This window comes from Streptomyces sp. NBC_01460 (assembly GCF_036227405.1).
Lineage (GTDB): Bacteria > Actinomycetota > Actinomycetes > Streptomycetales > Streptomycetaceae > Streptomyces.
The window spans coordinates 7,256,635-7,369,748 of sequence record NZ_CP109473.1 but is presented as its reverse complement, the minus strand read 5'-3'; the positions used below and the strand labels follow the sequence as shown (position 1 = coordinate 7,369,748).

Sequence of the window (113,114 nt, the reverse complement as noted above, 5' to 3'; positions counted from 1 at the left end):
GAGCGCGGCCCCAGCTCTTCGGCATCGCGTACCGCGTCCTCGGCAGTGCCGTGGAGGCCGAGGACATCGTCCAGGAACCAGCGGCGTTCCTGGCCACGGTGACAACCCGTCTGGCGATCAACACGGCCCGGTCCGCCAGGGTGCGCCGCGAGTCGTACACCGGGTCCTGGCTTCCCGAGCCGGTCGACACGAGTGCTGATCCGCAGCTGGGCGCGGAACGGGCGGAGGCGCTCGACCTGGCCGTGCTCTTCCTCCTGGAGAAGCTGAATCCGGTCGAACGGGCTGCCTACGTGCTGCGGGAAGCCTTCGACTACCCGTACAAGCGGATCGCCGACATCCTGGAGACGAGCGAAGCCAACACCCGCCAGTTGGTGAGCCGCGCCCGGAAGCACCTGTCCGCGGAACGCAGGGAGCCCGTCGGCTCGGACGACCACCGGCGGCTCCTGGAGGTCTTCCTGGCCGCGGCGCGGAGCGGACGCCTGTCAGCCCTGGAGGACGTGCTCACGGCGGACGTCGTCAGCCACTCCGACGGCGGAGGGGTGCGCGGGGCGTCCAGGATCCCGGTGGTCGGGCGGCCGCAGGTCTCCAGGTACCTCGTCGCCTTCGCGCCCCGCTTCTGGCCCGGGACCGAGATTCGCCGGGTCGAGGCCAACGGAAGGCCGGCCGTCCTCGTCTCGTCCGGGGGCCGGGCCGTGGCACTTCTGTCCGTCGACGTATCGGCACGCGGCATCGAACACATCATGTGGGTGATGAACCCCGCCAAGCTGGCCCCGTACGTGGATTCCCTGACCGGGTGAGACGAGCGTCCGCGACCGTGGTGGGGCATCACGAGCCCGTGCCCCGGTACGGACGCTTCGCTCGGCCGCGAGACGGGTGGCCGACGTGAGCGCGGCTCCGTGCACGCGCCCCACTGGGCGGGGCGGCCCCGAGCCGCCGACGAAGCCGTCCTTCACCGACGCATCGATGACACCCGCCCACTGATCGACGTCACGAAGTACTGCGCGGACAGGGACGCCCCGCTCGTCTTCCGCTGCCCCGTAGCCGAAGAGCAGTGGTCCGACGACGCCCACCACCTCATCCTCGACGCCCGCTCGCTCCGGCCGCTGGGCGAACTCCACCACCCCGGCACGACCTGCCTCGACCCGCTGGCCCTCGGCGACGGCACCTGGCTGACCATCCACGGCCATACCGTCCGCCGCCGGCGAACGTGGTGAGCACCCATCACCGAGGAGGCCGGGCCGGGAGGTGGACATGGACGGGTGCTCTGCTCGCGCAGCAGACCACTCACAGCCGGCAGGGCTACTCAAGATCACCCTTGCCTTCCGTCACCGTTCGCCCGCGAGGTCGACTTCCTCCCGGTGCACCGGTGTCGCGTCCGCCACTTCCGTGCGTCGCCACGGCTGCGCGATCGGTGCCGACACCGCACGCCACCAAGGTTCGGAAGGAAGCTGCCCCGCCGGTTCGAACGGCTCGCCGGGACGGGGCAACGCCAGCGGCTGTCCAACCTCCTCGGCGGCGTCCTTCATCCACTCCCCCGGCTCCGACCACGGGTGCGGGGCGAGGTTGAAGGTGCCCCAGTGGATGGGCAGCAGCGCCCCGTGCGGCCGCCCGCCCTGGAGGTCCAGGTGCGCCCGCAGGCCCTCGGCCGGTGTCATGTGGATGTCCGGCCAGAAGTCATTCTTGACTCTCTCAGTCCACAGCGGCTTATTTGCCTGCGACTTCCTCCTCGTTGCCGTGTTCTTGAGGGTCCTCATCTCGCGGATCGTGGCGTGATCACCGTCGTCCTCGCCGTGGTCTCCTTGGCCTTCTGCGCACTCACGTTCAGCGCTGCCATCAGGTCGACAAACCTTCCCGGCTACTGGCCACTCTCCTCGCCAGGTTCCGGTGGCTCCTTGCCGTGCACCTTCACGTCGATGAGTTCTCGGAGCGTCGCGCTACTGGGTCCGGTGCCGCTGGTGTCCTCGGCCGGCCATCGAGTCCATCCGCTTTACGGCCCGCTTTATCTCGCCCTCGTCGACATCAGCAGGGGGCGAGGCGAGCTCGACTGGCGAGCTCCCCTCGACCGGGCACCGCATGGCCGCAATGTTGGCGTGCCCACGCTCTCACCTCTCCCAGTCAGTCCTTCCTCCTCGGCCGGGACCGTTTCTGGACCACTAACGAGATTGATGGCACATCCGGCGGGAGGGACCATTCGGTGACGTGCAGGCCCGCCAGCTCGATCAGTTCCTCCGGGATTCCCAGCAGGTGCAGTGGAGTCCGGCCGTGGCTGGTCAGCCAGGCCTTGCGCCGTTGCTGTTCAGCCGAGTCGAGCGGCGCCCACACATCGACCATCACCCCGGGCGGCACGCTGGGCACGGGTCGGAGGCGCCGCCGCACGTAGGGCAGGTTGGCCACGTCGCTGGCAAGCGCGATAAGACACCAAGCAACTTCGTAAGACAGTGTGTGGCCATGGGCGGCCCGCAGCCGGCGGGTGCGCCCCTGCCAGCGCGGTGCCAGCAACCAACGGACCCTCGTCAGCGGTACGGCCCGGTCTCGTTCGGTTCCCTCTCTGCCGCTGCTCATTGCGCTGATCGCTCGTCGTGTGAGGTGCTCTGCTCCAGCTGCACTTCGCGTTTACGCTGTTCCTCTTTGATCCTTTCGACCGTTCCGGCATAGAGGACGAGCCGAGGATCCTCCTCCAGTCCTTGGTAGTCACCGAGCTGGAACCCGCTGGCGTTGTAATTCTTCTCGATGTCGTCTGCTGTCGACTGCGAGGTGGTGCCACGCTCTCGAAATTTGAAGTATCCGGTGACTCCGGCAGAGATTCCGACCAGTGCACTCAAGGATGAGGTGAATATGGATAGGACTGCGTTGGACCCTTCATTCATCGCCGTGAGAGTTGACACCACAATCGACCCAGCGATAATGATCAGCTGGAATAGGTTGTGTACCCGCCTGTTGCGGCTAGCCTGGGCGCGGTAAGAGGCGATGACATCAAGCGAGGCCTCCCGGTAGACGCGCAGGCCCGAGGTCGTGTCGAGGGGAAGTTGAGCGGCCGCTGTCTGGCGCTTCTGCAGAGCATCACGAAAGGAACTCGCTTTGGTAGCCAGGTTTTTGTGATTGTTGTAGAGCCAGTACGAGCATGCAATCCATAAGATGTTGACGATGGCCAGGGAGATCCACCGAGTGACCCCATCGTTCGTTTTCCAGAGGCCGACGACTACGGTGTATCCAAGTATTCCCGTCAGGGTCAACGAACCTAACAGGATTAGCCAGCCAATCCTTTGAAGCGCCTTGGCCGCCCTCAGGTCAGCTTCCTTCAGGCTGAACGCAGCGAACTTTTCTCTCTACTCCTCGTGCGGATCAGGCGTCAAGAGACTCTCCCCCGGATGAATGAACCTCCGAAGCTACGGGGCGTGGCGAAGGGGACGCAATGGTGCCTTGTAGCTGGTGAAGTCTTACGAGGCTTGAGTTGCGTGAAGAAACGCATGAGGTCGATGGAGTTTCGAAAACATGAGTGATACCGGCGGGGATGTACGGGCTGAAAGCCAGCCGTGGTGGTTCGGCGCTTCTGCACCGCACCCTCGGGCACGCCCTCCCTGAGCCGCCTGCCACCTGACCGGCGGCGACTTCGGCTGGCCCATGGTCAACCGCCTCGCCCGCACCACCACCATCACCCGCCGGATACCCGGCGGCAAAACCGTCACCGCCTCCCTCCCCCGCTGACACCACCACTCATAGCGACCCCCACACCTGCAGCACTGACATCACAACGCCCGAACCACCACCGCCAAAAAATCGCACATCATCAGCGTGGGGGCGGCCTCGACCTCTTCCGGTATGTCATGTGAGGCTCAACGATCCGCGGGATTTGATGTTGTCACCCGCCGCCGCGCTTCCACCGTCCGTTGATGAGCGCGGCCAGGCGCAACGCCTTGTCGCTGGTGGCGCTGTGGCAGACCGGGTTTAAGGGGCCGTGTTCCTGGAGGTTGGGGAGTGCGGAGGAGCGGGGTCAGCCCGCCCCGCCGTCGAGCAGCCTGCTGTAGCGCAGCCGCAGCGCCCGCTCCGTGCTGGCCGCGATGGTGGCGAGTCCGAGCACGGCGTTGCCCCAGCCCGGCAGATCGGCGGGCGAGGTGAAGGTGCCGACGTACTGGGCGAGGCCCTCCGGGTCCCGGGTGACCTGTTCGACGAGCTGAAGGATAAGGAGGACCAGGCCGATGACGAGCACCATCACCGAGAGGGAACCGATCAAGCGGCTCAGCGCGGGGTGCGCGCGGTCGAGGCGCGCGCGGCGTCCCTCGGCGGAGGCGGTGTCCGGGACGAGCTGGAACTCGGCACTCTCGGCGGTGACGTAGTGGCAGCGCTTGAGCCCGAAATTGCTCGCCCTCACTTCGACGGTGCCGCCCGGGACGGGAAAGACGGCGGGGACTCTGGACTCGGCGTGGTGCCTGCCATCGAGGTACAGGTGGGCCTTGACGTGGCCGTTCGACGACTGTTTTTGATGCCTTACGTCGACGGTGTAGACCGTCTGCCGACCGTCGTCACCTGCCAGCCGAAGATGGAACAGTGCGCGGGTAAGCATCTGCCACCAGCGGAAACGCTTCAACGGTCGCCCGTCCCCGGGCTTGACCCGCTGCACGGCCCGACGATGTCGCCACTCCTTGAACATGTCTCCGCTCCCGCTACTCACTCGGCTCCGCCGCGCAGGCGAGGTCCTGCGGCGGGCGCTGCCCGGTGGTCAGGAACGTCGTCACCGCGTCGTTCGCGCACGTGTTGGGGCCGAACGGATAGACGCCGTGCCCGCCTTGGTCGGCCGTCACCATCGTGGCCCGCTTGCCAAACGCCCGCCGCAGCTCCTGGGCGCCGGCCAGCGGGGTCCCCGGGTCGCGCTCGTTCTGCACCATGAGCACGTTCGACGGGCCCCGATCCCCGATGCGCACCGGCGGCTCGACCCGCTTGTCCGGCCAGAACGCGCACGGTCCGATGCCTGCCGCGGACCCGCCGAGCATCGGGTACCTCACCCGGTCGACCGCGACATTGCGCTGATACTCCCGGACCGTCCCCGGCCAGCGCGCATCCCCGCAGATCACATACCACCTGGCCGCCATGGAGTTCTCCATTCCGTCCATCGCCGGTGGGGTGTCGGGTGGCAGCGGATGGTCCTTGTCGAGCGCCTGCCACATCGCGGCCACCAGGGGCATGGATGCGTCGCTGTAGAGGCGGTCGAAGGTGAGCCCTCGGAACAGGGTCGCGTCCATGCCCTGAACCGGCTTCGCCTCCAGCTGCTTCGCGAGTTCGAAGAACTTCACGGTCACCTGCTCCGGTGTGGTGCCCAGGCCGTACTCGGGGTGCGCCGCGGCGAACGCCGCGAAGTCCGGGAACCGTTCCTCCATCCCCCGGGCGAGCAACCGCGTGGCCGTGAGGTCGTACCCGCCGGGGCCCAGGTTGCTGTCCAGCACGATCCGGTCGCTGCGCTTCGGGAACATCGTCGTGTACACCGCCCCGAGGTAACTGCCGTAGGACCCACCGAGGTACGAGAGCTTCGGCTCGCCCAGTGCCGCCCGGATCCGGTCCATGTCACGCGCGGTGTTCGCGGTGGTGGTGTGCGGCAGCATCCACGCCGTCCGCGAGGTGGCACACTGCCCGGCGACGGTCCGCGCGTTCCCCGCCTCCCGCGTGACATCGGCCGCGGTGTGCGCGTACGGCGGCAGGTTGCCGCGGTTGCGCTGTGCCTGCGTCAGGTCACAGGTCACCGGGGTGCTGCGGCCGGTGCCCCGCGGGTCGAAGCCGATCACGTCGTAGGAGTCCAGCACGTCCTGCGGCAGCCCTGAGGCGGCGAGAGCGACTGGGTAGCCGAGACCTGAGATGCCGGGACCGCCCGGATTGGTCAGCAGCACACCGCGGCGCTGCGACGGCTTCTCGCTCGCCAGCCGGGAGATCGCGACGTCGATCTGCCGGCCGTCGGGATTGCGGTAGTCCAACGGAACTTCGAGTGTCGAGCACTCGAGACGAGATGACGCGGCCTTACCGGGTGAAGGGGCCTTCTTCTCCGAGCACGGGCCCCACCGCACGGTGTCCGGCGTCGTCGCCGCGGTGCCCGGCGTCGCCACCGACACGTCCGGAAGCACGGTTGACGCCACGGCGACCGCCGTCACCGTGGTGACGGCGAGGGTGAGGTGCAAGGTTCTCCTGCGCATCTGATGTCCTCCTGAGGGGCGCACGGGGGCGCCGAAACGGGCATGCTCGGGACAACCCCGCCGCGGGCCGTTCAAGCGGACCAGCACGTCGATCCGGGCGGGGTCGCGGAGACCGTGGGCGGCCAGGCTGAGCGCATGGACGGCGAATGCTCTCCCCAGGGCGCGTGGGCACGCATGCCGTAAGTACGGGTCTGTCGTCGGATGGGCGTCAGGTTGCTCCTCGGTCGCGGATTCCCCCAAGATCTCCGGCCCGCTCGGTGGTCGGTTCCTTGCGGGTGTGTGCCCAGCCACCGGCCACCGTTGCGGCGAGCGCGACGAGTCCGAGGAGGATCATCTGGCCGGTGAGGCCGCCGGGGGCCCGGTTGAGGAGGCCCCACAGCGGCTCGGGGGAGCCCTGGTTGAGCAGAGCGCGGATCATCCCTTGGGCGGCCAGGGCTGTGATCACCATGCCGACCGCCTCAAGCGCCGTGTAGCCACCCTTGCGCATCGCGTTGCTCCGTCTGGTGTTCGGTTGTCTCGGCACATGGACGAGTCTGTCCGTACGGTGCGGCAGACACATCAGCCCTGCGGCTCGCCCCGCCTTCGACCGGAGGCGGGGCGGTGATTCGACTCTGGTCGGGGGCGCATCATCCCTCGGTCGGACTCACCGGCCGCACGGCTTCGCGACAATGGCCGGGTGAACACCGACGTAGCACCACGGCTCGGGTGGTGGCAGCAGACATGGCGGCTGTGTGCGGCCTCGGCAGTGGGGATACCGCTCTGGCTGTCCATCGGTGTGTTACTGCGGGGTCAGACGGACGAAACGGGCTCGTGGTTCGTCATCGGTGATCCGCTGGTGGCTTTCGGCTGCCTGACGGCGCTTCTGTGGCGGCGGCGGTTCCCGCTCGCCGTCGCCATGACGGTCGTGATCGCCTCGACCGCGTCGGCACTCGCTTCCGGCGCCGCGTTTCTCGCGCTGGTTTCGATCTCCACGCGTCGTCGGCCGGTGGAGATCGGGGTCGTCGCTCTGGCCTTGGTGACCGCGTCACAGTTCGCCGGTGGGTTCTACCCGGTCCAGAGCTCGCCCGGCCTGTTGTGGTACCAGCTCGCGCTCCCGGCACTGATCGCGGGCATCGCGGTGGCCATGGGCATGGCCATCGGGGGGCGGCGCGTCGAAGTGCGGTCCTTGCGAGACCGGGCGGAGAGCGCGGAACGTGAGCAGACCGCACGAGCGGCGCAGGCACGCGCCCTGGAGCGGAACCGGATCGCCCGCGAGATGCACGACGTACTCGCACACCGGATCTCCCTGGTCGCCATGCAGGCCGGAGTGCTGGACCACCGCAGCGACCTCACCGCGGAGGAAAGCCGCGTGCTGGTCCGCGGTATCGCCGACGGCTCCCACCAGGCACTGGAAGAACTACGGGATGTCCTCGGTGTGCTTCGGGCCGACCCGGGCCGCCCGGAACCTCCCCAGCCCTCCCTTGACCGCGTCCCCGAACTGATAGCCGAAGCCCGCACATCCGGACTGGACGTCACGCTCACCGGCACCGTGGCGGGAACACCGTCCAATGCCGTCGGACGCACCTGTTACCGGATCGTCCAGGAAGGACTGACCAACGCCGCAAAACACGCCCCAGGTGCGCACGTACACATCACCCTCGAAGGAACAGCCGGCGACAACCTCAGCGTCAGCGTCCACAACTCCCCCGCCACCACGGCAACCTCACGACCACCGACATCGGGATTCGGTCTGCTGGGCCTCACAGAACGGATCAGCCTCGCCGGCGGAGAACTCAGCCACCACCGCACACCCGACAACGGATACATCCTCACCGCGCAGCTACCCTGGCCGAACCCCACCCACGAAAAGAGAGAATGAGTGGATACCGAGCGGGAGCGGGTGCGCGTCGTCATTGTCGACGACGACCGGCTGGTGCGGATGGCGCTGCGGCTCGTCATCGACGCCGAACCGGACCTGACCGTCGTCGCGGAAGCGGCGGACGGGGACGACGCGATCACCGTGGTGGACGAGCAGCGGCCGGACGTCGTTCTGATGGACGTGCGGATGCCCGGCCGCGACGGTCTCAGCGCGACCCGGGAACTCCTCACCCGACCGGCTCCGCCGCGGGTGCTCATGTTGACCACATTCGACTCCGACGATCTGGTACTCGGCGCGCTGCACGCCGGAGCACTCGGGTTCGTCCTCAAGGACACCCCACCGGCGCGGATCCTCGACGCGGTGCGGACCGTCGCGGACGGCAACTCCGTGCTGTCCCCAGCGGTCACGGCACGGGTGATCACCGCAGCCACCAGCCCGCAGTCCTCCTACGCTCGCGACTCGTCCCGCGAAGCCGCGCGGAAACAGCTGTCCGCACTGACCGAACGAGAACTCGAAACCGCTCGGGCCGTCGCGGACGGACTGGGCAACCCGGAGATCGCCGAGCGGCTGTACATCAGCGTCGCGACCGTCAAGGCGCACGTAGGCAACCTGTTCGCCAAGCTGGGGGTCGACAACCGGGTGCAGATCGCACTCCTGGTACGTGACGCAGAGCAATGACCAGCCTCGCGGAGGCAAAAACGGGCGGCATACACCGGATCAGAGAAAACGTAAGCAGACCTCCAGCGACTCGTCGATGCCCGTCTGGGGATGAGCGTCTCGCCACGCAGCGCCCGGAAGATCATCGACAGGTTCCGTGCACATTGGGCGCTGCGCTCCACCTCACGCATGGTCGTTCCCCACAGCCGGTCGCTAACGGGCGGAACGGCAGAACCCACGTGCCCGATGGCAGGTGAGGTGAGTGGGCCCTGGGCTCTGGATCGAAGGTCTCCGATGGGGATGGGTCCACCGTCCAGCATTTCGCCCGCGGCGACACCAGCAGGGGTCGTTGGGCAACTAGTTCGGCGCTCCCAACCTGGTCGACGCCGTCCGCACCTCGTCGACGAAGGCTTTCGTGCTCCTGGAGGGGACCTTCCTTGCCGACAAGGGCTACCGGGGCGTCGGCGGGAACGATCCGCATCCCCTGCCGGGGCCGATGGGAGACCACTCCACCGGGGAACATGCGGTGAACCGATCACACGCGACGATCCATGCACTCGTCGAACAGGGCATGGCCACCCTCAAGTGCTGGCGACTCCTCCGCAAACTCCGGTGCTCGACCACGAAAATCACCGACCTTGTCCAAGCCGTCCTCACTCTGCATCTGGCCACTTCAGACCGATGATGGAAAAGTTTCACTCTCGCACCGGCTGGTGACTGTAGTGCGGAGACAACCGTGTCGGTCGTCCTCGCCCTCCGAGGGAACCGCCTGCGCTCCTCGCCGGTAGAGAGTGTCGGGGGGAAGTCTTCGGACAAGACCGGGCTGTACGCACAGCTTCGGCCTCAGCACGCGTCCAAGCGATCAACATCGCAAGAGAGCGGCGATACCCCACACGCTCGTATTGCCTCGAACCTGCCGTTCGGGGCCAATCTGCTGCGAACGAATGAGTCAGACCGTGCGAGTCTTGACCAAGATCCGCGATGAGCCCTGATTGGAGGGCAACGGTGTGGACTGTCGCGGCGCTGCCGACCCGCCCTCGCGCGAGGGCCCGTCGATAGCCGCCCACAGACAGTCCCGCTCCTCGCGCGGCAGATCACCCAGCAACCGAACGAGTTCCCCGAAATCGCCGTTGGCCCCCGTCACCGCTCGCGCGCAAGGTCGACTTCCTCCCGGTGTACCGGTGCCGCATCCACCACCGGGCGACGCCATGGGTGCGCAATCGGCGCCGACACCGCACGCCACCACGCATCCGAGGGAAGCTCCCCTGCCGGCTCGAACGGCTCACCCGGACGAGGGAACGCCATCGGCTGCCCCACGTCCTCAGCCACATCCTTGATCCACTCCGCCGGCTCCGCCCACGCATGCGGTGCCAGGTTGAACGTGCCCCAGTGAATCGGCATCAGCGCACCGTGCGGCCGACCGCCCTGCAGGTCAAGGTGCGCCTGAACGCCCTGAGCGGGCGACATGTGGATGTCTGGCCAGGCCCCCGGCAGCGGCGTACAGTCCGTGTGGTTCTTGGGCCAGTACTCCGAATAGGCGCCGACCTGGATCATCGTCACGTCGAAGGGGCCGTGCTCGGCCCCGATGTCCTGGAAACCGGAGAAGTAGCCGGTGTCGCCGCTGTGGTACACCCGGTGCTCCGGGCCCGCGACGACCCACGACGCCCAGAGCGTGTGCTGCTGGTTGCGCAGCCCTCGGCCGCAGAAATGCCGCGCGGGGGTGGCGGTGAAGCTGATGCCGGCGACCTGCGCGGTCTCGTTCCAGTCGAGCTCCTGGATCCGGTCCAGGGGCACCCCCCAGCGCTCCAGGTGGGCGCCGACGCCGAGCGGTACTGCGAAAACCGTGTCCGTGCCCGCGAGGGCCTTGATCGTGGGCAGGTCGAGGTGGTCGTAGTGGTCGTGGGAGATCACCACGGCGTCGACGGGCCCCATCGCCGCCAGCGGCAGCGGCGCGGGGTGCAGTCGCTTGGGTCCGGCGAAGGCGAACGGTGAGCAGCGCTCTCCCCAGACCGGGTCGAAGAGCACCCGGCGGCCGTCGATCTCGGTGAGGACGCTCGAGTGGCCGAGCCAGGTCACCCGCAGGCCCGACGCCGGCGGCGCGGCCAGGTCGGCCAGGGTCGTGGCGTGGACGGGCACGGTGCCGAGCGGGGATCTACGGGCCCGCTGCTCCTTGTGGAAGTAGACCTTGGCAAATTCGATCATGGAACCGGACGGCCTGGTCCGGGCGCCTTCCGGGTTCTGGAACACTCCGTCGGCGAAGTGGGGAGAGCGCCGGATCCGCTCCATCCGGGCACCGGCCGGGTCCGCCCCGAAGGCGTCCGGGCGCAGGGAGCGGAGTCGGGTACGGAGCGAGGGCTGGTGGTCGGCGCCGGTCACAGCATCTCCTGGGGGAGTCGGTGTCGTCTCATTATGGTCGGGAGGTACGACGGAGCGAGATCTCGACGGTGATCGGAGCACCGTCGAGATCTCGCTCCCCGCCCCCTTGCCTCAAGGGGTGCCGCGTCAGGCGCGGGGCTGGCCGTACACATGATCGATCCGCAGCGTCAGGACTGCCCTGCGGTCCTGGACCATCACCCGGCGGTACTCGTCCCAGTCGGGATGCTCTCCCCTGACGTCCCGGTAGAGGGTGATCAGCTGCTCCACGACCGCGTCGTGCGGATCAGCGGCGGGCGGGGTGAGCTCGGCCGTGACGTCGGCCACGGTCCAGGCCCAGCGGTCGTCGCTGGTCACGTGGTAGCTCGCCCGCGGGTCCCGGCGGAGGTTACGGGTCTTCGCCCGGCCCTCCGTGACGGACACCCGGAGCACGCCCTCGTCGGGGTAGTAGGCGTGGTTCACGTTGGACAGCTGGGGCCTGCCGTCACGCTTGAGGGTGACCAGCACCCCGCCGTCGTACTCACCGAGGAGTCGGAGCAGCGCCTCACGTCCCGGTTCGAAGTCAGTCATGCCGAGTCCAACGTCCGTGCCCCCCGCAGGATTCCGCATCCGGGGTCCGACCGCGTCACATCCGGTGGACCGCACGCGTTGACAGCGGTCGTGGCACCTCCGGATACTGACTCGCTGTTCAGTAGACAAGGCCATGCGATCCGGAGGAGCTGCCCTGTGACGTCCCCCTTTCCCGCCCCGCTGATCTCCCTGACCTGGACGGACCACGTCACCGGGACCGAGGGCTACCTCGTCGTGGACCGGCTGGTGCGTGGCGTGTCGAGCGGGGGCCTGCGGATGAGGAAGGGATGCACCCTGGCGGAGGTCGCGGGGCTGGCGAGGGGCATGACCATGAAGGAGGCCCTGCACTTCGACTCCGGCGACACGCGGGCTCGCTACATCCCGCTGGGCGGTGCCAAGGGGGGAATCGACTGCGACCCGCGCGATCCGGCCGCGTACGGGGTGCTCGTCCGCTTCCTGCGGGCGATGCGGCCGTACGTGGAGAGCGTCTGGACGACCGGCGAGGATCTCGGGCTCAGCCAGGACCTCGTCGACCGGGCGGCGGCCGAGGCCGGGCTCGTCTCGACGGTCCAGGCGGTCTACCCCCTGCTGGACGACGAGGCGGGGGCGCGGCGGCGGCTGGCGGACGCCTTCGCCGTGACGGTGGACGGGCTCGGGCTGGACGAGCTGGTCGGCGGCTGCGGGGTCGCGGAGTCCGTGCTCGCCGCACTGGACCGGGCGGGTGTGCCTCACACCGGCGCCCGGGTGTCCCTGCAGGGATTCGGCACGATGGGAGGAGCGACGGCCCGATTCCTCTCCCGGGCCGGGCTGACCGTCGTCGCGATCGCCGATGTGAAGGGCACGATCGCCGATCCGTCCGGCCTGGACGTCGAAACGCTGCTGGGCGCGCGCGACGCGCACGGGACGGTGGACCGCGGGGCGCTGCGGAAGGGGTACCGGGAGCTGCCGGCCGACGCCTGGCTGGCCGCCGACGCGGAGGTGCTGGTGCCGGCTGCCGTGTCGTACGCCGTGGACGCCGTGAACCAGGCTTCGGTCAGGGCCCGATGGGTGGTCGAGGCGGCGAACATGCCGGTGCTGCCGGAAGCGGAGCCGCTGCTTGCCGCTCGAGGGATCACGGTGCTCCCCGATGTGGTCGTCAACTCCGGTACCAATGCGTGGTGGTGGTGGACGCTGTTCGGGGACATCGGGCCCGATGCCGAGGAGGCGTTCGGGCACACCCGCCGGTCGATGCGCGCTCTCGTCGACCGTGTCCTGGACCGGGCGGCGGCGGACGGCTGCACACCCCGGGCGGCCGCACACGCGCTCGCCGCGGACCGGCTGCCGGTCATGGCGGAGCGTTTCGGCTGGTACCGGTAGGCCTCCGGGGCGCGGGCGGCGGACCTCCGTGCGTGTGGGTTGGTTAGGGTGACGTCGTGGCGAGAGTGCGACTGAGCGTGGCGGAGCGTCGTGAGGAGCTCCTGCGTGCTGCCGTCGAACAGATCGAGGTGCGAGGCGTCTCCGCCGTCCGGATCGCCGATGTGGCCGCTGTTCTCGGCGTCAGCAACGCCCTGGTGCTCTACCACTTCTCGTCCAAGGAGAAGCTGGTGGCCGCCGCCTTCGCGTACGCGGCCGAGGCCGATCTCGCCCACCTGCGCAAACTCCTGACCCGCCGCACCAGCGCGGTCCGGCGGCTCCGTGCCGCCGTCCGCTGGTATGCGCCGACCGGCCAGGCCAAGGGCTGGCGGCTGTGGATCGAGGGCTGGGCGTCCTCCCTGCGTGACCCGGTGCTGCGCGAAGTGGCCGGTGATCTCGACCAGCAGTGGAAGGCCGAGCTGGCCGAAGTCATCGAGGAGGGCGCCGCGGCGGGTGAGTTCCACTGCGACGACCCGATGTCCGTGGCCTGGCGGCTGACCGCTCTGCTGGACGGGCTGGCCGTCCAGATGACGTCGTACGCGGGTCCGCTCTCGCGGGCCACCATGCTGCTGTGGACCGAAGAGGCGCTCGCCCGCGAACTCGGCATCGAGCACCGGGTACTGACCGCCTGAGGGGCCCCGGCGCGGACCACGCGGGAGACGTCCACGGACCGGCGGCGATCGCGGGGCCGCACCTGCGGTCAGGTCTGACGCACAGGGGCGTAGACGTCTCCTTCGAGGCCGAAGGTCCAGGCGACGCCCTCCTTCGCGGTCCGGGTCCTGGGCGGCACCCGCAGCCAGTAGGTGCGGTGCGTCCCGTCGGGCTCAGGGGTGGAGTTGACCACTTCGACCATCACGACGTCCTCGTCGCCCTCCATCGCGATGCGCCAGAGTATTCCCGTCTCGTCCTTGTGCACCGGCTCCGCACCCGATTCGGCCAGGTAACGGTCGTAACCGTAGAACTCGAGCATCACGCGGCGCAGCTCCGCGTTCTCCTCGGTCCGGATGCGGCCCGGGGTCAGGCTCGCCAGGCTGTCCAGGAACTCGACCGGGACGGGCATTCCGCGCCAGGCGTACAGGGCGAATCCGTCCGGGTAGGCCAGGGCCGGCCCGTCGCCCCGGTCGAGCCGCCCCGCCTCGTCGCGGTGGAGCACTTCGGGCCGTTCGCTGATCACCACGGCGTGCTCGTAGGGCCACCACCAGCCGGCGTTCCTGGCGACCTCCGCCAGTCCGGTCAGCCGCTCGCCCCGGCCGTCGAAGGCCGACAGCCAGGCCGCGTCGTGCTGGCCGAGGACCGCGTCGAGCAGAACCAGCCGGACGTCGGACTCCTCCTCGGGGCGTGACGCGAGCTCCGCGACGACTCCCGTCCGTATCCGTTCGGCCAGGGCTGCCGTGGTCTCCCACAGCTGGGCCCCGGTGGCGGACCACAGGGCGGACCAGCCGGCCGGGCCCAACTCGTCGTACAAGCGCCGTCGTTCCTCCGCCCAGGGGCGGGTGCGGACCTCTTCGCGGACCGAGCGTCCGGCGCCGGTCAGCTTCTCCACGGCCTCGACGGCCGCCCTGGGCGAGTCGACCCAGATGACGCGCTCCGGCTCCGCGAGCCCCGCGGTGCGGTAGGCCCGTCGCACCCCGTCCTCGGCGGCGTCCCGGTCGGCCCTGCCCGTCGCGGCCGCCACGGCCCGCCACTCGTTCACGTACTGCATCGGTGTTCCCCGTCCCCTGTCCCTGTTCCTGTCCTGACCGCACATCTCCGGCCCCGGTGTCCTTCCTCCCGGCCGGCACGTCACCGGGCACCCGCGCACCCCGGCAGGCATCAGTCCGCGACGATCCGGACCCCGCCCGGGGCGTACTCGCGCTGACGCACGACGCGGAACCAGCCCTTCGGCAAGGCGATCACGGCGTGCTCCTCGTGGACCACGCGTCCGCCCTCGGGGAGATGGAGCAGCATCGGACCGAGCGGACCCGCTTCCCGCATCAGCCGGCCCGGCCCCTGCACCGCGTGGGCGTGGCCGGTGACCTCGCCCAGCGCCAGGACGAGCCGCCCCCTGCCGTCACGCGGTTCGCCCGGTGCGTCGAGGAAGCGCGCGGGCACCTCGGACTCCTCCAGTGCCACCATCAGTACGTCGCCCTGCCGGTACACAGGCCTCTCCCCTCCGTCCCGGCACCCGCTGTGCCGGTCACAGGAAAAACGCTACGAGAGGGGTCTGACAGTGAGGGCCGTCGGAGCCCGTTCCAGCAGCGCACGTCCCCTGTCCGCACGCTCCGTCCCCCTGTGCTCCGCCTGCGCACGCCCCCCGACGGACGCGTAGTTCTCGCTGATTCCGCCCGTCCGACCCGGGCCGGTCGCGGCGATGTCAGTGGCTCTTGATACACCTTGCGGACATCAGTCCTCCCGAGTCTCAGGAGCTCAGTGCCATGGCCGACGCGGACCGTCTGCACGAGTTGCTCGGCCTTCCGGCCGTCGATTTCCAGCGCGAGGCCGACGGGTCCTCCCGGCCCGCGGCACATGCCGCGGCGTGGCGCGTCAGCGTCGACCCCTACGACCCAGGCGAGGGGGACGCCGACTGGGAGGCGGAGTTCGGCGCCTTCCTCGAAGCCGTCGAACCGTCAGGTGTCCAGGCTCTGATCATCGGTCAGTGGGGTGAGTCGTACGAGGAGACCTCCGCCTACCCCATAGGGCTCGTCGTGGCCGCGGCCGGCCGGCTGACCTCGCTCAAGGCCGTCTTCGTCGGGGACCTGGTGGCGGAGGAGGCCGAGAATTCGTGGATCGAGCAGTCGGATGTCACCGCTCTGCTCACCGCCTTCCCGGGGCTGACCTGTCTCGGTGTGCGCGGCGGCACGGACCTGGTGTTCCCGCCCGTCAGGCACGAGGCCCTGCGTGAGCTGACCATCGAGAGCGGCGGGTTGCCCGCGGAGGCGCTGCGCGGAGTCCTGGACAGCGAGCTGCCGGCTCTGGAGCGCCTGGATCTGTGGCTGGGTGTCTCCGCGTACGGCGGTGACGTGGTCGTCCCGGACCTGGCGCCGCTGCTCGCCGGCACCCGGTTCCCCCGGCTGCGCCATCTGGGTCTGCGCAACAGCGAGTTGCAGAACGAGATCGCTGCCGCGATCGGCTCCGCACCCGTGGTCGCGCAGCTCCGCACACTCGACCTGTCCAACGGCACGCTGGGGGACGAAGGCGCGGCGGCCCTGCTCGCGGGCCAGCCTCTCACCCATCTCACCTCGCTCGACCTGCACCACCACTTCCTGACCGAGCCGATGGAGCACCGGATCTCACAGGCCCTGGAACCGCACGGTGTGTCGGTCGATCTGTCCGGCCGCTGCGAGCCGTGGGGCGACCGCGGCATCGAGGGCCGCTACACCGCGGTCGCGGAGTGATGGCACGATGACCGACATCACGCACCCCGAGGTCTTCCACGGCCTGCCGGTGCACACGCTGCCCCTGCCCGACCCGGCCGGGACACCGGTGCGGCCCCCGGCCGCCTCCGTGGCGTGGCGCCTGGACTCCCAGTACGCGCTGACGTTCGAGGAGACCTGGCAGGGCTTCCTCGCCGAGGTGGACACCGCCCAGGTCCGTGCTCTGCTGATCGGCCCCTGGTGGAAGGAGGAGTACGTCTCCTTCGAGCCGGTCGTCGAGGCGATCGTCTCCGACGCCCATCGCTTCCCCGCCCTGCGCGCGTTGTTCCTCGCCGATGTGGAGAGCGAGGAGTGCGAGGTGTCCTGGCTGGAGATGTGCGACATCACACCCGTGCTGGAAGCCCTGCCCCTCCTGGAGGAGCTGAGTGTGCGCGGAGGCGGTGACCCGGTGCCCGACGAGGAGCATCTGAGGCTGAGGCCAGTGCGGCACCGCGCCCTGAGGTCCCTGCGATTCGAGTCGGGCGGACTGCCGGGGCATGTCGTCCGCGCGGTCGGCGCTTCCGAACTGCCCGCCCTCGAACATCTGGAGTTCTGGTTCGGCACCGACTGGTACGGCGGCGACGCCACGGTGGCGGACCTGGCACCCGTGCTGTCGGGCGCCGCATTCCCGAGCCTGCGCCGACTGGGACTGCAGAACAGCGAGATCCAGGACGAGATCGCCGCAGCGGTCGCCTCGGCCCCGGTGGTCGCCCGGCTCGACACGCTGTCCCTCTCGATGGGCACCCTCAGCGACACCGGGGCGCAGGCCCTCCTCGACGGACAGCCGCTCACCCACCTGTCCTCCCTGGATCTGCACCACCACTACCTCTCGGAACCCTTCGTCTCCCGGATCAGGGGGCTGTGTGCCCGGGCGGACGTCCGCGTCGATCTCGACGGGGTGGACGACCTGGACCTCGAGGACGACGAGCCGCGCTATGTCGCCGTCAGCGAGTAGCGCGCCGCCGCGTCTCGCGGTGGTCGGTGTTCCCGCCGACCGCAGGGTCGGGCTCTTCCAGGAAGCGATGCGCGCCGCCGGGCTGCCCGCCGCGCGCACGGTGTCGTGGGCTGCGGTCCTGGCAGGAGATGCGGCCTTCCTTCCCGGGGAGATCGTGCGTGTCGACTCGCCCGGTGAGGACGCCGAGGTGGATCGTCTGCTGCGCGGCGCCGGTGATCCGACCCGCGTGGAGGGGTCGGCCCGCTGGTACGCCCGCTTCACCTCGGCCGTACGGGACGTGGCACGGGCGGCCTCGATGGCGGGCGCCGTCCTGCTGGACGATCCCGAGGACATCGCGGTGATGTTCGACAAGCGGCTCTGCCACGGCGTGATGGACGCCGCGGTGGTGCCGGTGCCGGACTCCCCCACCTCCGGGCCGGACGCGGCGCCCGTGCGGGGCTGGGCGGATGTGCGCGCGCTGATGGCGGATCACCGCATGCCGAGGGTCTTCCTCAAACCCGCGCACGGATCCTCCGCCTCCGGGGTGATCGCCCTGGAGACGGCCGGCCCCGCGAGGATCCGGGCGACCACCTCCGTGGAGCGGGACGAGGCGGGCCGGCTGTTCAACTCGCTCCGGGTGCGCCGCTGCACGACCGAGAGCGAGGTGGCCGGCCTCGTCGACGCGCTGGCGCCGGACGGCCTGCACATCGAGCGCTGGCTGCCCAAGGCGTCCCAGCGGGGGCGGGCCGCCGACCTCCGGGTCGTGGTCGTCGCGGGTCGCGCGACCCATGCCGTCGTACGGACCAGCCGGTCCCCCATGACCAATCTGCACCTGGGCGGAGCGCGCGGTGATCTGGACGAGGCTCGGGCCGCCGTCGAGGCGGCGGGCGGCAGTTGGAGCGCCGCGCTCGCCGTGTGCGAGCGGGCCGCGTCCTGCTTCCCGGACACGCTGTGCGTGGGCGTCGACCTGCTGCCTGCGACGGGCTGGCGGCGCTTCGCCGTCGGCGAGGTGAATGCCTTCGGAGACCTCCTGCCCCGTCTGACCGGGCTGCCGGGCAGCGGCGCGGAGGGCCTGGACACCTACGGAGCGCAGATCGCGGCCGTGCTGGCCCGCTCGCCGCACAAGGACGGGCCGCACAAGAACGGGCCGCACGACGACGCACCGCACGACGGAGGGCGGCGCGAGGACCGCCGCGAGGACGGCCGCGAGCCCCGCCGGACGAGTACCGACCACCCGAGGAACGACCGTGTCATCGATGCATCCTGATCCCGCGCCCTGCGACGCACAGCCGGGGACCCCCGACATGAACGCGATCGTGGGCAGCCACGATCTCCTGCTCGTCACCCTGGACACCCTGCGGTTCGACGTGGCCGAGGAACTGGCCGCGGCCGGGCGCATCCCGAATCTCGTCCGGCATCTGCCCGGCGGGGTCTGGGAGAAGAGGCACGCTCCGGGCAGCTTCACCTACGCCTCCCATCAGGCGATCTTCGCGGGTTTCCTGCCGACTCCCGCTCGCCCCGGTCCTCATCCGCGGCTGTTCGCCGCACGCTTCGAGGGCAGTGAGTCGACCGCGGACGGCACCTTCGTCCACGACACACCCGACATCCTGTCCGGCCTCGCCGCCGTGGGCTACCGCACGGTGTGCGTCGGCGGGGTGGGGTTCTTCAACCGCCGTCCCCCGCTCGGCTCGGTGCTGCCCGGTATGTTCCAGGAGCGCCACTGGGAGCCGGAGTTCGGTGTCGCCTCGCCGACGTCCTTCGAGGCGCAGGTCGCACGCGCCGAGCAGGTGATCGGGGAACTCCCGCAGGAACAGAAGCTGTTCCTCTTCGTCAACGTGTCGGCGCTTCACCAGCCCAACTGGTTCCACCTACCCGGCGCCACCGCGGACGCGGGTGACTCCAGGACCACCCACGCCGCCGCCCTGGAGTACGTCGACCGTCACATAGGTCGACTCCTCGCGGCAGCGAGCAGCCGTCGCAGGTGTTTCGCCATCGTCTGTTCCGATCACGGCACGGCCTACGGGGACGACGGCTACACCGGTCACCGGCTCGGCCATGAGGCCGTCTGGACCGTGCCCTACGCCCACTTCCTCCTCGAACCGGGGGCGACCCGATGACCGGCACCACAACCACCACCGGGACCGAGCCCGGCGCGGACACCGGCCCGTACCGCAGCTATGTCTACGCCTACCCGCACAAGACCGCCTACCGCCCCCTCGGCGAGCACCCCGCGGGGCCTCCCTCGCTGAGCGAGCTCTGGGCGTCCGAGCGGAAGGACGCGCTCTCCCTCTACCTGCACATACCGTTCTGCGAGGTCCGCTGCGGCTTCTGCAATCTGTTCACCCGCATCGGCGCGCCCGACGAGCTGACGACGCGTTACCTCGACGCGCTCGACCGGCAGGCCACCACCGTCCGTGACGCTCTCGGCGACGACGGGCCGGTGCGCTTCGCGGCAGCCGCCTTCGGGGGCGGCACCCCCACCTTCCTCACCGCCGGCGAGCTGGAGCGCCTCTGCGACATCGCAGAGAAGCGGATGGGCGCCGACCTGGGAGCGGTGCCCCTGTCGGTCGAGACCTCGCCGTCGACGGCGACGGCGGACCGGCTGACGGTCCTGGCCGGCCGGGGCACCACCCGGATCAGCATCGGTGTGCAGAGCTTCGTCGACGCCGAGGCCCGGGCCGCGGTCCGCCCGCAGCGCCGCTCCGAGGTCGAGGCCGCCCTCGGGCGGATCCGTGACGCCCGTATCCCGGTCCTCAACATCGACCTGATCTACGGCATCGAGGGCCAGACCGGAGCGAGTTGGCGCACCTCACTGGACGCCGCCCTGGCCTGGCGCCCCGAGGAGCTGTACCTCTACCCGCTCTACGTCCGCCCGTTGACCGGTCTCGGCCGGACGACCGGTGGCGCGGCAGCACCGCAGGCCCCGGACACCGCCTGGGACGAACAGCGGCTGCGGCTGTACCGCGCGGGCCGCGACCACCTGCTCGCCAGCGGCTACGAGCAGGTGTCGATGCGGATGTTCCGCCGCGCGGACGCCCCGCACGCGGGCGCCGACGACTACGCCTGCCAGACCGACGGCATGATCGGGCTCGGCTGCGGTGCCCGCTCGTACACCTCGTCCCTGCACTACTCCTTCGACTACGCCGTGGAGATGCGGGAGATCCGGGGCATCATCGACGGCTTCACCACCACCGTGGACTTCTCCCGGGCGGAGGTCGGCCGGTACGTGGACGAAGGCGAGGCGCGCCGGCGCCATCTTCTCCAGTCGCTCCTCCAGGCCGAGGGCATGCGGCCCTCCGAGTACCGCGAGCGCTTCGGCACCGACCCCTACGAGGACTTCCCCGCCGAGCTGGAGCTCTTCTCGGCGCGGGGCTGGCTGGACGATTCGGCGTGCCCGGCCCTGCTGCGCCTCTCCCCGGAGGGGCTGGCCCACTCCGATGCCCTGGGCCCGGACCTGTTCTCCCCGGCCGTGCGGGCCGCCATGGCCGCGTACGAGGCGAAGTGAGAGACGCGAAGTGGGAGAAGCGATAGGCATGGACCTGACGATCCTCTACCGGGGCCCGCTCTCCTCGTGCGACTACGACTGCCCCTACTGTCCCTTCGCCAAGCGGCGGGACAGCGGTGATCAGCTCCGCTCCGACCGTGCGGCCCTGGAGCGGTTCACCGCATGGGCCTCGGCGCAGACCGGTGACCGGCTGTCGGTTCTGTTCACCCCCTGGGGCGAGGGCCTGGTGCGGTCCTGGTACCGGAAGGCGCTCGTCGAGCTGTCGCGGCTCCCGCACATCCGCCGGGTCGCCATCCAGACCAACCTCAGCGGCCGCACCGCCTGGCTGGGTGAGGCGCAGCGCGACAAGGTCGCCCTCTGGTGCACGTACCACCCGGGTCAGACGCCGTACGAGCGGTTCCTCGGCCGGTGCCGGGAGCTGGCGGCTCTGGGTGTGCGCCACAGCGTCGGGGTCGTCGGTCTGGAGGAACACCTGGAGGAGGCCCGCCGGCTCCGCTCGGCGCTGCCGTCCGATGTGTATCTCTGGGTCAACGCCGCCGAGGGCCACACGTACACCGACGAGCAGGCCGACCGCTGGACGGCCCTCGACCCCCTGTTCCCCTACAGCAGGCACCCCCACCGCTCGGCCGGACTCCCGTGCAGGACGGGCGGATCGGTCGTCTCGGTGGACGGTGACGGGACGGTGCGCCGCTGTCACTTCGTCCGCGACGAGCTGGGCAACCTCTACGACGGGAGTTATCGGAGCTCACTCGGCCCGCGCGGCTGTCCGCTCGACGTGTGCGACTGCCACATCGGCTATGTGCACCTGGAGACACTGCCGCTGTACGACGTCTTCGCGGGCGGGGTGCTGGAGCGGATACCCGCCCGTCCGATGCGGATACCCGCCCCGGACGGGCTCGTGCCCGCGGACCCGGCCCGGCGTCTGCTCCCCCTCGTCGGCCGCTGACCGCCCGTCAGCGGCAGGGGTCAGAGCGGCAGCAGGTCGGGGCGCTTGGCCTCGACGTGGTCCCCGGAGGACTCCCCGCGCAGTCGCCGCCCGATCCACGGGACGAGGTACTCGCGCGCCCACTGGATGTCGTCACGGCGCACCTCGAACGTCCCGCGGTGCACCTGCGGAGGCCACACCTGGTCCGGGTCGGCCGGCGCGTCGAGGCCGAGGACCTGGGCGGCGCGCAGCGCGACCCGGGTGTGCCCCTCGGCCGAGAGGTGCAGCCTGTCGCTGTCCCACGCCCGCCGGTCCTGCACGGACCGCAGGGACCACAGGTCCAGCACCGGGCAGTCGTAGCGGTCGGCGATGGACCGGACGTGCGCGGTGAACATGGCGATCTTGCCCCGCAGGTGCTTGAGCACGGGGATGCCGCGGGTGTCGAACCCGGTGGTGACCATGACGGTTCCGACCGCCTGGGTCAGCTCGGCGACCGCACGCTCGAAGCGTTCCGCCACGTCGTCCGGGTCGGAACCGGGGCGGAGGATGTCGTTGCCGCCCGCGCAGAAGCTGACCAGGTCGGGTGCCAGCTCCTTCGCCCGGGGGACCTGTTCCTCGACTATCTGGTCGAGGAGGCGTCCGCGTACGGCGAGATTGGCGTACCGGAAATTCCCGTGCGGGTCGTCCGCGGGGCCGACCGTCGCACCGAGGACGGGGAGCTGGTCCGCGAGGAGGACCGCGAGCCGGTCCGCCCAGCCGACGAGCGTCCCGCCGGGGCCGGGGTCTCCGACACCCTCGGTGAAGCTGTCGCCAATCGCTGCGTACGACCCGATGATGCCTCGTTGTCTGTTTCTCGAATCGTCTGCCACAAGCGCTTATCCTGCACCTTCGAATGTGACCTACGCGACCGTAATAAGGGGTTGACGGGTGGTGAGAAAGACCACCCGGTCAGTTTTTGGTAAAGCAGGAATAAGGAGAGGGGCGGTGCGCCGTGGCGCACCGCCCCTCTCCTCGAAGCGATCGAACCGGGTGATGTGTCCCGGACGGAGTCTCAGATGGAGACGCCGTGCGAACGCAGGTAGGCGATCGGGTCGACGTCCGAGCCGTAGCTCGGGCCGGTCCGGACCTCGAAGTGGAGGTGCGGGCCGGTGGAGTTGCCGGTGGAGCCGGAGAGGCCGATCTGCTGGCCGCCGGTCACGGTCTGGCCGGCCGAGACCTCGAGCGAGGACAGGTGGGCGTACTGGGAGTACATGCCGTCGCTGTGCTGGATGACGACCTCGTTGCCGTACGAGCCGCTCCATCCGGCGGAGACCACGGTCCCCTGGCCGATGGATCGGACGCTGGTGCCGGAGGCGGCCTGGAAGTCCGAACCGGTGTGGTAGCCGCTGGACCAGCTGGCGCCTGAGGCGCGGTACTGGGTGGTGACCACGGCGTTCTCGACCGGGGTGGCCCAGCCCGATCCGGTGCTCTCCGACGCGGCGGAGTCGGCGGTCTTCGCGGCCGTCTCCTCGACCGGAGCGGCGGCCTTCTCCGCGGGAGCGGCGGCCTTCGGCGCGGCCTTGGAGGGCGCGGCCTGGGCTGCCTTCTCCGCGGAGCCGGACGCCTTGGCGCCGAGGGTGAGCTTCATGCCCGGGCGGATCAGGCTCGGGTTCTCGCCGACGACGTCACGGTTGTCCTGGTACAGCTTCTGCCAGCCGCCCTTGACCTTCTTGTCGGCCGCGATCTTCGCCAGGTAGTCGCCGGAGACCACGGAGTAGGTCTTCGCCGAGCTCTTGGCCGACGCGGGCGCGCTGTGGGCGGCGGCGGACTTGGCGGCCGGGGCGGCCTGCTCGGCGGCATGGGCGCCGGTGGCGCCGATCAGCGGGAGGGCGAGGACGGCGCCACCGGTCCCGGCGGCAAGGACGCCTCGGGAGATCGGGCCGGTCTTCGTACGACGGTGCTTGCCTTTTGCGGGCATGGGGGAATTCCTCTCCGGCGCCTGCGAGGTGAGCTGTCGGGTTCGGGCTGGAGATGCCCGGCCACGTGGTGCGCGACTTGACCCCAAGCCGTACCGGATCCCTCCGGCCGGCGGCCTACCTGGTTCCCCCGCTCCTGCCACACGTGAGTCGGTGCGGATTCCGGGCGGCGGCAGGATTAGGCGTTCCGTCCGGATTGACCGTGACCGTAAGCGAGCCGGGACGCCGCGAACAAGCCCCGCATTGCGGACCGGAATCGGCGCTTCAATTCCGGTGCGGAATTCCCGTCACACTCCGTGGATCCGGGATCTTGGCTTTCCGCACGGCGTCCGGAATACCTGTCGCGATCTCCGCCACGCACCGTCACGGATATGATCCCGCTCACCCACCTCACCCCATCTCCCGCACAAGCGGGGCATGTTCCGCTAAATACGCCAATACGGACATGTCATGGCCACCACCTACAGGGCGGACCGACACCTCTGCGACCGAGACGGTTGGCCGATGCAGCCATGTCGTATCGTCGCGAGCGTGCCCCCGTCGGCGAGCGGCGCCGACGCCCGACACCCCAGGAGCCCTTGTGACGCAGCTGCCAGAGGTCCCCCCGGCCGGCCCCGAGCCGACGGACGTCGACCTGACCGGTGTCCGCAACTTCCGCGACGTCGGCGGGCTTCCGACCATGGACGGCCGCACCGTGCGCTACGGGCGCCTCTACCGCAGCGGCCATCTCGCCCACGCCACGGAGGCCGACGCCACCTTCCTCTCCGGGCTCGGCCTGCACACGGTCTTCGACTTCCGCAACGCGGCCGACCACAAGCTCGACGGCCTCGACGTGGAGCTGCCGGGTGTCCGGAATGTCAGCATTCCTCTCTCCGACCCGGCCGACGGCGCGGAGTTCTGGCGGCTGGTGCGCGACGGGAACATCCAGCAGCTGCGCTCGATCCTGGCCGACGGCAAGGGGACGGACCGCATGGTCGCCTCGTACCGCTCGATCATCAAGGACCGCACCGCCGAACACAGCCGCGTGCTGCACGCCCTGGCGGAGGACAGCATGCCCGCGCTGATGCACTGTGCGGCCGGGAAGGACCGGGCCGGCCTCTCGGTCGCGGTCTCCCTGCTCGCGGTCGGCGTCGAGAAGGAGGCCATCGAGGCCGACTACCTCAAGTCGAACGACGCGCACCGCCGCTACAAGGTGAAGCGCAGCGACTCCTCGTCGGCGGGGATGTCCGACGAGGTGATGGAGCTGCTCAACCCCCTCTTCGGCGCCCACCCCGACTACCTCGGCGCCGCGTTCGCCGCCATCGAGGAGATCTGGGGCAGCACGGACCGCTACTTCCTCGAAGGCCTGAAGATCACCCCCGAGACCCGCGAGCGACTGCGTGAGCGGCTCGTCGAGGACGCGTGAGCACCGGGGTCAGCCCTTGCCGGCCACGGTGAAGAGAAGGAAGAGGAAGGCCGCGACCACGTGCCCGGCCACCAGGTAGGCGAGGAGCCGGATCACGACGCCGCGGGGCATCCGCCGCTCCTGGGTGTCCGCGCTCCTCGCCCTCCGGGGAGTCAGGGGGTCGTAGTGCTCCGAATCGGACATGACAGTCCTCTCTTCCGGCATCTGGGACCGGCGTGACGAACGGGACGGGACGTGCGGTGCGGGGTGCGTGAGCGGGATCAGAGCCGGTGGACCGTGCTGCCCAGGCACAGCTCGGCGGTGGGGCTCTGCAGCAGCGTGTGGACGAAGAGCAGGCGCGCCCCGCCGGCGTCGAGCGCTGCGATCCGGTGCGGGGTGAGCGAGTCGAAGTGCGCGCTGTCCCCCGGACCGAGGTCGTGGACGGTCTCGCCGAGCACGACCCGGAGCCGGCCGTCGAGGACGTACAGCCACTCCTCACCGGGGTGGACACGCACGAGGTCCCCCTCGGTGCCGTACGGGACGTGGACCCTCAGGGCCTGCATGGCGCGGCCCGGTCCACCGGCCTGCCGGTAGACCCAGCCGCCCGCTCCGGTGCCGCGCGGCGTGGCCTCGAGGCGACCGCCGCGGACGATCGCGTCACGTTCGGGCGGCATCTCCCCCAGGAGCTCGGAGACGGTCGTACCGTAGACACGGGCGAGGCCGAGCAGCATCGGCAGCGAAGGCTGTCTGCGGCCCGTTTCGAGCCGGGAGAGGTGGGCCGGCGAGAGGCCGGCCCGCCCGGCCGCCGCCTCCAGCGTGAGGCCGCGGTCGCGCCGCAGGTCGCGCAGGCGCGGTGCGACCCCGGGGAGCTCGTCGGCCACCCCTCCGTCAGGAGGATTCATACCTCCATTGGGCCAGGACCTTTCCTCTGAGGCAAATTTTTTGCCTCAGAGGCAAAGAAGCCCGGAGACGCTCAGCGGTTGGCGACGGCCTGTTTCACCAGGGTCCGGCCGAAGTCCCACATCAGACCACCCCCGCTGTGCGCGTCGTCCATGACGGCGGTGAACGCGGTCACGAAGCGGTCGACGTCCGGTTCCCCGATGACCAGCGGTGGAATCAGCTTGATCACCTCCAGGTGGTCTCCCGACACCTGGGTGAGGATCCGGTGCTTCTGCAGCAGCGGCACCACCACCATCTGCGCGAAGAGGCCCTTGCGGGCCGCCTGCAGCATCGTCCAGCGGCTGCGGAGCTTGAGGGAGGACGGCCGGCCGAACTCGATGCCGATCATCAGCCCGCGTCCGCGCACCTCGTGCAGCAGCTCGTAGCGGCCGACGAGCGCGGCGAGCCGCTCCCGCAGCAGGTCTCCGGTGCGACGGGCGTGCGCGACGGTCTCCTCCTGCTCCATCACCGTGAGGACGGCGAGCCCGGCCGCCATGGCCTGGGCGTTGGATCCGAAGCTCGCGGAGTGGACGAGGACCCGGTCCATGGAGGAGTAGACGCGCTTGAAGATCCAGTCCTTGCCGAGCGTGGCACCGACCGGCACGTACCCGCCGGAGAGCGCCTTGGCGACACAGAGCAGATCCGGTTCGACGCCTTCCTCGTGCTGGTACGCGTAGAAGTCACCGGTCCTGCCGAGCCCGGTCTGCACCTCGTCGGCGATGAGCACCGCCTTGTGCCGGTGGAGCAGTTCCTGCGCCTCCCGGAGGAAGCCGGGCGGTGAGGCGTGGACACCCTTGCCCTGGATCGGCTCCACGACGAGCCCGGCCACGTCACCGCGCCTCAGCTCACGCCGGAGGGCGTCGAGGTCGCCGAGCGCGATGGCGGTGTCGGGCAGGAGGGGCGCGAACCCGTCCCGGAAACCCGTCTCCCCGTTGACGGAGAGCGAGCCGGCGGTCAGCCCGTGGAAGGCGTGGTCGCAGTAGAGGATCCGCGGCTTGCCGGTGGCGTACCGGGCGAACTTCAGCGCTGTCTCGACCGCCTCCGTACCGCTGTTGCCGAAGAAGACCCGGTCCAGGTGCGGGCTGTGCGCCAGCAGCTTCTCCGCCAGCAGTCCGGGCAGCGGCTGGCAGTCGAAGCGGGTGAGGTCGGCGAGCGAGGCGTCCAGGACGTCGTGGAGCGCCCTGCGCACGACGGGGTGGTGCCTGCCCAGCCCCATCACGCCGAACCCGGCGAGCATGTCGAGGTAGTCGTTGCCCTCCGCGTCCCAGAAGTGCGCGCCCTCGGCTCTCTCGTAGACCTTGTCGAAACCGAGGGTGCGCAGCATCCGCGGCAGCTGGTGGTTGAGGTGCCGGGTGTGCAGCTCGTAGCGTTCGCCACCTCGTTCCGCGAGGAGCCGTGCCAGATCGAAACCCTGCTCGTCGTCCTTCATGACCCGTTCTCCTCAGGCACGTGCCGCTCTCCCCCTGCCGTGCGGCGCTCCAGCGCCGCACGGATCCGCCCGGCGACCTCCACCGGGGTGAGCCCGATCTCGGCCAGTACCTCACCGCGCCCGGCGTGCGCGAGGAACTCCTCGGGGATGCCGAACGTCCGAAGTGGTACGTCGACGTCCGCGTCCCGCAGGGCCTGTCCGACGGCCCAGCCGACTCCGCCGGTCCTGCTGTTGTCCTCGACGACCGCCACCAGCCGGTGTCGCGCGGCGAGCGGGGGCAGCTGCTCGTCGACCGGCTTGACCCAGCGGGGGTCGACGACCGTGCAGCGGATCCCGGATGCGGCGAGCAGATCGGCCGCCCGCAGGCAGAGCGGGGCGAACACTCCGACGGCCACCAGCAGGACGTCCGGATCCGGTGCCCTGTGCAGGACGTCCATCCCGCCGATCCGTCCGACCGCCGCGACGGACTCCCCCACCGACTCCTTGGGGAAGCGGATCACCGTCGGCGCGTCCTCGACCTCGACGGCCTCCCGTAGTTCCTCCCGCAGCCGGTCGGCGTCGCGCGGGGCCGCGATCCGGAGCCCCGGGACGACCTGGAGGACGGACAGGTCCCACATGCCGTTGTGCGAGGGACCGTCGACGCCGGTGACCCCGGCCCGGTCCAGGACGAAGGTCACCCCGCACCTGTGCAGGGCGACGTCCATCAGCAGTTGGTCGAACGCCCGGTTGAGGAAGGTCGCGTAGACGGCGACGACCGGGTGCAGGCCGCCGGTGGCCAGCCCGGCGGCGGAGACCGCGGCATGCTGCTCGGCGATCCCGACGTCCCAGATCCGGTCGGGGAACTCCGCCGCGAAGCGGGTCAGCCCGACCGGGTGCAGCATGGCCGCGGTGATCGCGACCACGTCCGGGCGCTCGGCACCGATCTCCGCGATCTCGTCGCCGAACACCGATGTCCAGGACGGCGCGGCGGGCACGACGAGTGGCTCGCAGGTCAGCGGGTCCATCCTGCCGACCGTGTGGAAGCGGTCGGCGTCGTCGGCCAGGGCGGGCGCGTAGCCACGGCCCTTCTCGGTGATGCAGTGCACCAGCACGGGGCCGTGGAACCGCTTGGCCCGCTGCAGCGCGGATTCGACGGCCGCGGTGTCGTGGCCGTCGACCGGTCCGACGTACTTCAGGCCCAGGTCCTCGAACAGGCCCTGGGGGGCGAACGTGTCCTTGAAGCCCTTCTTCGCCCCGTGCAGCGATCCGTAGAGCGGTGGTCCGATGACCGGGGTCTGCTGGAGCACGCCCTTGCCCCAGGACAGGAAGCGCTCGTAGCCGTCGGTGGTGCGGAGGGTGGCGAGATGGTTCGCGAGGCCGCCGATGGTCGGGGCGTACGAGCGCTCGTTGTCGTTGACGACGATGATCAGCGGGCGGTCGCCGGCCGCCGCGATGTTGTTGAGCGCCTCCCAGGCCATCCCGCCGGTGAGGGCCCCGTCGCCGATGACCGCCACCACGTGGTGCGGGCGGCCCAGCACCTCGTCGGCCTTGGCGAGGCCGTCCGCCCAGCCGAGGACGGCCGAGGCGTGGGAGCTCTCGATGACGTCGTGCTCGGACTCCTCGCGCGAGGGGTAACCGGAGAGGCCGCCCTTGCCGCGCAGCCTGGAGAAGTCCTGACGCCCCGTCAGCAGTTTGTGCACGTAGCTCTGGTGGCCGGTGTCCCACAGGATGCGGTCCACCGGTGAGTCGAAGACCCGGTGCAGGGCGATGGTGAGCTCGACCACTCCGAGGTTGGGGCCGAGGTGACCGCCCGTCCTCGTCACGGCCCGGATGAGGAACTCCCTGATCTCCTGCGCGAGTTCAGCGATCTCCGGCCTGCTCAGCGCCTTGAGGTCCTGCGGCCCCTTGATGGATTCCAGCGTCGTCACGCCCGGGCCCCTCTCCCTGGTCTGTTGTCGGCTCACGCTCGCGTCGTCGTCATCGACCGCGCCGGCGCCGGGATCTCCCCGCCGACGGCCACCGACCCGGCCCGGACGCGCCGCGAGGGGCGGCGTACCGTGAGCGGCCGGGCCGGGAGCGCGGGGAGACCCGGCGTGACCGGCTCTCCCGCGGTCATCACGTCACCGGTTCCCGCCGATCGTCTCCCGTGCCGCTCTCAGGGATTCCTTCAGCGATCCCATGGTGGCCAGCACCGCGGTGGGCTCGTATCCGCAGTGCGCCATGCAGTTGGCGCAGCGCGGGTCCTTGCCCCGGCCGTACTTGTCCCAGTCGGTGTCCTCGATGAGTTCCCGGTAGGTCGGGACGTACCCGTCGCTCATCAGGTAGCAGGGCCGCTGCCAGCCGAAGAGCGAGTAGTTGGGGATCGCCCAGGCCGTGCAGGGGAAGTCCGCCTTCCCCTCCAGGAAGTCCAGGAAGAGCGGGGAGTGGTTGAGCCTCCAACGGCTGCGGTTGCCGCCCGCGAAGGACTTCTTGAAGAGCTCGCGGGTCTGCTCCACACCCAGGAAGTGCTCCTGGTCGGGTGCCTTCTCGTAGGCGTAGGCGGGCGAGATCATCATCTCGTCGACCTTCATCTCGTCATTGAGGAAGTTCAGCACCTCGATGACGGTCTGGGGGGTGTCCGTGTTGAAGAAGGTGGAGTTGGTCGTGACCCGGAAGCCGCGTTTCTTGGCCTCCTTCATCGCCTCGACCGCTTCGTCGAAGACCCCTTCCTTGGCGACCGACTCGTCGTGCCGCTCACGGAGCCCGTCGATGTGCACCGCGAAGGCGAAGTAGGGGGAGGGCGTGAACTTTTCGAGCTTCTTGCGCATCAGCATCGCGTTGGTGCAGAGGAAGACGTACTTCTTCCTCGCCACCAGCTGACGTACGATCTCGTCGATCTGAGGGTGCATCAGGGGTTCGCCACCGGCGATGGAGACCATCGGGGCACCTGATTCCAGCACCGCCCCCACCGCTTGGGCTACCGGCATGCGCTGCTTCAGCACTCCGGCCGGGTGCTGGATCTTGCCACAGCCCTCGCACGCCAGATTGCAGGCGAACAAGGGCTCCAGCTCGACGATCAGCGGGAACTTCTCCCGCTTGCGGAGCTTCTGTTCGAAGAGATACGTCGCAACCTTGATGGACTGACGGAGCGGCATGGCCATCTGGGCTCACCTCCTGGGGAGCAGCAAAGATCGGTGCCATTCATGAAAAGCCGGAAGGACAGCACGGAGAACACGGAATGCCGATATTCCACCGCGGACCGTGCCGATGCGGACGAGCTCATGCTCTGGAGCGTCCACGACCACCCGTACGGCCGCAACCGGGCGTGGCCCGGTCCGTACGGCGGTGCGGAGGGTGGCGGCGGACTCCATGTCCACCGCGACCGCGCCGGTGGCCCTCAGGCCGGCCCGCTCCGGACCCCGCACGACGTGTCCCGAGCCGGCGAGCGGGCCGGTGTGGACCGTACGCCCTGGCACCGCCCTGACCAGCGCGTCGACCAGGAGGCCTGTGCCGGTGCAGGGCGTGGTGCCCGCTGCGTCCCTGGTCTCCTCGGCCACCACCAGGTCGCCCGGATGCATGCCGGGCTCCAGCCCGGCGCAGAAGCCGGAGGCGATGACCGCCGTACCCCCGGCCCCGTGCAGCCCCAGGGCCTCCCGGACGGCGTTCTCGGCGGCCCGGGGGCCCATCCCGGAGCTGATGATGCTGACGGGGCCGGGCCCGGGGAGTCCGCCCTTCCTCCCGGTGCGCAGGGCGAGACGCTCGATGCCCAGTGCGCAGGCGATCAGCAGCGGCGTGGTGGGTCCGGGCGGCTCCTGTGCACCACCCATGGGCTCAGACCCCCTTGCCGGCACCGGCGCCGATTCCGGAGGCGGTGGCGAAGGGGTCTCCGTACACGTACCGGCCGAGGGCCGTGAGGGGGAAGACCTGCCGGTAGAGGTGGTAGTTGATGGAGAAGTCCCAGGGGAAGCCGGTTCCGGTGAAGTGCGGCTCGTCCCAGGAGCCGTCGGCCTGCTGGGTCTCCGCCAGCCAGCCGACCCCCCGCTCCACGGACCTGCTCTCCCGCTCCCCCGCCGACAGGAGCGCGAGCAGGGCCCAGGCGGTCTGGGAGGCGGTGGAGCTGCCGTGGCCGATCCACTTCTCCTCGCGGTAGGAACGCAGGTCCTCGCCCCAGCCGCCGTCGTCGTTCTGGACGGACCTCAGCCAGTCGACGGCCCGCCTGACCGCGGGGTGCGCGGCCGGCAGCCCGGCGGCGATCAGCGCCGGTACCACGGACCCCGTTCCGTAGATGTAGTTGACGCCCCACCGGCCGAACCACGCCCCGCTCGCCTCCTGTTCGGCGAGCAGCCAGTCGATGCCGCGGCGGGTGCGGGGGTCGTTCGCCCTGCCCTCGACAGCGAGCATCTCGACCACGTGTCCGGTGACGTCGGCCGACGGCGGGTCGATGACCTCGCCGAAGTCGCAGAACGGCAGGCGGTTGGGGAAGGGGCTGGTGTTGTCCGCGTCGAAGGCTCCCCAGGCGCCGTTGCGCGACTGCATGCCGAGGTTCCAGCGCACGCCGCGCTCGATGGCTCCCTCGATCCTCGCGGGGTCGGGGTGCTGGACGCGGCGCAGCGCCAGGACGACTTCGGCGGTGTCGTCGATGTCGGGGTAGTTGTTGTTGTGGAACTCGAACGCCCAGCCTCCCGGGGCGAGTCCGGGCTTGCGTACGGACCAGTCCCCGGGCCGTACGATCTCCTCGCCGAGCATCCAGTCCGCCGCCCTGACGAGCGCCGGATGGTCGGGGCTCACCCCCGCGTCGGCGAGGGCGATGGTGGCGAGGCAGGTGTCCCAGACCGGGGACTGGCAGGCCTCGATCATGCGGGCGCCGTCCTCGCGCCAGACGGTGAACCGGTCGAGCGAGTCGAGTCCGGCCCGCATGACCGGGTGGTCGAGGTCGTAGCCCAGCAGGTGCAGGGCGATGACGGAGTACACGGCGGGCGGCTGGATTCCGCCCCAGCAGCCGTCGTTCTCCTGGCGTTCGATGATCCAGCGGGCGGCGGCGTTCATGGCGATGCGGCGCAGCCTGCGCGGAGCCACCTTGTGGTAGAAGTGCAGCGCCTTGTCGAGCCGTTGGAAGACACCGTCCCAACTGGCGGCGGGCGCCGTGGGTCCGGGCGGGTTGGGGCACGCCGGGTCGGTGTGCAGTTCGTCCAGGGTGAAGGGCGCCGGGCGTACGGGCCGTTTCGCGGACACGATGGTGAGCGGCACGATGGTCTGGCGGGCCCAGCAGCCGAAGTCGTAGATGTTGAGCGGGACCCACTTCGGGAAGAACATCAGCTCGGGCGGGAGCTCCGGCAGGTCGTCCCACTTCCACCAGCCGAAGAGCGCGAGCCAGATCCGGGTGAAGACCCGGGATTCCGCGATGCCGCCCTGTTCCCTGACCCAGCCCGCGGCACGGATCATGTGGGGATCGTCCGGTCTGTCCCCGGCCAGCCGCAGGGCGACGTAGGCCTCGATGGTGGCGGAGAGGTCGGGCGGCCCCTCGTAGAAGGTGTTCCAGGTGCCGTCGCCGAGCTGTTCGCCCCGGATGAAGCGGGCGGCGGCCTTGACGGTGTCCGGGTCCTGGATGCCCAGGAACTGACGGAGCAGCAGGTCCTCCGCGTCCATGGTGACGTTGGTGGCGAGGTCGCCCTTCCACCAGCCCTGCTCGTCCTGTCTGCCGAGGAGGTGCTCCACCGAGCGTTCCGCGGCCAGCCGCGCGACGGCGAACAGGTCGTCCGCGGCAGTGGTTGATTCGGTCGGATCGCTTGCCGAGGCTGCGCGGAGGTTCGCGGCCCCGGTGCTTCCGTCGGTCGTCGCTGTCATGGCTTCCCCTTCGTGCAGTCTGGTCCTCTGCTGTGCTGGGGTCTCCGTCGGCGGGCGCCCCGTGGGGCGCCCGCCGGCGACTGCGAGTCATATCTGGATGGTGATCATCTCTTTCGTACGACCACGAAGTCGGCGAGCTCGGTGAGCTGCGCCCGCACTCGTTCCGGCATGTCGACGCCGTGCAGCGCCTCGATGGCTACCGCGTGCTGACGGCGGGCTTCCTGGGCGGTCCACTCGCGGCCGCCCGCCTCCTCGATGAGTGCCGCACGGGCGGCGAACTCCTCTTCGGAGAAGCTGTCGAAGTCGGTGCTCCTGGCGTCGGCGGCGAGCAGCTCGCCCAGCCGCTCCGAGGCCGGTCCGCCCGCCGCGAGGGCGGCCACGACGGGCAGTGACTTCTTACGCTGGCGCAGGTCGCTCCAGGTCTGCTTGCCCGTCGACTCGGGGTCGCCCCAGATCCCGAGGAGGTCGTCGACCGCCTGGAAGGCGAGGCCGAGGTGGTAGCCGTACGCCTCCAGGACGTCGGCTGTGCGGTCGTCGGCTCCGCCGAGCACGGCTCCGATGGAGACCGCGCAGGCGAGCAGCGCACCCGTCTTGTTGCCCTCCATCTCCAGGCACTCCTCGACGGTGACCCGCTCGCGGTGCTCGTAGGAGATGTCCTGGGCCTGACCGTCGATCAGCTTGCGGCTGGCCGTGGTCAGCCTGCGGGCCGCCCGGCCGGCCTCGACGGTGCCGAGCTCCAGCAGGATCTCGTTGGCCAGCGCGAAGAGCGCGTCGCCGACGAGGATCGCCTGGGCGGGGCCGTGCACCTTCCACACGGTGTCGCGGTGGCGGCGCTGCTCGTCGCCGTCCATCAGGTCGTCGTGCAGCAGCGAGAAGTTGTGCACGAGTTCGACGGCTACGGCGCCGGGGATCCCTGCCTCTGCCGGGGCTCCCGCCGCTTCCGCGGACAGCAGGGCCAGCGCGGGGCGGACGGCCTTGCCGCCGTCGCCGTCGGCGGGCCGGCCCTGGGCGTCGATCCAGCCGAAGTGATAGGCCGCGACGGTGTCCATGGGCGGCGCCAGCCGGTCCACGGCAGCTCGCAGCACCGGCGCTGACAGGGCCCTTCCACGCTCCAGAAGCGCGGTGACGTCCGCGGTGTCCACCACGGTGTCGTAAGCCGGATTCGCCGGGGTCACAGACTCTCCTCTTGTTCCGGTGGTACTGCTCATGCCGCCTCCTGCAGCGGATGTTCGTGGGGCCGGCCGAGGGCCGCGAGCGCGGCGTCCGCGGCGGTGAAGCCGCTGCGGACGGCGCCCTCCATCGTGGCGGGCCAGCCGGTGGCGGTCCATGCTCCCGCCAGGTGCAGCCCGGGGGCGCGGGTGTGCGTGCCCGGCCGGAGGCGTCCCACCCCCGGTGTGGGCGCGAAGGTCGCGGTGCGTTCCCGGGTGACGAAGAAGTCGCGGATCCCGGCCCCTCGCGCCGCCGGGAGGAGCCGTTCCAGCTCGGGCACGTACCGCGTGCGCAGCTCGGCGACGGGCAGGTCGATCTCGTCCTGCGCGGCGGACTGGGAGACCGCGAGGTACTGGCCGCCTCCCTGGAGTCCGGAGGACGCCGTGCGGTCGAAGACCCACTGCACGGGCGATCCGAGCGCCGCGAAGAAGGGCCTGCGCAGCACCGTGCGGTCATAGACGACGTGCACGTTGAGGATCGGCGCGTCGGTGAGGTCGAGCAGCCGGCCCGGTTCGTCGAGCGCTCCCTCCGGCAGCAGCCGGTGGGTCTCGCCCTGGGGCACGGCGAGGACGACGGCGTCCGCGTCGATCGTCTCCCCGTCGGTCCCCACGGCCCAGCGGCCGTCCTCGGCGCGGGCGAGGGAGGTGACCCGGGTGCGCAGGTGGATCGCCACCCCCGCCGATTCCAGCGCCTTCCGGGCGAGGGTGTCGTGGAGGTCCCCGAGGGGTACGGCGGCCCAGCCGATGTCGGCGGCGCCCGGTTCGGAGAGGAGCCCCGTCTTGAAGACCTTCGCGGCCAGCGCCATGGAGGCGTGCGGCGCGGTGGCGTTGAGCGTGGCGACGCCGACGAGGTCCCACAGGGCCTCGATGGTGCGGTCCGACTGACCCTGGCGGCGCAGCCAGGTGGCGAAGTCGATGCCGTCGAGCGCGGGGTCGGCGGGGTCGAGACGGCCGAGGGCCAGGGCGGCGCGGGCGACGCCGGCCTTCTCCGCGAGCGAGAGGTGAGGGTAGGCGGCGAGCCCGCCGGCGAGGTGCAGCGGTACGGGCAGCGCGGTGCGGCGCAGCCGTCCGAGCCGGGGCCCGGCGGGCCGGCCCACGTCGAGCACGGGCACGTCGAGACGGTCCTGGAGCGGCGCGAGGTGGGTGCCCTCGATCCGGTCGAGGAACCAGCGGTAAGCCGTGCAACAGCGCAGGTAGACGTGCTGGCCGTTGTCGACGGAGAGGTCGCCGCGACGGAAGGAGAAGGCGAGGCCGCCGAGCCGGGGGCGCCCTTCCAGGAGGGTCACGTCGAGCCCCGCGTCGGCGAGCCGCAGCGCCGTGGTGACGCCGGCGAGGCCGCCGCCGACGACCACGGCACGGGAGGACCGAGGGCTCCGGCCGGTCATGCCCGCTCCCTTCGCCGGGTCGCCGCGGTCATCGGCTCACGCCGCGCCGTCGCAGAGAGGGACGCACGGGGGCGCGCGGAGGTTGCCCGCCCCGCACGCCGGATCGGAGCCGTCATCAGACCCTCCCCCTGGCAGTCCGGCGTGAGATGTGGCGCGCGTCGAGGCCCGACAGGCCGCGCACCGCAACGTACGCCTTCTCGTGGCCGGGCAGCGAGACCCTGCCCCGCAGGACGGCCTCGGGATCACGTTCGATCCGGTCGAGGAGCCGGCGGTAGATGCCGGCCATGGCCGCCACGCAGGCACCGCTGCGCCGGTCCAGCATGGGCAGCAGCCGGTAGCCCTCGGCGAAGAGCGCCCGGGCGCGCCGGACCTCGAAGTGCACCAGGCCGGCGAAGTCGGACCCGGGAGGCGGGGTGGCCCGGTGGAAGCCCGCGGAGCAGCCGAACTTCGCGAGGTCGTCGGCGGGCAGGTAGGTACGCCCGTTGCCGGCGTCCTCGCGGACGTCACGCAGGATGTTGGTGAGCTGGAGGGCGAGGCCGAGGGTGTCGGCGTACTCCGGGGCCCGTTCGGCGCCGGGCGCGCCCGCTTCCGTCCCGAAGACGCCCAGGCTGAGGCGCCCGATGGCACCGGCGACACAGCGGCAGTACGTCTTCAGGTCGTCCCAGGTCTCGTAGGTCGCGCCGCGTACGTCCATGAGCACGCCGTCGATGAGCTCGTCGAGGCCGCCGAGCGGCAGCGGGAAGCGGTGGGCGGCGTCGGCCAGGGCGACCGCGACCGGGTCGGTGTCGTCCTCGTCGACCTTGCCGTCCCGGATCCGGCCGAGCAGCAGCCGGGTGTCCTCCAGCCGGGCGTGCTTGGTCTCCGGTTCCAGCTCGCCGTCGCCGATGTCGTCGACCCGACGGGAGAAGGCGTACAGCGCCGACATGGCCTGCCGCTTCTCGTACGGCAGCAGTCGGATGCCGTACGCGAAATTACGGGCCTGCTGTCCGGTGACGGCCTCGCAGTAGCTGTACGCGGCCTGTACCGGTGCCGACATGTACGTCGTCTGTCCCTCCACGGTCCGGCTCACCCCTCTCTGTGCGCTCTTCGCAGGACGTCTCCCACCTCGCGCAGCAGTCTGGGCGCGGTGGGCCTGGGCGGTCCGGGCAGTACGTCGAAACCTGCGGCGGAGACGGCGCCGAGGGCGGCTCGCCCTCCGCCGACGAATCCGGCGAGCAGCAGCTTGAGCCGGCCGCGGACGCTGCCGACCAGGGGGACGCCCTCGTCCAGCAGTTCGCGGGCGCGCTCCGCCTCGAAGGCGATCAGGGCGCGCACGGCGGCGCCCGCGGACGGCGCGGCCAGGTCGGATTCACCGACGTGGAAACGGGCCATGTCCTCGGCGGGGAGGTAGATCCGGTCGCGGCCGAGGTCCTCGGCGACGTCCTGGAGGTGCTCGGCGATCTGCAGCGCGGTGCAGACGGCATCGGAGCGGCGGATGCGTTCGGGGCTCGCGGTGCCGGTGATCTGGAGGACGAGGCGGCCGACGGGGTTCGCGGAGAGCTCGCAGTAGGCCAGCAGCTCCGCGTAGGTCCCGTAGCGGCGGACCTTCTGGTCCTGCCGGTTCGCCTCGACCAGGCCGAGGAAGGGTTCGGGGGTGAGCGCGCAGCGCCGCACGGTGGGGCGCAGGGCGCGCATCAGGGGGTGGCGGGGGCCGTCGCCGGTGGCCGAGAAGACGCGGTGCAGGTCGGCCTCCAGGGCGTCCAGCACGGCGAGGCGGTCGTCGCCCTGTCCGGGTTCGAGGCCGAGGTGGCGGGCGTCGGCACCGCCGGGGGCCAGGTCACCGTCGCCGATGTCGTCGACGAGGCGGGCGAAGCCGTAGACGGCCATCAGGTCGTCGCGCCAGGCGCGGGGCAGGAAGAACGGCGCCACGGGGAAGTTCTCGTCCGCGGCCTTGCCGAGCGTGGCGGCCGCGGCGGCGTCGGCGGGTGCCTGCTGGGTACGGGTCACTGCGTACCACCCGACGCGGGGACGGCGAAACCACGTCGGAGCTGGAGATTTTCCATCATTGCCGTCATATCTCCCGTTCTACACTGCCGACCCAAAACATCCCTTTTCGGACACGCCGCTCGTCCGGCCGAGTGCGACATGCACACAACGGGCGATGTGCCGGGGCGTATCACCCCACAGTGCCGCGAATCAGTACCGTGACAGCTTACGTTGTACAGCTCACAGAGCCGCGCCGGGGTGCGGCACGGCCTCCCGGACCACTCCGGCCGTCGTCAACCCTCCCCGGACCCGGGGTGATTGACGTCATCCGCCGGGAGGAGATCCCCCGGGCGTCCCGCACCGCGGGCCTCCCCCGGCCGTGACACCGCGCGGCCCCCGCCTCTGCACTCCGGCGGGGGCCACACGCGGACGACGGCTACTTGCCGGTCTCCCGCTCGTAGGCCTTCAGCACCTCTTCGGTGGGACCGTCCATCAGGAGCTCGCCCTTTTCCAGCCACAGCACCCGGTCGCAGGTGTCCCGGATCGTCTTGTTGTTGTGGCTGACCAGGAAGACGGTGCCCGCCTCCTTGCGCAGCTCGCGGATCCGCTCCTCGGAGCGCACCCGGAACTTGCGGTCACCGGTGGCCAGGGCCTCGTCGATCATGAGGACGTCGTGGTTCTTGGCCGCCGCGATCGAGAAGCGCAGGCGGGCCGCCATGCCGGACGAGTACGTCCGCATCGGCAGCGTGATGAAGTCGCCCTTCTCGTTGATCCCGGAGAAGTCCACGATGTCCTTGTACCGCGCGCGGATCTCCTCGCGGCTCATGCCCATCGCGAGTCCGCCGAGCACCACGTTGCGCTCACCCGTCAGGTCGCTCATCAGCGCCGCGTTGACGCCGAGCAGCGACGGCTGGCCGTCGGTGTACACCTTCCCGTGCTCGGTCGGCAGCAGGCCGGCGATGGCCCGCAGCAGGGTCGACTTGCCGGACCCGTTGGTGCCGATGAGGCCGATGGCCTGGCCGCGGTAGGCGGTGAAGGAGACACCCCGTACGGCGTGCACCTTGCGCACACCGCGCGGTTCGCCCTTGCCGCGGCGCATGATCCGGCTCAGTGCCGCGGTGGCGCTGCCCTTGCCCCCGCCCGTGCCGTTGACGCGGTACACGATGTGCACGTCGTCCGCGATCACGGTGGGGATGTGTCCCTGGGACGTTTCCTCAGCCACGGCCGTACCGTTCCTCTGCCTTCCAGAAGTACACGAAGCCCACGACGCCCACGACGAGCGCCCAGGCGAGCCCCACGGCCCAGACGTGCTGCGGCAGGTTCTCGGAACCGTAGCCGTCGATCAGGGCGAAGCGGACCAGGTCCATGTAGATGGCCGCCGGGTTGTACTGCAGCACGTCGGCGATCCACTGCGGCTTGTCCTCCAGCATCACCGGGATGGAGAACATGACGCCCGAGCCGTACATCCACGTACGCATGACGAACGGCATCAGCTGGGCGAGGTCGGGGGTCTTGCTGCCCAGCCGGGCCATGACGAGCGCGAGGCCGGTGTTGAAGAGGAACTGCATGGCCAGCGCCGGGATCACGAGCAGCCAGGAGAGGGCCGGGTAGCTGCCGAAGCCCACCGCCACGGCCACCAGCACGATCATCGAGTACATCAGCTGCTGGAGCTGCTGGAGCGAGAACGAGACCGGCAGCGACGCGCGGGGGAAGTGCAGCGCCCGGACCAGGCCGAGGTTGCCCGCGATGGAGCGGACCCCCGCCATGACCGAACTCTGGGTGAAGGTGAAGACGAAGACCCCGGTCACCAGGAACGGGATGAAGACCTCCTGGCTCATCCCCCTGTTGGTGCCCAGGATCAGGCCGAAGATCAGGAAGTAGACCAGGGCGTTCAGCAGCGGTGTGGCCACCTGCCACAGCTGGCCGAGCTTGGCCTGGCTGTACTGGGCGGTCAGCTTCGCCCTCGAGAACGCCAGGATGAAATGCCTGCGTCCCCAGAGCTGCCGGACGTACGCGAACAGCCCGGGCCGGGCGCCGCTCACCGTCAAGCCGTACTTGTCGGCCAGCTGGGACGCGCTCAGTCCCTCGTCGGCGGACGGCGGGCTGCTCAGCGCAATCCCGCCGTCGTGGGTCGTGTCACTCACAGTTAAGAACTCTCGTCTTCACAATGCGCAGCCGGTCGCGGGCGCGGCCGAGGCGGACAGGTTCCCCGTACGGAATGAATACGGCTCATGGTCTCAGAGGTGAGCCTCTCAGATCACGGGCGGGCGGCCCAGTCTGGTCAGCCGCCACACCGTACGCCACCTCATGGGGCGCCGGGGTCCGCAGGGCGTGGTCCAGCCTTCCCGGAAACCGCCGAACCACGCCTTGAGGGCGGGCAGCGAGGGCCTGCGGACCAGGGTGAGGAGCAGCCAGACGCCCACGTAGAGGGGCACCAGCGGCGCGGGCAGGTTCCGGCGGGCGAGCCAGACGCGGTTGCGGGCCACCATGCGGTGGTAGACCGCGTGCCGCGAGGGGGCGGTGGTGGGGTGGTTGAGCACCATGTCCGCGCGGTAGTCGATCATCCAGCCGGCGTCCAGGGCACGCCACGCGAGGTCGGTCTCCTCGTGCGCGTAGAAGAACTCGCCGGGGAGCGGGCCGGCCTCGGCGATCACCTGGCTGCGCACGGCGTTCGCGCCGCCGAGGAACGTCGTGACGCGGGACGAGCGCATCGGGTCGGACGCGCGCAGCCGCGGCACGTGCCGACGCTGGGTCGCCCCGGTGTCCGGGTCCGCGATGCGGAACGTGATGATGCCGAGCTGCGGGTCGGCCTCGAACGCCTGCCGGCAGAGCTCGGCGGTGTCGCTGTTCGGCAGGTGCCCGTCGTCGTCGAGGAAGAGCAGGGCGTCCACGTCGGCTCCGGACGGGCCGAACGCCTCGATGCCGACGTTGCGGCCGCCCGGAATGCCCAGGTTCTCGGGCAGCTCGACGGTCCGCACGCCCGGGGGGACGTCGGGGACCGGGGCGCCGTTGCCGACGACGACCACCTCGATCCGGTCGCCGTCCTGCTCGGCGACCGAATCGAGGAGGGCGCGCAGTTCGTCGGGGCGGTTGCCCATGGTGATGATGACCGCGCCGAGTTTCATGGGAGAGCTCACTTCAGCCTGCTGGACGCCAGGATCGACACCAGGTGCAGGACGGTCTGGAGTAGGGCGATGCCGGCCATGACCGCGACCGCGAGACGGCTGAAGAAGAAGTCGTCCCTGACCACGTCGAGCACGGCCACCACGAGGATCACGAAGGACGCCTCGATGCCGAGGATCAGCCGGTGGAACTTGAGTGCGCCGGCGGCCCGGCGGGCCAGCGCCATGCCGGAGGAGCGGGGCTCGGACGCGGCCTCCTTGACGGGCGGCAGCCCGCCCTGGTGACGGGCGACGCCGACGAGGTCGGTCTCGGCCTTGATCAGGATGGCGCCGAGAGCGGCGAGCGTGCCCAGGAAGGCCCACAGCCAGTCGACGCGTCCCGGGCCCCACAGGTCGGCGGCGCGCAGGCCGAAGCCGACCAGCACCGCCGCGTCGCACAGGTAGGCGGCCACCCGGTCCAGGTAGACCCCGCCCAGCGAGTACTGCTTCTTCCAGCGGGCCACCTCGCCGTCGACACAGTCGAACAGCAGGTAGAGCTGGACCGCGAGCACGCCGAGCAGGGCGCCCGGGATGCCCGGGACCAGCAGGGCGGGCGCCGCGAGCACGCCGGCGACGGTCATCACGTAGGTCAGCTGGTTGGGCGTGACCTTGGTGGTCACCAGGCGCCGGGTGATGCGCAGCGAGATCTCGCGCATGTAGAGCCGACCCGCCCAGTGCTCGCCACTGCGCCGGTCCTTCACACCCGGGGGGTGCACGACCGGGCGGAGTTCAGCTATGGATGGCTTTTGCATAGTCGGCGTACGCGTCCCTGATCTGGTCGGTGGACAGGTTGAGGTGTTCCAGGATGGTGAAGCGTCCCGGGCGCGTCTGCGGGGCGTACTCGACGGCCCGCACGAACTCTTCGGTGGTGAATCCGATCTCGTCGGGCAGCACCGGCAGCCCGTGGCGCCTCAGTACGGTGGCCATCTCGAGGGCCTCGTCGCGCGCGCCGCGCAGGTGCATGGCGAAGCAGGCGCCGAGGCCGACCTGCTCCCCGTGGCTGGCCGCGCGCTTCGGGTACAGCAGGTCGAAGGCGTGGTTGATCTCGTGGCAGGCACCCGAGGCGGGCCTGGAGTCGCCGGCGACGGACATCGCGATGCCCGTCAGCACGAGCCCCTCGGCCAGCACCTTGAGGAACGCGTCGTCGCCGACCCCGCCGGGGTGGCGCAGCACGGCCTCGCCGGCCTGCCTGGCCATGGCGGCCGCGAGTCCGTCGATCTCCTCGCCCTGGACCTCGTGGGCGAGCTCCCAGTCGGCGACGCAGGAGATGTTGGAGATCGCGTCGCCGGCGCCCGAGCGCACGTAGCGTGCGGGCGCCTCGCGGATCACGTCGAGGTCGATGACCACGGCGATCGGGGTGGGGACCCCGTAGGAGCCCCGCCCGTTGTCGTTGTCCAGGGTCGCCACCGGGGAGCAGAGCCCGTCGTGGGACAGGTTCGTCGCCACGGCGACCATGGGCATGCCGACGCGCGCCGCGGCGTACTTCGCCACGTCGATGATCTTGCCACCGCCGAGGCCGACCACGGCGTCGTAGCGGTTGCCCTTGATGCCGTCGGCGAGCCGTACCGCGGAGTCGATCGTGCCGTCGGTGACCGGGTACCAGTCGGCTCCCGGCAGCACCGGGGCGAGCCTCTCGCGCAGGGCACGCCCGGAACCCCCGCTGATCGCGATGGCGAGCTTGCCCGACGCGGAGATCCGCTGGTCGGCGAGGAGACCGGCCAGATCGTCCATCGCGCCGCGCCGGATGTCGACGACGACCGGGGACGGGATGAGGCGGGTCAGTACAGGCACGCGATCTCCCTGCCCCTGGCGAGGTCGTCGTGGTTGTCGATCTCGACCCACGTCACCTCGCCGATGGGCGCGACGTCGACGGTGAAGCCGCGGTTCACGAGCTCCTGGTAGCCGTCCTCGTAGTAGAGGTCGGGGTCGCGCTCGAAGGTGGTCCTCAGGGCGTCGGCGAGTTCCTCGGCGGCCTCGGACTCGATCAGCGTGACGCCGATGTACTCGCCGGTCGCGGTGGCCGGGTCCATCAGCTTGGTGATCCGGCTGACGCCCTTCGCACCGTCGGTGATGACCTTCATCTCCTCGTCGGCGAGGTTCTTCACCGTGTCGAGGGCGAGGATGATCTTCTGGCCCTTGCCGCGCGCGTCCAGGAGGGTCTTCTCGACGGAGACCGGGTGCACGGTGTCGCCGTTGGCGAGGATGACGCCCTTCTTCAGGACCTCACGCGCGCACCAGAGGGAGTAGGCGTTGTTCCACTCCTCGGCCTTGTCGTTGTCGATCAGCGTCAGCGTCACGCCGTACGTGGCCTCGAACTCGGCCTTGCGGGCGTAGACCGCCTCCTTGCGGTAGCCGACGACGACCGCGACCTCGGTGAGCCCGACCTCGGCGAAGTTGGCCAGCGTCAGGTCCAGCACCGTCTTCTCGCCGTCCACCGGCACCAGGGCCTTGGGAAGCGTGTCCGTGTAGGGACGCAGACGGCGTCCGGCACCGGCAGCCAGTACGAGGCCGATCATGCGAGTTCTCCTTCGTCGTGTACGGCGGGGGCCGAGGAGGACACCCAGAAGCGGATGGACTCCACGAGCACCACCAGAGCCACGGCGGCCGCGAGCGCGGTGAGAGCCGTGGTGAAACCTGAACCATGGATCAGTACGGCGGCGAGAACGGCCACGACCAGGGTCCGGCCCTCGTGTCCGCCGATGGTGCGCACCAGCCAGCGGGGCGGTGCCCCGGTGCCGCCCCGGATGCGGTAGACCGTGTCGTAGTGATGGTAGGCGACGGCCGAAACCAGGCCGAATGCCGCGGGAACGGCATGCGGTACGTCACTGCGGGCCGCCAGGGCGAGGATCGTGCAGTACTCGGCGGCCCGGAAGACCGGCGGGACCAGCCAGTCCAGCGCACCCTTGAGCGGCCGCGACACGGCCAGGCCGGAGAGGACCGCGTACACCGCGGCGGCTCCCACGGTCAGCCAGTCGCCGTAGGGGGCGAACAGCGCCGCGCCGACCATGACCAGCGCTCCGGCGAAGGCCAGGAGCGGCGCCGTGAAGCCTCCGCCCGGACGCCGGAGCACGGCCCCGACGGCCTGGGCGAGCGGACCGGAGTCGGCCAGCTCGGCCAGGGCCCGGGCGGCACGGTCGGTGCGCTTCGCCTTGCGGGTCAGTGAGCGCAGCAGCCGGCCGGCCGTGGTGTAGCAGGCCGCCAGGGCGCAGCCGACGAGCAGGGCGTAGAAGACGATCCGGGGTGTGGTCACGGCGGTGAGCACGGCGATCATGGCCCAGCGCTCACCGATGGGCAGCACTATCATCCGGCGGAGCCAGACCGTCCAGCCGACGCTGTCGAGCCTGTCGGAGAGCGCGGCGGTGGGGCTCGTGTTGGACTCCGCGTCGTGGTTGGCCTCGTTGAACGAGAAGTCGACGACATGGCGGCAGGCCTGGAGCACCATCGCACCGAGCGCGAGGACCCACACGTCGTCACCGCCGCGGGCGGCGCCGAGGGCCAGGCCCGCGTAGTAGGCGTACTCCTTGGCCCGGTCGAAGGTGGCGTCAAGCCAGGCGCCCATCGTCGAGTACTGGAGCGAGTACCGGGCGAGCTGCCCGTCGGTGCAGTCCAGGACGAAGGAGAGGAGCAGGAGGATCCCGGCCGCGACGTAGCCGCCGCGGGTGCCGGTCGCCGCGCAGCCGGCCGCGATCAGCGCGGTGATCAGCGAGGCGGTGGTGACCTGGTTCGGGGTGAGCCCCCGTCGCGCGCACCAGCGGGCGATGTAGCGGGAGTAGGGGCTGATGAAGTAGGTGGTGAAGAAGCCGTCGTGCGCCTTCACCGCGCTGCGCAGCCGCACGGCCTCGTCGTCGACGGCGTCCACGGCTGCCTGTGCGGCGGCCCGCTCGTCGGGTCCCGTGGGCACGGCGGCCGTGAGCGAACCGAGCTCGGGGCGCCGCACGGCGGTGCCTTCCGCGTCCAGGGCCACGGCCAGTCGGCCGGGCACCGTGCGTTCCTCGGTGACGGGTGTGGCACCGGGAGGCGCCACAGGGCTTCCCGCGCCGACGGCGGTCACGGCCCGCCGCAGGGCGCGGAGCAGCGCCGGGCGGGCCTCGGGCTGCGCGGTGAGCGCCCCGGGGATCGACGCGGCGGCGAAACGGGGGTCGGTGAGTCCGAGCCTGAGGGCATGGAGGTGGCCGACGAAGCGGGGGTCCACGAGCGCGACACGTCTGCTCGCGGGGACTGCGGCGAGCAGCTCGGCGGCCTCGGAGGCGTCAGCTGCGGCAGTCACCTCGAAGCCGAGTGACCGCAGATCGTCCGTGAGCGACGATCCGGGTACCGGCGCACCGGTGAGGATGGCGGTCGACAGACGAACTCACTCCTTGGTGCTGACGGGAACGGCGCGCGACATGAGGCCCGGAGGTGGACCGGCGGCACGTCGGCTGAGGCTATCGGATGAACGGAAGACCGAGTTCACCGCCCGTTTGTGCTCCGTTCGGGCGAATCGGCCATCATGCGGCGCCGTTCGCGATCATCATCGTCGATCAACGCCTCGGCTCACAAACCGCGTCCGGAACAGCGCATAGGCTGAGGCGCATGACGTGGTTGATCACAGGCGGGGCCGGTTACATCGGAGCACATGTGGCGAAGGCCATGGCGGCGGCCGGGGAGCGGGTCGTCGTCCTCGACGACCTCTCCTCGGGCATCGCGGAGCGGCTGCCCGCCGACGTCACGCTGGTGCGGGGCTCGGCCTTTGACCGCGGGGTGGTGGACCGGGTCCTGGCGGAGCACGCCGTCTCCGGTGTGGTGCACCTCGCGGCGAAGAAGCAGGTCGGTGAGTCCGTCGAGAAGCCGCTGCTCTACTACCGGGAGAACGTGACCGGGCTCGGCGTGCTGCTGGAGGCGGTGGTCGCGGCCGGTGTGCGGCGCTTCCTCCTCTCCTCGTCGGCGGCGGTGTACGGCGTCCCGGACGTCGAGCTCATCACGGAGGACACGCCGTGCGCGCCGATCAACCCGTACGGCGAGACCAAACTCGCCGGGGAGTGGCTGGTGCGCGCGACGGGCAGGGCGCACGGCATCTCGACGGCCTGTCTGCGGTACTTCAACGTGGCGGGGTCCGCCGAGCCCGCACTGGCCGACACGGGTGTCTTCAACGTCGTGCCGATGTTCTTCGACCGGCTGACGCGGGGCGAGGCGCCGCGGATCTTCGGTGACGACTACCCCACACCTGACGGCACCTGTGTGCGTGACTACATCCATGTCGCCGACCTGGCCGAGGCGCATCTCGCCGTCGCCAGGAAACTGGACCGGGACGCGGGGGAGACCGCCGGCGGCGACCTCACCGTGAACATCGGCCGGGGCGAGGGCGTGTCGGTCCGCCGGCTCGCCGAGCTGGTGGCCGAGGTCACCGGCATCACCGTGGAGCCCGTGGTCGAGCCGCGCAGGTCGGGGGACGCGGCCCGGGCCGTCGCGTCGTCCGCCCGGATGACCGGGGAGCTGGGCTGGACGGCTCGCCGGGGCATGCGGGAGATGGTGGAGTCGGCCTGGGAGGGCTGGTGCCTGCGTCACCCGGAGGCCCGCTCCGCGCGATGAGGAAGCGCACCCTCACAGCGCTCTGACCTGCGATCGTTTCCGCAGGTCAGAGCACATGACAACGGTGTTCAGTGCCGTGTTGCCCGCTACCCCGCCCCCGTAGTTCACTGGCCGCATCGGGCGAGGTGCGTCCGAACCCTTCGAGGGGTACGACGCGTTTCCGGAGGCGTTCTCATGGGGGCTGGCCACGATCACGGGCACACGCACGGAGGGCCGCCCCCGACGGGGACGACGGCCGCCGCCGCGTACCGGGGCCGGCTCAGGGTCGCCCTGGGCATCACGCTCGGCGTCATGGTCATGGAGATGGTCGGCGGACTGCTCGCCGATTCGCTGGCCCTGATCGCGGACGCCGCCCACATGGCGACCGACGCCCTGGGCCTGGGCATGGCCCTGCTGGCCATCCACTTCGCCAACAAACCGGCCGGCCCCAACCGCACCTTCGGTTTCGCCCGGGCCGAGATCCTCGCCGCGCTGGCCAACTGCCTGCTGCTCCTCGGCGTCGGCGGCTACCTGGTCGTCGAAGCCGTCGACCGCTTCATCACCCCGGCCGAGACCCGGGGCGGCCTCACCATCGCGTTCGCCGCGGTCGGGCTGGTGGCCAACGTGGTCTCCCTCTCGCTGCTGATGCGCGGGCAGCGGGACAGCCTCAACGTGCGGGGCGCCTATCTCGAGGTCGTCGCGGACACGCTCGGCTCGGTGACCGTGCTCGTCGCCGCGGGCGTCATCATGGCCACCGGCTGGCAGGCCGCGGACCCGATCGCCTCGCTGCTCATCGGCCTCATGATCGTCCCCCGTACGGTGAGACTCCTGCGGGAGACGCTCGACGTCCTGCTGGAGTCGGCCCCCAAGGGCGTCGACATGGAAGAGGTACGCGCCCACATCACGGCCCTGCCGGGTGTGCTGGACGTCCACGACCTGCACGCCTGGACGATCACCTCCGGCATGCCGGTCCTCTCCGCCCATGTGGTCGTGCACCAGGAGATGCTCGACTCGATCGGCCACGAGAAGCTCCTGCACGATCTGCAGGGCTGCCTGGGCGATCACTTCGACGTCGAGCACTGCACCTTCCAGCTGGAGCCCAGCGGGCACGCGGAGCACGAGGCGCGGCTCTGCCACTGAACCGTCCGCGGGCCCGGTGCCAAGGTCTCCGTCGCGTCTCCGCGGTGCGCGGCGTCGTCGGGGCCGCGTTCCCGACCCGGGACGAGGCCGATCCGGTCGACGCGCTGCGCACCGACCCGGGCCTCTGGCTCCCGGGTCTGTCGTACGTGGCCGAGGCCCCGGACGGCTCCGTCGCGGCGCACGCCCTGCTGACCCGGTGCCGGATCGGGGACGCCCCGGCGCTCGCCCCGGCGCCCGTGGCGCCCGCGCCCGGTCATCAGCGCGCGGGCGCCGGGCGCGCGGTGGTGCGGCGGTGCCGGACGCCGCGCGGCTGCGAGGCGAGTCACTCGTCCTGGTGCCCGGGCATCCGGGGTACTCCCCGGCCATCGGATTCGCGCCGGCGTCGCGGTTCGGGATCCGGCCGGGCTTCGAGGTGCCCGACGAGGCGATGACGGCGCTGGTCCTCGACGATTCCGTGCCGGTGCCGGAGGGCACGATCCGTTGTCCGGGGGCCTTCGGAGTCTGACGCCGTGTACGTCCCGCCGCCCCTTCCGGGGTGCGGCGGGGCGGACATGCCCGGACCCGAAGTGCGGACAAGCGGCTTTTGTACGGCAGACTTGACCGCACTCGAGGGGTCCGGCGCACGAGGCCGGGAACCAAAGCGAAGGATGGGTATGCCGACCACACCAGCCACCGCGGCCAACAACTCGTCGAACGGAACAGCAGACGCGATCATGCTCGAACTGGTCGACGAGAGCGGCACCACCATCGGCACCGCGGAGAAGCTCGCCGCGCACCAGGCCCCCGGCCAGTTGCACCGGGCGTTCTCCGTCTTCCTCTTCGACGAGCAGGGGCGGCTGCTGCTGCAGCGCCGCGCACTCGGCAAGTACCACTCCCCCGGCGTGTGGTCGAACACCTGCTGCGGTCACCCGTACCCGGGCGAGGCGCCGTTCGCGGCGGCGGCACGGCGTACGTACGAGGAGCTGGGGGTCTCGCCCTCGCTGCTCGCCGCGGCGGGCACGGTCCGCTACAACCACCCCGACCCGGTGTCGGGCCTGGTCGAGCAGGAGTTCAACCACCTGTTCGTCGGAATGGTGCAGGAACAGCTGCGGCCGGACGAGGAGGAGGTCGGCGAGGCGGCCTTCGTGACCGCGGGTGAGCTGGCGGAGCGTCATGCGGCGGCGCCGTTCTCGGCCTGGTTCATGACCGTGCTGGACGCCGCACGGCCCGCGATCCGGGAGCTGACGGGACCCTCCGCCGGCTGGTGACACCTTTCGCCCGCAGGGCGGTCAGAGCTGCGTCTTCAGGGGCAGCGCCGCCCAGATGATCTTGCCACCGCCCGCGGTGTGCTCCACGTCGCAGGTTCCGCCCGCCTCGGCGGTGATCTCCCTGACCAGGAGCAGCCCGCGTCCGCCGGTCTGCGCGTAGTCGGTGACCAGCGCCGTCGGGCGGTAGGGGTGGTTGTCCTCGACGGAGATCCTGATCCATTCCGCGCCGATGGCCACCTCGACCGCCAGCTCGGGCGAGAGCAGTGCCGCGTGCCGGACCGCGTTGGTGACCAGTTCCGACAGGATCAGCAGCAGGCCCTGCAGGATGTCGTCCTCGACGGGCACGCCCTGCCGGTCGAGCAGGTCCCGTACCGCGTGCCGGGCCTGCGGCACCGAGACGTCCACGGCGGGGGCGGTGAAGCGCCACACGCCCTCGTACGGCACGGGATGGGCAGGAACACTCCCACGGCTCTCCATAGACCGGCACCCGCTCTCGGCTCGCATGTCACTGACCATCGAGTAATGAGTGTCGGGAAGGGTGTGGTCCGGACCGCAGCTCTGACCATAAGTGGTCGGTTCTAGAGGCAATATGACCGAGTGGGTATGACAGCGTCAGGTGAGGGGACTACTTCTCACCTTCTTCAGGCGTCATCTGGTCCGTCACCAGACTGACGACGCGTCGCCCTCCCACGCCGATCGCGATCAGGCCGAGCCCGTCGAACAGCAGGGCCAGGGAGAAGAAGCACCCGAGCACGTAGAGACTGCTGTGCGGCCAGTCGACGAGCACGAGCACACCCAGCAGCAGCCCGAAGGCTCCCTGCAGCAGCGTCCAGCCGAACTGGGGACCGCGTACGACGACGCTGCCGACCAGCCGGAACACTCCGCCGGTGAGGAAGAGGAGTGCCGCGAACATCGTCAGCGCCTCGGCCGTGCCCACCGGATTCCTGATGACGACGACACCGGCCGCCAGGTTCAGCGCGGCGACCACCACCCCCAGCCAGAAGTACGGGGTGCCGCGGGCCTGCACCGCGTGGAGGAGGCCGACGAGGCCGCCGACCAGCAGCAGCCAGCCGAAGAGGATCATCGAGGTCAGCGTGGCCACGCCGGTGTAGACGAGGCCGACGAGCCCCGCGACGGCGAGCAGGGCTCCCAGCAGGGCGAGCACACCGAAACTGCGGCTGAGCTTCCTGCCCTCTGCCACCGGCCCGGACTTCCCGCCCTTGCCCACGGGTCCGGGCCTCCTGCCCCCGGTCGCGGGTCCGGGCTTCCCGCCCTCACCCGTGGGACCGGGCTTCCCGCCCTCACCCGTGGGACCGGGCTTCCCGCTCTCGCTCGTGGGTCCGGCCATCGACAGCTCCTCACGGTGCGTGCCTGCTTCGCGACCCCTTCTTGATCATAGGTTCGGGCCGTGCGGATAGCATCCGGCGCATGGACCTCAGGGAGCGGACGGCACCGACGGAGCCACGGCTGGAGCACACGGTCGTGGACGGCGTCGCCACCGTCGTCATCAGCAACCCCGCCAAGCGCAACGCCATGACCACCGGAATGTGGCAGGCGCTGCCCGCGCTGCTGGAGGCCCTGGCCTCGGAGCCGGGCGTGCGCGTCCTCGTGCTCACCGGCGCCGGTGACACCTTCTGCGCAGGTGCGGACATCGGCTCCCTCCGGGACCCGGGCGGGCGCCCCCAGGCCCTCGCGGTGGAGGCGGAGGAGGCCCTGGCGGCGTTCCCCCGGCCGACCCTGGCCGCCGTGCGCGGGTACTGCGTGGGCGGCGGCAGCCAGCTCGCGGCGGCGTGCGACCTGCGGTTCGCCGAGGAGGGCGCGTCCTTCGGTGTGACCCCGGCCAAGCTCGGGATCGTCTACACCGCGTCCTCGACCCGCCGGCTCGTCTCCCTGGTCGGCCCGGCATCGGCGAAGTACCTGCTGTTCTCCGGTGAGCTGATCGGTACGGAACGCGCCCTGCGCACGGGGCTCGTGGACGAGGTCCTGCCGGCCGGCGGTCTGGAGGACCGGGTGCGTTCCTTCGCGCGGGTCCTGGCGTCGCGCTCGCAGCTGACGCAGGCGGCGGCGAAGGAGTTCGCCGCCGGCCGCGAGGACCGCGACGCGTACTGGTCGGAGCAGGCGCGCGGCAGCGGCGACACCGCGGAGGGGGTCGCCGCCTTCCTGGAGCGCCGTGCTCCCCGTTTCACCTGGACGACGGGGAGCGCGGAGTCCGCGCCTACGTCAGGATGAACCGGCTCCTCGCCCGCCATTCCGCGACCATGGCCGCAGGCGCCTTCTCCGGGGATCCCGTGTCGTAGGGCGGCTGCGGGTCGTACTCGGTCAGGAGCTGGACGGTCCGGGCGTACGTGTCCCCCGCGATCCTGCCGAGCAGGGTGAGGCCCATGTCGATGCCCGCGGAGACCCCGGCGGCGGTGACGTACTTGCCGTCGACGACGACCCGCTCGCCCGTGGGCTCGGCCCCGTGGTCCTTCAGGGCGTCGAGGGCGAGCCAGTGCGAGGTGGCGCGCCGTCCGGTGAGCAGTCCGGCGGCGCCGAGCAGGAGCGAACCGGAGCAGACGGAGGTCGTCCACGTGCTGGTGGCGTCGGCCGTGCGCAGCCAGTCGAGCAGCGTCCCGTTCTCCATCTGGTCGCTCTGTCCGGGGCCGCCCGGCACGATGACCAGGTCGGGCGCGGGCACCTCGGCGAGCGTGCGGTCGGCGACGAGCGAGAGGCTCCCGCTGTCGTTGCGCACGGGCCCCGTCCGTTCCGCGACGAGGACGGTCTCGGCACCGGGGGCCCGGCTGAGCATCTCGTACGGGCCGACGGCGTCGAGCGCGGTGAAGCGGTCGAAGAGCACGATGGCGATCTGCATGGAAGGTCCTCTCACCGATGGTGTCGTGGGGCCGGGCGGTCACACGGACTGGGTGCGGAAGCGCCGGCGGTACTCGGCGGGCGCCGTGCCGAGGGCCTTCACGAAGGCCCGGCGCATCGCCTCCGGAGTGCCGTAGCCGCTGGCACGGGCGATCCCGGCGACACCCTCGGTGGTGTCCTCCAGCAGCCGGCGGGCCTGTTCCAGGCGTACGCGCTCGACGTACCTGCCGGGGGTCAGGCCGGTCTCCGCCTGGAAGGCACGCGCGAAGTGGCGGGGCGAGAGCCTGGCCCGGGCTGCCAGCGCCTCCACAGAGAGGTCCGCGTCCGGATGCTCGGTGACCCAGTGCTGTACGTCGCGGAGCGGTTCGCGGACGGCGGTCTGCGCGGTGAGCTGGGCGCTGAACTGTGCCTGGTTCCCGGGACGGCGCAGGAAGACGACCAGATGGCGGGCGATGCCGAGCGCCACCTCCCTCCCGTGCTCCTCCTCGACCAGGGCGAGCGCGAGGTCGATGCCCGCGGTGACGCCGGCGGAGGTGGCCAGTCGTCCGTCGCGTACGAAGATGGGGTCCGGGTCCACCTCCACGTCCGGATGGCTGCGGGCGAGATGGGCGCAGACCGACCAGTGGGTGGTCACCCGGTGGCCGTCGAGCTGGCCCGCGGCGGCCAGGAGCAGCGCGCCGGTGCAGACCGAGACCAGCTGCCCGGCCGACGGGGCGTGCGCGCGGATCCAGGCGACGAGCGCCGGTTCCGGCGCGCGGGTGCCCGCACCGCCCGGCACCAGGAGGAGATCGGGCGTCGCGGCGTCGTCGAGGGTGCCGTCGGGGACGAGGGTGAGACCGCTGGAGCAGCGGACCGGCGCGCCGTCGAGCGAGGCGGTGCGCAGCTCGTAGGAGATCCCGGGGAACCGGGAGGCGCCCGCGAAGACCTCCATGGGGCCGCTGACGTCGAGGCTCTGGACGCCTTCGAAGAGGACGACGAGCACGGATCGCTGCTTCATGTCCGCCATCCTGGGCGGCGGGCGCGATGGCGGCAATGACGAGTTCCCCACCTTTCCTGCCACGCCCGCCGCTCGGTGCTCCCGCCGACACCCCGGGGCTACCCCACGTACCAACCAGTCGGTAACGTGCGGGCATGAGCACTCTTCCGCCGCGCGCCGGGCGCCGCTGCCACAACGCCGTCAACCCGCTGCACTCCTGCGTCTACTTCTCCCCCGACCTCGGCAAGGAGTTCGCGGAGCTCGGCGTCGAGAACGAGAGCCGCGTCTACTTCGCCGCCCGCGGTGCTGCCCTGGGGGCTGTCGGAGCGGGTGCGGTCACCGCGACCTTCTACAACTTCAACCATGAGCTCGTGGCCCGCCACCTGCCCGCCGTCTGGTCGGACATCACCCCCGAGGCGGCGCTCGACGCCCGCCTCCGGGCGGCCGACTCGACGCTGCGCCGGGTCCTCGGCGAGGAGACCCTCGCCTCCCCCGAGATGGCGGAGGCGGCGGCGCTGGCCCTGCGCGCCACCGAGGCGTGCACCCGTCACGCCCGTCCGCTGTACGCGGCGCACGCGGACCTGCCGGTGCCGGAGCAGCCGCATCTGGCGTACTGGCACGCGGCGACGCTGCTGCGCGAACACCGCGGCGACGCGCACCTGGCCGCGCTGCTCACGGCCGGCCTGGACCCGCTGGAAGCCCTGGTCAGCCACACCGCCACCGGCAAGGGCATGGCGCCCCGCTGGGTCCTGGCCACCCGCGGCTGGCGGCGCACGGACTGGGACGCGGCGGTGGAGCGGCTGCGCGGCCGGGGCCTGCTGGACGCCGAGGGCGAACTGACCGACGCGGGCACCGCCCTCCGTGCCGGGCTGGAGGAGTCGACGGACCTGATGGACGCCGCGCCGTACGAGCACCTGGGCGCCGAGGGCGTGGACCGGCTCACCGAACTGGCCCGGGGATTCCTGTTCACCGCGGCCTCCGCGGGCGCGTTCCCGGAGGACCTGGTCGGCAAGGGCTGACCCCGCCTTCCGGCTCCTGGCGGGCCGCTTCGGCGGCACGTCGCGCGACGGCCGGACCCGGCCCGCCCGACCGCCGCCAGGGGCGCATCGGGACCGTGATCGAGCAGGTCACGCGACACGGCCCCCGGCCACCCGGCACAATGCAGGCGAAGGGGCCCACCCGGGTGTGGACCACCCCAGCCAGCACAGCCAGCACAGCCAGTACGAGAAGGCGAGTCGGGAAAACCGTGACGACGTCCATCGAAGGCAGGATCGCCGAGGAGCTCGGCGTACGCGAGCGTCAGGTGAAGGCGGCTGTCGACCTGCTCGACAGCGGGTCGACCGTGCCGTTCATCGCGCGCTACCGCAAGGAAGCGACCGAGATGCTCGACGACGCGCAGCTGCGCACGCTCGAGGAACGGCTGCGGTATCTGCGGGAACTCGAGGACCGCCGTGCGGCCGTCCTCGATTCCGTACGTGAACAGGGCAAGCTCGACGCGGCCCTGGAGGCGCAGATCCGGGCGGCCGACACCAAGGCGCGGCTGGAGGACATCTACCTGCCCTTCAAGCCGAAGCGCCGGACGAAGGCGCAGATCGCGCGTGAGGCGGGCCTGGAACCCCTGGCCGAGGGGCTGCTCACCGACCCGTCCGTGGACCCGGCCGTCGCGGCCGCGGCCTTCGTCGACGCCGAGAAGGGTGTCGCGGACGCGGCTGCCGCCCTGGAGGGCGCCCGGTCGATCCTGGCGGAGCGCTTCTCGGAGGACGCCGACCTGACGGGCGAGCTGCGTGAACGCATGTGGTCGCGCGGCAGGGTCCTCGCCAAGGTGAGGGACGGCAAGGAGGAGGCGGGCGCGAAGTTCGCCGACTACTTCGACTTCGCCGAGCCGTTCACCGCGCTGCCCTCGCACCGGGTCCTCGCGATGCTGCGGGGCGAGAAGGAGGACGTCCTCGACCTGGTTCTGGAGCCGGAGGAGCCGTCGGAGCACCCCGGTCCCTCGTCGTACGAGAACATGATCGCCCGCCGTTTCGGCGTCGCCGACCGCGGGCGTCCTGGCGACAAGTGGCTGGGCGACACGGTGCGGTGGGCCTGGCGGACCAGGATCCTCGTGCATCTCGGCATCGATCTCCGGCTCCGGCTGCGCACCGCGGCGGAGGACGAGGCCGTGCGCGTGTTCGCGTCGAACCTGCGTGACCTGCTGCTCGCCGCACCGGCCGGCACCCGGGCGACCCTGGGGCTCGACCCCGGTTTCCGTACCGGGGTGAAGGTCGCCGTCGTCGACGCGACCGGCAAGGTCGTCGCCACGGACGTCATCCACCCGCACGTACCGGCGAACAAGTGGGACAAGTCGCTCGCCACGCTGGAGCGCCTGGCGAGGGAGCATCAGGTCGACCTGATCGCGATCGGGAACGGCACGGCGTCCCGCGAGACCGACAAGCTCGCTGGTGAACTGTGCGACAAGCACCCCGAGCTGAAGCTCACCAAGGTGATGGTGTCGGAGGCGGGCGCCTCGGTGTACTCGGCGTCGGCCTTCGCCTCGCAGGAACTCCCGGACATGGACGTGTCGTTGCGCGGCGCGGTCTCGATCGCACGGCGACTGCAGGACCCGCTGGCCGAACTGGTGAAGATCGACCCGAAGTCGATCGGCGTCGGCCAGTACCAGCACGACCTCTCCGAGGTGAAGCTGTCGCGTTCCCTGGACGCGGTGGTCGAGGACTGCGTGAACGGCGTCGGGGTCGACGTCAACACCGCCTCGGCCCCGCTGCTCTCGCGGGTGTCGGGCATCGGGTCCGGGCTGGCCGAGAACATCGTGACCCACCGGGACGCCAACGGACCGTTCCGCTCACGCCGGGCCCTCAAGGACGTGGCGCGGCTGGGCCCGAAGGCGTACGAGCAGTGCGCCGGCTTCCTCCGGATCCGGGGCGGCGACGACCCCCTGGACGGGTCGAGCGTGCACCCGGAGGCGTATCCCGTCGTGCGGACGATGGCGAAGCGGACCGGCGGCGACGTCGCTTCGCTGATCGGCGCCTCGGACACGCTCCGGTCGCTGCGGCCGGACGATTTCGTGGACGAGAAGTTCGGCCTTCCGACGGTCACGGACATCATCAAGGAGCTGGAGAAACCGGGCCGCGACCCCCGGCCCGCCTTCCGGACGGCCACCTTCAAGGAGGGCGTCGAGAAGCTCGGCGACCTGGCCCCCGGGATGGTGCTGGAGGGTGTCGTCACGAACGTGGCGGCGTTCGGCGCGTTCGTCGACGTCGGCGTCCACCAGGACGGCCTCGTGCACGTGTCGGCGATGTCGCGGACCTTCGTCAAGGACCCGAGGGACGTCGTGAAGCCGGGCGACATCGTGAAGGTGAAGGTCATGGACGTCGACATCCCGCGCAAGCGGGTTTCACTGACCCTGCGGCTCGACGACGACGCCCCGGCCGGGCAGGGCGGCGGACAGGGCCAGAAGCGCGAACGGAACGCGCAGGGCGGTGCCGAGCGCCCGCCCCGCCAGCGGCAGGGTCAGGGCCAGAATCAGGGTCAGGGCCAGGACAACCGTCAGGGCGGCCAGCGCCGGGACCGGCGCGGAGGCGGTGGCAGCGGTGGTGGAGCACCCCGGCCCGCGGCGGCCCCGGCCAACAGCGCGATGGCTGACGCGCTGCGGCGCGCGGGACTGACGGGCGGTTCCGACCGGGGCGGCGCCAAGCGCTGAGTCCCGTACGCGGGCGGGCGGACAGGCTTCTTCCGTCCGTCCGCCCGCGCGTTCGCGCCCACCGCACCTGGGGCGAACGGCTGTCACCTGCCGGACGTCGCGCATGGGCGGCGCCCGGCGGCACCGCCGCGCGGAACGAGTGCTGCGCGAAGCATTGACATGCTCAGGACTCGCCTCCACGCTGAGTGCCAGCCCGGGATGCAACCGGTTGCAGCGCACCGGTCGCATCCCGGCAGCACGGGCCGTACGCCGGAGGTGTGAGGCTCCCCCGTCTCGCGCACTCCCTTCTGACTCCCTGGCGGAGAGGACTGCCGATGTCCGGTACACGAAGACCCGCACGCACCGCCCCCGCCCCGCCGACGGGCCGACTCGTCCGCGCCGACGTCCGGCCCCCGCCGGCTCCCTGACGTACGCACCTTGGTGCAACCGGTTGCAGAACGTCGGACCGGGGCCGGCCATGATCGGGCGGACCCATGTGCACCGAGGGCCGGCAGGGGTACGTTTCGGAACGGGCGGCCGATGCCGCAGGGCGGGCAAGGGGAAGCAACCGTGGCGATGACCATCCGTGATGTCGCACAGGCCGCGGGGGTTCACGTCTCCACCGTCTCGCGCGCCTTCTCGGCCTCGCACCTGGTGAAGCGGGAGACCCGGGACCACGTCCTGGCGGTCGCCGCGGAGCTGGGCTACCAGCCCAATGAGACCGCACGGGCGCTGACCACGGGCCGCACCCGGAATCTCGGGCTGATCGTCTCGGACATCGCCAACCCGTTCTATCCGCCGCTCATCAAGGCGGCGCAGGCGTACGCCCGTGTCCGCGGCTACCAGGTCTTCGTGGCGGACACCGACGAGGACGTCCGGGCGGAGGAGGAGCTGATCCGGACCCTGTCGCGCCAGGTCGACGGCGTGGTCCTGGTCAGCCCCCGGCTGGCCAACGACGTCATCGCCCGGCTGGGCGGGGACCTGCCCTTCGTCCTGGTCAACCGTCAGGTGGCAGGGCTCTCCGCCGTCCTGATGGACGCGGCGCACGGCGCCACCCTCGCGGTGGACCACCTCGCAGGGCTCGGCCACGGCCACCTGGCCCTGGTCGGCGGCCCCCGAGGGTCGTGGACCAGCGCCGAGATGCGCCGGGCCGCGGGGGCCGCCGCCGCGGGCCGGGGGATCCGGCTCGACGTGCTCGGCCCCAACGCCCCGACGGAACAGGGCGGGATCGCCGCGACGGCCGCCGTACTGAGGACGGGCGCCACCGGCGTGATCGCCTACAACGACCTGGTCGCCATCGGCCTCATCGAGGGCCTGGACGACCGGGACGTGCGGGTGCCGCGTGACGTCAGCGTGGTCGGCGTGGACGACACCGTGGCCGGACGCCTGAACCGGCCACGGCTGACCACGGTCGTCATGCCGACCGCCCCGGCCGGTCGGACCGCGGTCGACCTGCTGATCCAGACCGTCGAGACAGGGGGCGCCGATCCGGCCACGGCGCAGACCACGCTGGCCACCTCACTGGTCGTCAGGGATTCCACCGCGGCACCTGCCCGGCCTGCCGACTGATCGTCCGCACCATTGTGTTGACCGCTCGACGTGGGTGACGTACCGTCACCGCTGTTCGCATACACGAACTCGGTTCATATTACGGAACATCGATTCCGGAGCCGGGAACAGCCTTCACCACCGCACCAACCACTGACAGGTGCCTGCGGAGGACGCCGCAGGCGGTGAAAGGAATAGCCAGTGCGTACAGAGAATCAGCACGTCAGAAGACGTGGCGGCCGTGCGGCCGCCACATTCGTCGCCGTGGTCTCCCTCATCGCGGCAGGCCTCACCGCGCTCTTCGCGACCGGATCCGCCTCGGCAGCCCCGGCTGCGGGCTCGTACAGCCTGGCGAACGCTGCCAGCGGTCTGTGTCTGGGCGTACCCGGCTCGAGCACCTCTGCGGGGACCCAGCTCGCCCAGAGCGCCTGCAACGGAGCCGCCAACCAGACCTGGAAGCTCACGGCGTCGGGCAGCGGCTACACCCTGGCCGCGGCGAACAGCGCCAAGTGCGCCGGTGTGCGGGACGCCTCCACCAGCGCGGGCAAGGCCGTGGAGCAGCAGAACTGCGGCGGTGGGGCCACGCAGGTGTGGACCCTGGCCTCGGTCAGCGGCAACACCTACCGCGTCGTGAACAGCAACGGCGGCAAGTGCCTGAACGTGAAGGACAGTTCGACGGCGTCGGGTGCACTGGTCCAGCAGAACTCCTGCGACTCGGTGAGCAGCAAGAGCTGGACCTTCACCGCTTCGGGCACCGTGCCCACGGACCCGCCCACCGACCCGACGGACCCGCCGACCGACCCCACCGACCCGCCCACGGACCGGCCCGCGTGGCCGACCGCCAACGGCAGCCAGGCGGTCTCCTCGACCATCAAGGTCTCGGGGACGTACGACGGCGGCATGAAGCGGCTGTACGGCAGTGGTGACCTCGGCAGCGGCGGTCAGGACGAGGACCAGCCCGCGCTGATCGAGCTGGCGGACGGCGCCACCCTGCAGAACGTCATCCTCGGCGCCCCGGCGGCCGACGGCGTGCACTGCTCGGGCGCCTGCACCATCAAGAACGTCTGGTGGGAGGACGTGGGCGAGGACGCCGCGACCTTCCGCGGCAGTTCCTCCTCGACGGTCCGCACGGTCGACGGGGGCGGTGCGAGGCTCGCGGAGGACAAGGTCCTCCAGCACAACGGGGCCGGCACGCTGATCGTCAAGAACTTCCAGGTCGACGACTTCGGGAAGCTGGTCCGCTCGTGCGGCAACTGCTCCACGCAGTACGGCCGGCACATCCAGCTCCAGAACATCTGGGCGACCACGCCCGGTGACTCGCTGGTGGGCATCAACACCAACTACGGCGACACGGCGCGGTTCTCGGACATCACCATCTACGACGACGGCGGCCGCGACCTGGACGTCTGCGTCAAGTACAAGGGCACGACGAGCGGCGAACCCAGCAAGATCGGGACGGGCGCCGACGGCACGAACTGCATCTACTCCTCGTCCGACATCACCTACGTCGACTGAGGCGTCCCGCGCACACGACAACCTGCCCGTCCCGGTCTCCGGGGCGGGCAGGTTGTCGTGTCAGGGTCTCGTGCCGGCTCGCGTACCAGGAGTTCGTGCCCGGACTCCCGTGCCCGGCTCGTACGCCCGGCTCCCGTCTCAGCCGGACTCGGTGACCTTGCCGTCGGCGACCTCGACCCGGCGGGTCGTACGGACGGCCTCCAGCATCCGCCGGTCGTGCGTGACCAGCAGCAGCGTCCCGGTGTACGCCTCCAGCGCCGACTCCAGCTGTTCGATCGCCGGAAGGTCCAGGTGGTTCGTCGGCTCGTCCAGGACCAGCAGGTTGACGCCCCTGCCCTGGAGGAGGGCGAGGCCCGCCCGGGTGCGCTCGCCGGGCGAGAGCGTGGTGGCGGGCCGCAGCACATGCGCCGCACGCAGACCGAACTTGGCGAGCAGGGTGCGCACCTCGGCCGGCTCGGTGTCCGGGACCGCGGCGCAGAAGGCCTCCAGCAGGCTCTCCGTGCCGTGGAACAGCTTGCGCGCCTGGTCCACCTCGCCCACCACGACGCCCGAGCCGAGCGAGGCGTGGCCCGCGTCGAGCGGCAGCCGGCCCAGCAGGGCGGCGAGCAGTGTGGACTTGCCCGCCCCGTTGGCCCCGGTGATGGCGACCCGGTCCGCCCAGTCGATCTGCAGGGTGGCGGGACCGAAGGAGAATCCGCCGCGGGTCACGGCGGCGTCCCGCAGCGTGGCCACGACGGATCCGGAGCGCGGCGCGGAGGCGATCTCCATCCGCAGCTCCCACTCCTTGCGCGGCTCCTCGACGACGTCGAGGCGCTCGATCATGCGCTGCGTCTGCTTGGCCTTCGCGGCCTGCTTCTCGCTGGCCTCGCTGCGGAACTTACGGCCGATCTTGTCGTTGTCGGTGGCCTTGCGGCGGGCGTTCTTGACGCCCTTGTCCATCCATCCGCGCTGCATCTGGGCCCGGCCCTCGAGCGCGGAGCGCTTGTCGGCGTACTCCTCGAACTCCTCACGGGCGTGCGTGCGCGCGCGCTCGCGCTCCTCCAGGTAGGAGGCGTAGCCACCGCCGTAGAGGTTGATCTCCTGCTGGGCGAGATCGAGTTCGAGGACCTTGGTGACCGTGCGCATCAGGAACTCACGGTCGTGGCTGACGACGACGGTGCCGGCGCGCAGCCCGGACACGAAGCGTTCCAGCCGCTCCAGGCCGTCGAGGTCCAGGTCGTTGGTGGGCTCGTCGAGCAGGAAGACGTCGTAGCGCGAGAGCAGCAGCGAGGCCAGACCGGCGCGGGCCGCCTGGCCGCCGGAGAGGGCCGTCATCGGGAGGTCGAGGCCGACGGTCAGGCCCAGCTCGGCGGCGACCTCCTCGGCGCGTTCGTCCAGGTCGGCGCCGCCGAGGGAGAGCCAGCGCTCCAGCGTCTCGGAGTACGCGTCGTCCGCGCCGGGTGCTCCGTCGACCAGGGCCTGGGTGGCGGCGTCCATCGCGGTCTGGGCGTCCGCGACCCCGGTACGGCGGGCGAGGAATTCCCGTACGGACTCGCCCGCGCGGCGCTCGGGCTCCTGCGGGAGGTGTCCGACGGTGGCGGTGGGCGGGGAGAGGCGCAGCTCGCCCTCCTCCGGACGGTCGAGCCCCGCGAGGAGGCGGAGCAGGGAGGATTTGCCCGCGCCGTTGGCTCCGACGAGACCGATCACGTCGCCGGGCGCGACCACGAGGTCGAGTCCCGCGAAGAGTGTGCGGTCGCCGTGCCCGGCGGCGAGTTCCTTGGCGACGAGAGTGGCAGTCATCAGGCTGACGATCCTAACGAACCGCGGCGGCCGTGCCGCCCGCCGGACCGGGGTGCGACCATGGCCTGTCCGGCCCCGGTACGCACGGGGGCGTCGCGAGGACAGGGGTGGGTGCGATGGCGGACGTGATCGTCGTGGGCGGCGGGGTCAGCGGGCTGACCACGGCGCTGCTGCTGGCCGAGCGCGGCCTGCGCGTGCGGGTCTGGTCCAGGGATCCGGCCTCGGCGACGACCTCGGCCGTGGCCGGGGCGCTCTGGTGGCCGTACCGGATCGAGCCAGCGGCACTGGTCGGCGCATGGTCGCTCGAGACCCTCCGCGTGTACGAGGAACTGGCCGCCGACCCGTCCCGGACCGGGGTGCGCATGGTCGCGGGGGTGCACGAGGGAGAGCGTCTCGCCGCACTGGGGCCGTGGGCCCGCCGGCTGGAGGGCGCCTCCCAGGTGGCCGAGGGCCTGCGGGTGACGCTTCCGCTGATCGACATGCCGGCCCACCTGCGCTGGCTGGAGGACCGGCTCGCCGCGGCCGGGGGCGTGGTCGAGCGGCGTACGGTGCGCGGCCTCGCCGAGGCGGCGGCCGAGGCGCCGGTGGTGGTCAACTGCACCGGGCTCGGCGCCCGCGAGCTGGTCCCGGATCCCGGGGTGCGGCCGGTCCGTGGTCAGCTCGTGGTGGTGGAGAACCCGGGCATCGACGAGTGGTACACCGCGGCGGACCCCGCGTCGAGCGCCACGACGTATCTCTTCCCGCAGCCGGGCGGGCTGGTGCTGGGCGGCACGGCGGAGACCGACGACACGCGGACGGAGCCCGATCCGCGTACGGCCGAGGAGATCGTGGCGCGTTGCGCACGGGTGCGGCCCGAGATCGCGGGCGCCCGTGTCATCGGCCACCGGGTGGGGCTGCGTCCCGCCCGGGACGCCGGGGTGCGCATCGAGGCGGAGGAGTTGCCGGGCGGCGGCCTGCTGGTGCACAACTACGGCCACGGCGGCGCCGGGGTCACGGTCGCCCGGGGCTGCGCGCGGGCTGCGGCCCAGCTGGTGGGCTGAGCCGCAGCGCCGGTCAGGCCGGGGGCTCGTCCTTGTGCCGTTCGTCCGACGTGACCTCCGCGGGCCCGGGCCCGATCCGGATCTCGAAGTCCCCGTCGTACTTCGCGTGTCCCTGGATGACCGCCGTCTCGACGGCCTCCACGCCGAACTCCCTGCGGACGATCATCGGGTCCTGGCGCAGGTCCCTCATCAGGGCCACGCACATGCCGATCATGACGATGGTGAACGGCGCGGCCACGAGAATGGTCAGGTTCTGCAGGCCTGCCAGTGCGTCGCCCTGGCCGTCGCCGATGAGCAGCATGACGGCCGCCACGGCACCGGTGACGACGCCCCAGAAGATCACGACCCACTTCGCGGGTTCGAGGACGCCCTTCTGGGAGAGGGTGCCCATGACGATCGACGCGGCGTCGGCGCCCGAGACGAAGAAGATCCCGACCAGGACCATCACGAGGATGCTCATGAGGGTGGCGACCGGGAACTGCTGCAGGACGCCGAAGAGCTGCGCCTCCGGGGTGTCGCCGACGCCCTTGAGCTGTCCCGCCTCCTCCAGCCGGATCGCCGAGCCGCCGAAGACGGCGAACCAGATCAGGCTGACCGTGCTGGGCACGAGGATCACGCCGCCGACGAACTGGCGGATCGTCCGGCCGCGGCTGATCCTCGCGATGAACATGCCGACGAAGGGCGTCCAGGAGATCCACCACGCCCAGTAGAAGACCGTCCAGCTGGCGAGCCAGTCGGCCACCGCCCCTTCCCCGGTGGCCTCCGTGCGCCCGGCGAGCTGGGCGAGGTCACCGAAGTACGCGGCGATGGAGGTGGGCAGCAGGTCGAGCACGATGATCGTCGGCCCCGCGATGAAGACGAAGACCACCAGGATCAGGGCGAGCACCATGTTGATGTTGGACAGCCACTGGATGCCCTTCTCGACCCCGGACACGGCGGAGGCGACGAAGGCGACCGTCAGCACGGCGATGATGGCGACCAGGAGACCCGTGCCGGTCTTCTCCATCCAGTTGAGCTCCTGGAAACCGCTGCCGATCTGGAGCGCGCCGAGCCCGAGCGAGGCGGCGGAGCCGAAGAGCGTGGCGAAGATGGCGAGGATGTCGATGATCCGGCCGACGGTTCCGTGGGCGCGCTTCTCGCCGATGAGCGGGACGAAGACGGAGCTGATCGTCTGCCTCCGGTGCCGGCGGTAGGCGCTGTACGCGATGGCGAGCCCGACGACCGCGTAGATCGCCCAGGGGTGCAGGGTCCAGTGGAAGAGGGTGGTGGCCATCGCCGTCTGCATCGCCTCGGCGGCGTCCGCGGGGCGCGTTCCGGGCGGCGGATCGGCGAAGTGGGCCAGCGGCTCGCTGACGCCGTAGAACATCAGGCCGATCCCCATGCCGGCGCTGAACATCATCGCGACCCAGGAGACCGTGCGGAATTCGGGTTCCTCGCCCTCCTGCCCGAGCGAGATCGTCCCGTACCGGCTGATCGCGAGCCAGAGGGCGAAGACCACGAAACCGGAGGCCGCCAGCATGAAGGCCCAGCCGCCGTTGTGGATGAGGCCGTTCAGCAGCCTGCTGGAGACGCTCTCCAGCGAATCGGTGGCTGTGGAACCCCAGACCACGAAGGCGACGGTGAGCACCGCGGTGACGCCGAAGACCACCCGGTCGGTCGAGGCGCGCCGGCCGTGGTGCGGGTCGCTGGGTAGATCGGCGGTGACGGGGAGATAGTCCCCCCGCCCGCCGGTTCCCTGCTCGTCGTGTGACACAGATGGCACCTTTCACGCAGTGCGAAATTTCGCTCTCCGTAGGCAGTACCACACGGAGCGCGCATCTGACGGGACCAACGAGCCGTGCCGTTGTGACCACATATGAGGCAATTTGCCATCATGGGCCGGGCGATCACCCGTCCGACCGCCGGGGACCGGGCGGCTAGGCTGACGGCGTTCGCGCCGAACCCCGGTCCGTTCGCGCCGAACCCGCCGGTTCCAGCCGTTCCCCGACGGGGTGCGCGTGTACGAGGAGCGACTCTTGCCCGACCCGAACACCGACCCCCAGCGTGACGCCCGCCCCACCCTGGAGGCCGTGGCGGCCGCCGCCGGTGTGTCCAGGGCGACGGCCTCACGTGTCGTCAACGGCGGTGCCGGAGTACGGCAGCCCCTGGTGGACAAGGTGCGCAAGGCGGTCGACGAGCTCGGCTACATCCCGAACCACGCGGCGCGGACGCTGGTCACCCGGCGCAACGGCGCGGTCGCCGTGATCATCGACGAACCCGAGTTCCGGATCTTCTCCGACCCGTTCTTTTCCCGCCAGATCCGTGGGATCAGCCGCGAGCTCAACGCCCACGACGCGCAGCTCGTCCTGCTCCTGGTGGAGGGCAGCGGCGACTTCGACCGGGTCACCCGCTACCTGGCCGGTGGCCATGTGGACGGCGTGCTGGCCTTCTCGCTGCACACCGACGACGAACTGCCCGCGATCATCCGGCGGTTCCGGGTCCCGACGGTCTACGGAGGCCGGCCGGAGCACCCTCGCACCGAGGCCGGGGACGCACCACAGGTACCGTACGTCGACTGCGACAACCGGGGCGGCGCCCGCGAAGCCGTACGCCATCTCGTCTCGCTCGGGCGGCGTCGTGTCGCGCACATCGCCGGTCCCCGCGACCAGACATCAGCGCTCGACCGGATCGACGGGTACCACGACGTGCTCCCCGACGCGGAGCCGGATCTCGTCGAGGAGGGGGACTTCACCGTCGAGGGCGGGGCCCGGGCCATGGCCCGCCTGCTGGACGCCCGCCCCGATCTCGACGCCGTCTTCGTGTCCAACGACATGATGGCCTCGGGTGCGCTGAGGGTGCTCCGCGAGCGGGGTGTCCGCGTTCCGGAGGACGTGGCCGTCGTCGGATTCGACGACATGACCTCGGTGGCGGAGGCGACCGAACCACCGCTGACGACGATACGTCAGGACGTCGAGGGCATGGGGCGGTTGATGGTGCGGCTGCTGATGGAACGGCTGAACAGCGGCACGGGTGACTGGCCCGAGTCCGTGATCACCCCGACCGAACTGATCCGCCGCGCCTCGGCCTGAGCGGCCCGCTTCCGGGGACGGCGAGGCGAGCCGGGAGCCTCGCGTGCCACCGGTCCGCCCGGCTCACCCCCGCGTGCCGGGCCTTCCACCCGGGGTCGCCGGGCCCGCTCGCCACTCGGCCCGCGCCGTCCTGGCGCGGGGCAGATAGCGCAGCCGCTCCGGGAGCACCGGCACGATCCGGCGCACCACGGCTCCGAAGCGCCGCAGGCGCCGCTCCTGCTCCGGGGTCCAGTCGAGCCCGAGGGCCTCGCGGGCGTCGGGCGGCATCAGCCCGACGGTGAGGAAGCTGCGGAACCGGGCCAGCGGCGGGAGCAGTACCGGCCACAGAGCCTTCAGGAGCAGCCGCAGGAGGAGGGGCCCGCGGTCCGGCGGTGGCACAGCGGCGTCCGCGGCCACCAGTTCCCGTACGACGACGGTCGCCTCCACCTCGTCGGCCAGCATCCTGCGGTAGTAGGGCCAGAACTCCTCGATCGTCTGCGGCATGTGCCGGTCGTGGATGCCCAGGATCCGGCCGACCTGGAGCCACTCCCGGTACAGGGCTCGCTCCTGGGCGTCGGTCAGGGGGCGGACGAGGTAGCGCGACGCGTGCTGGTAGACGGGGAAGCCGGTGGCGTGCACCCATGCGTAGTTCGCGGGCGTGAGCGCGTGGTAGCGGCGGCCCCTGGTGTCGGTGCCCTGGATGGTGCGGTGCAGCTTCCTGAGCCTGCGGCCCTCCTCCGCCGCGGCCTCTCCCCCGTACACCCAGAGCTGGAGTGAGCTCAGGGAGCGCTCACCGCGCCCCCAGGGGTCCGTACGGAAGACCGAGTGGTCGTCGACGCCGGCTCCGACGGCCGGGTGGGCGACCTGGAGGGTGAGGGCGGCGGGCAGCATCAGCAGTCCGCGGATGTCACCGGCGAGGCTCCACAGGACGCCGCCCGGCGGGGGCGGTGAAGGCTCTCCTGTGCTGGTCATGCGGGTGCTCCCAGGGATCGGCGGGTGCTCGGACCGTGCGGGGGCCCGTCCGTAATCCAGTATGCGATCACCCCGATGACACCGTCACCTCGCCGGTGCGGCGGGGTGCGGGCCGGCGGGACCGGGTTCACGCCTCGTCGCCGTGGGTGAGGTGACCGTCGGCGACCCGCCAGTAGTGCCGGTGATCGGTCAGTCGCCAGGTCTCGTCGGCGGCGACCGCCCGCGCGATCCGCTCATGGAGCTGCGGGAGGGCCTGGGCGCGCAGAACAGCGCGGGTGGCGGCGCGTTCGGTGGCATCGACCGGGTGGACGTCCACCTGGAAGCCGACCGAGTCCGGGTGGACGCCCCTGCCGTAGGTGCGGGGCCTCGGAGCGGTCCACGCGACTCCGAGGCGGATGGTCCCGCTGTCCTGCCCGGTGAGGAAGTGCAGGTCCGTGACGCGCGCGGCGTACACCCCGAGGCACTCGCTGATGTCGGTGCTGGTCAGGGGCCAGGCGCGGTGCCGGGGCAGCCTTCGGTTGCGTGCAGACATGCCAGGAAGAATGACAGAAGGCCGCGGTCGGCCCATGGCGAGGGTCTCCACCGGCAGTCCCTGCGTCGAGGCCCTCCTCGAACCGCCGGTCGCCCCGGAGGCGCGCCGGCGTCGCGTCCGTCCGTGCCCGTGCGCGCCCCGTGCTCGAATCTGTGTCAGCACGGTTGACGCACCTCGTGAAACAAGTCAATAGTATTTGTAACTTTGACTCTCATGGGGAGAGGGCCTTCGCATGCCCGATGCGACAGGGGAGTTGAGCTCTGAGGGCGGGCCAGGTCCTCGTCGACGACGGCGATGCCCACCGCACCGGCCTCACCGAGAGCCCCGCACGGCGAATGCCCGCCCCGACCACAGGAGGTCGCACACCATGGGCCGCTACAGCCGACTGCGTGAGATCCGCCGGATGGATCCCGCCCGCGACTGCGCCGAGATACTCCGGCTGATGTCCCAGTACGAGTTCCCCTGGGACTACCGGCAGGGCGTCAGCGTCGCTTTCCTGCGCGACTACGGCGTGCCGCGGATCTCCCTGCTGCTCGACCGCACCCAGGAGTTCGAGCGCAACGGGCAGAAGCGCTACGACGACACCGTCCTGTTCGGGTACGAGATGGCGGCCGAGGGGTTCGACTCGGAGCGGGCCCGCGCCGCGGCCCGTCATCTCAACCGGATCCACGGCAGGTACCGCATCCCCAACGAGGACTACCTCTATGTGCTGGCCACCACGGTCGTCGGCCCCAAACGCTGGATCGACCGCTTCGGATGGCGGCCGCTGTGCGCCCAGGAGACGGCGGCGCTGGCAGAGGTGGGGCGGCGGATGGCCGCCATGATGGGCATCGAGGGCGCTCCGGGCACCTACGAGGAGTTCGAGAAGCTGCTCGACTCCTACGAGGCACGGATGTTCGCGTACGACCCGGCGAACCGCCGTGTCGCCAACGCCACCTTCCGTGTCATGGCCGCGTGGTACCCGGCCCCGCTGCGCCCCCTGGTCGCGCGGCTCTCCCTCGCGCTGCTGGACGAGCCGTTACTGCGGGCGCTGGGTTTCCCGGAACAGCCCCGGTGGGTGCGCCGGGCCGCCGTCCGTGCGGTGCGCGCCCGGTCGCGCGGCGTACGCCTGCTGCCGGCCCGGCCCCGGTGGCTGCCCTCCCGGCCCCGGCCGCGCAGCTACCCCTTCGGATACCGGCTCGACGATCTCGGTCCCCACTGGGCGCAGAGCCGTCCGCTGGAGCCCCTGCCCCTACCCCTGGAGACGTCATGACGACCCGCACCGACCGCCCGGAGCACACCCTCGACGACATCCGCGCCGCGGTGGCGCGGGCCAGGAGCGCCGGCCTGGGCTGGGCCGCGCTCGAGGCGCGCGAGCGGCGTGCGGCTCTGCTGCGATGGAAGCGCGAACTGGCGCGACGCACCGATGAGTTCGCCGAGGTGATCGCGGCCGAGACGGGGAAGCCGGTCCACGACGCGCGCTCCGAGGTGCTGCTCACGCTGGTCCATCTGGACTGGGCCGCGCGCAACGCCCACCGCGTGCTGGGCCGGCGACGGGTGCGCTCCGGTCTCCTGTCGGTCCATCAGCGGGCCCTGCTGGCCTACCGTCCCCTCGGCGTCATCGGCGTCATCGGTCCGTGGAACTATCCGCTGTACACACCGATGGGCTCGATCGGCTACGCCCTCGCGGCGGGCAACGCCGTGGTGTTCAAGCCGTCCGAGCTCACCCCGGAGGTGGGGATCCTGCTGGCCCGGAGCTTCGGGGAAGCCGTACCGGACCACACGGACCTGCTGCGGACGGTCACCGGCCCGGGGTCCACCGGGGCCGCCCTGGCCGGTGCGGAAGGGCCGTCCGGCGTGGACAAGGTCGCCTTCACGGGCTCCCCCGGCACCGCCCGCAAGGTCGCGGCCGCCTGCGCGGCCACGCTCACGCCGCTGCTCGCCGAGTGCGGGGGCAAGGACGCGGTGCTGGTCTCGGCGGACGCCGATCTGGACGCGGCGGCCGACGCGATCGTGTGGGGAGCGATGAGCAACGCCGGCCAGACCTGCGCCGGCGTGGAGCGGGTGTACGCCGAGGCCTCGGTGCACGAGGCCCTGTGCGCGCGCATCGTGAGCCGGGCACGGGCGCTGACGCCTGGGGACACGTACGGTCCGCTCATCCTGCCGTCCCAGCTCGCCGTGGTCGAGCGCCATGTGAAGCAGGCACTGGTGGACGGCGGCAGCGCCGAGCTGGGCGGCCCCGACTCCGTGCGGGACCGGGTGCTCGGACCGGTGGTGCTGTCGGGCGTGCCGGAGGACTCACCCGCGGTGACGGAGGAGACGTTCGGCCCGGTCGTCGTGGTGAACCCGGTGCGGGACATGGACGAGGCCGTGGAGCGTGCCAACGCGTCGGCGTACGCGCTGGGCGCCGCCGTGTTCACCCGTTCCGCGGCGGCGGGGCTCGCCCTGGCCGAACGCCTCGGCTCCGGCGCGGTGTCGGTGAACTCGGTGCTCGGCTTCGCCGCGATCCCCTCCCTGCCCTTCGGCGGTGCCGGCGAGTCGGGGTACGGGCGGATCCACGGCGAGGAGGGGCTGCGCGCCTTCGCGGCTCCCCGCTCCGTCACCGTGCGGCGGTTCGCACCGGCGGTGGACCTGACGTCCTTCGCCACGCCCCGGGAGAAGGTCGCCCGGGCCGTCGAGCTCGGCAGGAAGCTGCACGCCCGGTTCTGAGGGCGGTCACCCGGCGCTGAGGAGCGGCACCAGGTAGCGGCGGGCGAAGTCGCCCACCTGCGCGTCGTCGTCCAGCTCGAAGCAGCTCACCGGGTTGAGGAGGAAGGAGACGGTGATCCGCACCATCAGTTCGGCGACCGGTGTCGGATCCGTCTCCGGACGCCCTTCGGCGCGCTGCGCGTGGCGGAGCCGGTCCGACAGGTACTCCCGCATGGCGAGGAAGGCGGGGCCGCTCTCCAGAGTGAGGAAGGGGAGCATGATCTCCGGCTCCAGCCTCAGCAGCCCGCCGACCAGCGGGTGTTCACGGATGTGCTTGAGGACGGCGACGAAGCCGGCGACGAGCCGGTCCTCCATGGTGGGCAGAGCGGCCACCGCCTCGTCCACGTCGACGACGAACCGGCGGTACTCACGCAGCAGGCAGGCGGAGACCAGGCTGTCCTTGTTGCCGATCCGCCGGTACACGGTGACCCGGGAGACCTTGGCGCGCTTGGCCACGTCGTCGACGGTCGAGCGGCGCAGCCCGAAGGTCATGAACTGCTCACGTGCCGCGTCCAGGATCTGCTCGCTCAGCGCGTCGGACGGCGGCGTCTCGACGAGCGCCCTGGCCAGCAGTGCCTCGTTGGTGTCCGGTGCCGCCATGAGCCCTCCCCGTTCGGTGCACTCACCCCACCATACCGACACTGCAACAGTGTCACTCCGCATGTCTCTCTGTAGCCCTTCTCCGCACCCCTTTCCGGAGGTACTCCTTGTCGACCACCCATGCCCTCCCCCGCTCCCTCTCCGCGGAGCAACGGGACTTCGTCACGGCCCTGCGGGACTTCGCCCGGCGTGAGTGCGGTACGCGTGAGCAGCGTGACGCGCTGGCGGCGGAGACGGGCGGCCCGCACGCCCCGTCGCTCTACGCCCGGCTGGCCGAGCTCGGCTGGCTCGGGGTGTGCCTGCCCGAGGCGTACGGCGGCGCGGGCGGCGGGATGACGGACGCCTGCCTGTTCCTGCGGGAGACCTCGCGCGGCCTCGTGCCGGCGGGCGGGTTCATCACCTCGGTGATCACCGCGAAGGCCTACGAACGGTTCGGCAGCGAGGCACAGTGCAAGGCGGCCGTCGGTGGCGCGGTGGCCGGACAGGTGCTGTCCATAGCGATGTCGGAGCCGGGCGCCGGATCGGACGTGGCGGCGCTGCGGTGCAAGGCCGGACGCGCGCCGGACGGCGGCTGGCTGGTCGACGGCCACAAGACGTGGATCTCCAACGCGCATCTGGCCGAGCACATCCTGCTGGTGGCCAGAACCGGCACGGGCGGGGCGAAGCACGAGGGCCTGACCATGTTCCACGTCCCGGCCCGCACCCCGGGGATCGACATCCGGCCGATCGGGACGATGGGCGGACGCGAGGTCAACGACGTCTTCCTCACCGGTGTCCGGCTGCCCGCCGACGCCGTGGTCGGCACGGCCGACCACGCGTGGTCCCAGCTGATGGCAGGCCTCGACGCCGAACGGCTCTTCCTGGCGGCGAACATGCTGGGCCTGGCGGAGCGGATCCTGGACGACACCGTCGCGTACGTGCGGGGACGCGAGCAGTTCGGCCGCCCGGTCGGCTCCTTCCAGGCGCTGCGGCACCGGCTGGCCGACCTGGCGACGGAGATCGAGTGCGCGCGGCTGCTCGTCTTCGACGTCGCGGCGGCCTGCGACGCCGAGCCGGAGAAGACGTTCCCCCGCGAGGCGTCCATGGCGAAGCTCAAGGCCACCGAGACGGCCAAGCACGCGGCGCTGGAGGGCATGCAGATGATGGGCGGCTACGGCTACGCGACCGAGTACGACATGGAGCGGCATCTGCGGGCTGCGGTCGTGTCGACGGTGTACGGCGGCACGAGTGAGATCCAGCGCGACATCATCGGCAGGAGCTACGGCCTCTGAGGGCGCGCCGGGCGGCGCTCACCCGTGGTCGTACACCGTCACACCGATGCCCCGGCCCACCAGCCGCTCGGTGACGAGGGGTTCGACCCTGGACCAGGTCCCGCCCGCGAGACCGCAGCCGATCCTGGGCATGTGGACCGAGGCACCGAGCTCGGCGGCCCGCACGGCCACCTTCCGCAGTCCCTCGTCGATCGCCTCGTAACGCACCGGCACGCCCTTGCTGCCGGTGCGTATCCCCCGCTGGCCCACGACGTTGGCCACCCAGACGTACGGCTCGGCCTGGACGAACTGCACGGCTCCCAGCCCGAAGTCGTTGCCCGAACGCCCCCGGTGCCACCGGCGGTAGGCGGCTTCCGGCTCGGACCAGCGGCGGGACAGGGCCAGGACGAAGCCCTTGCCCCAGCCGCCCAGGTCGTTGCAGACGTGCACGATCAGCTTGACGCCCTTGCCCTGCGGAGCGGTGGCGTCCCCCCGTACATACGTGATCCCCGGCATGTCCCCAGCGTACGGACCGTCACTGACACCGATACTCGTAGTGGGTTCCGGTTCTGGCAGGATCGCGGCATGGAACGTGTGCGGGGAATCGGCGGGTACTTCATGCGGGCTTCCGAACCGACGGCCCTGAGCGCGTGGTATCGCGACTGCCTCGGCCTGGACACGGATGAGCACGGTCGGTGGCTCCAGGAGGCCGGGCCGACGGTGATGGCGACGTTCGGGTCCGACACCGGGTACTTCGGTTCCCGGGACCAGCGGACCATGCTCAACTTCCGCGTCCGCGACCTGGACGCGATGATCGCGCAGCTGCGTGCCCGGGGAGCGGACGTGGCGGAGGAGACACAGGACCTGGAGGGTGTGGGTCGCTTCGGCTGGGTGACCGACCCCGAGGGCAACCGGGTCGAGCTGTGGCAGCCGGCCTGACCCCGCTCCCGCGCGGGCGGTGGAGCCACCGGCCGGGTCACCTGGGCGACGGCCCCCGGTTCAGTCCTCCTCCCGTGCGTACAACGCGTCGAGCGCGTCCGCGTACTGCTCGCGGATGACCCGGCGGCGGAGCTTCAGGGAGGGCGTGAGCTCGCCGGTCTCCGGGCCCCACTCCCGCGTCAGCAGCCGGTGGCGCTTGATCTGTTCGGTGCGGTTCAGCCGGGCGTTTGCGGCCTCGACGGCCCGGGCGATCTCCTCGTGGACCTCGGGACTGGTGAGCGGGTCCCCCTCGATGCCACGGGCCGCCGCCCAGGCCGGGGCCATCTCCGTGTCGAGGACGAGCAGGGCCACCAGGTACGAGCGCCCGTCGCCGTGGACGAGGGCCTGGCCGATCAGCGGGTGTTCCTTGAGCGTGTTCTCGACGAGCGCCGGGGAGACGTTCTTCCCGGTCGAGGTGATGATCATTTCCTTCTTGCGGTCGGTGAGCCAGAGGTAGCCGTCGTCGTCGATCCGGCCGATGTCCCCGGTCGGGAACCAGCCGTCCGCGTCGAGCGCCCCGTCCAGGGTGCCGTCGGCGCGCAGGTAGCCGGCGAACACCGTCCCGCCGCGGACCAGGATCTCCCCGTCGTCGGCGATCCGGAGCTCCAGGCCCTCCAGCGGGCGTCCCACCGAACCCAGGCGGAAGGCCGACGGGCTGTTGGTGGTGAACACCCCGACGGTCTCGGTGAGTCCCCAGGCGTCCATGACGACGATCCCGAAGCCCGCCCAGAAGCGCACCACGTCGAGCGGCATCGGTGCGGAGGCGCTGGCCGTCCACACCAGCCGTTCGAAGCCCGCCAGCGACAGCACGGGGTCCAGCACGGTCTCCTTGGCGGCCTTGTACGAGGCCTCCAGTTCGGCGGACGGCCGCTCACCGCGCTCCCGGCAGGCCACGTGCTCACGGGCCGTCGCGTTCGCCGCCTCGACGGCGGCCCGCCGCTCCTCCGGCAGCCCGCCCAGGGCGGCCCGCAGGGACGCGGCGAGCTTCTCCCACACCCGCGGCACCCCGAAGAACTGGGCGGGGTGCAGGGCGCGCGCCGTGACCGCGACGGCCGCGGTGTCCGCGCAGAGGTGGACGTGCGAGGCCCGGAAGACCGGCAGGTAGATGCCCAGCATCCGTTCCGCGATGTGCGCGAAGGGCAGGTAGCAGATGTGCTCCACGTGGTCGGGGAGCTCCACCACCCGGTCCAGGGCGAGTGCGTTGGACACGACGCCGCGGTGGCTGATCGGAACGGCCTTCGGGTCGCCCGTGGTTCCCGAGGTGTAGACGACCGTCAGCGGGTCCTGGGCGCGGGTCTCGCGCCAGGCCTTGTCGAAGGCCTCGTCGCTCCGCAGCCGCTCCCCCGTCGCGCGCAACCTGCCGTAGGACCTGTGGGGTCCCGCCTCCGACGGCTCCACGACCACGAGGGCCTCCAGCGGTACGTTGGCGTCCGCCAGCAGGGGCGCCCAGCGCTCCAGTTCGCCCGCGCCCTCGACGATCGCGAACCTCGCGCGGCTGTGGCGCGCTATGTGGGCGATCTGGCCTGGCGCCGCGGTGCCGTAGACGGAGACGGGGACGGCCCCGAGGTGGGTGAGGGCCAGGTCGCTGAGCCAGTGCTCGGGCCGGTTGCCCATCATCATGAGGACCTGTTCGCCGCGTTCCACCCCGAGGGCGCCGTAACCGGCGGCGAGCACGGCCGTCTCGTGGCGGACCTCGCTCCAGGTGAGAGTGGTCCGTCCGCCGCTCGCGTCCTGCCAGGAGAGGGCGGGAAGATCTCCGTGGTCCTCGGCATTGCGCAGCAGCAGGGCAGGGAGTGTGAGTTGATCGGGTCCGGTGGGAAGTCGCAGGATCGTGGTCACGGCCGCCTCCTGTCCGTTCGGCCGGACCGTGCGGTCCGTACCGGTGGTGGGACTGCGCTTCGATGCTGCCGGACACTTTCACAACAGTGGTGAGACAGCAATACTGTTGCACCTGATTGGTGCACAGGCCCAGCACGGCCCAGCACGGCCCAACACCGCCCAGCACGGCCGAACACGGCCGGGCACGGCCCGGCAACGAGGAGTGGACATGGCGACCGGGACGGACGAACCGACGCTGACCGTCGACGAACTGGCGGCGCGCGCGGGGGTCACCGTGCGCACCGTGCGCTTCTACAGCACCAGGGGCCTGCTGCCGCCCCCGGTGATCGGACCCCGGCGCGTCGGGCACTACGGGCACGACCATCTCTCCCGGCTGGCCCTGATCGAGGAGCTCCAGCACCAGGGCATGACGCTGGCCGCCATCGAGCGCTACCTGCAGCAGCTGCCGCCCGACCTGAGCGCGCAGGACCTGGCGATCCACCGCGCCCTGGTGGCGTCCTGGGCCCCGGACTCGGCCGAGGACATGGAGCGCCCCGAGCTGGAGCGGCGCGCGGGCCGGCCCCTCAGCGAGCAGGACGTCGACCGGCTCGCGGCCATGGGGGTGCTGGAGCGTCCCGCCGCGCCCGGGAGCCCCTTCCTGGTGGACCCGGGGCTGTTGCGGCTCGGGGTGGAGCTGCTGGAGGTGCCGATCGCGCACGAGACGATCCTGGCCGCGCGCACGGTCCTTCTGGAGCACACCCGCTCGGCCGCCCACGAGCTGACCCGGCTGTTCCGGGACGAGGTGTGGAACCCCTACCGGGAGCGGGAGTCGGACCCGGAGCACGTGAAGGCGATGAAGTCACTCTCCGCCCACATGCAGCCGATGGTGCTCCAGGCCCTGCTCACGGCCTTCCAGCGGTCGCTGAAGGAGGAGCTGCGGGCCGCGTTCACCGCCGACGAGCGGGAGTGAACACGGCCCGCGGGGGCGCCGTCAGTCGTGGAAGGTCTCGCCCTTCTCCGCCTTCTCCAGCAGGAGCGCGGACGGCAGGAAGCGGTCGCCGTAGCGCTCCGCCAGCTGCCGGGCGCGCGCCACGAATCCGGGCAGGCCGCCTTCGTACCCGTTGATGTACTGGAGCACACCGCCGGTCCACGCGGGGAAGCCGATGCCCATGATGGAGCCGATGTTGGCGTCGGCGACGGTCATGAGGACGTTCTCCTCCAGGCAGCGGACGCTGTCCAGTGCCTCGGAGAAGAGCATCCGCTCCTTCATGTCCTCGAACGGGATCTCGGTCCCCGGCTTCGTGAAGTGCTCACGGAGTCCGGGCCACAGCAGGCCGCGCCCGCCGTCCTCGCCGTACTCGTAGAAGCCCGCTCCCCCGCTGCGGCCGGGCCGCCCGAACTCGTCGACCATCCGGTCGATGACGGCGTCCGCGGGGTGCGTGGCCCAGGTGCCGCCCGCCTCCTCGACGGCGCGCCGGGTCTCGTTGCGGATCTTGCGCGGCAGGGTGAGCGTGAGCTCGTCCATGAGGGAGAGCACCTTGGCCGGGTAGCCGGCCTGCGCCGCCGCCTGCTCGACCGACGCGGGCTCGACGCCCTCGCCGACCATCGCGACGCCCTCGTTGATGAAGTGGCCGATGACGCGCGAGGTGAAGAAGCCACGTGAGTCGTTGACGACGATCGGGGTCTTCTTGATCCGGCGCACCAGGTCGAAGGCGCGGGCGAGGGCCTCGTCCCCGGTCTTCCCGCCCTTGATGATCTCGACCAGCGGCATCTTGTCCACGGGTGAGAAGAAGTGCAGCCCGATGAAGTCCACCGGACGCTCGACGCCCTCGGCGAGCACGGTGATCGGCAGGGTCGAGGTGTTGGAGCAGAGCAGCGCGTCGGGCTCGATGACGCCCTGGATCTCCTGGAACACCTTGTGCTTGAGCGCGGTGTCCTCGAACACCGCCTCGATCACGGCGTCGCAGCCCGCCAGGTCGGCCGGGTCACCGGTCGGGGTGATGCGGGCCAGCAGCTCGTCCCGCTTCGCCTCGGTCGTGCGGCCCCGGGAGAGCGCCTTGGCGAGCAGCTTCTCGCTGTACGCCTTGCCCTTGGCGGCGGCCTCGGCGGAGACGTCCTTCAGGACGACGTCGATGCCGGCGCGGGCACAGGAGTAGGCGATGCCGGCGCCCATCATCCCGGCGCCGAGGACCGCCACCTTGCGGACCTGGCGCTCCTCGATGCCGTCCGGGCGGCTGGCACCGGAGTTGACGGCCTGGAGGTCGAAGAAGAACGCCTGGATCATGTTCTTCGCGACCTGGCCGGTGACCAGCTCGGTGAAGTAGCGCGCCTCGATGACCTGGGCGCTCTCGAAGTCGACCTGCGAGCCCTCGACCGCCGCGGCCATGATGTTGCGGGGCGCCGGCATGGGCGCGCCCGCGAGCTGCTTCTTGAGGTTGGCGGGGAACGCCGGCAGGTTGGCCGCGAACTTCGGGTGCGACGGGGTGCCGCCGGGGATGCGGTAGCCCTTGACGTCCCAGGGCTGCTGCGACTCGGGGTTGGCGTCGATGAAGGCGCGGGCCTTGTCGAGCATCTCCTCCCGGGTGTCGGCGACCTCGTGGACGAGGCCGTTCTCCAGCGCCCGCCGCGGGGTGTACTGGGTGCCCTGGAGCAGGACCTTCAGCAGGGCGTCGGCGATGCCCATCAGCCGTACGGTGCGGGTGACTCCGCCGCCCGCGGGCAGCAGGCCGAGGGTGACCTCCGGCAGGCCGATCCGCGAGCCGGGGGCGTCCAGGGCGACGCGGTGGTGGGAGGCGAGCGCGATCTCGTACCCCCCGCCGAGCGCGGCGCCGTTGATGGCCGCGACGACCGGCTTGCCGAGGGTCTCGATGCGGCGCAGGGAGTTCTTGATGGCGGTTCCGGCGTCGAAGGCGTCCTGGGCGTTCTCCGGGCCGATCCGGATCATGTCCTTGAGGTCGCCGCCCGCGAAGAAGGTCTTCTTGGCGGAGGTGTAGATGATGCCCCGGATGGAGTCCTTCTCGGCCTCCGCGCGGTCGGCGACGGCCGCGATGGAGTCGCGGAAGGCCTGGTTCATCGTGTTGGCGGACTGGGCGGGGTCGTCGAGTACGAGGGTGACGACGCCGGTCTCGTCCTGTTCCCAGCGAATGGTCGTGCTCTCGGTCATTGCTTGTCTTCTCCGTGAGAGGTCTGGGGACGGGACGGTCAGAGACGCTCGATGACGGTGGCGACGCCCATGCCGCCGCCGACGCAGAGGGTGGCGAGGCCGTAGCGCTTGTCCTGGCGCTCCAGTTCGTCGATGAGGGTGCCGAGGATCATCGCCCCGGTCGCGCCGAGGGGGTGTCCGAGTGCGATGGCGCCGCCGTTGACGTTGACCTTGTCGAGGCTGAGGCCCATGTCCTTGACGAAGCGCAGGACGACTCCGGCGAAGGCCTCGTTGATCTCGACCAGGTCGATGTCGTCGATGGTGAGCCCGGCCTTGGCCAGCGCCTTGCGGGTGGCGGGGGCGGGGCCGGTGAGCATGATGGTCGGCTCGGATCCCGAGACGGCGGCGGAGACGATCCGGGCGCGCGGGGTGAGCCCGTAGCGCTCGCCGGTCTCCTTGGACCCGATCGCGACGAGGGCGGCGCCGTCCACGATCCCGGAGGAGTTGCCCGCGTGGTGGACGTGGTCGATCTTCTCGACCCAGTGGTACTTCTGGAGCGCCACGGCGTCGAAGCCGCCCATCTCGCCGATCGCGGCGAACGAGGGCTTCAGTGACGCGAGGGAGTCGGCGGTCGTGCCGGGGCGCATGTGCTCGTCGTGGTCGAGGACGAGCAGCCCGTTGCGGTCCCTGACGGGGACGACGGACCGGGCGAAGCGCTCCTCCTTCCAGGCGATGGCGGCGCGCTCCTGGGACAGTGCGGCGTACTCGTCCACGTCGCGGCGTGAGAAGCCCTCGATGGTGGCGATGAGGTCGGCGCCGATTCCCTGCGGGGCGAAGCCGGTCTCGAAGCTGGTCATCGGGTCCATGGCCCAGGCACCACCGTCGGAGCCCATCGGCACGCGGGACATCGACTCGACACCGCCCGCCAGGACGAGGTCCTCCCACCCCGAACGGACCTTCGCGGCGGCCAGGTTGACCGCTTCGAGGCCCGAGGCACAGAAGCGGTTCTCCTGCACGCCGGCGACCGAGTCCGGCAGTCCGGCGGCGATGGCGGCGATCCGGGCGATGTCGGAGCCCTGGTCGCCGAGCGGGCTGACCACGCCGAGGACGATGTCGTCGATGGCCGCCGGGTCGAGGCCGGGGAAGCGGCCACGGATCTCGTGGATGAGGCCGACGACGAGGTCGATCGGCTTGGTGCCGTGCAGGGCGCCGTTGGCCTTGCCGCGGCCGCGCGGGGTGCGGATCGCGTCGTAGACGAATGCTTCGGTACTCAAGGCAGCTGCCTTTCGGGGTCGGTGCTGGGCGGAGGGGTCAGGCGAGCAGCGAACGGCCGATGATCTCCTTCATGATCTCGGTCGTCCCGCCGTAGATGGTCTGGATGCGGCCGTCGGTGAAGGCCTTGGCGACCCGGTACTCCGTCATGTAGCCGTATCCGCCGTGGAGTTGCAGGCAGCGGTCGGCGACGCGCTTCTGCAGTTCGGTGGCCCACCACTTGGCCATCGAGGCGTGGACGGCGTCGAGTGTGCCCTCGGAGTGGTCGACGATGCAGCGGTCGAGGAAGGCCCGGGTGACGGCGCACTCGGTGGCCATCTCGGCGATCTCGAAGCGGATGTGCTGGAGCTTGGAGAGCGGGCGCCCGAAGGCCTCGCGCTCCTTGACGTACTGGGTGGTGATCTCCAGGAGGTGTTCGGCGGCGGCGATCCCGGCGACCGCTATGCCCATCCGCTCCTGGGCCAGGTTGGTCATGAGGTGGATGAAGGCCCCGTCGAGCTCCCCGAGGAGGTTCTCCTTGGGGACGCGTACGTCGTCGAAGAACAGCTCGGCGGTGTCCTGGGACTTCTGCCCGATCTTGTCGAGGTTGCGGCCCCGCTCGAAGCCATCGGCGCCGCGCTCGACGACGAGGAGCGAGAGGCCCTTCGCCCCGCCCTCCGGCGAGGTCTTCGCGACGACGATCACCAGGTCGGCGAGGATGCCGTTGGAGATGAACGTCTTCGAGCCGTTGAGGAGCCAGTGGTCGCCCTTGTCCTCGGCCGCGGTCCGGATGCCCTGGAGGTCTGAGCCCGCTCCGGGTTCCGTCATGGCGATGGCGGTGATGGTCTCGCCGCTGCAGAAGCCGGGCAGCCACCGCCGCTTCTGCTCGTCGGTGGCGAGGCCGGTGAGGTAGGGGCCGATGATGTCGTTGTGGAGGCCGAGCGCCAGCCCGGAGACACCCGCCCGGGTGAACTCCTCGGCGAGCACCGCGCTGTAGCGGAAGTCGGCGTTGCCCCCGCCGCCGTACTCCTCGGGGACGGCGAGGCCGAGCAGCCCCTGCCGGCCGGCCGCGAGCCAGGCCTCGCGCGCGACGATGCCGTCCTTCTCCCACTGCTCGTAGTACGGGAGAACCTCCTTGGACAGGAACGTGCGGACGGTCTCGCGGAACGCGTCGTGCTCCTCGGTGAAGATCTGCCTCTGCACTTCAAGCCCCCTGGAGCCAGTTCTTGACGGTGGAGATCAGCCGCGCCGGATCGGGGCCGACGGGCGTGACGTTGAGCATGGTGACGCCGGCCTCGCGGAAGGCGTCCAGGCGGTCGCGTACGTACCCCTCGGGGCCGCAGAGGGTCATGAGCTCGCAGAATTCGTCCGGCACGGCGGCCTCCGCCTCCCTCTTCCTCCCGGAGAGGTAGAGCTCCTGGATGGTGGCGGCCTCCTTCTCGTAGCCGTAGGCGACGGCGAGGTCGTTGTAGAAGTTCTTGCCGGGCGCGCCCATGCCGCCGACGTACAGCGCGATCTGGGGGCGGGCGAGGTCCCTGACGGCGGCCGCGTCGTCGCCGATGGCCAGCAGGCCGCCGGCGACGGTCTGCAGGGGGCCGAGGGCCGGGTCGCGCTTCGCCGCGCCCTCGGCCAGGGCCGTGCCCCAGACCTGCTGGGCCTTCTCGGGGATGTAGAGGGTGGGCAGCCAGCCGTCGGCGATCTCGGCGGTCAGCCGGACGTTGGCGGGGCCGAGGGAGGCGACGTAGAGGGGGATGGTCTCGCGGACCGGCCGGGTGAGGATCTTCAGCGGCTTGCCGAGCTTGCCGCCCTTCTCCTTCGGCAAGGGCATGTCGGTGATGCCGTGGTGGTCGATGACCTCGCGGCGCCAGATCCGGCGGCAGAGCTCGACGGTCTCGCGGGTCCGGCCGAGCGGCTTGTCGTACGGCTTGCCGTGCCAGCCCTCCACGACCTGCGGGCCGGACGCGCCGAGGCCGAGCAGGGCCCGGCCGCCCGACACGGCGTCGAGTCCGGCGCCGGTCTGGGCGATGAGGGCGGGGGTGCGGGAGTAGACGTTGAGGATCGCCGCGCCGATCCTCATGTGCTCGGTGCGGGCGGCGAGGTATCCCATGAGGGTGGGCGAGTCGAAGCCGTACGCCTCGGCGACCCAGACGGCATCGAGTCCGGCGGACTCGAGCGCGGCGACCTCGTCGCAGGCGGCGCGCGGGTCACCCGCGTAGTTCAGCGGCAGGGAGAGTTCCATCAGCCGGTCGTTTCCTTCCCGGTGGTCAGCAGGCCCGGCACGTCCCAGTCGGCCGCGACGGACCCGGTGTCCGCTCCGGGCAGCGCGGGTGCGGTGCGCACGGACACGGGGGTCGCGGAGAAGCGGGGCGCGGGGGCGGGCTGGGTGAGTCCGCTGTGCTCCACATAGGTGGAGCGGGCGGCGAGGTGGGGGTGGCGGGGTGCCTCGCGGAGCGAGAGGACGGGCGCCACGCAGGCATCCGTCCCCTCGAAGATCTCGGTCCACTCGGCGCGCGTACGGGTGCTGAAACGGTCGGCGACGAGGGCGCGCAGCTCCTCCCAGCGGCCGAGGTCGTTGCGGTCGGGGGCCTCGGCCCCGAGGCCGAGGAGCTCGGTGAACTCCTCGTAGAAGCGCGGCTCCAGAGCCCCGACCGCCATGTACAGGCCGTCGGAGGTCTCGTAGGAGCCGTAGAAGGGGCAGCCTCCGTCGAGGAGATTGGCGCCGCGCCGGTCCTGCCAGCTGCCGGCCGCCAGCATGCCGTGGATCATCGTGGCGAGATGGGCGGCACCGTCGACGATGGCCGCGTCGACGACCTGCCCGGTGCCGCCCGGTGTGCGGGCGTGCTGGAGGGCGGCGAGCACGCCGACGACGAGGTAGAGCGAGCCGCCGGCGTAGTCGCCGACCAGGTTGGCGGGCACCGTGGGCGGTTCGCCGGACCTGCCGATCATGGACAGGGTGCCGGTGAGGGCGATGTAGCCGATGTCGTGTCCTGCCCGGTCGGCCAGCGGCCCGTCCTGGCCCCAGCCGGTCATCCGCCCGTAGACGAGCCGAGGGTTGCGCTCCAGACAGGCGTCGGGGCCCACGCCGAGACGTTCGGCGACGCCCGGCCGGTAGCCCTCGATGAGGACGTCCGCGCGCTCGACGAGGTCGAGGACCTGACCGGCTCCGTCCTCGGCCTTGAGGTCGACGAGGACCGATCTCTTGTTGCGGTTGGTGAGGTCGAAGGCCGGTTCGATACCGAGCGCCGAACCTCCCGGCCGGTCGACGCGCACCACGTCGGCGCCGAGGTCGGCGAGGAGCATCGCGGCGAACGGCCCCGGGCCGATGCCCGCCAGTTCGACGACGCGCACCCCGGTCAGCGGGCCCTGCGACCCGTGCCCTGTCCTTGCCATCAAGCCCCCAGCGGTGTGACACAACTGATGTAACATCGATGATGCTAAGAACGGACCACGCTCCGCACAACCCTTTTGGCCGAGCAAGCGCTTAGTTCTTTTCCCTGGATCCTCTCGCACCGGGGCCCGCCCGGCCGCACGGCACCACGAACACCTCCGCTACCCTCTGCCTCCCAGATCGGCACCGGCGTCCACGGAGGCACTCATGAACAGGCAGAACGGGCCGGAACGGCCTTATGACGTCGTCCTTTTCGGAGCCACCGGCTTCGTGGGGGCGCTCACGGCCGAATATCTGGCCGCACACGCGCCGGAAGGCTGCCGCTGGGCCCTGGCCGGGCGGAGCCGCGGCAAGCTGGAACAGCTGCGCGAACGTCTCGCGGCACGGCACCCGCACTGCGCGGACCTGCCCCTGCTGACGGCGGACGCGGACGACACCGACGCCCTGCGCGCACTCGCCGAGTCGGCGCACGTGGTGGCATCCACGGTCGGACCGTACGTCTGGTACGGCGAGAAGCTGGTCGCCGCCTGCGCGGAGGCCGGGACCGACTACACCGACCTCACGGGTGAGGCGGAGTTCGTCGACCGGATGTACCTGGAACACGACGGCCGGGCCCGTGAGACGGGAGCGCGTCTCGTGCACGCGTGCGGCTTCGACTCCGTACCGCACGACCTCGGCGTCTGGTTCACCGTGCGTCAGCTCCCGGAAGGCGTTCCGCTGACCGTCGACGGCTACGTCCGCACCGACGCGGTCTTCTCCGGCGGCACCTTCGCCTCGGCGCTCACCGCGATGGGCCGCGGTCCGCAGATGGTGCGCGCCGCGAAGGAGCGCCGGCTGCACGAGCCGCGTCTGGTCGGGCGCCGGGCCCGGGCGCCGCAGGGGACACCGCACTTCAGCCCGGAGACCGGGACCTGGGCGCTGCCGCTGCCGACCCTGGACCCGCGCGTCGTGGAGCGGTCGGCGCGGGCGCTGGAGCGCTACGGTCCCGACTTCCGCTACCGGCACTTCGCCTCGGTGAAGCGCCTTCCGGTGGCGCTCGGCGGCGTGGGGGCCGTCGTCCTGCTGGCGGGCGCCGCCCAGATCCCGGCCGCGCGCGACTGGCTGTCGGCCCGGGTCGAGCCGGGGACGGGCCCGGGCGAGGAGCGCAGGAAGCGCAGCTGGTTCACGGTCCGCTTCGTCGGCGAGGGTGGCGGCCGCCGGGTCTTCACCGAGGTGTCGGGGGGCGACCCGGGGTACGGCGAGACGGCGAAGATGCTGGCCGAGGCGGCTCTCTCGCTCGCCCTCGACGACCTTCCGGCGACGTCGGGTCAGGTCACGACGGCCGTGGCGATGGGCGACGCGCTGCTGGAGCGGCTGACCGCCGCCGGTCTGCGCTTCCGGGTCGCGGCGGTGCGCTGAGCGCCCGCGGACACCCGCCTCCGGTCAGAACACCCAGGAGGCCAGCGTGACGACCATGGAGACGGTCCAGGCCCCTCCTGCGAGGACGCCCAGAGTCATGCCCACGGCGACGCCGCGCTGGGAGAGACGTACGGTTCCGGTGCTCATCTGAGGTGCGTGGTGGTCGATCATGTGTACCAGCCTGCCCCTGATGTTCGACGAGCAACATCCGTACATGTACTCAGTTCGCAACAGATCGGCGAGCGGGTCCGGGATCAGCCGATCGCTTCCCGGAGTGCCGACCGGCAGAGGGCGTCCGCCCTGCGCGTGGTCTCCGGCTGGCGGAAGTCGCGGGCCAGCGCCAGCGTCTGGGCGCAGGCGTTGTCCAGGCCGGTGCGGTGACCGACGGAGACGAAGACGGGCTTCGTGGAGTCCTGCGTGCGCAGGGCCCGGCCCACCTCCTCGTCCCCGTCCATCAGCGGGGTGAAGTCCCCGCGCCGGGGCCCGGGTTGTTCGTAACGGAAGGTGAACGGGTTCTTCGCGACGCCGATGACCGGAAGGCCGGTGAGGACGCCGAGGTGGCTGGCGAGGCCGAACCTGCGCGGGTGGGCGCGCCCGTAGCCGTCGCAGACGACGAGCCCGGGATCCACCGGCAGGCCCTCCAACGCGGCCATGACGGCCGGGATCTCCCGGAAGGCGAGGAGCCCGGGGACGTACGGGAACGTCACCCGGCCCTCGGCGGTGGACTCGGCGACCACCTCCAGGGTCGCCGCGTCCAGGACGACGGCCGCCGCGACGACCACGTCCCGCTCGTCGTCGTAGGCGACATCGACCCCGGTCACCCGGCCGGTGCCCGGTGGCGGCCCCGGCTCGTCCAGCACGACCCGCTCGCGCAACGCGTCCTGGACCGCCCGGGCTTCGGCCTCGTCGGCGGGCATCCTGAAAGTCGTCATGACGCGTCAGTCTAGGCAGCCGGTAATCTGGCGATCATGTTCGTTCTCGAGTTGACCTACACCGCACCGGTCGAGCGCGTCGACGCCCTCATGACGGAGCACGTCACCTGGCTGGACGCGCAGTACGCGGCCGGGGTGTTCATCGCCTCCGGGCGGAAGAGCCCCCGCGACGGCGGCGTGATCCTGGCCGTCGGCGAGGACCGCGGCGAGATGGAGAGGATCGCGGCCTCCGACCCCTTCGCGGTGCACGGGGTGTGCGCCTACCGGATCACGGAGTTCATCGCGACGAAGACCTCGGACGCGCTCGCGCCGTACCGGCAGTAGCTGCCCGGCGGGCAACGCGTCGGACCATGTGCGCCCCGCCCTGCTGCCGCAGGGGGCCACTGCCCGGGCTGCCACCGCCCGGCTTCACGTCGGCCCGGGTCAGCCGAGACCACGGTGAGCGGCCCACAACGTCCCGGCACGGTCGGCGGCAGTGCCGATCAGCGCCGCCAACTCGGGCCTGTCCGGGACGGGGAACGAGACGTATGCGCCCCGGCCCCCGCCGACCGGCCGGCCGTAGGCCTTCGCAGCGAGCTGTCCGTCCGGGAGGAGCCGGACGTTCAGTGTGGTCAGCGTGAACGCTTCGCCGCGTCGGGTGTCCGTCCACCGGAGAGCCTCCGGGATCGTGACGTTGATCGCCAGTGCACTCACTTCCAGGTCGCCGCTCATGGACGCATGATCTCACCCGACTCGCCGCGGACGGCCGCCACCGGCTCGTGGAGCGGGGCTTCGGTCACGGCTCGGCGCGCTCCCCGGTGTCCCGCGGTACGCGTGGTGAGGTCCTCGTCCGTGATGGCGCGGATCACCCGGCACGGTGTCCCGAGCGCGACGGACATCGGGGGGATGCTGCGGCTGACGACGCTGCCCGCGCCGATGACCGACCCGTATCCGATGCGGACGCCGGGCAGGATCACCACGTTGCTGCCGATCCACACCTTGTCCTCGATGTCGATCGGCTCGGAGAACCGCCCGAAGTCGGCGCGGCGCGATGGGTGCACCGGGTGCCCCGTCGTGGTCAGGGTCACGCTGGGAGCGATCATGACATCGTTGCCGATGCGGATGTCCACGTCGTCGACGAACGTGAGGTTGACGTTGCCGAAGAAGTCGTCGCCTATGTGGACGTTGCTGCCGAACGCCGCGTGGAACGGCGCCAGCAGCGCCGTACGCGCCCCGACCGAGCCGAAGATCTCGACGAGCAGCGACCGACGCCTCTCCTCCTGGCCGGGTGGTGTCGCGTTGTACGCGAAGATCTGGTCGGCGCGGCGCCGGGGGGCCAGGAAGGCGGCTTCCGACTCGGTGTAGACGAGCCCCTCGGCGATCCTGCCCAGAACATCCTCGTGGTCGGCGTCCGTCACAGCGGAAAGGTCCCTTCGTGCATGCGTGCGTACGTGCGTGAGGTCGCACGTGCATGAGGTCGTACGTGCGTGAGGTCGTACGTGCATGAGGTCGTACGTGCATGAGGTGCGTGCCTGCGTGAGGTGCGTGCCTGCGTGAGGTGCGTACCTGTGTGAGGTCTCCGGCCGCTACCCCAGCCGCGCCACTCGTCCCTTCTCCCCCGAGGCCCAGCAGCCGCCGTCCGGTGCGCAGTCGACCGTGTCGTACGAGCCGGAGTCCACGGTAAGCCAGGTACGTCCGCCGTCCCGGGTGACATCCGTACCGGTGGGGCCCACCGCGAGCGCCGACGCCCTGGTGTGCGGCAGCCAGGCGACGCCGGACCGGTAGGCGGGCGGCGGGGTGGCCGAACCCTGCCAGCTCCGCCCGCCGTTCGCGGTGACGGACGCGGCGGCAGGCGACGCCTGGCCGGCCCGGTAGTCGCCGCCCACCGCGATGCCGTGCGTACGGTCACGGAACGCGAGGCCGAACACCCCACGCGCCGGGTCCCCCGCCGGGATCGGCGAGGCGGCCTGCGTCCAGGTCAGTCCGCGGTCGCCCGAGTGCAGCACCCGCGCGGTCGCCGCGCCGCCGGTGGCGAGCCAGACGTCCTTGGCACCCGCGCTGACGAGGCACTGGCCGCTCGCCGCGAACCCGGCCTCGCCGGGCTGCGCCGCGGGCATCCCGGCATCGGGCAGCACCCGCCAGTTCCGGCCTCCGTCGGAGGTCGACAGGATGCGGAACCTCCCGTCCACCGGGTCGCTCATCGCCAGGCCGTGACGGCTGTCGAAGAAGGTCATGCAGTCGTAGAAGGCCCGGGCGTCGGTGTTGCGGAAGGACTCGGTCCAGGTCGCGCCGCCGTCCTCGGTGCGGAAGACCCGGGACGCGTCGCCCTCGCCGATGGCCAGGGCGACCGCCCTGTTTCGGCCGAACGCCTCGATGTCACGGAACTCCAGCCCCGAAGCGCCGGCCGGCGACACGTCTCGCCAGTGCCGTCCCCCGTCCGTCGTGCGCAGTACCGTGCCCCCGGAACCCGCGGCCCAGGCGGCGTCGCGGCCGACGGCCGCGAGACCGCGGAAGCGCGCCTCCGTTCCCGTCGCGGTGAGCGTCCACGCGGGCTCCCTGTCCCGGTCCGCGGCCTGTCCGGCCTGCGCGGACGGTGCGGCCAGCGCGGCGGTCACCGCCGCGCCGCAGAGTCCCAGTGCCACCAGCCGTCTCGTCTTCCCCATGGCCCTCATGGCGCTGGAAGCTAACCCACCGGGGGGCGGCCGTCCAGGGTGCGCCGCACGAAACGGGGCAGTTGATCAGAGGGAGGCAGGGCGGTGACGCAGCTCACGCCACCCGCCAGTGCACGGATGGAGGCGTTCCGTCGTCTACTCCAATGCCGGGAACCGTTCGTCCGAGGCGAGAGGGAGCAGGTCTTGTCCAGCGTTATCGAGCAGTCCGTGCAGGCCCGTATGGTCGCGTCCGCGCCGCGTATGGAGACTCTGCCCGCCACTCTGCACTACGACCGCAAGGACCCCTTCGCCGTCCGCATGGCGTTCCCCGGCCCCGCGACCCTCGAAGGCACCGAGGTGTCCTGGGAGTTCTCCCGTGAGCTGCTCGCCACCGGCATGGACACCCCGGCCGGGGTCGGCGACGTCCGGGTCCGGCCCTTCGGGTACGACCGTACGGTGCTGGAGTTCCACGCCGTCGAGGGCATCGCCATGGTGCATGTCCGCACGTCCGAACTGCGCCGCTTCCTGAAGCGCGCGCAGGAACTGGTCCCGGCGGGCGACGAGTACCGATTCCTCGACCTGGACGGAGATCTGACGGATCTGCTGGGCGGGTCCGCCTGAGCGGCCGCCGGCCCGGCGCCCCGTAATTCGGTTGCGGGCGGGCCGGCCCCGCTCGTAACGTCACCGGTGTCCCTGTCGTCGCCGGATCGGAGAAGGACGTTGCTCCACATCTGAGGTGTCCGCACACCACGCCGCACCGCCCCCACGGGCATGCGTGCGCCTGTGCCACCTCAGTGTCCGAGCCGTCCGAGCCGTTCTCCGTGATTCCTCGACGCAGCCGGGAGCCCTTGTGCCTGCATCCACCACGCATATCCTCTGTTCCTCCCTCTCGTTCGCCTGGCCGGACGGGAGCGAGGTGTTCGACGACTTCCAGCTGGCTGTGGGGCCCGGCCGGACGGGGCTGATCGGCCTCAACGGCTCTGGGAAATCGACCCTGTTGAAGCTGATCGCGGGTGAACTCACCCCGACCGCCGGGCACGTCACCACGGGCGGCGACATCGGCTACCTCCCTCAGGACCTGGTCCTGGACACGGCGCTGCGGGTGGACCAGGTGCTGGGCGTCGCCACGACGCGGGCGGCCCTCCACGCCATCGAGGCGGGCGATACCGGCGAGGAGCACTTCACCGCCGTCGGGGACGACTGGGACGTCGAGGAACGCGCCCTGGCCGTACTCGGACAGCTGGGCCTGGCAGGTATCGGCCTCGACCGCACCATCGGTGACCTGTCCGGCGGCGAGTGCGTGCTGCTGCGCCTGGCCGCGCTGCTGCTGGCCCGCCCCTCCGTCCTGCTGCTGGACGAGCCGACGAACAACCTCGATCTGCAGGCACGCGGACGGCTCCACGACGCCGTCGACGCCTGGACCGGGGTGCTGGTCGTCGTCAGTCACGACCGCGAGCTGCTGGAGCGGGTGGACCGGATCGCCGACCTCCGTGACGGCGCGGTCAGGTGGTACGGCGGCAACCTGTCCGCCTACGAGCAGGCCCTGGCCGTGGAACAGGAGGCCGCCGAGCGGATGGTGCGGGTCGCGGAGGCCGACGTGCGGCGGCAGAAGCGCGAACTCGCCGACGCGCACGTCAAACTGTCCCGGCGCAAGCGGTACGGGCAGAAGATGTGGGACACCAAGCGCGAGCCGAAGGCCGTGATGGCCCAGCGCAGGAGAACCGCCCAGGAGTCGGCCGGCAAGCACCGCATCATGCACACCGAACGCCTGGCCGACGCCGAGGATCGCCTCGACGAGGCCGTCGGGGCGGTGCGGGACGACGAGACGATCCGGATCGAGCTGCCGCGCACCCAGGTGCATCCCGGCCTCGGTGTGCTGGTCCTGAGCGATCTCGAACTCGCCCACGGGGTACGGGTGCGGGGCGAGTGGGACCTGCGCGGTCCGGAGCGGATCGCGCTGGTCGGCCGCAACGGCGCCGGCAAGACGACGCTGCTCCGCACGATCGCCGGCGAGCTGGACCCCGTGTCGGGCGCGATGACCGCCCAGGTCCCGGTGGGCTTCCTGCCGCAGCGCCTCGACGTCCTCGACGACGCCCTGTCCCTGGTGGACAACGTGGCACGGGTCGCACCGGCGACGACGGCCAACGGCATCCGGGCGAAGCTGGCACACTTCCTCTTCAAGGGCGGGCGTGCGGACCGCCCCGCAGGCACCCTCTCGGGCGGCGAGCGCCTCCGGGCCACGCTGGCGGCGCTGCTGCTCGCCGAGCCGGCTCCCCGGCTGCTGATGCTGGACGAGCCGACGAACAGCCTCGACCTGTCCGGTGTGCGCCGGCTGACGTCGGCGCTGGCGGCCTACGAGGGCGCGCTGATCGTGGCGAGTCACGACCTGGCCTTCCTGAGGTCGCTGGGAATCACCCGGTGGCTGCTGCTGGACGCGGACGGGCTGCGGGACATCGCCCCTGGTCAGCTGCCGGGGATCGGGAGCGAGGACGTCTGAATTGTCCGCTCTCGTGCGGCGATGACCTGCACGGATGACGGAGGGTGAGCGGGCACCGCGAGGGCAGGGCTTGGCTATGGCCTTACCGCCGCCTTAACCTACGGTCACGTAACCTACGAAGCCGTAGGTCATTCTCCCGTCCCCAGGAGCCCCCGTGACGATCACCTCTCCCCACCTCGGCAGTTCGAAGGCGTGGACCGACGCCCAGCTGCTGTACGCGCTGGAAGAGGTGGTGGAGAAGGAACTCAACCGCCATCTCAAGGTCGCCAAGGACTGGATGCCCCACGAGTACGTACCGTTCTCCGACGGCCGGAACTTCCCCGGCATCTTCGAGGACGGCGAGGCGTGGGAGACCGGCCAGTCCAAGGTCACCGACATCGGACGCATCGCACTCGTCGTGAACCTGCTCACCGAGGACAACCTCCCCAGCTACCACCACGAGATCGCCTCCCTCTTCGGCCGCGACGGCGCCTGGGGCACCTGGGTGCACCGCTGGACCGCGGAGGAGGGCAGGCACGGCATCGTGATGCGCGACTACCTGCTGACCTCGCGCGCCGTGGACCCGGACAAGCTGGAGCAGTTCCGCATGGCGCACATGGCGGAGGGCTTCGAGTCCGACAACCGCCACTCCATGCTGCACTCCGTCGCGTACGTCGCGTTCCAGGAGCTCGCGACGCGCGTCTCGCACCGCAACACCGGCCACCAGTCGGGCGACCCCGTCTGCGACCGGATGCTGGCCCGCATCGCGACCGACGAGAACCTGCACATGGTCTTCTACCGCAACCTGCTGGGCGCGGCCTTCGACCTCGCCCCGGACCTCACGATGCAGTCCGTGCGGGACGTCGTCGTGAACTTCCGGATGCCCGGACACGGCATGCCCGGCTTCGAGCGGGCCGCCGCGCAGATGGCGATCGGCGAGATCTACAACATGCGGATCCACCACGACGACGTGATCCAGCCCGTCCTGCGCTACCTGAAGGTCCTCGAGATCGACGGACTCGGCCCGGAGGGCCTCAAGGCGCAGGAGGAACTCGGGCTGTACATGAGCGGCCTGGACAGCGAGGCGTCCAAGTTCGACGAGAAGCTGGCGGCGCGCAAGGCGCGCGTGGCGGCCCGGGCCGCCCAGGGCTGATCCGCCCGGCATCCAGCCGGCAGGGCCCGGGATCCGCTCCCCGGACCGCCGGACAGCGGCGGCGCACGCGGCACGCGTGCGCCGGCGCTCCACGTCCGGGCTGACCCCACAGCTTCACGGAACGTGCCTCGTGCCGGGTGAGACCTGTGACGCGTCTTGTCCTTCTCGGTGCGCCGCTTGCGATCGCCGCTTCGATCCTGTTCAGCGGTGGCGACTCCGAGCCGCCCACGATCATTCGGCAGGCGACCGGAACCGAGAAGACCGGCACGGCGGAGCCGGAGGCGGCCGGGCAGGCCGACGAGCACGACGAGGAGATCGACGCGCTGCGTCGAGGCGTACACCGAGGAGCACCCGGACGATCCCCTGGCGCCGTTCCTTCCCGCTCCGCGCGCGGTGGACGGCTCCGACTCGCACGAGGGCCTGGACCCGGGCTTCACCGGCGCCTGGCACCGGGCCGCGGAGGATCCGGCGTTCCGGGAGGCCCAGGACGCGACCCGCGACAGGCTCCACTTCGAGCCCGTGGTGCGGCTCGCGAAGCTGGACGGCCTCGGCACCCCGGGACAGTTCGTCTACTACGACGCGATGGTGCTGCACGGGCCCGGTGTCGAGGCGGACGGCTTCTACGGCATCCGCGACGCGGCGATGGCGTCGGCGGACACGGCCGCGAGGGCGGCGACGAGACGGCGCACCTGAACGCCTTCCTCGACGAGAGCCGGTCGGCGAACAAGGCGCGGAAGGTCCAGCGGGACACGACGCGGATCGACACCGCGCAGCGGATGTCCCTGCGCGACGGCAATCTCGAACTGACGAAGCCACTGGTGTGGAAGGTGTACGGGGAGACCTTCCGGATCACGTGACCCCGTCGCGTGAGACCGTCACGTGGAACCGGCGCGTGGGGCGGTCACGTGACACGGTCACGCGGAGCGGTCACACGACCGGGGCGCGCGACTGGATCACGGCCCCGGCGGCGGGAGCTCGCGCCGCGTCAGCGTCGCTCGGACCGGCCTCGGCGGAGCCGCTCCCGTTCCTTCTCGGAGAGTCCTCCCCAGACCCCGAAGCGCTCGTCGTGGGCGAGTGCGAACTCCAGGCAGGCCGCACGGTTCTCGCAGGCGTTGCAGAGCTGCTTGGCCTCCCGGGTGGAGCTTCCCGGGGCCGGGAAGAAGAAGTCGGGCCCGGCCTGCGCGCACAACGCGGTCTCCTGCCAGGCGAGCTCGTCGGTCATGGTGTTGGTGGGCATGGGCCACACGGTGCCCTGTCCCGATAAACAAGTGATCAACGATTGGTCGACAGCGGGCCGACAGGGCTCCGGGCCCGCCCCGCCGCAGCCGGGCGGGCCCGGTCACGGGCTACATGGGGGCGGGCTTGATCACCGCGAACGCCGCTCCCGCGGGATCGGTGAGGGTGGCGATCCGGCCGACCTCGGGTACGTCGGTGGCGGGCACGACCACCCGCCCGCCCAGCCGTTCCGCCCCGGCGGCGGTCGCGTCGGCGTCGTCCACGGCGAAGTACGGCAGCCAGTGCGGCCCCGCCGGCTCCTGGCCGGGAGCCTCGTCGAGGGGCACGATGCCGCCGAAGGACGAGTCGGCACCCTCACCGCCGGCCGGGCGGACCATCGTGTAGGAACCGCTGGGGTAGGCCATGGCCTCGGTCTGCCAGCCGAAGACCGTGTGGAAGAAGGCGGCCGCCGAGGGAACGTCCGGGGTGTGGAGCTCGGACCAGATCAGCGCGCCCGGCTCCATGGTGATGCCGAGGCCGGTGTTCGTCCCCGGCTGCCAGACGCCGAAGTACGCGCCGGCGCTGTCCGTGAAGCCGCCCATGCGCCCGTAGCCGAGTACGTCCAGCGGGGGGAACATCGCACGGCCGCCGGCCTGCTCGACCGTCCTCGTGGTGGCGTCGGCGTCGGGGGTCTGGAAGTAGACCGACCAGGCCGGCTTGCCCTGCTCCTCGGGGACGGTCATGACGCCGGCGACGGTCCTGTCCCTCAGCCGGTACGTCCCGTACCTGCCTGTCTCGGGGCCACCGGGCACCAGCTCCCAGCCGAAGAGCCCGTGGTAGAAGGCCGTGGCGGCGTCGATGTCGGGAGTGCCGAGGTCGACCCAGTTGGGGGCGCCGGTGACGAAAGCGGGGTCGAGCATGGTGTGCTCCTCGGGCGGATTCCGTGCCCGGCGCGTTCGCACACGCCGGACATCACTCACCTTCCGAGTCTTGCACCGGGGACCGGCGACCGCAGCCCCGGCCGAGCGGCCGGGGAGCGCGGCGGCGCCCGGCCGGGACCGGGCTCAGCGCACGACACCGAGCGCCGGGAGCACGGTTTCCGCGACCCTGTAGGCCTCCTCCAGGAGTGGGTTCCCGGACAGGATGAAGGTGTCGACACCCAGGTCCTCGAACTCCTTGAGACGCTCCACGACCTGGGCCGTCGAGCCGACGACCGCCGTGCCGGGGCCGGGCCTGAAGAGACTCATGCCCGGCCACATGTTGGGGTGCGTCTCCAGTTCCCGCGCACGGGCCGGGACCCGCCCGCCGTGCTGCCGGAACTGACGCTGCCAGCCCACTCCCTCCTCACCGGCCCGGTCGCCGAGCATGCGGGCGTACGTCGCCTCGCTGGTGACGTCCAGCAGCCGGTCGGCGGCGGCCCACGCCTCGTCCTCCGTGTCGCGCACGATGAGGTGGAGCCGCAGTCCGATGCGCAGGGTGCGGCCGTGGGCGCGGGCCCGCGCCCGGACCTTCTCCAGCTTCTCCTTGAGCAGGTGTGGCGGTTCACCCCAGGTGAGGAAGACGTCGACGTGCTCGGCCGCCATCTCGATCCCCGGGTCGGACGAGCCCCCGAACCACAGCGGGATGTGCGGGGCCTGTACCGGCTTCAGGTCACGGAACGAGGCTCCCGCGTTCTTCAGGTCGTAGAAGCGGCCCTTGTGGTCGAACACCTCTCCCGCCGTCAGCCTCTTCACGATCGACCAGTACTCGGCGCTGAGCGCGTACCGCTCGTCGTGCTCCACATGGAGTCCGTACTCCTGGAGCGACTTCGTCGAGCCGTTGACGACGTTGAAGCGCAGGCGCCCCCCGAAGAGCTGGTCGAAGCTGAGCGCCATCTTGGCCAGTAGGGTCGGCGAGATGAGCCCGGGATGGACGGCGAGCAGCGGCTTGAACCGGGTGCTGGTGGACGCGGCGAGGGCGCTGCCCAGCGGCCACACGTCGTACAGGTCGGTGGCGAGCAGGGCGCCGCTGTAACCGAGCTGTTCGACGGTTCCGGCGAGCCGGCTGAGATAGCCGAGGTCGGCGGTCCGCCGGCCCTCGGGTTCCCAGGGGTAGGCGCCTTCGCGCGGGATGATGTACCAGAGGACTTCGGCCGCCACGGTGCTCAGGCCCCCTTCGGGCCGGTGGCACCGGTGACGCGCGCCCGGGCTCCGGCGACCTCGACCGGCCGGTCGATGAAGCCGGTGCGGTGGAAGATGTCCGCGGCCTCCTGCTGCTCGGCGATGAACGCGTCGCTCACGGCCTCGATCGTCCACGGCAGGGCGCGCAGGGCGGTCTCCCAGTCGTCGGCGCTTCCGCCCAGGTCGGCGGCGGCGATCTCGGCGGCGGCGCGGGGGTTGGCCGCCGCCCAGTCGTCTGCGCGCCGGAGGGCGCGGGTCAGCGCCTCGACGACCTCGGGGCGGTTCTCGGCGAAGTCGCGCCGGGTGAAGAAGACGGAGCGGTCCGAGATGACGTCCCCGGTGGCGACGAGCGTGCGCAGTCCGCCGGTCCTGCGGGCGGCGGCGAGCTCGGGCCCCTGGGCGACCCAGGCGCCGATCTCCCCGGCAAGCAGCAGCCGCTCGCTGTCGCCGTTGCTCCGGACGGCGGTGATGTCGTCGGCGTAGGAGAGCCCCGCGTCGTCCAGCGCCTTGGCGATCAGATGGGTCTGCCAGGACCCGATCGCGAGGTGGACGGTCGCCCCCTTGAGACCGGCGACCGTGCGGACGGGGCTGTCCTCGGGCACCAGGAGCGCGCCGTGCCCGGGACGCGGGGCGGAGACGGCGGTGTAGACGAGGTCGTGTCCCGCGGCCTGCGCGGTGACCGGCGGGGTCGAGCCGGTGCCGCCGAAGTCGATCACACCCTGGGTGAGCAGCTCGCCGGTGCGGACCCCGTCGGTGTACGGGAAGAAGGCCACCGTCTCGCCCAGCGCGGCCAGTTCCTCCTGGGCGAAGCCGAGACGGGAGAGGTGGTACAGGTGGTAGAGGGACGGGTTGCTGCTGTGGACACCGATGGTGACGGTCATTCAGATCGCTCCGGCTTCGGAAGGTGTGCGGGACGGTGAGGATGGGGAGGAGGGTGCGGGGAGCGGGCCGGGGCCCGCGTCGACGCCGAGATCGTGGAGCAGCCGGCGGCGCAGTGCGGCGAACGCGGGGTCGCCGGGGTCGCGTGGTCCGCCGATGTCGACGGGCTCGTCGGTGACGAGCTTCCCGTCGCGCAGGACGGCGACGCGGTCCGCGAGCCGTACCGCCTCGTCGACGTCATGGGTGACCAGGAGGACCGCGGGGCGGTGCTTGCGGCACAACTCCCCGACCAGGTCCTGCATCTTCAGCCGGGTCAGGGCGTCCAGCGCGGCGAACGGCTCGTCCAGCAGGAGGAGTTCGGGCTCCCGTACCAGCGCACGGGCGAGCGCCACGCGCTGCGCCTCGCCGCCGGAGAGCGTGCCGGGCCAGGCCTCCGCGTGCCCTTCCAGACCGACCTCCGCCAGGGCCCGCAGCCCGTGCGGCGCACGGCTGCGGGGCAGGGCGACGGTCACGTTGGCCAGGACCCTCTTGGACGGCACGAGGCGGGGCTCCTGGAAGACGATGGTGCGGGCCTCCGGGACCAGCACCTCTCCCCCGTCGGCACCGTCCAGCGCACCGAGGATGCGGAGCAGGGTGGTCTTGCCGCTTCCGCTCGCGCCGAGCAGGGCGACGAACTCGCCACGCGCGATGTCGAGTCGCAGGTCGTCGAGCACGGCCCTGCTGCCGAACACCCGGCGCAGGCCGCGTACCCGCACGGCGGGCCGTACGGTGCCGGCGCTCATCGGGTCCCTCCCCGCGAGGGCCGCCAGGGCATCAGGACGCGTTCCAGCAGCCGTACGGCGATGTCGGCGGCCAGCCCGAGCAGGCCGTAGATCACGATGCAGACGGCGAGGATGTCGGTCCGGGCGTAGCTCTGCGCCTGGGACATCAGGTATCCGATGCCTGCGGTGGCGTTGATCTCCTCGGCGGCGATGAGCGCGATCACGCTGAGCGTCATGGACAGCCGCAGTCCGGCCAGCAGGGACGGCAGTGCCCCGGGAAGGACGACCTCGCGGACGACGGCGAGCCGGCCCATCCCGAAGCTGCGCATGGCCTCGACGAGCTTCGGGTCGGTGTTGCGCACCCCGCTCGACGTGGAGACGTACATGGGGAACGTGGTGGCGACGGCGATGAGAAGGATCTTCGCCGTCTCGTTGATCCCGAACCACACCATGAACAGCGGCACCAGGGCGAGGAAGGGGATGGTGCGCAGGGTCTGGAGGGAGGAGTCGAGGAGCTCGTCGCCGATCCTGGTGAATCCGGTGAGGACGCCGAGGGTCAGCCCGGCGACGAGACCGATCAGCAGGCCGATGCCGGAGCGGGTCAAGGAGGTGGTGAGGGCGTCCGGCAGCTGCCCGTTCCCCCACAGCTCGCCCACGGCGCGCAGGACTTCGGCGGGAGAGGCCAGCACGTCCGGGGTGAGTACACCGGTGGCCGAGGCCACCCACCACAGGACGAGCAGGGCGACAGGGCCCAGCGCGCGCACGGTCAGGGCGAAGGGACGGGCGCGCGTCGTGCGGAGCGCGGGGCGGGGGGTGACCAGGCCCTCGGTGGCCGCCGCCTCGGAGACCGCGCTCACGTCAGCTTCTCGATGTCGAGGAGGTGGGCCGCGACGTCCACCTGGGTCCTGGTGACCTTCTGTTCGGCGTAGAAGGCGGCGACGGCCTCGAAGCGGGTGATGTCCTCGGGGCCGATCGGGTCGACCGTGCCGCCCTGGGCGATGAACCCGGTCTGCACCTCCTCGGCCTTGCCGGTGACGGCGGTGGGGCCGACGTCGGTGAAGACGTTCAGGTAGGCGGCGGGGTTCTTCTTCTCCTTGACGCTGGACGTGTGGAGGTACTGGTAGAGCGCCTTGACGACGTCGGGGTGCTTCTCGGCGAAGCCGGTCCGTACCGCGTTCAGGCTGTAGTTGTCGGAGCCGACGGCCGCGCCGTCGGCGACGAAGTGCGCCTTGCCGCTGCCGATCTCGGCCACGGCGTAGGTGGCCCAGACGGCCCAGGCGTCGACCTTGCCGGCGTTGAAGACGGCGGCGGTCTGGTCGGGGCGCAGATAGACCCGCTGGACCTTGTCCGCGGGGATCCCGGCCTTGTCGAGTGCCTTCAGCAGGAGGTACTCACCGGTGCCGCCCTGGTTGACGGCGACCTTCTTCCCCACGAGGTCGGCGACGGAACCGATACCCGAACCGTCACGGACGAGGATGCCCTCGCCCGCCGCGTCGGGGTCGACGGCGGTGAAGAACTTGAACCCGGGCCGCTGGGCCAGCGAGGTGATGCCGGAGGTGATGGAGCCGGTGGCGAAGTCGAGCTGGTCCGCGTTCATGGCCTGGGCCGCGGGCGCGAAGGGCCCGGCGCTGCCGGTCCACTCCACCGTGGCGCCGGCCTTGGCGAGGGCCTTGTCGAGGCTGCCGTCCTTCTTGCCGACGGCGAGCACGCCGGAGTTGCCGGGGTCGGGGATGCGCACGGTGACGGTGCCCGTGGCACCGGAACCGCTGTCTCTGTCCGCCTCGGAGGTGCCGCAGGCGCTGAGGGCCACGAGCGCGGTGACCGTGAGGAGGGCGGGCGCGAGGGTCGTACGGACTGATCGGTGCTGGTTCATACGGACAGCGGTCCTTCGGGTTCGCGGGCGGGCGAGGGGACGGGGCGGAGGCCTGCGAGGGCGGCTGCCCTGCGCAGCGGCTCGGGGTCGGCCCAGGCGGCGACGTCGACGGGCTCCGGGAGGAAGCCGTGGGCGCGCAGCCCCGCCTCCTGCTCTGCGAGCAGGGCGAGGCGCTCGGCCGACAGGTCGGGGTGCAGGGTGAGGTGGGTGCCGGGGCGGTAGGCGCCGGCGACTCCGTCGGCGCCCGCCCCGGTCTCGGCACCCAGGATGCGGTCGACGTCGGCGGGATGGCCTGCGGCCCAGTCGGCCGCCCTGAGCAGGACGGCGAGGAAGCGGTCGACGAGGCCGGGGTGGTCGTCCAGCAGCCGCTGATGGACGGTGATGGGGCGGGGCGTGCCGTTGTTGACGCGGAACCGGCGGTCGGGGAGTTCGTCGAGTTCGACGGCGACCTCGGCTCCGGCCCGGCGGGCCGCCTCCACGGCCAGCGCGCCCTTCACGTACACCGCGTCCACGTCACCGCGCCGGAGCGCGGCGATCTCGGCGGCCCACTGGCCGTCGTGCGCGTCGGCGGGTACGTCGACGGGTACGGCGTCGTCGAGGGCGAGACCGGCGGAGGCCAGCGCGCCCTCGAATCCGCGCAGCGCCATGGCCCGCCAGAAGTCGATGGCGAGGGCGTGCGAGGGCACGGCGAGCCGCAGGCCGCGCAGGGCGTGGGCGCCCCTGATCCCGGATCCGGGCGCGACCAGCACGGCCTGCCGTTCCTCGATCCAGGTGAGGCCGATGAGACGGGTCGCCTCCCCGCGTGAACGGGCCCAGAGGGCGGGCACGTTGCCGCCCTCCCGGAAGAGACCGGGCAGGGCGTGGGTGTAGTGGGAGGCGCGGTCCGCGTCGGGGGCGGCGTCCTGGAGGGAGCGCACGGTGATGCCGTCGGGCGCGAACTCCTCGCTGAGCCAGTGCCGGTCGGCGGCGATGCCCGTGGCGGTCGGGACGGGACAGCGGGTGAACCAGAGGGTGCTGGGCAGCACGGCGGAGCGCGTCATGGACTCTTCCCGGAGGGGTCGGCGGAGCAGGGGTGCGGAGTGCGCCCGGCGGCCGCGCGGCGCGCGGAGGGCGCGGATCGCGGGCGGCGGAAGGGGCGGAACAGGGGGCGCCGGGCCCGCGTCAGCGCGGTGCGCGGCCCGGGACGGTGCGGGAGGTCAGCGACAGGCGGCGCTGGAGACGCGCGCCAGGTCGATGTGACGGCGCAGCGTGAGGGCGAGGGTGACCGGAGCGGAGCTGCCGGAGGAGGTGACACCGAGGTCTGCCATGGCTCTGCTCCTTTCCGTACGCCGGTGACGAGGACTGCACAGTGCCACGGCCCCGCACCGGTCCACAACCTTTCTCCCACCATGTGGGATCGAGTATGAACAGAGTGTTGCGGAGCGCCCTTTCACGATCATTCCGCTCCCGTAATGTGGAGACCATGTCTCCTTCCACCTCACCAGCGGAGAGCGAGAGCGGCATGAGCGAGGCAGCGGCGCAGAGCCCCCCGGGCGGGGCGCAGGCGGTCCGGCGGGCGCTGGACGTCCTGCACTGTTTCCACGACAACGGACCGGACCTGAGCGCCTCCGACCTCGCCAGGCGCCTGGAGCTCTCCGCCTCCACGGCACACCGGCTGGCCCGCACCCTGCTGGGTTCGGGCTTCCTGGAGCAGGACCCGCGCACCGCGCGCTACCGGCTGGGCCCAGCGGTGACGGAGCTCGGCCGGCTCTCGTACCACCAGCGCGGACTGCATCTGGCGGCGCCGGAGCTGGCCGACCTGGCCGAGCGCACGGGCGCGACGGCTGATCTGGCCCTGCGCAGCGGCCCGCACGCCGTGATCGTCGCGGGCGGTTCGGTCACCCCGCGGATGGGGCTGCGCCGGCCCCTGCACTCGACAGCCCTGGGCAAGGTGTTGCTGGCCTGGGCCCGGCCGGGCGACGGCGGCCCCGCCGCACTCCCGCCGCTGCGCGCCTTCACTGATCGTACGATCGTCGAACCTGCGCTGTTGCAGGCCGAGTTGGCGCGGGTGCGTCACGCGGCGTACGCACTGAACGACGGCGAGTCGGCGCTCGGGGTGCGCACCCTGGCCGTCCCCGTGCTGGACGGCGCCGGTCACGCGCGCTTCGCGCTCGCGGTGCGCGCCACCCCCTCCGTGATCACCGACGAACGGATGGACCGGTTCCTCGAAGAGGCCCGGTCCTGCGCGCGCGCCCTGGCGGTGCTGCTGCTGACACCGGCGGAGCGCAGGCCGCCCGCCCTGTGAGGCGCGGCGCCGCTCCGCGCCCGTGGCACGATGGGACGCGCCCGGGAGGGCGACGGCCGCCGGTCACGGAGGGGCGGCGGGGACAGAGGGACGCACATGACTCAGGCCGGACCCGCGGGCGCGGCACCCAGGGGAAGAGCCGCACGTGAGCTGCTCGACGACGCCGAGGCGCTGGCCGCGACGGCCCGCGCGGTGCTGGGCGACCACATCTCCGCCGTCGAGGCCGCGCACACCGCGCTCACTCCCGCTCTGGACGCCCTGGTGGAGGCCGAGCTGGCCTCGATCCCCGTCTCCCGGCTCGCCGACGTCACGGAGGGCCGCCTGCGGCTCGGCGCCGTGGAACAGGCGGGCTACGCGACGGTGGGCCGGGTGCACGGAGCCGGGCGTTACGAGCTCCGCCAGATCCCGGGCGTAGGGGCGCAGACGGCGGACCATGCGCTCGCCGCGGCGCGGCAGATCGCGCACGCCGTGCGGGACACCGTCGCCGTACGGATCGACATGGACGCGCCGGACGCGGCCACGACCGCGCTGCTGGTGGCCCTCCACCGGCTGGTGGAGGGCGGGCCCGACGTGCGCCGGGCGGTCGACCTCGCGCGGCGTCTCACCGAGGAGCTGGAACCACTGCTCGCGGCGGCCGCACCGGCGCGGAGCCGGCTGCGGATGCTGTTCTCGGGGCGGGCGGCCGGTGCCCGGGTCCAGGAGTCCGTCGCCTCCGTCGGGTCGGTGACGGCGGCCGCGGCCGCGCGGGGACTCAGGACCCTGTTCGGGCAGGTCTCCGTCGACCTGCTGCGGGGGCCCGCGTCGGAGGCGGAGGCCTGGGTCGACTTCGAGCTGCGCCCGGCCGAGTACTACAGCCTGCTCGCCGAGCTGTCCGGCAGCGGACCGGACCGGGACGCGGCCGAGGGGTTCCTGCCGGCGGGGATCGCGGACCGGGTCCGCGGGCTGCGGCTCGACGACACGTGCCTGCGGGTCTCGCTGCGCGGCTACCAGTCGTTCGGCGCGCGCTTCGCGCTGGCCCAGAAGCGGGTGATCCTCGGGGACGAGATGGGGCTCGGCAAGACCGTCCAGGCCATCGCCGCGCTGGCTCATCTCGCCGCCGGGGGCGAGACCCACTTCCTGGTGGTGTGCCCGGCGAGCGTCCTGATCAACTGGCGGCGGGAGGTATCCGCGCGCTCCACCCTGCGGCCGGTCCAGGTGCACGGTCCGGAGCGCCTCGGGGCCTTCGGCGAGTGGCGCGAGCGGGGCGGGGTCGCCCTGACCACCTTCGACGCGCTGTCCACACTGCCGGAGGGCCCCGGGTGCGGGGTGCGGCCGGGCATGGTGGTGGTGGACGAGGCCCACTTCGTGAAGAATCCCGCGACCCGGCGCTCCCGGGCCGTCGGCGGCTGGACCCGGCACACCGAGCGGGTGCTGTTCCTGACCGGCACCCCGATGGAGAACCGGGTCGAGGAGTTCCGCAGCCTGGTGCGCCAGTTGAGGCCCGAGCTGGCGCCACTCGTCACCTCCACGCACGGCGTCGCCGGTTCGCAGGCGTTCCGCAGGGCCGTCGCCCCCGCCTATCTGCGGCGGAACCAGGCCGACGTCCTGGGCGAACTCCCCGCGCTGGTGCAGGCCGACGAGTGGGAGGAGTTCTCGCCGGCCGACCTCGAGGCGTACCGCGAGGCCGTCGGCTCGGGGCACTTCATGCGGATGCGCCGCGCCGCCTACGCCCGCCCGGAGACGTCGGCGAAGCTGAACCGGCTGCGCGAGCTCGTCGCGGAGGCCGAGGGCAACGGCCTCAAGGTCGTGGTGTTCTCCTACTTCGGCGAGGTTCTCCGGGCGGTCGGGGAGGCCCTGGGCGACGGGGTGTTCGGACCCGTCTCCGGCAGGGTCCCGGCCGCGCGCCGGCAGGAGCTGGTCGACTCCTTCGGCGCGGTCGACGGGCACGCGGTGCTGCTCGGCCAGATACAGGCCGGCGGCGTCGGGCTCAACATCCAGGCGGCGTCCGTCGTCATCCTCTGCGAGCCGCAGATCAAGCCGACGATGGAGCACCAGGCGGTGGCCAGGGCGCACCGCATGGGGCAGATACGGAGTGTGCGGGTCCACCGGCTCCTCGCGGTGGACAGCGTGGACCAGCGGATGCTGGAGATCCTGGCGCGCAAGGACCGGCTCTTCGACGCCTACGCGCGCCGCAGTGATGTCGCCGAGGCGACGCCCGACGCCGTCGACGTGTCGGACGGGGCGCTCGCCCGGCGCATCGTCGAGGAGGAGCAGCTGCGGCTCGCCGCGCAGGTATGACCGCCCGTCAGTGTTCGTGCGCCTCGGCCGCACCGGCGGCGTGGTGCGGCGGGTCGTACCCCGGGACCGTGCCGTCGGCCTTGGCGACGAGGAGCAGGCCGGCCATGCCCATGTCGGAGTGGCTCTGGACGTGGCAGTGGTACATCCAGGCACCGGCTCCGACGTGTTCACCCGCGATGATCTGGAAGCCGAAGGAGTCGGCGGGTCCGCAGATCTTGGTGTCGACCACGCGGCTGGGGTCGTCGGGACCGGTGAGCAGGCCCGTCCTGTTGTCCGCCCAGCGGTGCCCGTGGATGTGGAACGTGTGGTAGTACTCACCGTGCGTGATCATGACGACCTCGACCCGGTCGCCCACCGTGGCCTCGAAGTCGGGGCTCTCGTGCGCCGCCTTGTTGTTGATCGTCATGTCGTTGAAGACGATCGTGATCGTCTTGTCGGGCAGGACGTCACCCTTGCGGCGCACGACGAGCGGTCCGTACAGGCCCTTGCGGATGCCGCCCGTGCCGTGGTCCGTGCCGACGACGTGGTCGTGGTAGTGCCAGTAACCGGCGCTGCCCGCCTGCCAGGTGCCGTCCTTGCGGCGCCCCGGGGTGTGGGTGCGCCAGGTGTACGTGCGGGTGCCGCCGGGTTCGACGTGGCTGCGGTTCATCCGCGTGCCGTCGCTCGCGATGTCGTAGTCGACGCCGTGGACATGGAGGCTGGCGTCGACGTCCGTGGTGTTCTCGAACTCGATGTGCAGCGTGTCACCCTCGGTGATCTCGATGAGCGGCCCGGGGACCGACGCCTTGCCCTTCTCGAAGCCGTATCCCATCGAGCCGTCGGCCAGGGTCTCGGCGTACAGCTTGAGATGGCGTACAGCTCCTCCCGCGGGGGCCGTCTTCGCCGGGTTCTCCGCGGACGTGGCCTGCACCGCTCCGAGTGACATCGATGTCACCCCGGTGGCCGCCGCCACTCCACCGCCCACCAGCATCCGCCGGTTGAAGGTCCTTCGGTCCATGTCGAACTCCCCACTGCAAGAAGGAAACTGACGCGCTGCTCCCCTGGACGGCCCATACCGTAGTCGGGGGTTCCGCGTTTATCCACACTCAGGACAAAGTTCGTTCGATTGCTGCCATACCTATTGGCGAGTCGCGAAAAGAGGTCTAACTTCGGGCGCTGTCGCAGTGACCACAGAGGTGCGATGACGAGAGAAGTGACCGGAGAAGTGACCCAGAGGGGTGGGTGACCACATGCAGCGCACACCACATCGCAGGTCCAGATCACGCCGCGGCATCGCGGCGGCCGTCGCGGTGGGCGGCCTGACCGCGTCCCTGCTCGGCGGCAACGCGGCCAACGCCGGCCCGCATCCGGACCCGGGGCTGAAGGAACGCATCGCGACAACGTTGTCCCTGCCCACGCCGCCCGGCGGGGCCGACGTCAAGGTGCTGGTGTTCCACGCCTCGGCGGGCGAGGAGTCGCCGACCGTCGACGCGGGCATCGCGGCCGTCGAGAAGATCGGTCTCACCGGGCCCGAGGCCGGCCGCTTCAAGACCGTGGCCACCGACGACGCCGCCGTCTTCACCAACGGCAAGCAGCTCGGCAAGTACAACGCCGTCGTCTTCCTGACCGGCGGCGGTGACGTCCTCGACCCGGAGCAGGAAGCGGGCCTGGAGGCCTACATGGAGGCCGGCGGCGGCTTCCTCGGCATCCACGACGCGGCGCGTACCGAGCCGTACTCCGACTGGTTCACCGGTCTGGTGGGCGCCCGCCCGGCGGCGGACAGCCCGACCGGCGTCCAGCGCGCCACGGTGGAGATCGGCGACCGCCAGCACCCGGCGACGAAGAACCTGCCGCTGGAGTGGAAGCGCCCGGACAAGTGGCTGAACTGGAAGGACAACCCGTCCGGCGACGTCCACACCGTGGCCCGGGTCCGCGAGATCACCTACACCCCGGGCAAGAGCGCCAACGGCTGGGACCACCCGGTCTCCTGGTGCCGTGACTACGACGGCGGCCGGTCCTTCTACACCGCCATGGGCGGCACGGCCGCGAGCTTCGCGGAGACCGACTTCCGCGACCACCTGCGCGGCGCGCTGGCCTGGACGAGCCGCATCTCGCAGGCGGACTGCAAGGCCACGATCGACTCCAACTACACGGCCGAGCGGCTCACCCAGCCCAACCAGCCCGGGCAGAACGACCAGATCGGCGAACCGCACGGCCTGGTCACCGCCAAGGACGGGCGGGTCTTCTACATCGGGCGCGGCGGCGCGGACAGCAGCGTGCCGGTCGTGACCGACTGGAAGGACCCGAACGTCGGCAAGGGCGAGGGCGAGATCCATGTGTACGATCCCGCGACCAAGAAGGTCACCCTCGCCGGGAAGCTGAGCGTCTTCGGCAACAAGGGCGGCGGCGACGAGCTGGTCAAGGTGGAGGAGGGACTGCTCGGGATCGAGCTGGACCCCGACTTCGCCACCAACGGCTGGGTCTACCTGCACTACACCCCGCACGCCAAGATCGACCGGGACAAGCAGATGGCGGTGCGCCAGGTCTCGCGCTTCACCTTCGACCCCGCCACGAACAAGCTGGACCTGGCGTCCGAGAAGGTGCTGCTGCACTGGCCGGTCCAGATCCACAGCTGCTGCCACGCGGGCGGCGGCATGGCCTGGGACTCGAAGGACAACCTGTACATCGCCACGGGTGACAACAACTCCTCGGGCTTCAGCGACGGTTACTCGGGCAACAACCCGGAGCCGAACTACAAGGGCGTCTCGTTCGCCGATGCCCGCCGCACCGCGGGGAACACCAACAACCTCAACGGCAAGATCCTCCGGATCCACCCCGAGGACGACGGCACCTACACCCTGCCGTCCGGCAACCTCTTCACCGGCGAGGAGCCGGACGAGGGCGGCGGCAAGACCCGCGGCGAGATCTACGTGATGGGCGTCCGCAACCCGGCGCGCATCTCCGTCGACACGTCGACGGACACCCTGTACGCGGGCTGGGTCGGCCCCGACGCCGGCGCCCCGAGCACCACCTGGGGTCCCGCCAAGTACGACACGTTCGCCGCGATCACCAAGGCCGGCAACCACGGCTGGCCGTACTGCATGGGCAACAAGCAGCCCTACCGGGACCGCAACCTGCCCGACCCGTCCAAGCCGCTCGGCTGGTACGACTGCGACGCGCCGAGGAACGAGTCGCCGAACAACGACGGCCTGGTCAAGATCCCGCCGGTGACCGGCAACACCATCTGGTACTCCCCCCAGGGCGGCGGCGTCGACTACCCGCGCGACGCCGACGGCATCCCGAGCTACAGGGTGGAGGACCAGAAGCAGCTCCTGCCCTGGCTCAAGGGCGGCGGCCAGGCCACGATGAACGGCCCGGTCTACCGCTACGACGCGGCGAGCACGAGCGAGGCCAAGTGGCCGTCGTACTGGGACGGGAAGTGGTTCGTCGGTGACTTCTACGACGACACCCAGCCGCGTCACGCCGTGCTGACCGACCCGAAGACGGTCGGCAAGGGCGGTCTGCCCACGCACGCCGAGTCCCTGAAGAAGATCATCCCGGTGGGGGCGGACGGCATCCGCAACCTCATGGACTGGAAGTTCGCCCCGGACGGTTCGCTCTACGTCCTGGACTACGGGCGCGGCTTCTTCACCTCCGACTCCAAGTCCGCGCTGTGGCGCGTGACCTACAAGGGCGGCGGCCCGACCCCGGCCGTCGCAGACCTGGCCAGGAAGGCGGCAGCGCAGTGAGACACCCTTCACTCCTCGCGCGACGGCGGTACGGGCCCGCCCGGTGGTGGCTCGCCCTGCTCGGTTCGTTCCTCATGGTCCTCGGGCTGGCGTCGACGGCCGCCTACGGACGGGACGACGACCGGGCGGCGGCAGCCGCCGCCCAGGTGCTCAACTGGAGCGCCGGCGACCCCATCGACCACTATCTGACGGCGCCGAAGACGGCGGTGGCCGGCGCGGCGACCATCGTCTTCGAGAACAGCGCGGCCACGGGCAACACCACGGGCATGCCGCACACGCTGACGTTCAGCGTGTCGGACCCGGAGTTCAACAGCGACGTGCCGGTCAACATCCTCGCCAACCCCAGTGACAGCGAGGGCGGCAAGCACAGCGTCGAGGTCACCCTCACGCCCGGCCGGTACTTCTACCACTGCACCATCCCCGGCCACGGCTCCATGCAGGGCATCCTCACGGTGACCGAGGACGGCGGCGGTGGCGAGGACACCACCGCTCCCGAGACGTCGGCGACCGTGGACGGCGACAAGAACGCCGACGGCGCGTACATCGGCCAGGCGACCGTCACCGTGGCGGCGACCGACGCGGGATCGGGTGTCGACACCGTCGAGTACGCGATCGGCGCGGACGGCGCCTGGCAGCCGTACACCACGCCCGTCGTGGTGAACGAGGTCGGATCGCACACCGTCCGCTACCGCGCCACCGACAAGGCCGGCAACGCGGCGGCGGAGAAGTCCGCCGAGTTCGCGGTCGCCGCGCCTCCGACCGACGACAAGACCCCGCCGGAGACCTCGGCGACGGTGTCCGGCGAGAAGGACGACGCGGGCGCGTACCTCGGCATGGCCACGGTCACCGTGACCGCGTCCGACACCGGGTCGGGCGTCAACACCATCGAGTACGCGATCGGGGCGGACGGCGCCTGGAAGGCGTACACCGCACCCGTGATGGTGCACGAGGTCGGGGCACACACCGTCCGCTACCGCGCCACCGACAAGTCGGGCAACGTGGCGGCCGAGAAGTCCGTCGACTTCACCGTCGTCGAACCCCCGTCGCAGGACAAGACGCCGCCGGAGACATCGGTGGTGGTGTCGGGCGACAAGAACTCCGACGGCGCGTTCATCACCAGCGCCGAGGCCACGGTCAAGGCGACCGACGCGGACTCGGGCGTGGACAAGGTCGAGTACTCCCTGGACGGCGGGCCGTACCTCGCTTACTCCTCCCCCGTCATCATCGACCGCGTCGGCCGTCACACGTTCGCCCACCGGGCGACGGACAAGGCCGGCAACACCTCCGCGGCGAAGCAGTCCTCGTTCACCATCGCCGAGAGCGGCGGCGTCCCGGCGCCCAACTGCCCGGAGTACGACACACGGCTCACCGTGATCGTCGGCACGGTCGACACGGGTGTTCCCAACCGGCTCACCGGGAACCGCTGCACCATCAACGAACTGATCGAGGACGAGAAGGACTGGTCCTCGCACGCGCTGTTCCTCAAGCACGTCGACAAGGTCCTGGACAAGCTGCTCTCCGACGGGGTCGTCGACGCCCGTGAGCACAAGAAGATCTACAGGGCCGCCAAGCAGTCCGGCATCGGCGGGCCTGGCCGGGACGAGGGCTACCGCAAGCTCTTCGACGGCACCGCCGCCTCGCTCGCCAAGTGGGAGCAGGTCGGCGGCGGGAAGTTCGGGCTGAACACGGAGGACGGCTCGATCACCAGCTCCACCACCGTGGACGGCATGGGGATGCTGTGGTTCCCGGCCCGGCAGTACGGGGACTTCTCGCTGAAGCTCCAGTGGCGGGACGACGCCCCCGGCACGGGCAACGCCAACGGCGGCGTGTTCGTCCGCTTCCCGGACGTCCACGACCACCCGGAGGAGTCCCGTCCGGAGTGGGTCGCCATCAAGTACGGCCATGAGATCCAGGTCAACGACCGTCCCGACGGCGACATGTACAAGACCGGTTCCCTGTACGGCTTCGACCGGGTCGGCCTCGGCGGCGCCGGGGTCACCCCCAAGGGCACCTGGAACGACTACGAGGTCAAGGTGGTGGACCAGCACTACTCGGTCTACCGCAACGGTGTCCTGATCAACGAGTTCGACAACACCGGCGGTCAGCTCTTCGAGCCGCCGCGGGGCGACGACCCGGGTACCGACGGCCGGCGGTACGCCTCCGGCTACATCGGTCTCCAGGTCCACAGCACCACGGACGTGATCTCCTACCGCGACATCCGCATCAAGGAGTTGTAGGGGCGAGCGCGCGCTCAGGCGGCCGTGGCCGCATGCTCCGGCATGCGGCCGCGGCCGCCGGGGTGCCGGTGGCGCCACACCCAGAAGACCGTGCAGGAGACGAGCGCCCAGCCCGTCAGCACCAGGAACGGGAAGGCGTACTGGTGGCCCTGGTAGTAGACCGCCGTGTGCTGGGCGTTGACCGAGGCGCCGGGCGGCAGCCACCGCCCGATGTGCCCGAGCGCCGAGGGCAGCAGCGGCCAGGACACCGCGCCGCCCGACGACGGATTGCCCAGCAGCACCATGAGCCCCCAGGTGGGGATCATCGCCCAGCGCCCCATGATGGTGTTGAACATGGTGAAGACCATGCCCGAGGCGAACATCGTGAACGCGAGGATCAGCCAGGACTCGACGAACGGCAGATCCAGCGCGCCGATCAGCCAGTCCACCACCGCGGCGATCGCGAAGCCGCCCAGCAGGGCGTAGGCGAGGGTGAAGCCGATCCGTTCGAGCGGGTTGAGCGCCCGTGCGTGCACGCTGAGCTGGATGGCTCCGACGAAGCCGATGATGACGGCGGCCAGCGAGATGTAGAAGAGCGCCAGGCCGCGCGGGTCGCCCTTCTGGAGGGGTTTGACGTCCGTGATCGTCACGGGGACCCCGGTCGCCTTCGCGACCTTCGCGCCGGTCTCGGCGAGCAGCTGGGCGACCGTGGCCCCGCCGGCCCCGGCGATGTCCATGGCCACCCCGCGCGTCGCCGGCCGCACGGTCACGAAGACCTTCTGCTCCTCCATGGCCAGACGAGCGGCGCCCCGGGTGGCGTACGGGTGCAGCTGGAGGGAGGCGTCGAGGGCCTTCTCCATCCCCGCGATGAACTCCGTCCCGCCCCGGGTCCCGACGCCGCTGACCACGGCGGCGGGGATCCGGCGCGGCGTCGGGTCGGCCATCGTGTAGGTGTACGAGCCGGCGAAGAGCCCCGCCGCGGCGGCCAGGATGAAGACCAGCACGAACGCCGGGACGTACGGCGACTGCTTGTACGAGGCCCACTTCTCGGCCCGCGTCGGGGGCCTGCCGTGCGCGCCGTGCGCGGGAGGCCCGGTGGCCCCCTCGTCGGCGCTCACGCGTCGTCACCGGTGTCGTGCCGGGCGCGGCTGGGCTGCACGCGCTTCGGTTCGCCCGGCATCTTGGGGTACTCCGGCGGATAGGGCAGGTCGCCGAGCTCGTGTTCGTGCTCGTCCCGCCGCGCCAGCTCCAGCACCTGGTCGAGCCGGAAGGCGTGGTCGTCCATGTCGGCGTGCAGGTCGCCCACCTCGGCGTACCGCACGGGCATGGTCCGGAGGTCGAAGTCGCGGGGCTCGGCGTCGTCGATCTCCTCCCAGCGCAGCGGGGCGGAGACCGGGGCGTGCGGGAAGGGGCGCACGGAGTAGGCGGAAGCGATGGTGCGGTCGCGGGCGGTCTGGTTGTAGTCGACGAAGATCCGCTCGCCCCGCTCCTCCTTCCACCAGGCCGTGGTGACCCGGTCCGGCATCCGCCGTTCCAGCTCCCGTCCCACCGCGATGGCGGAGCGTCTGACCTGGGTGAACGTCCACTCGGGGACGATCGGGACGAAGACGTGGATGCCGCGCCCGCCGGAGGTCTTGGGCCAGCCGCGCAGCCCGTGGTCCTCCAGGACCGCGCGCAGTTCGTGCGCCGCCGTCACCGCGTCGGCGTAGTCGGTGCCGGGCTGCGGGTCGAGGTCGATGCGCAGTTCGTCGGGGTGGTCGGTGTCCGCCCTGCGCACCGGCCAGGGGTGGAAGGTCAGGGTGCCCAGGTTGGCGGCCCAGAGGACGGACCCCAGCTCGGTGGGGCACATCTCGTCGGCGTGCCGGCCGCTGGGGAACTCGATCCGGGCGGTGGGGGTCCAGTCGGGGAGGTTCTTCGGCGCCCGCTTCTGGTAGAAGAAGTCGCCCTCGACCCCGTCGACGAAGCGCTGGAGGGTGGTGGGCCGCTCGCGCAGGGCGCGGAGGATCCCGGGCCCGACGGCCCGGAAGTAGTCGGCCACGTCCCTCTTGGTGTAGCCCTTCTCCGGGAAGTACACCTTGTCCGGGTTCGACAGCCGTACGGCCCGTCCGTCCGCGTCCAGCTCCACCGCTGCTCCTGCTCCCATGTCGGACACCGTAGGCCGGGCCCACATATGCCGCATATCGGAGGACGAGGCACGAGCGGTGGGCGAGAATCGGGGCCATGGACCTGCCGGTGATGCCTCCTGTGAAGCCGATGCTCGCCAAGTCCGTGTCCTCGATCCCCCCGGGGATGCAGTACGAGGCGAAGTGGGACGGGTTCCGGGCGATCGTGCACCGGGACGGCGACGAGGTGGTGATCGGCAGCCGGACGGGCAAGCCGCTCACCCGCTACTTCCCCGAGGTGGTCACCGCCGTCCGGGAGAACCTGCCGCCCCGCTGCGTGGTCGACGGCGAGATCGTCCTGCCGTACGAGGGGCGGCTGGACTTCGACCGGCTGAGCGAGCGGATCCATCCGGCCGACTCCCGGGTGCGGACCCTCGCCGAGCGGACCCCGGCGAGTTTCGTCGCCTTCGACGTCCTCGCCCTGGACGACACGTCGCTGCTCACCACCGTGCAGGCCGAGCGGCGGACCGTCCTGGAGGGCGCGCTGGCCGGCGCCTCGGCCCCGGTCCACCTCGCCCCCTCCACCACGGACCCGGCCCTCGCCCGGGAGTGGTTCGAACGGTACGAGGGCGCGGGGCTCGACGGGGTGGTCGCCAAGCCTCTCGATCTGCCGTACCGCCCGGACGTACGCACCATGTACAAGATCAAGCACGAGCGGACCGCCGACTGTGTGGTGGCGGGGTACCGCTTCCACAAGAGCGGCCCCGTGGTCGGCTCACTGCTGCTCGGTCTGTACGACTCCGGGGGCGCCCTGCAGCATGTGGGCGTGTGCGCGGCCTTCACGATGAAGCGGCGCGCCGAACTCCTGGAGGAGCTCGACCCGTTGCGCGTCGAGCCGGCGGACCACCCCTGGGCGGCCTGGGCGGACGCGGCGGCGCACGAGGGGTCACGGCTGCCGGGCGCTCCGAGCCGCTGGTCGGGCAAGAAGGACCTGTCCTGGGTGGCGCTCGCGCCCGAGAGGGTCTGCGAGGTGGCGTACGACCACATGGAGGGCGACCGATTCCGCCACACCACCCAGTTCCGGCGGTGGCGGCCGGACCGCACCCCCTCCGGCTGCACCTACGCGCAGCTGGAGGAAGTGGTGCGGTACGACCTGTCCGAGGTGTTCGGCGGCGGCTGACCCGTCAGGCGGCGGGAGTGGCGCAGGGGTCGTCGGAGGGCGCGTCCGTGGGGGCGGCGGGGTCGGGCTCCGCCGACGGGGTGGGGCAGCCGGGGCCGGTGGTGCCGGGCTCCGGGTCGGGGGTGGTGGTCGGGTCCGGGGTCGTGGTCGGGTCGGGCGTGGGGGTCGGGTCCGGGGTTGTCGTCGGATCCGGGGTGGGACCGGTGTCGGTGGGGTCGGGGGTGGGTCCGGGGTCCGTGGGGTCCGGGGTGGGGCCTGGGCTGCCGGGGTCCGTCGGCGTGGGTGTGGGGGTCGGTGAGGTGGAGGGTGTCGGTGTGGCGCTGGGCTGCGGGCCGACGATGATGCCGCCGCCTCCGTGACCGGGGCCGCTCGGGCTGCCGGGGCCTCCGACCGGTGCCTTCGGGGCGTGGGGGCTGCCCGCTCCGGGGCTCCGCGGGATGACGCCCCTGCCGTCGGCGACGGAGTGGACGCCCTTGCGGTAGAAGTCCAGCCAGGACAGGACCGTGCGCAGATAGGTGTCCGAGTGGTTGTAGCTGAGGACAGCCCTGTCCAGATCCGCCTGGGCGGACAGGTTCCGGTTTCCCGCGCAGAGGTAGTGGCCCGCGGCGAGCGCGGCGTCCGCCACGTTGTTCGGGTCCCTGCGCCCGTCGCCGTTGCCGTCCTTGCCCCAGTGCGCCCAGGTGGACGGGATGAACTGCATCGGCCCGACGGCCCTGTCGTACGTGGCGTCGCCGTCGTAGGCCCCGCCGTCGGTGTCCGGGATGTAGGCGAACCCCGCACCGTTCAGGACGGGGCCGAGGATCGGGGTGAGGGTGGTGCCGGCGGCGTCCACCCGTCCCCCGCCCGCGTGCCCGGACTCCACCTTGCCGATCGCCGCGAGCAGGTGCCAGGGAAGCCGGCAGCCGGGGTCGCGGCGGCCGAGCGCGCTCTGCGCGTTCCGGTAGGCGGCGAGGACGGTGGCGGGGATGCCTGCCTCGGCCCAGGACTGCACGACGGCCGGGCCGGGCTTCTTCTTCCCGATGGGTTCCGGGGGCTCCGGTGACCGCAGGGGCGGCAGCTCCGTGTGGTAGCTGTCGTCGTTGGGCACCTCGGTCCAGACGACGTCGTCCGACGCCACGTTCTTCATGTCGTCCGCGGCGGCGCCGCCCGTGAGCCCCGGGGCCTGGGACGCGGTGAGCGCCGCCATGGCGGCGACCGCGGTGGCCGTGCCGGCGAGTCCGCGGCGCATGGTTCCGTCGAACCTCATGTGTCCTCCCTCTCCTGGGTCATCGCGTGAAGGTGTCGATGGCGGCGATCCGCCAGCTGTCACCGCGGCGGACGGCGTCCACGGCGAACATGGCGGCGGCGTACGTCGTCTCCTCCTCCTTGCCGGTACGGGTGTTGCTCTGGTCCGCGAAGACCAGCAGCCGGGCCCGGTCGCCGTCGAGGAGTTCGACCCCGCTCTCGGTGACGGTCGTGGTGAGCACCAGCTTCTGCTTCGGCGCCTGGGCGCGTACCTCGGCGAGCATGTCCTTGTGCTGCTGGACGGCCTTGCCGGTCAGGTACTTCTGCGCGGACAGGTCCGACTTCCCCGGCGAGGCGTACGTGTACGAGAAGACGGCCCCCACGGCTTCGGTGATCTGGCCCTTCACCTCGCTGGTCCGGCTGATGTCGGTGAGGGCGGTGTTCTGCCGGGTCGGATCGTCCCGGAGCGCCGCGGCGGAGCTGAACGCCCAGGCGGCGAAGGCCCCGAGGAGGACGGTGGCCGCGCAGAGCACGGCGGGGAGCCGGATGCGCGGACGGGGCAGTCTGCCGCGGAGCCGTTCGTCCCCGGCGGGC

At 71.3% G+C, this 113,114-nt stretch carries 103 protein-coding genes, 4 pseudogenes and 1 riboswitch (2 of these 108 only partly in view); of the genes and pseudogenes, 42 read left to right on the top strand and 65 right to left on the bottom strand.

Annotated features, from left to right (window positions below; genetic code table 11):
• Window positions 1–797, top strand: the 3' portion of a protein-coding gene (locus OG488_RS33210) for a sigma factor-like helix-turn-helix DNA-binding protein (RefSeq protein WP_329235960.1). The gene continues 55 nt to the left of window position 1, outside the view; 797 of the gene's 852 nt are visible here — the last part of the coding sequence; its start codon lies off the left edge, out of view; the stop codon is at window positions 795–797.
• Between the two features lie 99 nt (window positions 798–896).
• Complete coding sequence (locus OG488_RS33205) at window positions 897–1,214, top strand: hypothetical protein (protein ID WP_329235958.1); 318 nt, start codon at window positions 897–899, stop codon at window positions 1,212–1,214.
• A gap of 111 nt (window positions 1,215–1,325) precedes the next feature.
• Here OG488_RS33205 and OG488_RS33200 read toward each other — a convergent pair.
• The 6 genes and pseudogenes from OG488_RS33200 to OG488_RS33170 all read right to left on the bottom strand — a co-directional run.
• Window positions 1,326–1,679, bottom strand: a pseudogene (locus OG488_RS33200) (MBL fold metallo-hydrolase); the annotation flags it as partial.
• A 436-nt stretch (window positions 1,680–2,115) separates the two neighbouring features.
• A complete protein-coding gene (locus OG488_RS33195) occupies window positions 2,116–2,499 on the bottom strand; it encodes a hypothetical protein (protein WP_329235956.1) in 384 nt (127 codons plus the stop codon).
• A gap of 59 nt (window positions 2,500–2,558) precedes the next feature.
• Window positions 2,559–3,233: a DUF4231 domain-containing protein gene (locus OG488_RS33190; RefSeq protein ID WP_329235954.1), complete on the bottom strand. Its 675-nt coding sequence runs from the start codon at window positions 3,231–3,233 to the stop codon at window positions 2,559–2,561.
• A gap of 758 nt (window positions 3,234–3,991) precedes the next feature.
• Entirely contained in the window at window positions 3,992–4,648 is a 657-nt protein-coding gene (locus tag OG488_RS33180; RefSeq protein WP_329235952.1) for a hypothetical protein, read from the bottom strand.
• Between the two features lie 13 nt (window positions 4,649–4,661).
• A complete protein-coding gene (locus tag OG488_RS33175) occupies window positions 4,662–6,176 on the bottom strand; it encodes an alpha/beta hydrolase (protein WP_329235950.1) in 1,515 nt (504 codons plus the stop codon).
• A gap of 208 nt (window positions 6,177–6,384) precedes the next feature.
• Window positions 6,385–6,624, bottom strand: coding sequence for a hypothetical protein (locus OG488_RS33170; RefSeq protein ID WP_329235948.1), 240 nt, complete (start codon window positions 6,622–6,624; stop codon window positions 6,385–6,387).
• Window positions 6,625–6,852: 228 nt separating this feature from the next.
• Between OG488_RS33170 and OG488_RS33165 the strand changes: the two genes are divergently transcribed.
• The 3 genes from OG488_RS33165 to OG488_RS33155 all read left to right on the top strand — a co-directional run bounded on the left by OG488_RS33165 (window position 6,853) and on the right by OG488_RS33155 (window position 9,376).
• Window positions 6,853–8,034 (top strand): sensor histidine kinase, encoded by a 1,182-nt coding sequence (locus OG488_RS33165; protein ID WP_329235946.1) that lies wholly within the window; start codon window positions 6,853–6,855, stop codon window positions 8,032–8,034.
• Window positions 8,035–8,712, top strand: a complete 678-nt coding sequence (locus OG488_RS33160; protein WP_329235944.1) for a response regulator transcription factor — start codon at window positions 8,035–8,037, stop codon at window positions 8,710–8,712.
• 394 nt (window positions 8,713–9,106) lie between these two features.
• Window positions 9,107–9,376, top strand: a complete 270-nt coding sequence (locus OG488_RS33155) for a transposase family protein (protein WP_406465692.1) — start codon at window positions 9,107–9,109, stop codon at window positions 9,374–9,376.
• A gap of 455 nt (window positions 9,377–9,831) precedes the next feature.
• Here the strand turns inward: OG488_RS33155 and OG488_RS33150 are convergent, their stop codons facing one another.
• Together OG488_RS33150 and OG488_RS33145 are read right to left on the bottom strand one after the other, a co-directional pair.
• A complete protein-coding gene (locus OG488_RS33150) occupies window positions 9,832–11,067 on the bottom strand; it encodes an MBL fold metallo-hydrolase (RefSeq protein WP_329235942.1) in 1,236 nt (411 codons plus the stop codon).
• A gap of 126 nt (window positions 11,068–11,193) precedes the next feature.
• Entirely contained in the window at window positions 11,194–11,634 is a 441-nt protein-coding gene (locus OG488_RS33145) for a PPOX class F420-dependent oxidoreductase (protein WP_329235940.1), read from the bottom strand.
• Window positions 11,635–11,790: 156 nt separating this feature from the next.
• Here OG488_RS33145 and OG488_RS33140 point away from each other — a divergent pair, with 156 nt between their 5' ends.
• Both OG488_RS33140 and OG488_RS33135 read left to right on the top strand, forming a co-directional pair.
• On the top strand, window positions 11,791–12,990 hold the full coding sequence (locus tag OG488_RS33140) for a Glu/Leu/Phe/Val dehydrogenase dimerization domain-containing protein (RefSeq protein ID WP_329235938.1): 1,200 nt from the start codon (window positions 11,791–11,793) through the stop codon (window positions 12,988–12,990).
• Window positions 12,991–13,046: 56 nt separating this feature from the next.
• Window positions 13,047–13,658: a TetR/AcrR family transcriptional regulator gene (locus OG488_RS33135; protein ID WP_329235936.1), complete on the top strand. Its 612-nt coding sequence runs from the start codon at window positions 13,047–13,049 to the stop codon at window positions 13,656–13,658.
• 68 nt (window positions 13,659–13,726) lie between these two features.
• Here the strand turns inward: OG488_RS33135 and OG488_RS33130 are convergent, their stop codons facing one another.
• Together OG488_RS33130 and OG488_RS33125 are read right to left on the bottom strand one after the other, a co-directional pair.
• Window positions 13,727–14,728, bottom strand: a complete 1,002-nt coding sequence (locus OG488_RS33130) for a DUF6745 domain-containing protein (protein ID WP_329235934.1) — start codon at window positions 14,726–14,728, stop codon at window positions 13,727–13,729.
• Window positions 14,729–14,838: 110 nt separating this feature from the next.
• Complete coding sequence (locus OG488_RS33125) at window positions 14,839–15,165, bottom strand: hypothetical protein (RefSeq protein ID WP_329235932.1); 327 nt, start codon at window positions 15,163–15,165, stop codon at window positions 14,839–14,841.
• Window positions 15,166–15,440: 275 nt separating this feature from the next.
• Between OG488_RS33125 and OG488_RS33120 the strand changes: the two genes are divergently transcribed.
• Genes OG488_RS33120 through OG488_RS33095 form a run of 6 tightly spaced genes read left to right on the top strand, consistent with a single transcriptional unit; the run spans window position 15,441 to window position 21,803 of the window.
• Window positions 15,441–16,400, top strand: a complete 960-nt coding sequence (locus tag OG488_RS33120) for an STM4015 family protein (RefSeq protein ID WP_329235930.1) — start codon at window positions 15,441–15,443, stop codon at window positions 16,398–16,400.
• Window positions 16,401–16,407: 7 nt separating this feature from the next.
• Complete coding sequence (locus tag OG488_RS33115; protein ID WP_329235928.1) at window positions 16,408–17,373, top strand: STM4015 family protein; 966 nt, start codon at window positions 16,408–16,410, stop codon at window positions 17,371–17,373.
• Window positions 17,354–18,619: an STM4014 family protein gene (locus OG488_RS33110; RefSeq protein WP_329235926.1), complete on the top strand. Its 1,266-nt coding sequence runs from the start codon at window positions 17,354–17,356 to the stop codon at window positions 18,617–18,619. Before OG488_RS33115 ends, OG488_RS33110 begins: the two co-directional genes overlap by 20 nt.
• A gap of 37 nt (window positions 18,620–18,656) precedes the next feature.
• Window positions 18,657–19,469, top strand: coding sequence for an STM4013/SEN3800 family hydrolase (locus OG488_RS33105; RefSeq protein ID WP_329235925.1), 813 nt, complete (start codon window positions 18,657–18,659; stop codon window positions 19,467–19,469).
• Window positions 19,466–20,857 carry an STM4012 family radical SAM protein gene (locus OG488_RS33100; RefSeq protein WP_329235923.1) on the top strand — a complete coding sequence of 464 codons (1,392 nt, stop codon included), beginning with the start codon at window positions 19,466–19,468 and terminating at the stop codon, window positions 20,855–20,857. Before OG488_RS33105 ends, OG488_RS33100 begins: the two co-directional genes overlap by 4 nt.
• Window positions 20,858–20,885: 28 nt before the next feature.
• Window positions 20,886–21,803, top strand: coding sequence for an STM4011 family radical SAM protein (locus OG488_RS33095; protein ID WP_329235920.1), 918 nt, complete (start codon window positions 20,886–20,888; stop codon window positions 21,801–21,803).
• A gap of 20 nt (window positions 21,804–21,823) precedes the next feature.
• On the opposite strand, the gene OG488_RS33090 is transcribed toward OG488_RS33095, so the two are convergent.
• Window positions 21,824–22,651 carry an SGNH/GDSL hydrolase family protein gene (locus tag OG488_RS33090; RefSeq protein ID WP_329235918.1) on the bottom strand — a complete coding sequence of 276 codons (828 nt, stop codon included), beginning with the start codon at window positions 22,649–22,651 and terminating at the stop codon, window positions 21,824–21,826.
• A gap of 182 nt (window positions 22,652–22,833) precedes the next feature.
• A complete protein-coding gene (locus OG488_RS33085) occupies window positions 22,834–23,739 on the bottom strand; it encodes a M23 family metallopeptidase (RefSeq protein WP_329235916.1) in 906 nt (301 codons plus the stop codon).
• Window positions 23,740–23,744: 5 nt separating this feature from the next.
• Window positions 23,745–23,903, bottom strand: a riboswitch (cyclic di-AMP (ydaO/yuaA leader).
• Window positions 23,904–24,317: 414 nt separating this feature from the next.
• Here OG488_RS33085 and OG488_RS33080 point away from each other — a divergent pair.
• Window positions 24,318–25,142: a tyrosine-protein phosphatase gene (locus OG488_RS33080; RefSeq protein ID WP_329235914.1), complete on the top strand. Its 825-nt coding sequence runs from the start codon at window positions 24,318–24,320 to the stop codon at window positions 25,140–25,142.
• 9 nt (window positions 25,143–25,151) lie between these two features.
• Here the strand turns inward: OG488_RS33080 and OG488_RS33075 are convergent, their stop codons facing one another.
• The 18 genes from OG488_RS33075 to OG488_RS32990 form a co-directional block, all read right to left on the bottom strand.
• A complete protein-coding gene (locus OG488_RS33075) occupies window positions 25,152–25,325 on the bottom strand; it encodes a DUF6126 family protein (RefSeq protein ID WP_329235912.1) in 174 nt (57 codons plus the stop codon).
• A 77-nt stretch (window positions 25,326–25,402) separates the two neighbouring features.
• A complete protein-coding gene (locus OG488_RS33070; protein WP_329235910.1) occupies window positions 25,403–26,023 on the bottom strand; it encodes a helix-turn-helix domain-containing protein in 621 nt (206 codons plus the stop codon).
• Window positions 26,024–26,094: 71 nt separating this feature from the next.
• Entirely contained in the window at window positions 26,095–27,489 is a 1,395-nt protein-coding gene (locus OG488_RS33065; RefSeq protein WP_329235908.1) for an aspartate aminotransferase family protein, read from the bottom strand.
• Window positions 27,486–29,396, bottom strand: coding sequence for a 1-deoxy-D-xylulose-5-phosphate synthase (gene dxs, locus OG488_RS33060; RefSeq protein ID WP_329235906.1), 1,911 nt, complete (start codon window positions 29,394–29,396; stop codon window positions 27,486–27,488). Before dxs ends, OG488_RS33065 begins: the two co-directional genes overlap by 4 nt.
• Before the next feature lie 192 nt (window positions 29,397–29,588).
• Window positions 29,589–30,608 (bottom strand): adenosyl-hopene transferase HpnH, encoded by a 1,020-nt coding sequence (hpnH, locus tag OG488_RS33055; RefSeq protein WP_329235904.1) that lies wholly within the window; start codon window positions 30,606–30,608, stop codon window positions 29,589–29,591.
• A 6-nt stretch (window positions 30,609–30,614) separates the two neighbouring features.
• Window positions 30,615–31,274, bottom strand: a complete 660-nt coding sequence (locus OG488_RS33050) for a phosphorylase family protein (RefSeq protein ID WP_329235902.1) — start codon at window positions 31,272–31,274, stop codon at window positions 30,615–30,617.
• A gap of 4 nt (window positions 31,275–31,278) precedes the next feature.
• A complete protein-coding gene (gene shc, locus OG488_RS33045) occupies window positions 31,279–33,291 on the bottom strand; it encodes a squalene--hopene cyclase (RefSeq protein ID WP_329235900.1) in 2,013 nt (670 codons plus the stop codon).
• A gap of 104 nt (window positions 33,292–33,395) precedes the next feature.
• Window positions 33,396–34,499, bottom strand: a complete 1,104-nt coding sequence (locus tag OG488_RS33040) for a polyprenyl synthetase family protein (protein ID WP_329235898.1) — start codon at window positions 34,497–34,499, stop codon at window positions 33,396–33,398.
• Window positions 34,496–35,884, bottom strand: a complete 1,389-nt coding sequence (gene hpnE, locus OG488_RS33035) for a hydroxysqualene dehydroxylase HpnE (RefSeq protein ID WP_329235896.1) — start codon at window positions 35,882–35,884, stop codon at window positions 34,496–34,498. The genes OG488_RS33040 and hpnE overlap by 4 nt, the downstream gene beginning before the upstream one ends.
• A gap of 115 nt (window positions 35,885–35,999) precedes the next feature.
• Window positions 36,000–36,920 (bottom strand): presqualene diphosphate synthase HpnD, encoded by a 921-nt coding sequence (gene hpnD, locus OG488_RS33030; protein ID WP_329235893.1) that lies wholly within the window; start codon window positions 36,918–36,920, stop codon window positions 36,000–36,002.
• 29 nt (window positions 36,921–36,949) lie between these two features.
• A complete protein-coding gene (hpnC, locus tag OG488_RS33025) occupies window positions 36,950–37,870 on the bottom strand; it encodes a squalene synthase HpnC (RefSeq protein WP_329235890.1) in 921 nt (306 codons plus the stop codon).
• 415 nt (window positions 37,871–38,285) lie between these two features.
• Window positions 38,286–39,071 carry an ABC transporter ATP-binding protein gene (locus tag OG488_RS33020; RefSeq protein WP_329235887.1) on the bottom strand — a complete coding sequence of 262 codons (786 nt, stop codon included), beginning with the start codon at window positions 39,069–39,071 and terminating at the stop codon, window positions 38,286–38,288.
• Window positions 39,064–39,993 (bottom strand): ABC transporter permease, encoded by a 930-nt coding sequence (locus tag OG488_RS33015; protein ID WP_329235884.1) that lies wholly within the window; start codon window positions 39,991–39,993, stop codon window positions 39,064–39,066. Before OG488_RS33015 ends, OG488_RS33020 begins: the two co-directional genes overlap by 8 nt.
• A gap of 108 nt (window positions 39,994–40,101) precedes the next feature.
• On the bottom strand, window positions 40,102–40,974 hold the full coding sequence (locus OG488_RS33010; RefSeq protein ID WP_329235881.1) for a glycosyltransferase family 2 protein: 873 nt from the start codon (window positions 40,972–40,974) through the stop codon (window positions 40,102–40,104).
• Window positions 40,975–40,982: 8 nt separating this feature from the next.
• Window positions 40,983–41,762 carry a CDP-alcohol phosphatidyltransferase family protein gene (locus OG488_RS33005; RefSeq protein WP_329235878.1) on the bottom strand — a complete coding sequence of 260 codons (780 nt, stop codon included), beginning with the start codon at window positions 41,760–41,762 and terminating at the stop codon, window positions 40,983–40,985.
• Window positions 41,740–42,801 (bottom strand): iron-containing alcohol dehydrogenase family protein, encoded by a 1,062-nt coding sequence (locus OG488_RS33000; RefSeq protein WP_329235875.1) that lies wholly within the window; start codon window positions 42,799–42,801, stop codon window positions 41,740–41,742. The genes OG488_RS33005 and OG488_RS33000 overlap by 23 nt, the downstream gene beginning before the upstream one ends.
• Complete coding sequence (locus OG488_RS32995) at window positions 42,789–43,526, bottom strand: phosphocholine cytidylyltransferase family protein (protein WP_329235872.1); 738 nt, start codon at window positions 43,524–43,526, stop codon at window positions 42,789–42,791. Before OG488_RS32995 ends, OG488_RS33000 begins: the two co-directional genes overlap by 13 nt.
• Window positions 43,523–45,277, bottom strand: coding sequence for a DUF5941 domain-containing protein (locus OG488_RS32990; protein ID WP_329235869.1), 1,755 nt, complete (start codon window positions 45,275–45,277; stop codon window positions 43,523–43,525). The genes OG488_RS32995 and OG488_RS32990 overlap by 4 nt, the downstream gene beginning before the upstream one ends.
• A 305-nt stretch (window positions 45,278–45,582) precedes the next feature.
• Between OG488_RS32990 and galE the strand changes: the two genes are divergently transcribed.
• From galE to idi, 4 genes and pseudogenes are all read left to right on the top strand, one after another.
• Window positions 45,583–46,578 carry a UDP-glucose 4-epimerase GalE gene (galE, locus tag OG488_RS32985; RefSeq protein ID WP_329235866.1) on the top strand — a complete coding sequence of 332 codons (996 nt, stop codon included), beginning with the start codon at window positions 45,583–45,585 and terminating at the stop codon, window positions 46,576–46,578.
• A gap of 174 nt (window positions 46,579–46,752) precedes the next feature.
• The gene (locus OG488_RS32980) at window positions 46,753–47,697 is read left to right on the top strand and encodes a cation diffusion facilitator family transporter (RefSeq protein ID WP_329235863.1); all 945 of its coding nucleotides are present in this window, start codon (window positions 46,753–46,755) and stop codon (window positions 47,695–47,697) included.
• Window positions 47,698–47,738: 41 nt separating this feature from the next.
• Window positions 47,739–48,202, top strand: a pseudogene (locus OG488_RS32975) (GNAT family N-acetyltransferase); the annotation flags it as partial.
• 148 nt (window positions 48,203–48,350) lie between these two features.
• The gene (gene idi / locus OG488_RS32970) at window positions 48,351–48,944 is read left to right on the top strand and encodes an isopentenyl-diphosphate Delta-isomerase (RefSeq protein WP_329235860.1); all 594 of its coding nucleotides are present in this window, start codon (window positions 48,351–48,353) and stop codon (window positions 48,942–48,944) included.
• 21 nt (window positions 48,945–48,965) lie between these two features.
• On the opposite strand, the gene OG488_RS32965 is transcribed toward idi, so the two are convergent.
• Together OG488_RS32965 and OG488_RS32960 are read right to left on the bottom strand one after the other, a co-directional pair.
• On the bottom strand, window positions 48,966–49,421 hold the full coding sequence (locus OG488_RS32965; RefSeq protein WP_329235857.1) for an ATP-binding protein: 456 nt from the start codon (window positions 49,419–49,421) through the stop codon (window positions 48,966–48,968).
• Window positions 49,422–49,569: 148 nt separating this feature from the next.
• Complete coding sequence (locus OG488_RS32960) at window positions 49,570–50,292, bottom strand: HdeD family acid-resistance protein (RefSeq protein WP_329235854.1); 723 nt, start codon at window positions 50,290–50,292, stop codon at window positions 49,570–49,572.
• A gap of 80 nt (window positions 50,293–50,372) precedes the next feature.
• On the opposite strand from OG488_RS32960, the gene OG488_RS32955 reads away from it, so the two are divergent.
• The gene (locus tag OG488_RS32955) at window positions 50,373–51,173 is read left to right on the top strand and encodes an enoyl-CoA hydratase/isomerase family protein (protein ID WP_329235852.1); all 801 of its coding nucleotides are present in this window, start codon (window positions 50,373–50,375) and stop codon (window positions 51,171–51,173) included.
• On the opposite strand, the gene OG488_RS32950 is transcribed toward OG488_RS32955, so the two are convergent.
• Complete coding sequence (locus tag OG488_RS32950) at window positions 51,160–51,795, bottom strand: DJ-1/PfpI family protein (protein WP_329235849.1); 636 nt, start codon at window positions 51,793–51,795, stop codon at window positions 51,160–51,162. The two genes, OG488_RS32955 and OG488_RS32950, sit on opposite strands and share 14 nt — an antisense overlap.
• 39 nt (window positions 51,796–51,834) lie before the next feature.
• Window positions 51,835–52,791, bottom strand: a complete 957-nt coding sequence (locus OG488_RS32945; protein ID WP_329235845.1) for a GlxA family transcriptional regulator — start codon at window positions 52,789–52,791, stop codon at window positions 51,835–51,837.
• Between the two features lie 134 nt (window positions 52,792–52,925).
• Between OG488_RS32945 and OG488_RS32940 the strand changes: the two genes are divergently transcribed.
• From OG488_RS32940 to OG488_RS39335, 5 genes and pseudogenes are all read left to right on the top strand, one after another.
• Complete coding sequence (locus OG488_RS32940) at window positions 52,926–53,789, top strand: SCO6745 family protein (RefSeq protein WP_329235842.1); 864 nt, start codon at window positions 52,926–52,928, stop codon at window positions 53,787–53,789.
• Between the two features lie 227 nt (window positions 53,790–54,016).
• Entirely contained in the window at window positions 54,017–56,467 is a 2,451-nt protein-coding gene (locus OG488_RS32935) for a Tex family protein (protein ID WP_329235839.1), read from the top strand.
• Window positions 56,468–57,022: 555 nt separating this feature from the next.
• A complete protein-coding gene (locus OG488_RS32930) occupies window positions 57,023–58,015 on the top strand; it encodes a LacI family DNA-binding transcriptional regulator (protein WP_329239178.1) in 993 nt (330 codons plus the stop codon).
• Window positions 58,016–58,195: 180 nt separating this feature from the next.
• Window positions 58,196–58,738, top strand: a pseudogene (locus tag OG488_RS39340) (RICIN domain-containing protein); the annotation flags it as partial.
• A 12-nt stretch (window positions 58,739–58,750) separates the two neighbouring features.
• On the top strand, window positions 58,751–59,509 hold the full coding sequence (locus OG488_RS39335; RefSeq protein ID WP_405697918.1) for a pectate lyase: 759 nt from the start codon (window positions 58,751–58,753) through the stop codon (window positions 59,507–59,509).
• Window positions 59,510–59,647: 138 nt separating this feature from the next.
• On the opposite strand, the gene OG488_RS32920 is transcribed toward OG488_RS39335, so the two are convergent.
• Window positions 59,648–61,288, bottom strand: coding sequence for an ABC-F family ATP-binding cassette domain-containing protein (locus OG488_RS32920; protein ID WP_329235833.1), 1,641 nt, complete (start codon window positions 61,286–61,288; stop codon window positions 59,648–59,650).
• 107 nt (window positions 61,289–61,395) lie between these two features.
• Between OG488_RS32920 and OG488_RS32915 the strand changes: the two genes are divergently transcribed.
• Window positions 61,396–62,328, top strand: a complete 933-nt coding sequence (locus OG488_RS32915; RefSeq protein WP_329235831.1) for an FAD-dependent oxidoreductase — start codon at window positions 61,396–61,398, stop codon at window positions 62,326–62,328.
• 13 nt (window positions 62,329–62,341) lie between these two features.
• Here the strand turns inward: OG488_RS32915 and OG488_RS32910 are convergent, their stop codons facing one another.
• Complete coding sequence (locus OG488_RS32910) at window positions 62,342–64,081, bottom strand: BCCT family transporter (RefSeq protein ID WP_329235829.1); 1,740 nt, start codon at window positions 64,079–64,081, stop codon at window positions 62,342–62,344.
• Between the two features lie 262 nt (window positions 64,082–64,343).
• Between OG488_RS32910 and OG488_RS32905 the strand changes: the two genes are divergently transcribed.
• Window positions 64,344–65,396: a LacI family DNA-binding transcriptional regulator gene (locus tag OG488_RS32905; RefSeq protein ID WP_329235828.1), complete on the top strand. Its 1,053-nt coding sequence runs from the start codon at window positions 64,344–64,346 to the stop codon at window positions 65,394–65,396.
• Between the two features lie 63 nt (window positions 65,397–65,459).
• Here OG488_RS32905 and OG488_RS32900 read toward each other — a convergent pair whose 3' ends face one another.
• Together OG488_RS32900 and OG488_RS32895 are read right to left on the bottom strand one after the other, a co-directional pair.
• Complete coding sequence (locus tag OG488_RS32900; protein ID WP_329235826.1) at window positions 65,460–66,347, bottom strand: oxygenase MpaB family protein; 888 nt, start codon at window positions 66,345–66,347, stop codon at window positions 65,460–65,462.
• 127 nt (window positions 66,348–66,474) lie between these two features.
• A complete protein-coding gene (locus OG488_RS32895; protein ID WP_329235824.1) occupies window positions 66,475–66,879 on the bottom strand; it encodes a hypothetical protein in 405 nt (134 codons plus the stop codon).
• A 367-nt stretch (window positions 66,880–67,246) separates the two neighbouring features.
• Here OG488_RS32895 and OG488_RS32890 point away from each other — a divergent pair, with 367 nt between their 5' ends.
• Both OG488_RS32890 and OG488_RS32885 read left to right on the top strand, forming a co-directional pair.
• The gene (locus tag OG488_RS32890) at window positions 67,247–68,131 is read left to right on the top strand and encodes an oxygenase MpaB family protein (RefSeq protein WP_329235822.1); all 885 of its coding nucleotides are present in this window, start codon (window positions 67,247–67,249) and stop codon (window positions 68,129–68,131) included.
• On the top strand, window positions 68,128–69,567 hold the full coding sequence (locus OG488_RS32885; protein ID WP_329235819.1) for an aldehyde dehydrogenase family protein: 1,440 nt from the start codon (window positions 68,128–68,130) through the stop codon (window positions 69,565–69,567). The genes OG488_RS32890 and OG488_RS32885 overlap by 4 nt, the downstream gene beginning before the upstream one ends.
• A gap of 6 nt (window positions 69,568–69,573) precedes the next feature.
• On the opposite strand, the gene OG488_RS32880 is transcribed toward OG488_RS32885, so the two are convergent.
• A complete protein-coding gene (locus tag OG488_RS32880; protein WP_329235812.1) occupies window positions 69,574–70,206 on the bottom strand; it encodes a TetR/AcrR family transcriptional regulator in 633 nt (210 codons plus the stop codon).
• 107 nt (window positions 70,207–70,313) lie between these two features.
• On the opposite strand from OG488_RS32880, the gene OG488_RS32875 reads away from it, so the two are divergent.
• A complete protein-coding gene (locus OG488_RS32875) occupies window positions 70,314–71,477 on the top strand; it encodes an acyl-CoA dehydrogenase family protein (RefSeq protein WP_329235809.1) in 1,164 nt (387 codons plus the stop codon).
• An 18-nt stretch (window positions 71,478–71,495) separates the two neighbouring features.
• Here OG488_RS32875 and OG488_RS32870 read toward each other — a convergent pair whose 3' ends face one another.
• On the bottom strand, window positions 71,496–71,972 hold the full coding sequence (locus tag OG488_RS32870; protein ID WP_329235806.1) for a macro domain-containing protein: 477 nt from the start codon (window positions 71,970–71,972) through the stop codon (window positions 71,496–71,498).
• 69 nt (window positions 71,973–72,041) lie between these two features.
• On the opposite strand from OG488_RS32870, the gene OG488_RS32865 reads away from it, so the two are divergent.
• Entirely contained in the window at window positions 72,042–72,395 is a 354-nt protein-coding gene (locus OG488_RS32865; protein ID WP_329235803.1) for a VOC family protein, read from the top strand.
• A 60-nt stretch (window positions 72,396–72,455) separates the two neighbouring features.
• Here the strand turns inward: OG488_RS32865 and OG488_RS32860 are convergent, their stop codons facing one another.
• Window positions 72,456–74,273 (bottom strand): AMP-dependent synthetase/ligase, encoded by a 1,818-nt coding sequence (locus tag OG488_RS32860; RefSeq protein WP_329235799.1) that lies wholly within the window; start codon window positions 74,271–74,273, stop codon window positions 72,456–72,458.
• Between the two features lie 208 nt (window positions 74,274–74,481).
• Between OG488_RS32860 and OG488_RS32855 the strand changes: the two genes are divergently transcribed.
• The gene (locus OG488_RS32855; protein ID WP_329235796.1) at window positions 74,482–75,222 is read left to right on the top strand and encodes a MerR family transcriptional regulator; all 741 of its coding nucleotides are present in this window, start codon (window positions 74,482–74,484) and stop codon (window positions 75,220–75,222) included.
• 21 nt (window positions 75,223–75,243) lie between these two features.
• On the opposite strand, the gene OG488_RS32850 is transcribed toward OG488_RS32855, so the two are convergent.
• From OG488_RS32850 to OG488_RS32830, 5 genes are read right to left on the bottom strand one after another with little or no spacing between them, the layout of a single operon-like run.
• Window positions 75,244–77,415 (bottom strand): 3-hydroxyacyl-CoA dehydrogenase NAD-binding domain-containing protein, encoded by a 2,172-nt coding sequence (locus OG488_RS32850; protein ID WP_329235791.1) that lies wholly within the window; start codon window positions 77,413–77,415, stop codon window positions 75,244–75,246.
• 38 nt (window positions 77,416–77,453) lie between these two features.
• Window positions 77,454–78,668 carry an acetyl-CoA C-acetyltransferase gene (locus OG488_RS32845; RefSeq protein ID WP_329235788.1) on the bottom strand — a complete coding sequence of 405 codons (1,215 nt, stop codon included), beginning with the start codon at window positions 78,666–78,668 and terminating at the stop codon, window positions 77,454–77,456.
• Between the two features lie 37 nt (window positions 78,669–78,705).
• A complete protein-coding gene (locus OG488_RS32840; RefSeq protein ID WP_329235785.1) occupies window positions 78,706–79,848 on the bottom strand; it encodes an acyl-CoA dehydrogenase family protein in 1,143 nt (380 codons plus the stop codon).
• Between the two features lies 1 nt (window position 79,849).
• Window positions 79,850–80,884, bottom strand: coding sequence for an LLM class F420-dependent oxidoreductase (locus OG488_RS32835; protein WP_329235782.1), 1,035 nt, complete (start codon window positions 80,882–80,884; stop codon window positions 79,850–79,852).
• Window positions 80,884–82,035, bottom strand: a complete 1,152-nt coding sequence (locus tag OG488_RS32830) for a CaiB/BaiF CoA transferase family protein (protein ID WP_329235779.1) — start codon at window positions 82,033–82,035, stop codon at window positions 80,884–80,886. Before OG488_RS32830 ends, OG488_RS32835 begins: the two co-directional genes overlap by 1 nt.
• A gap of 205 nt (window positions 82,036–82,240) precedes the next feature.
• On the opposite strand from OG488_RS32830, the gene OG488_RS32825 reads away from it, so the two are divergent.
• On the top strand, window positions 82,241–83,431 hold the full coding sequence (locus tag OG488_RS32825; RefSeq protein ID WP_329235777.1) for a saccharopine dehydrogenase family protein: 1,191 nt from the start codon (window positions 82,241–82,243) through the stop codon (window positions 83,429–83,431).
• Window positions 83,432–83,455: 24 nt separating this feature from the next.
• Here the strand turns inward: OG488_RS32825 and mmpA are convergent, their stop codons facing one another.
• Window positions 83,456–83,602 carry a morphogenic membrane protein MmpA gene (mmpA, locus tag OG488_RS32820; protein ID WP_376374883.1) on the bottom strand — a complete coding sequence of 49 codons (147 nt, stop codon included), beginning with the start codon at window positions 83,600–83,602 and terminating at the stop codon, window positions 83,456–83,458.
• 83 nt (window positions 83,603–83,685) lie between these two features.
• Window positions 83,686–84,363 (bottom strand): endonuclease V, encoded by a 678-nt coding sequence (locus OG488_RS32815; RefSeq protein ID WP_329235771.1) that lies wholly within the window; start codon window positions 84,361–84,363, stop codon window positions 83,686–83,688.
• A 36-nt stretch (window positions 84,364–84,399) separates the two neighbouring features.
• On the opposite strand from OG488_RS32815, the gene OG488_RS32810 reads away from it, so the two are divergent.
• Window positions 84,400–84,687, top strand: a complete 288-nt coding sequence (locus tag OG488_RS32810) for a YciI family protein (protein ID WP_329235769.1) — start codon at window positions 84,400–84,402, stop codon at window positions 84,685–84,687.
• A 99-nt stretch (window positions 84,688–84,786) separates the two neighbouring features.
• Here the strand turns inward: OG488_RS32810 and OG488_RS32805 are convergent, their stop codons facing one another.
• From OG488_RS32805 to OG488_RS32795, 3 genes are all read right to left on the bottom strand, one after another.
• Window positions 84,787–85,074 (bottom strand): hypothetical protein, encoded by a 288-nt coding sequence (locus tag OG488_RS32805; RefSeq protein ID WP_329235767.1) that lies wholly within the window; start codon window positions 85,072–85,074, stop codon window positions 84,787–84,789.
• On the bottom strand, window positions 85,071–85,760 hold the full coding sequence (locus OG488_RS32800; RefSeq protein ID WP_329235764.1) for a sugar O-acetyltransferase: 690 nt from the start codon (window positions 85,758–85,760) through the stop codon (window positions 85,071–85,073). The genes OG488_RS32805 and OG488_RS32800 overlap by 4 nt, the downstream gene beginning before the upstream one ends.
• Window positions 85,761–85,928: 168 nt before the next feature.
• Window positions 85,929–87,014 (bottom strand): oxidoreductase, encoded by a 1,086-nt coding sequence (locus tag OG488_RS32795; RefSeq protein ID WP_329235760.1) that lies wholly within the window; start codon window positions 87,012–87,014, stop codon window positions 85,929–85,931.
• Between the two features lie 183 nt (window positions 87,015–87,197).
• Between OG488_RS32795 and OG488_RS32790 the strand changes: the two genes are divergently transcribed.
• The 4 genes and pseudogenes from OG488_RS32790 to OG488_RS32775 all read left to right on the top strand — a co-directional run.
• Window positions 87,198–87,614 carry an SsgA family sporulation/cell division regulator gene (locus OG488_RS32790; RefSeq protein ID WP_329235758.1) on the top strand — a complete coding sequence of 139 codons (417 nt, stop codon included), beginning with the start codon at window positions 87,198–87,200 and terminating at the stop codon, window positions 87,612–87,614.
• A gap of 229 nt (window positions 87,615–87,843) precedes the next feature.
• Window positions 87,844–89,490, top strand: a complete 1,647-nt coding sequence (locus OG488_RS32785; protein ID WP_329235756.1) for an ABC-F family ATP-binding cassette domain-containing protein — start codon at window positions 87,844–87,846, stop codon at window positions 89,488–89,490.
• 154 nt (window positions 89,491–89,644) lie between these two features.
• Complete coding sequence (locus OG488_RS32780; protein ID WP_329235754.1) at window positions 89,645–90,622, top strand: acyl-ACP desaturase; 978 nt, start codon at window positions 89,645–89,647, stop codon at window positions 90,620–90,622.
• Window positions 90,623–90,949: 327 nt separating this feature from the next.
• Window positions 90,950–91,479, top strand: a pseudogene (locus OG488_RS32775) (chitosanase); the annotation flags it as partial.
• Window positions 91,480–91,607: 128 nt separating this feature from the next.
• On the opposite strand, the gene OG488_RS32770 reads toward OG488_RS32775, so the two are convergent.
• From OG488_RS32770 to OG488_RS32730, 9 genes are all read right to left on the bottom strand, one after another.
• Window positions 91,608–91,859: a WhiB family transcriptional regulator gene (locus OG488_RS32770; protein ID WP_329235752.1), complete on the bottom strand. Its 252-nt coding sequence runs from the start codon at window positions 91,857–91,859 to the stop codon at window positions 91,608–91,610.
• A gap of 109 nt (window positions 91,860–91,968) precedes the next feature.
• Complete coding sequence (locus OG488_RS32765) at window positions 91,969–92,757, bottom strand: VOC family protein (protein WP_329235750.1); 789 nt, start codon at window positions 92,755–92,757, stop codon at window positions 91,969–91,971.
• A gap of 144 nt (window positions 92,758–92,901) precedes the next feature.
• A complete protein-coding gene (locus tag OG488_RS32760) occupies window positions 92,902–93,975 on the bottom strand; it encodes an LLM class flavin-dependent oxidoreductase (protein WP_329235748.1) in 1,074 nt (357 codons plus the stop codon).
• Window positions 93,976–93,980: 5 nt separating this feature from the next.
• Entirely contained in the window at window positions 93,981–94,877 is an 897-nt protein-coding gene (locus tag OG488_RS32755; RefSeq protein WP_329235746.1) for an ABC transporter substrate-binding protein, read from the bottom strand.
• The gene (locus OG488_RS32750) at window positions 94,878–95,657 is read right to left on the bottom strand and encodes an ABC transporter ATP-binding protein (RefSeq protein ID WP_329235744.1); all 780 of its coding nucleotides are present in this window, start codon (window positions 95,655–95,657) and stop codon (window positions 94,878–94,880) included.
• A complete protein-coding gene (locus OG488_RS32745) occupies window positions 95,654–96,493 on the bottom strand; it encodes an ABC transporter permease (protein ID WP_329235742.1) in 840 nt (279 codons plus the stop codon). Before OG488_RS32745 ends, OG488_RS32750 begins: the two co-directional genes overlap by 4 nt.
• Window positions 96,490–97,509: an NrtA/SsuA/CpmA family ABC transporter substrate-binding protein gene (locus OG488_RS32740; protein WP_329235740.1), complete on the bottom strand. Its 1,020-nt coding sequence runs from the start codon at window positions 97,507–97,509 to the stop codon at window positions 96,490–96,492. The genes OG488_RS32745 and OG488_RS32740 overlap by 4 nt, the downstream gene beginning before the upstream one ends.
• Window positions 97,506–98,549 (bottom strand): ABC transporter substrate-binding protein, encoded by a 1,044-nt coding sequence (locus OG488_RS32735; RefSeq protein ID WP_329235738.1) that lies wholly within the window; start codon window positions 98,547–98,549, stop codon window positions 97,506–97,508. Before OG488_RS32735 ends, OG488_RS32740 begins: the two co-directional genes overlap by 4 nt.
• Before the next feature lie 156 nt (window positions 98,550–98,705).
• Window positions 98,706–98,816: a putative leader peptide gene (locus tag OG488_RS32730; RefSeq protein ID WP_329235736.1), complete on the bottom strand. Its 111-nt coding sequence runs from the start codon at window positions 98,814–98,816 to the stop codon at window positions 98,706–98,708.
• 194 nt (window positions 98,817–99,010) lie between these two features.
• On the opposite strand from OG488_RS32730, the gene OG488_RS32725 reads away from it, so the two are divergent.
• Together OG488_RS32725 and OG488_RS32720 are read left to right on the top strand one after the other, a co-directional pair.
• Window positions 99,011–99,793, top strand: a complete 783-nt coding sequence (locus OG488_RS32725; protein WP_329239175.1) for an IclR family transcriptional regulator — start codon at window positions 99,011–99,013, stop codon at window positions 99,791–99,793.
• A 96-nt stretch (window positions 99,794–99,889) separates the two neighbouring features.
• A complete protein-coding gene (locus tag OG488_RS32720) occupies window positions 99,890–102,070 on the top strand; it encodes a DEAD/DEAH box helicase (RefSeq protein ID WP_329235734.1) in 2,181 nt (726 codons plus the stop codon).
• A 7-nt stretch (window positions 102,071–102,077) separates the two neighbouring features.
• On the opposite strand, the gene OG488_RS32715 is transcribed toward OG488_RS32720, so the two are convergent.
• Entirely contained in the window at window positions 102,078–103,067 is a 990-nt protein-coding gene (locus OG488_RS32715; RefSeq protein WP_329235732.1) for a multicopper oxidase domain-containing protein, read from the bottom strand.
• Between the two features lie 232 nt (window positions 103,068–103,299).
• Here OG488_RS32715 and OG488_RS32710 point away from each other — a divergent pair, with 232 nt between their 5' ends.
• Both OG488_RS32710 and OG488_RS32705 read left to right on the top strand, forming a co-directional pair.
• Window positions 103,300–105,798: a ThuA domain-containing protein gene (locus OG488_RS32710; protein ID WP_329235730.1), complete on the top strand. Its 2,499-nt coding sequence runs from the start codon at window positions 103,300–103,302 to the stop codon at window positions 105,796–105,798.
• Window positions 105,795–108,035, top strand: coding sequence for an OmpL47-type beta-barrel domain-containing protein (locus OG488_RS32705; RefSeq protein ID WP_329235728.1), 2,241 nt, complete (start codon window positions 105,795–105,797; stop codon window positions 108,033–108,035). Before OG488_RS32710 ends, OG488_RS32705 begins: the two co-directional genes overlap by 4 nt.
• A 14-nt stretch (window positions 108,036–108,049) precedes the next feature.
• Here the strand turns inward: OG488_RS32705 and OG488_RS32700 are convergent, their stop codons facing one another.
• Together OG488_RS32700 and ligD are read right to left on the bottom strand one after the other, a co-directional pair.
• The gene (locus OG488_RS32700) at window positions 108,050–109,132 is read right to left on the bottom strand and encodes an ABC transporter permease (RefSeq protein WP_329235726.1); all 1,083 of its coding nucleotides are present in this window, start codon (window positions 109,130–109,132) and stop codon (window positions 108,050–108,052) included.
• Window positions 109,129–110,139, bottom strand: a complete 1,011-nt coding sequence (gene ligD / locus OG488_RS32695) for a non-homologous end-joining DNA ligase (RefSeq protein ID WP_329239172.1) — start codon at window positions 110,137–110,139, stop codon at window positions 109,129–109,131. Before ligD ends, OG488_RS32700 begins: the two co-directional genes overlap by 4 nt.
• 95 nt (window positions 110,140–110,234) lie before the next feature.
• On the opposite strand from ligD, the gene OG488_RS32690 reads away from it, so the two are divergent.
• A complete protein-coding gene (locus OG488_RS32690) occupies window positions 110,235–111,296 on the top strand; it encodes an ATP-dependent DNA ligase (RefSeq protein ID WP_329235724.1) in 1,062 nt (353 codons plus the stop codon).
• A gap of 4 nt (window positions 111,297–111,300) precedes the next feature.
• On the opposite strand, the gene OG488_RS32685 is transcribed toward OG488_RS32690, so the two are convergent.
• Window positions 111,301–112,542 (bottom strand): lytic transglycosylase domain-containing protein, encoded by a 1,242-nt coding sequence (locus tag OG488_RS32685; RefSeq protein WP_329235722.1) that lies wholly within the window; start codon window positions 112,540–112,542, stop codon window positions 111,301–111,303.
• A 19-nt stretch (window positions 112,543–112,561) separates the two neighbouring features.
• Window positions 112,562–113,114: the 3' portion of a hypothetical protein gene (locus tag OG488_RS32680; protein ID WP_329235720.1), read on the bottom strand. The gene runs 200 nt beyond the window's last position; only the last 553 of its 753 coding nucleotides appear in the window; its start codon lies beyond the right edge, outside the window — the gene reads right to left on this strand; its stop codon occupies window positions 112,562–112,564.

Bases quoted from the DNA above. Each gene is read 5' to 3' on its own strand.
- OG488_RS32755 (WP_329235746.1), bottom strand. From the start codon at position 94,877: ATGACCGTCACCATCGGTGTCCACAGCAGCAACCCGTCCCTCTACCAC.
- OG488_RS33120 (WP_329235930.1), top strand. From the start codon at position 15,441: ATGGCCGACGCGGACCGTCTGCACGAGTTGCTCGGCCTTCCGGCCGTC.
- OG488_RS32825 (WP_329235777.1), top strand. From the start codon at position 82,241: ATGAACAGGCAGAACGGGCCGGAACGGCCTTATGACGTCGTCCTTTTC.
- OG488_RS32950 (WP_329235849.1), bottom strand. From the start codon at position 51,795: ATGCAGATCGCCATCGTGCTCTTCGACCGCTTCACCGCGCTCGACGCC.
- mmpA (WP_376374883.1), bottom strand. From the start codon at position 83,602: ATGATCGACCACCACGCACCTCAGATGAGCACCGGAACCGTACGTCTC.
- OG488_RS33175 (WP_329235950.1), bottom strand. From the start codon at position 6,176: ATGCGCAGGAGAACCTTGCACCTCACCCTCGCCGTCACCACGGTGACG.
- idi (WP_329235860.1), top strand. From the start codon at position 48,351: ATGCCGACCACACCAGCCACCGCGGCCAACAACTCGTCGAACGGAACA.
- OG488_RS32715 (WP_329235732.1), bottom strand. From the start codon at position 103,067: ATGGACCGAAGGACCTTCAACCGGCGGATGCTGGTGGGCGGTGGAGTG.
- OG488_RS33075 (WP_329235912.1), bottom strand. From the start codon at position 25,325: ATGTCCGATTCGGAGCACTACGACCCCCTGACTCCCCGGAGGGCGAGG.
- OG488_RS32765 (WP_329235750.1), bottom strand. From the start codon at position 92,757: ATGCTCGACCCCGCTTTCGTCACCGGCGCCCCCAACTGGGTCGACCTC.
- OG488_RS32890 (WP_329235822.1), top strand. From the start codon at position 67,247: ATGGGCCGCTACAGCCGACTGCGTGAGATCCGCCGGATGGATCCCGCC.
- OG488_RS32895 (WP_329235824.1), bottom strand. From the start codon at position 66,879: ATGTCTGCACGCAACCGAAGGCTGCCCCGGCACCGCGCCTGGCCCCTG.
- OG488_RS32995 (WP_329235872.1), bottom strand. From the start codon at position 43,526: ATGATCGGCCTCGTACTGGCTGCCGGTGCCGGACGCCGTCTGCGTCCC.
- OG488_RS32690 (WP_329235724.1), top strand. From the start codon at position 110,235: ATGGACCTGCCGGTGATGCCTCCTGTGAAGCCGATGCTCGCCAAGTCC.
- OG488_RS32850 (WP_329235791.1), bottom strand. From the start codon at position 77,415: ATGACCGAGAGCACGACCATTCGCTGGGAACAGGACGAGACCGGCGTC.
- OG488_RS33115 (WP_329235928.1), top strand. From the start codon at position 16,408: ATGACCGACATCACGCACCCCGAGGTCTTCCACGGCCTGCCGGTGCAC.
- OG488_RS32710 (WP_329235730.1), top strand. From the start codon at position 103,300: ATGCAGCGCACACCACATCGCAGGTCCAGATCACGCCGCGGCATCGCG.
- galE (WP_329235866.1), top strand. From the start codon at position 45,583: ATGACGTGGTTGATCACAGGCGGGGCCGGTTACATCGGAGCACATGTG.
- OG488_RS33170 (WP_329235948.1), bottom strand. From the start codon at position 6,624: ATGGTGATCACAGCCCTGGCCGCCCAAGGGATGATCCGCGCTCTGCTC.
- OG488_RS32720 (WP_329235734.1), top strand. From the start codon at position 99,890: ATGACTCAGGCCGGACCCGCGGGCGCGGCACCCAGGGGAAGAGCCGCA.
- OG488_RS33095 (WP_329235920.1), top strand. From the start codon at position 20,886: ATGGACCTGACGATCCTCTACCGGGGCCCGCTCTCCTCGTGCGACTAC.
- OG488_RS32685 (WP_329235722.1), bottom strand. From the start codon at position 112,542: ATGAGGTTCGACGGAACCATGCGCCGCGGACTCGCCGGCACGGCCACC.
- OG488_RS33070 (WP_329235910.1), bottom strand. From the start codon at position 26,023: ATGAATCCTCCTGACGGAGGGGTGGCCGACGAGCTCCCCGGGGTCGCA.
- OG488_RS32750 (WP_329235744.1), bottom strand. From the start codon at position 95,657: ATGAGCGCCGGCACCGTACGGCCCGCCGTGCGGGTACGCGGCCTGCGC.
- OG488_RS32920 (WP_329235833.1), bottom strand. From the start codon at position 61,288: ATGACTGCCACTCTCGTCGCCAAGGAACTCGCCGCCGGGCACGGCGAC.
- shc (WP_329235900.1), bottom strand. From the start codon at position 33,291: ATGACAGCGACGACCGACGGAAGCACCGGGGCCGCGAACCTCCGCGCA.
- OG488_RS33010 (WP_329235881.1), bottom strand. From the start codon at position 40,974: ATGAAACTCGGCGCGGTCATCATCACCATGGGCAACCGCCCCGACGAA.
- OG488_RS32835 (WP_329235782.1), bottom strand. From the start codon at position 80,884: ATGGAACTCTCCCTGCCGCTGAACTACGCGGGTGACCCGCGCGCCGCC.
- OG488_RS32870 (WP_329235806.1), bottom strand. From the start codon at position 71,972: ATGCCGGGGATCACGTATGTACGGGGGGACGCCACCGCTCCGCAGGGC.
- OG488_RS32900 (WP_329235826.1), bottom strand. From the start codon at position 66,347: ATGACCAGCACAGGAGAGCCTTCACCGCCCCCGCCGGGCGGCGTCCTG.
- OG488_RS32930 (WP_329239178.1), top strand. From the start codon at position 57,023: ATGACCATCCGTGATGTCGCACAGGCCGCGGGGGTTCACGTCTCCACC.
- OG488_RS32960 (WP_329235854.1), bottom strand. From the start codon at position 50,292: ATGGCCGGACCCACGAGCGAGAGCGGGAAGCCCGGTCCCACGGGTGAG.
- OG488_RS32945 (WP_329235845.1), bottom strand. From the start codon at position 52,791: ATGAAGCAGCGATCCGTGCTCGTCGTCCTCTTCGAAGGCGTCCAGAGC.
- OG488_RS32865 (WP_329235803.1), top strand. From the start codon at position 72,042: ATGGAACGTGTGCGGGGAATCGGCGGGTACTTCATGCGGGCTTCCGAA.
- OG488_RS32965 (WP_329235857.1), bottom strand. From the start codon at position 49,421: ATGGAGAGCCGTGGGAGTGTTCCTGCCCATCCCGTGCCGTACGAGGGC.
- OG488_RS33180 (WP_329235952.1), bottom strand. From the start codon at position 4,648: ATGTTCAAGGAGTGGCGACATCGTCGGGCCGTGCAGCGGGTCAAGCCC.
- OG488_RS32740 (WP_329235740.1), bottom strand. From the start codon at position 97,509: ATGAACCAGCACCGATCAGTCCGTACGACCCTCGCGCCCGCCCTCCTC.
- OG488_RS32770 (WP_329235752.1), bottom strand. From the start codon at position 91,859: ATGCCCACCAACACCATGACCGACGAGCTCGCCTGGCAGGAGACCGCG.
- OG488_RS33050 (WP_329235902.1), bottom strand. From the start codon at position 31,274: ATGGGTGGTGCACAGGAGCCGCCCGGACCCACCACGCCGCTGCTGATC.
- OG488_RS33100 (WP_329235923.1), top strand. From the start codon at position 19,466: ATGACCGGCACCACAACCACCACCGGGACCGAGCCCGGCGCGGACACC.
- hpnH (WP_329235904.1), bottom strand. From the start codon at position 30,608: ATGGCCATGCCGCTCCGTCAGTCCATCAAGGTTGCGACGTATCTCTTC.
- OG488_RS32885 (WP_329235819.1), top strand. From the start codon at position 68,128: ATGACGACCCGCACCGACCGCCCGGAGCACACCCTCGACGACATCCGC.
- OG488_RS32955 (WP_329235852.1), top strand. From the start codon at position 50,373: ATGGACCTCAGGGAGCGGACGGCACCGACGGAGCCACGGCTGGAGCAC.
- OG488_RS33105 (WP_329235925.1), top strand. From the start codon at position 18,657: ATGAACGCGATCGTGGGCAGCCACGATCTCCTGCTCGTCACCCTGGAC.
- hpnD (WP_329235893.1), bottom strand. From the start codon at position 36,920: ATGTCGGCACCGGTACAGGCCGCGTACAGCTACTGCGAGGCCGTCACC.
- OG488_RS32980 (WP_329235863.1), top strand. From the start codon at position 46,753: ATGGGGGCTGGCCACGATCACGGGCACACGCACGGAGGGCCGCCCCCG.
- OG488_RS33065 (WP_329235908.1), bottom strand. From the start codon at position 27,489: ATGAAGGACGACGAGCAGGGTTTCGATCTGGCACGGCTCCTCGCGGAA.
- hpnE (WP_329235896.1), bottom strand. From the start codon at position 35,884: ATGACCGGCCGGAGCCCTCGGTCCTCCCGTGCCGTGGTCGTCGGCGGC.
- OG488_RS32730 (WP_329235736.1), bottom strand. From the start codon at position 98,816: ATGGCAGACCTCGGTGTCACCTCCTCCGGCAGCTCCGCTCCGGTCACC.
- OG488_RS32855 (WP_329235796.1), top strand. From the start codon at position 74,482: ATGGCGACCGGGACGGACGAACCGACGCTGACCGTCGACGAACTGGCG.
- OG488_RS33145 (WP_329235940.1), bottom strand. From the start codon at position 11,634: ATGACTGACTTCGAACCGGGACGTGAGGCGCTGCTCCGACTCCTCGGT.
- OG488_RS32725 (WP_329239175.1), top strand. From the start codon at position 99,011: ATGAGCGAGGCAGCGGCGCAGAGCCCCCCGGGCGGGGCGCAGGCGGTC.
- OG488_RS33040 (WP_329235898.1), bottom strand. From the start codon at position 34,499: ATGAGCAGTACCACCGGAACAAGAGGAGAGTCTGTGACCCCGGCGAAT.
- OG488_RS33085 (WP_329235916.1), bottom strand. From the start codon at position 23,739: ATGCCCGCAAAAGGCAAGCACCGTCGTACGAAGACCGGCCCGATCTCC.
- OG488_RS32735 (WP_329235738.1), bottom strand. From the start codon at position 98,549: ATGACGCGCTCCGCCGTGCTGCCCAGCACCCTCTGGTTCACCCGCTGT.
- OG488_RS32940 (WP_329235842.1), top strand. From the start codon at position 52,926: ATGAGCACTCTTCCGCCGCGCGCCGGGCGCCGCTGCCACAACGCCGTC.
- OG488_RS32880 (WP_329235812.1), bottom strand. From the start codon at position 70,206: ATGGCGGCACCGGACACCAACGAGGCACTGCTGGCCAGGGCGCTCGTC.
- OG488_RS33005 (WP_329235878.1), bottom strand. From the start codon at position 41,762: ATGCAAAAGCCATCCATAGCTGAACTCCGCCCGGTCGTGCACCCCCCG.
- OG488_RS32795 (WP_329235760.1), bottom strand. From the start codon at position 87,014: ATGAGGGCCATGGGGAAGACGAGACGGCTGGTGGCACTGGGACTCTGC.
- OG488_RS33130 (WP_329235934.1), bottom strand. From the start codon at position 14,728: ATGCAGTACGTGAACGAGTGGCGGGCCGTGGCGGCCGCGACGGGCAGG.
- OG488_RS32805 (WP_329235767.1), bottom strand. From the start codon at position 85,074: ATGAGCGGCGACCTGGAAGTGAGTGCACTGGCGATCAACGTCACGATC.
- OG488_RS32810 (WP_329235769.1), top strand. From the start codon at position 84,400: ATGTTCGTTCTCGAGTTGACCTACACCGCACCGGTCGAGCGCGTCGAC.
- OG488_RS32815 (WP_329235771.1), bottom strand. From the start codon at position 84,363: ATGACGACTTTCAGGATGCCCGCCGACGAGGCCGAAGCCCGGGCGGTC.
- OG488_RS32830 (WP_329235779.1), bottom strand. From the start codon at position 82,035: ATGGCAAGGACAGGGCACGGGTCGCAGGGCCCGCTGACCGGGGTGCGC.
- OG488_RS33110 (WP_329235926.1), top strand. From the start codon at position 17,354: ATGTCGCCGTCAGCGAGTAGCGCGCCGCCGCGTCTCGCGGTGGTCGGT.